The organism is Metabacillus mesotrionivorans (genome assembly GCF_052171315.1).
Classification (GTDB): Bacteria; Bacillota; Bacilli; order Bacillales; family Bacillaceae; genus Bacillus_P.
On record NZ_JBQMFF010000002.1, the window covers coordinates 573,273 to 678,099 of the forward strand.

Here is a 104,827-nt window from a genome sequence, read left to right on the forward strand (position 1 = left end):
ATGGCGTTTATGGCACCAACACTCACAAGGCATTGTCCATTGACGTCAATACCTTCGGACTGCCGAATACTGTACTAAAGCTTGGAAGCAAAGGCAGCGATGTCCTGAAACTTCAGCAGGGATTGAATGATATCGGTTCAGGACTGACTGAAGACGGCATGTACGGAGAAAAAACAAAAGCGGCCGTCCTGAAATTCCAGCAGCGCTTCCCTGATCTAGCCGATGACGGAATCTATGGCCCTAAAACGCGCAGCGTGATGGAGAAGGTATTAAATGACTAATAGCTGAGAAAGCAGAAACTCGTATTCTGCTTTTTTTTGATAATAAAATGAACAGAAAAAAAGCCTCATTCCAGAGGCTTTTTCAGGTACTAGCAAATATAAGCAGAACCGACGATGATCAGCAAAATGAATAGAACAACAATCAATACAAAGCTGCTTCCTAATCCGCCACCGCAATGAACCGGGTAAGAAGGATAAGAAGGATATGAACATCCGCAGTCATAACCGTACATGAATCAAACACCTCTTCATTTTGTTTTTCTTTACATCCTTACATTATGAGGTAGGTGGATGTCCTGTATGTGCATTCGCCCATTTTTCTTAAAAAGCTTTTAAAGTAAATTTTTGAAAACATTCTCCTGTTCAAGCACCTTCACAAAACCAAGCTTTTCATAAAAGGCTTTTGATCCCTCATCGTTCATGGTGACAAGATAGGCAGACTCTGCCCCGAGCTGCGCCGCTTCCTGCAGCAGGCACTTCATGAAGGAAGAACCATAGCCCATCCGCTGATATTCATCGAGAATGGCTACTTCCTCAATCTTTGCAAGACCTGTTACAGGGGAAAGATACAATTCAGCACTTCCGATTGGAATGCCTTTTTCATAGCAGACGTAAAGACGCACAGTCTTTTCCATATAATACGGCTTTTTGCGCTGGAGCTTGGATTTTGCAAATGAAGCACTTATATGGCGGGCATCGTACAGCTCCATAGCAAAACATGCATCCTGCAGCACATCTCCTTCTCCGAGCTTTGTCATGACCCTTGAACATGATTCAATTTCTTCAAGCGTATGAAAATAATACAAGTCCAGATCGCAGTAATACTCTTCTTCATGCAGGTAAGACCGGGTCCTTTTGTCTACCCTGCTGTTAAACGGCAGCTTTACATGGACAAAGCTCCTGTTCAGGGCTGATTTGGAGTGTGCCAGCACTTCTTTTAACAGAATCGGGTGATAGGGTGTCGTCATTTTGGCAAAATGATGACTGTACATGCCTTTTAATGCATCGTCTGTATACGCTTTGTAAAGGGCCGTTTTTTTGACCTTGCAGAACAATTGCAAATACTCATCTTCTGCGGCATCAAGCACCTTTTCGAAATTGACGGCCTTATTCATTCATCGGTTCGAAATATTCAATCCATTCCCCGTCTGGCCCTTTGAAGAACAGATATTTCGCTCCATTCGGCAGAGTTGTTATTTCATCATAAATCAGCTCTGCTCCTAATTCCTTCAGCCTTTCCTCTTCCCCTTCAATTCCGCTTACCTTAAGGGCAACATGATGAACCTTTCCTTCTGCAGGAAGATCAGGGTTGTACCCTTCTATCAGTTCAACAATAATGGACCCCTCCACACCTAAAAATGCCAGTTTCATGTTTCCGTCTGTATGTAAAAAGCGGTCAAGCAGCTGCAGACCTGCAACCTGCTGATAAAATTCAATCGATTTCTCAATATCTCTTACTTGTATTCCCACATGTTCAAATCCTTTGACTGCCAAAGTGATTCACTCCTATTCTCAGATGATGTTTCGATTATACCAAATCTTCTGCTAAATTCCTTTGATTTTCTGTACATTCAGCATCAGAAAAAACGGCAAAAACTTCCTCAGCACATTCAGCGCATCAAAACTGTATACATTTTGTATAAGTTTTGTTTATATTTAATTCAGGACATTCGTCCAACAATAAAACAAAAAAGAGGAGTGGAAAAATGAGAAAGATTTTTTCAGTAGTAGCAGCAATGGTTTTATTATTGGCATTTGGAGCAGGTGCTTCTGCAGCAGAGAATGACGCAATGGTCAGAATCGTTCACGCTTCTCCGGATGCTCCTGCAGTTGATGTTGTTGTCGACGGCAAAACAGTTGTTGAAGGTGCTGAGTTTAAAGCGGCAACCGACTACATGATGCTTCCTGCTGGCGACCACAAGGTTGAGATCTTCGCAGCGGGCACAGTTGCTGACGGAAAGCCTGTTATCTCAGCAGATTTAACAGTTGAAGCCGGCAAAGCCTATACAGCAGCAGCAATCAACACACTTGATTCTCTTGAGCTGAAAGTTCTTAACGACGATCTGAATGTAACAGAAGGAAAATCAAAAGTGCGCGTTGCCCACTTTTCACCTGATGCACCAGCAGTTGATGTAGCTGTTAAAGGCGGAGACGTCCTTTTCCCTGGAGCTGAATTTAAAGGTGTTACAGATTACTTGGAAGTAGACCCTGGCTCATATGATCTTGAAGTAAGAGGCGCTGGAACAGAAGATGTAGTCCTTGACCTTGCAGGAACAGAACTGAAAGCTAATATGTCCTACACAGTCATTGCTGTTGGACTTGCAGGCGGAGAGCCAGCTCTTGAAGCACTTGTCCTTGCTGATCCGGCGATGATGCCTTCTGAAATGCCGAAAACAGGAATGGGCGGAACATCTGAAGCTGAAACAAACTACCTGCCAGTCGCAGCAGCAGCTATCCTTGGATTAGGTGCTTTGATGGCATATGGAATCAAGAAAAAAGCAAGCAGTCATTAAATCGGCAGCCCTGATTCTCCTTTTGGCCGGATGTGCACAGACTGGCGAAAACGCCTCACCGGATAAAAAAGAAACTAGGCCAGAACAAGCCTCAGCCGTCTCCGTTTCAGCTGAGACGGCACCTGTTCAGTCAAAACCTATACAGCAAACTAAAACCGAAGGAATCAGCCCAAACCGTATTTCTATCCCTTCCCTTAATATTAGTGCGGGCGTAGAATCTGCCGGCCTGACTGATGACGGGATTATGGAACTTCCTTCAAATGACGAGATCACAGCATGGTACGAAAACGGCGCAATGCCAGGCGAGCAGGGAAACGCTGTTATTGCAGGGCATGTAGACAACAAAACTGGCCCGTCAGTGTTTTTTAATCTCAAAGAGATCAACACTGGAGATGAAATCATCGTCTCCGGAGAGAATGGCGAAACGCTGACATTTGTTGTACAGGAAATCAATTCGTATCCGTATGATGATGCTCCTCTTCCCGCTATTTTCGGGTTCAGTCAGCAGAGAAAGCTGAATCTGATTACATGCACAGGCGAATTTGACCGGAAGAAGAAGACGCATTTGGAGAGGCTGGTTGTGACCGGGGTTTTAAAAGAAGAAAGCTAGAGTTATGAACTTGCAGAATTGACGTCTGTATGAAAACCCGAACCGATTAATCGGTTCGGGTTTTCTCTGTATTTCAGCTTCATTTGTGGCACCATTCCGCAGAGTGCTGCCACTTTTCTTCATGTCTTCCCTTTGTTTGCGGCGCCACTACCCAGAGTGCTGTCACTTTCTTTCATGTCTACCCTTTGTTTGTGGCGCCACTACCCAGAGTGCTGCCACTTTCTTTCATGTCTACCCTTTGTTTGTGGCACCACTACCCAGAGTGCTGCCACTTTTCTTCATGTCTTCCCTTTGTTTGTGGCGCCACTACCTAGAGTGTTGCCACTTTTTCTCATGACTGCACTTCATTTGTGGCGCCACTACCCAGAGTGCTACCACTTTTCTTCATGTCTTCCCTTCATTTGTGGCGCCACTCTCCAGAGTGCTGCCACTTTTCTTCATGTCTTCCCTTCATTTGTGGCACCACCCTCCAGAGTGCTGCCATTTTTCTTCATGTCTTCCCTTTGTTTGTGGCGCCACTACCCAGAGTGCTGCCACTTTTCTCCGTGTCTACACTTTGTTTGTGGCGTCACTACCCAGAGTGCTGCCACTTTTCTTCATGTCTTCCCTTCGTTTGTGGCGCCACTACCCAGAGTGCTGCCACTTTTTCTCATGACTGCACTTCATTTGTGGCGCCACTACCCAGAGTGCTGCCACTTTTCTTCATGTCTTCCCTTCGTTTGTGGCGCCACTACCCAGAGTGCTGCCACTTTTTCTCATGACTGCACTTCATTTGTGGCGCCACTACCCAGAGTGCTGCCACTTTTCTTCATGTCTTCCCTTTGTTTGTGGCGTCACTACCTTTTCTGTCAGTTCTTTTTGTTCTATTTTTTGAAAATTAACAATTGTCCTAAAAATGTTAAAATGATTCCGATCTTCTTTTTTATACTCTTCCTTTTACTCAGCAGCCAAAACCCTCCTTGCAGACTTAAAAACCAGCAAGATAAAAAAGAGCATGCATGCAGTGCCGATCAGGGCAAGTGAAACAGCGGGGACTGACATAAATGTGAAGATAACACTACCGGCAACAACCAGGTAAAGAAGGCCGAGCATTTTTTTCACATAAGCTTCAGGGAATTTTCTTAGCTGCATGGAACCGGCCGGCGTACCGATCATAGCACCTGCAATAAGCAGCGCGCCGTGTGTGTAATCCAGTTCCGCTCCGCTGTATAAATAAGAGCCTATTCCTGACAGGACAATAACGGATGCTGCGGCAATGCTTGTTCCAATCGCCTTATTCAGTTCAATATCTCTAAAATTCTTTAACAGAGGAGTCATAACAAATCCTCCGCTGACTCCCATCAGTGAAGAAACGGCACCGGTAAGAAGTCCGATCATTGGAACTGATCCCTTCTTCGGCTTCTTTACCTCTTTCACCCTCCTTAAAAATTGATACGAAAACCATCCTAAAATCCCTATATAAGCAAGTGAAATGACAGCTGAGGCTGAATGAACCTCCTCGAGCAGGCGGACTGCCGGGGCAGTGGAAACTGCCCCAATCATGCCGAACAGTCCAAGCCTTGCCGCTAAAGAGACATGTATATGTTTAAGACGGAAATGCGTAATCGTTCCAGTTATCGTTGAACCCATTGTCAGCATGAGAGACAAAATGACGGCTTGACTTGGATCATACCCAAGGATTAACAGCACCGGTGTAAGAATAATTCCTCCTCCAATACCGAAAAATCCAGACATGATACCAATTGCTGCTCCCCCTGCGAGAAATAAAATGGTTTCCATTTCACGCCACAACCTTTCTCTTTCATTGTATCTCTCTCATCTTTATAATAGAAATAAATAAATACAATGCAGTTTATTACGTTTTATAATTAACGGAGGGTGCCATGCAGCTAGAATGGATTCGAACCTATGTAACGCTTGTACAGCTTCGCCACTTTACAAAGACAAGTGAATTTCTTAATCTTTCACAGCCTACAATCAGTATTCACCTGAAGAAACTGGAGGACTTTCTCGGAACTAGTTTAATAAAAAGATCGGCACCAAACCGGCCATTTGAATTAACGGATGCGGGAAGGCACGTTTTTGAAGAGGGGAAAAAAATGCTTGAGATCAGCATGGCCATCGAGCGGATAAAAGAGAAAAACAACGAGGTTTTGTTAAAACTGGGAGCAACGCATACAGTCAGTGACGTCCTCCTTCCTGATTTTGTTAAAAAAATTAAAACCATCTATCCGCATGTGCGCCTTCAGCTCACCATCAAAAATCATGAACAGATTGTTGACGGGCTTAAGCAGCACAAGCTTGACCTTGCCCTCGTTGAAGGAAAAAGAGGACTAGAGCCATTTAAAGTGAACGTTATCAGCAGGGATGAACTGCGGTTTTATGCCAGTCATCACATTTCAATCAGGACTTCTCCTCTCCTCCTCAGAGAGAGAGGTTCAGGCACAAGAGAATACGCTGATCAATTTCTTCTGTCTGAGAGAATCGATCCTGTTGAAGTTATTGAGGCAGGCAGCCACTATCTCATTAAACAGCTGGCAGTAAGAGGGCTTGGTGCAGCGTTCCTTTCCCATTCGATGGTCAAAGATGAAGTAGAAAACGGAAAGCTCGTTCCTCTCGAATCTCATGTTGTCTACCGGCCGTTTTATGCTGTTCATGATGAAATCGCTTCAGCTCCGTTCATAGAAGAACTTCTTCCTTTGCTTCTATATTCATAACTGACTTTTGAAGACGCAAAAAAACCATCAGGACCGGAGAATGACATCTCCGGCTGCTGATGGTTTTCGTCACTCTAAAGCACTTTACTGCAAAAGCTTCCTTACTGGAAAAGCCCTAAAAATTTTCCATATCCCTCTTTTTCAAGTTCTTCCTTTGGAACAAATCTGAGAGCAGCTGAATTAATGCAGTATCTTAAGCCGTTTGGACCCGGGCCGTCGTTAAACACATGGCCTAAATGAGAATCCGCAGATTTGCTTCTTACTTCCGTACGGATCATAAAATGAGAGAAATCCTTTTTCTCGACAATTTCATAATCTGACAGCGGGCGTGTAAAACTCGGCCAGCCGCAGCCTGCATCGTATTTGTCTGTTGAACTGAAAAGAGGTTTTCCAGAGACGATGTCCACGTAAATGCCCTCTTGTTCATTGTCGTAGTATTCATTCTGAAAAGGACGCTCAGTTCCGTTGTTCTGGGTAACTTCGTACTGGATCGGCGTAAGTTTTTCTTTCAGGCTGCTTTTATCCCAGTGTTCTTTAATATACGCATCGCGGCCTGAGCCTTTGCGGTACTGATTATAGCGAACCGGACTTTTTTGGTAGTAGTCCTGGTGGTATTCCTCTGCTTCATAGAAAGGCTTTGCCGGCAGTATTTCCGTGACAATGGGCTTTTTGAAGCGGCCGCTTGCTTCAAGTTTTTGTTTTGATTCTTCAGCAAGCTGCTGCTGCCTTTCATTATGGAAGAAAATGACTGTTCGGTAAGAATCCCCGCGATCAAAGAATTGGCCTCCGGCATCTGTCGGATCAATTTGCTGCCAGTATAATTCAAGCAGGCGCTCATATGGAAAAATGTCAGGATTAAATGTGATCTGCACAGCTTCATAGTGGCCTGTAGTTTCACTGCAGACTTCTTCATAAGTTGGATTTTCTTTATGGCCTCCTGTATAGCCGGAAACGATTTTTTCAATGCCCGGCAGTTCATCAAACGGCTGCACCATGCACCAGAAGCATCCTCCTGCAAAGGTAGCGAGTTCATATGTTTTTTCAGTCATCCTGTTTCCTCCTCCTGCACTGTTCCGTCACTTCACCGGCCACGCAGTCAGAACTGCGTTTAGTGCCGGGATTGTCCGTTATTAAGTATCATTATATCATTTTCACTTCATAATCCCAGAATTCTGCTCTCTGATACGGTTTTCCTTGACAAGACAGACACGTTTCTTTACATTAAAATTATTTAAGCAGATGAACAGTCTGATTTCAGCTGTTTCCCCCGGAGGTTTTGCAGTGAAAAAACGCGAAGAAAAAATGTATGATTTAGAGTCGCTCATGAGAAGCATTTTCCGCCAGCTTCGGAATGAGATAAACGTTGTCCTCGGCAGCGTTCTTTCAAGGAATGAATTTATTATTTTAAAGTCATTAAAAGAAAATGGTCCTCAGAATGCGTCCAACCTGGCAAAAGAGCTTGATGTTTCCGCAAGCCATATAACGGCTGTAACAGACTCCCTGCTTTTGAAAGCGTTAATTACACGGAAAAGGTCCCCTAATGACCGGAGAATTACGCTGATCGATTTGACCGAAGACGGGCAGACTGTTTTAAGTGAACTGGAAAAAAAGAAGACAGAGTATTTTTCCGAAAGATTCGACTGTTTTACCGATGATGAACTGCAAAATCTGATTCAGCTTTTCGGAAAACTCGACCGGACAAAATCGTGATACATAGTCCTTCCTCCTTCTGGAAAAAATAACTTCACCGACAGAAGGAGGTCCTTTTATGACTGCACCATACTTATGCCCGAACTGCAAAACAAACCGCACGCGCTTTAATTTAATTGAACAGACGCCAAAGTCCGTCAAGCTGGATCCCCAGACAGGCGATGTCATTCAGGAATTTTCTCAGGAAGCTCTCGATCCGTTCCATCTCGCCTATAAAGGGCCGCATTATAAAGTGCAATGCGGTGTATGCGGACTGATTGAAGATGAACTGACGTTTGTAAAGCTTGCCGAATTAAACCAGAACTAAAAAAACGCTTAGAAATAAGCGTTTTTTTGTGCATTTAATCATTTTGTTTTCTCTGTGCATAAGAAAATATTGGATCTCTGAGCGTAAATTCATAGCTTTCTCCATCCACAATACCGACTGTTTTGCTGCTGTCATATAAATCAAGGAGAAATTGTGCCATTTCCTGTGCCGTATGGAATTTCCGCATGGATTGACTGTAGCTGAAGTCCTCAAGGTCCATGGAGCGCTTTGCAAATTCTGTTTCTGTTGCTGCCGGGGCAAGTACTTTAGCCTGCATCTTTGCGCCTTTTCCTTTCAGTTCCTGAGCCATTCCTTCAGTAAAGGCACTCACATAAAATTTTGTCGCGCAATAGGTCACAGCACCTTCTACAATGGTATAGCCGCCTGCAGATGATATATTCAGAAGCTGAGCTCCCTCGCTGGATGAGTAGTCTCTTGCAAACAGGGTGGAAAAAATCGTCAGAGCCTGTATATTAAGCTGCAGCATTGTCTCTATTTTTTCCAGGTTCTGCTCCCCTACAGAGGCAAAATTTCCAAAGCCTGCGTTGTTGACCCATGTTTCAAGGTCATATTCCTTTAAACTGTCGTAAAAAGACCGTGCATGTTCCGGAACAGATAAATCTACAGGTCTAATCACTGTTTCAAGCTCAGGATTTATTTTGTGTACCTGATTTTTTAATTCTAGAAGCTGATCTTCTCTTCTTGCAGCAACAATCAGATGTTTTCCTCTTCTGGCAAACGCAAGTGCGGCTTCGTACCCAATTCCTGAACTGGCACCTGTAATGACTGTATATTTCATGCATTTCTCTCCTTTATAACAAACTTCTCTATAAACCCCTCAATAATTTTTACTACCTTTTCAGGTTCCTCTATCATTCCCATATGCCCGCTGTTTTCAAGGATAATTTCAGTAACATGGTCGCCCTTATGCAAAAAGGTTTTTTCAGGCGGTACAATCTGATCTTTTTTGCCGGCAATAAGCAGGACTGGCAAGTCTTCATTTTGAAGGACTTTTTGCCTGTCCGGACGGTTTTTCATCGCGTGCAGCGCGCCTGCAGCCCCGGTTTCAGGTGTTTTATATCCAATCTGCCTCACCGTCTCCATTTCTGCATGGAACGGCTCCTGATTTTCTGAAGCAAACAGCTTTGGCACTAAATCATCAATAAACCCTTTTAGTCCCTCTTGTTCAATTCTCGCAATGCCTTTTTCCCGGCCCGCTTTCCCGTTTTCATCATCCGGGAGCGCCGTTGAATGCAATAGCCCGTAGGAATGGAGCATGTGAGCATATTTTTCAGCAAATGCAAGTGTGATATATCCTCCAAGCGAATGTCCAATCATTGTGACTTTCTCGATTTCAAGGACGTCAAACAATTTGGCCAGATCATCCGCCATTGACGTGATGCTGAATTCATCCTTCACTGTGCTTGAATGTCCGTGTCCTCTTAAGTCACAAGCGATGACTCTGTACTTCTCTGAGATATCCGGTATGATTTTGTTAAAATATTCCCTGCTTCCGCAAAACCCGTGAAGCAGCACGATGCAATGGCCCTCGCCATCATCTGAATAAGATAAAGATACGTCTCCGATATTCTGTTCATAATTTGCCATGCGATTCTACCTCCGGATTTAGACATCAACCCTATATTTTCCCTTCAAAGATTAAATTAAAACCACATTCACATCCCTTTTTTGTGACAATCACCCATCTCCTTTCATATGTTAATGACGAATGAATAGATGGGAGTGCGCGCTAATGAACGAACCGACTAAGTATGCCGAAAAAGCGATGATGTATGACCTGCTTGCCTGCTACTATAAATATACAGACCCGCAGAAGCATGTCATGTATTATCAGAAACATTTAAACGCGATGCAGAAATGGATGTACAGCATGCAATATCAGGCAGCCTCGCGAGTTCCGCAGGGAGGCCAGCTTGAGCCTGGGATGTCACGGGTAAGAGTCATCCATGCTTCACCTGATGCCCCGGCAGTTGATATTTATGTGAATGGAAAACTGACCCTTCAAAATGTAAAGTACAAGGAAATCAGCGACTACCTGAAGCTTCCGACCGGCCAGTACCGCGTTGATGTTTACCAGGCAGGAACGACGAACGGTCCGGTTCTGAGTGAAATGTATATGCTCCTGCCGGGCATCACGTATACAATCGCTGCCGCCGGAAACCTGAACTCCATCAGGCTGCTTCCATTTGTGGATAAAACGTTTGTGCCTGCAGGAGAAGCAAGCGTGAAATTTGTCCATCTTTCACCTGATGCACCTGCCGTTGATATTGCGGTTAAAAACGGGGATATTCTCTTTAAAAATGTTCAATTTACGCAGGCAACCAAAAACGTGAAAGTGCCTCAGGGAAAATACGATCTTGAAGTGCGTGTTGCCGGGACAGACAATGTCGTGCTGACGGTTCCAAAAGTACAGCTTAAAAATGATACAGCCTATACGATCTTTGCCGTTGGCTTTGCTAATGGGACACCTGAGCTCGAAGCACTTGCTGCAATTGGATAAAAATGTTTAACGTCATGTAAAGATGATAAGCCAATGTAAAAAGCATGTTCATTTTCTGTAAAATCCCTATTTTTCCTCCCCAAATCGATTATGATGAGGTTGACCAGCAGGATTGCAGGTTAAAAATCTCATTCAGATAGGTTACAAGGGAGGAAAAAGAAAATGAAGAAAGACATGCTATTAAAAGTTGGGGCTTCTTTATTGGCTATCTCATTAATGACTGCTTGTAACGACACAGAAACTGACGCACCTGAAGAAGACAACATGGAAGAAACAGAAGGCACGGAAGAGGAAACAACTACTGAAGAGGGTACTGAAGAAGAAACAACTGAGGAAGAAACAACTGAAGAAGCACCTGAAGAGGAAGAAAGCACTGAAGAAGAAGGACAATAATTTTACGATAAGCAAAAAGGAGGCTCACAGCCTCCTCTTTGTCCGTTAATTATTTTTCTGAGCTTTCTTTTTTTCATCCTTTAAATGAAGAGTATAAACCGAAGCACTTAGGAATACAGCACAGTACGATACGTTCATAAATACTTCATTGTACTTTTCCTCTGCATAGGCAAAGTACGCCATTCCCCCGAAACACATAGAAATCATCAGCCCCGCTGCGCTGATCATCAGAAAAAGATCCTTCAACCTTTTCACCTCTTATCCTCTTTTATCTCCTGGTCAATAATTTTGACCTGTTCGTTTTCGCAGGCCACTGTATAGGAAGCTTTTAACATCTGTTCCGAAGGCTTTCCGCCAGTTTTTGGCTGCACGGTTATGTCTGCATGCACGATAATGTCCTCGCCGGATGTTTCTGTTGTAATTGTCTCAATTGACATAGATGAAAAACGGTTAAACTGCTCTTTAAATGCTTCATAGGTCAATTCTGACTGCAGTTCGCTTCCAAGCAGAGAATAGGCCGTTACATAGTCGTGGAAGTCAAGACTCTCTATGTAATAGCTGACCAGATAATCGGCCGTTTCTGACTTTTTATTTTCACTCATTTCCCCTGAATCGTCAAGACCTGTATATGCAGGCAATGACTGCATCGGATTTTGCGCCCATGTTTTTGCGATCGGCAAAATATCCTCAATCGGTATGCTGAAGCCAATTTCCCCGTCTTCCATTCTCGCAGAGTTCATGCCGATAACATGTCCGGTTTTACGGTCAATAAGAGGCCCTCCGCTGTTTCCCGGAGCAATAGGTGCCGATATTTGATGTACGCCTTTATACGTGTATGGAGGAAGATCAAAATCTCTGTTTGTTCCGCTGATAATACCCGTTGTTACCGTGTTTTGAAACCCTAAGGGACTTCCAAGAGCCAGAATTTCCTGTCCCAGTTCAGCATCAGATTTTTCTGCTATGCGGACCGGCTCCTGCCCTTTAAGCCCCTCCACTCTTACTAAAGCAACATCTGTTTCAGTGCTGATGCCAATAACCTTCCCGTCATAGCCCTTCGCATCCGTCGTTCTCACTTTGACTTCGTCTGTCCCGGCAACCACATGCGCATTTGTGAGAATGTCGCCTTCCTTGTTGAAAAGAAATCCTGATCCAACTGTTCCATCTGCAAGCTCAACCATTACTGTTTTTTTCTGCGTTTCCCTGATAATTTCCTTTAAATCAAGCTGCATTTCTTCCTTTTTTGATTCACGCAGAATAGAAGACTCAGAAAAGATTTTTTCTGCAGCATCACTTTTTATTTGAACATATCCTGCTGCCCCTGCTGAAAAGATAAGGAGTGACAGCGAAATGCTGATAATCCAATTCTTTTTCATAGACGTTCCTTTCTTACTGGTGCTTAGTTAGCGTGTTTTTGCCTGCATGCCATGTCATGCGTTCAATTGCAAACGAAACCTTTTGTTTCACTCCGTATGAGATATGTGAGTAATCAGCTTCTTCACCAGGCCTAAGTTCATTTGGAAACACATTTGTTTTCCCCTTTTCAATAAGAGTTCCTTCTTCATTTCTTACAGTAAAATAAATCGTAATGGACTGAACTGGAGCAGCTGAAATGTTTTTCACTTTCCCGGTAATATGTGCATCGCCAAATTCGTCCTGTTCCACTGCGGGATTCGACGTTTTCAGGACTTTGTCTGTCCGTTCCTTCTCCTCATTTGCTGCAATGGCTATCTGTTTCAGCCTGTTTTGTTCAGCCTGTTCAAAATGGGTCCGCTCAGAAAGAATCTTCTCCTTTAAGGAAAGAAGTTTTTCATTGTCCCCGTCATATTGCAGGGCCTTATCTACAGACACAATAGCTGAATTAAATTGCTTTTCTTCAAGATCTTCTTCTGCAGCTGATGAACCGATCAGAACCATTTTGGCCTTTATCTGTTCTTTCACTTTACCTGCTTCTGCTGCATCTAAAACAGTCACTTCCTTGAGCTTTTCAGAAAGCTCCTCAATCGTGTTAAGCGTTTCTATATCTTTTTTCACTTCGGCTACTGTCACATTTCTGTCTGCCTGTTCGAGCTCAGCTTTAAGTTTTGCATACAGAGGAGAAGAATGTCCGCTGAACATTTTTGACAGCACGGCTATTTGCTTTGCTGCCTGTTCCAGATTTCCTTTTTGGATATGAGCATTAATCTGATGGAGGTCTTCTTTATGCTGAAGAACCCCGAGAATCAATTCTTTTTCCTGTTCGAGAATCCGGTAGTCTTCTCTGAGGGCAAGTCCTTTATCTGCAAAAACAAGTGCTTTCTCATACTCACCTGCAAGAGCTGTCTCTTCAGCTTTTTGCTGATAGGCGATCACTTTTTCATTAATCGAAGCCTCATGCTTATCCGCTGCCGTAAGCAGCATCCAAACAAGCCCGATGCTTGCAGCTGGAAGAATAATCAGGGCACGCTTGGATATCCGGTAATGCTTCCATTCCTGCTCATTCATAAATACTTTTTTTCCGCAATATGGACAATAATTCGAAAGTGGATCTATTTCTTTTTCACCGCAATGATGACACTCCATGTCCGGCCTCCTATTCTGAGTACAGACGTCTTATTTCGACTGGATCTCTATTAAGTATACATGGTTCGCTCTTTTCGCTCTACTTTCGTCCGTGCGGCGAAGCTTTATGATTGCAGGCCTATTTTACTAATATCAAGGTCCGTGGGGCAGCTTCTTCCCCTTGTATTCTTTCTATCACTGATACGGCTGACCGCAGCTCAGCCTGACCGGTGTCAATTGACTCATTTTTTTCAAAATAAAAAAGCACCGTATCCGCTTGAGGATACAGTGCTACTTTTCGAAGTACGCCGGCACAAACAGCTTGAACCGGATATCATCATTTTTCAGATTAAATGATTCTGCCTTGGCCTTGAGATTGTTTTTAAACTTCAATTCAGTAATCTGGACGGTGACACTTTCCTGTTTAGGATCAATGTAAACATACTCAGGCAGCGGATATGTCTTTTTAATATAGCTCATCACATAAGGCACCGGAATGGGAAGCCTGCCGATTGACAGACGTTCAACCTTTAGCAGCAAGTTCCCGTTCTCATTCACCTGCGGCTCAAATGAGAGCGTTAAATCAACATCTTTTCCAAAAGCCTTTACCGAGCCATACAGGTTTACTTTATCTTCAAGCAGAACCTTGTAATTCAGTTCCTCTGCTTTTGCTTCTTTCACCAGATAATAGTTAATCAGGCGGTTCAGGTCGTTCTTTGAAGAACTGACGGTAAGAGGAATCGTATCCCCGGCTTTGAAATCTGCTGTTTCTGTTTTCGGCTGTTCTGCGGGCAAAAACGGAGATACGGCCAAAAACAGCAGGAATACCAAATTTAATGTGAGCAGTACGATAAATGCGAGTTTCCATTTTCCCATGTTCATCATCCAATCTTATTCTTTCTGTTCAGACAAACTTGAATAAACTCTGTCTGCAATTAATGAATACCCTGTTTCACTGGGGTGAAACTCATCTATATACAGCAGATTGCCAAAAGACCTGTTTGCAAACAAATCTTCGGTCGGAACAAATATAGCATTTCCGTCCGCCATAATCATCTTGTTTGACGCCTGATTCCATTCCTCGACAATCGTATCAATCTCGCTCAGTTCAGGGAGCATGAATTTGAATGGGTTGTAAAGTCCCGTGTAAACAATAACGGCATCCGGATTTGCGCTGCGGATTATTTTTAAAATTTTTTCAAACCGCTTCTCAAAACGCGGCTGTTCCTCTCTATACGGGTCCAGCTGAAGATCCATGATATGATTGCGGGTAACTTTCATGATATCATTTCCGCCGATTGTCATCAAAATGATGTCTGCTTCTCTCAGCTTTTCAATCACATCGCGTTTGCCCAGCACTTTTAACAAATCCGTTGTTTTATGTCCCCTGACGCCGAAGTTGGATACATCTACTGAAGAAACCTCTTCTTCAAGCTGCAGAAGATCGCTGACATCACCGACATATCCTCCGTTATTATCTGCATCCCCGACGCCGGCTGTCAGTGAGTCTCCCACTGCCACAACGTTTAAATTGCTTTCGATAAAGTCAGAGGGGATAGGTTTCTTCATAAATGGGTCCTCAGCTGCTTCAGGTTTCATAGCCATATTAGCAGGCTTTGCAGAAAATACGTCACATCCGGCAAGCATGAGACACAATCCTGTAAGCACTAAAAACGATTTCCGCATGTTGTTATCCCCCTTTCCTCGTTCTTTTAGCCTATGATTATACCATGCTTTTGCTTACAGTTACAGCGTGGAAATCTGTACAACATGCCCTGCAAATGAAAAATACCCGCATTCGCGCGGGCATCAGTCATGAATTTTTTTAGCATCCCCGATGATTTCCTCATACGGCACATTCTCCACGCCGTCATAGTCCTTCATTACTTTGCCATTTTGGTCTACTAAATAAAACAGCGTACCATGTATCACCTGATCCTGCCCTTCAGGCTTCTGAACAATTGTTTTAAAGCTGTTTTTTGCAAAAGCATCTATGTCGCTCTGTTTATATCCGGTAAGGAAATCCCAGTTATCCAGAGACAGCGGGTACCTGCCTGCATATTCCTTCAGTTTTTCAGGGGTGTCCACTTCAGGATCAACACTGAAGGAAACAAGCCTCACGTCATCAAGGCCCTCCGCTTTCAGCTGCTTCTGGAGCTCTGTCATATGTGCAGTCATTGGAGGACAAACGGTGTCACAGCTTGTAAAAATAAAATTCGCTACCCAGACGTTACCTTTCAGGTCACTCAGTCCAACTTTTTTTCCATCCTGATTTGTATAGGAGAAATCTTCAATTTCATAATTGAGCGCCCCCTTAATGCCTCCGGTTCCGCACCCGGTTAAGAGAGTAAGAGAAACTATAAGCCACAGCCATTTTTTCATCACGGGTTCACCTTTCCTTATCTTTCAATAAGGAAAGTGTATCAAAACATGTCTGGCATGAAAAGGATTTCATTCCTTTCTCATAATCTTTTGAAAATCAGACACAAATGCCCCGTAATCAAATTTAACGGCAATTCTGTGCACCGGGTAGTCTGCGAGCGTTTTATACGGTCTGAAATCAGCGATGCTCTGGCCCCTGGCATACTCGGATTCTACGATTACTTTCACCGGCTTTTCAACATAGGTAACTTTGTCTTCCCTGACTGCGCCCCAGAATGCAAGAAGGTCGTGAAGAGGGCCGCCTTGAATATCCGGGTTGTTTTTTTTATAAAAATTCGTATAGTAATCAATCATGGGCTTCAAAATCTGCCCGAACTGATTATTGGTGTCTTTATAAAACTGATCCAGTTCCTGAATAATCTCATCCGGGATGATGGCGTAATTTGTGACATTAAGCGGGAAAATGGAGACCTTTTTCGCAAGTGTCAAAACGAGATTGGCTGCTGCAGGATCTCCGTAAAAGTTCGCTTCTGCTACGGGTGTTACATTGCCGGGGTATAAGAAGGCGCCTCCCATTATAAAAATATCCTTCACCCTACCGACGATGTTCGGAAAAAGAACGAAGGCCGTTGCGAGAGACGTAAGACGCCCTACATTTACAATTGCGACATCATAATTGTTCGAAACAATCAATGATCGGATCATTTCAAAGTTTTCAAAATTGCCGACTGGAAAATCACCTTCCGGTACGATGGGTCCAAGCCCCTGTTCGCCGTGGATCTCCGGATAGTAGACAGGAATTTCTCCGGTAAGGGGCCTTGCTGCGCCTCCAATAAGCGGAATGTTTTCCGTTTTTGACAGCTTTGCCAAGTATTGCGCTGTTTTTAAAGCCGTCTGCTTGGAAACATTCCCGTAGTCTGCCACAATGCCGATGATATCTGTATCTTCATCAAAATAACTGAACATCAGCGCCGTGATATCGTCCACTCCAAAATCGCCAAAAAACAGCACCTTCTTAGTTCCCATCTCTTCCCCCCTTTTTCTAACTTTATGTGGAGAAATTCAAGATTTGTTCAAAATTTTAGAAGTACTGCCTCTTCTGAAGTGTGTTAGAGTAAAGATAATCAAGTAAAGCAGGTGACCGAAATGAAAAAGAAAATCCCATTCTTCATGACCGCTTTTCTGTCATGTTCTCTTATTCTCTCAGGCTGTCAGGAATCTGCCGGCAAAGAAAACCACGAAGACCACAGCAGTCATTCATCCTTTAAAAACAACGGAGACATCCGCGAAGAAACGCCTTCAGCGGAAGTTCTCCCTGCATTTCTGGATAAGCAGCCTGACGAAATCAAAACTCTTTATGCAGCGGCAGCCAGACATGAGGATCTGCTGAGTTATATGCCATGCTATTGCGGCTGCGGCGAATCCGCCGGGCACAAAGATAACGGGGACTGCTTTATTAATGAACGGAAAGAAGACGGCACTATTGTCTGGGACGACCACGGCACAAAATGCGGTGTATGCCTGGAGATTGCCGCCAAAGCCATTATCGAACGCGAAAAAGGCACCTCTGTAAAAGAAGTGCGTCAAATGATTGATGAGCAATATAAGGAAGGTTATTCTGAGCCTACGGATACTAAACTGCCCGGAGCATAAGCAGAGGCAGCTCATATGTGAGACAAGACCCGGGAATCGTGATATTCCCGGGTCTTTTTGGGGTTGCGGAGCCTAATTTGGAGGACCGTAAGAATTCATAGTTGAGCCTGAACCGGACAGAAACCCGGAATGCTCATCCTGTTTAGAATCCTCAGAAATTGTCATTCCGGATTTTCTGCTGAAATAAATGGCAAGAGCCGACAGGATGAAAACCGGGGAAAGAATCAGCAGCCAAAGCATAGTTGATTCACCTTCTTTCATTAGGTTAGTATTAATACGGCTGAACAGAAAATAAGTTTCAGAATATTCAAAAAGGCGCATGATTGCTCATGCGCCTTTTCTTTTTATCTATTCAGCATAGTACATAAAACCAATAGCTCCTGGACCGGTGTGAGTTGAGATAACCGGCGTTGTGTAATGGACATCAATTGGATAGTCTGCGTTCATTTCATGCAGGGCATTTTTCAAATTGGTCGCAAGTGTCAGAGAATCCGCGTGCACGATTCCGACAGCTTTAACCGTTTTGTTTTTTACATCCTCTGCAAATTGTTTTGCAAGATACTTAACAATTTGTGAGTGGCTTCGCACTTTTGTAACCGGTGTGTAGACACCGTCTGCCAGTGAGGCAATCGGCTTGATGTTCAGCAGGGATCCAATCATGGCTTTTCCTCTGCCGATACGGCCTCCTTTTACAAGGTTTTCAAGCGTGTCAACCGTTACAAACAGGCTTGTGTTGCGGCGGATTTCCTCCATCCGCTCAAGAATTTCTTCTTTAGAAGCTCCGTTCTGTGCCATCTTAGCAGCTTCAATGACCTGGAAGCTTAGCGCTCTTGAAATGAACATAGAATCAACAACGGTCACATCTGCATCCGTCATTCCGGCTGCACTCTCTGCAGAACGGACAGTCCCGCTCATACCGCCTGTCATGTGAATGGAGATGATGCTGCTTCCGTCAGATGCAAGCTTGTCGTACATCTCCACAAACTTCCCTGCAGGCGGCTGCGAGCTTTTTGGGAGCTCGTCCGCTTTTTTCATCTTTTCAATAAATTCAGCGGGCTGAATATCTACACGGTCAAGGTACGATTTTCCATCTATCACAATCGTCAGCGGAACAACGTTAATCTCATATTTCTCAAGAATGTCCTGACTCAAATCTCCGGTTGAATCAGTCACAATTTTCACTTTTGTCAACGGTATCACTTCCCTATTATTCTTGCTACCTTGTATTATACATTCAAATAAAGATGTTTCAATCGAAATCGCATACAAACTTATGGAAACTGCCAATTTTGCAGGCTTCAGACTTTTTACTGTACACAAAAGACTGTTTTTTCATCATACCAGTCTTTGTTTTTTCTGACAAATATCTGTATAAAATGAACTCGCGCAGCGCGATTCCACAGGCAGTTCCTGAGGGTTGCTTACCCTCCAAGTTCGTTTTACTGTTTGCGAGGGTATGATTTTCTCCGTTACTTACCCTCCCAAATCGAGATTCGTTATCCGAGGTTACGATTCGGGCATTTGCTTACCCTCCCAGATCGAGATTCGTTATCCGAGGGTACGATTCGAGCATTTGCTTACCCTCTCAAATCGAGATTCGATATCCCAAGGTACGATTCGAGCATTTGCCTACCCTCCCAGATCGAGATTCGTTATCCAAGGGTACGATTCGAGCATTTGCTTACCCTCTCAAATCGAGATTCGATATCCGAGGGTACGATTCGGACATTTGCTTACCCTCTCAGATCGAGATTCGTTATCCCAGGGTACGATTCACTCATTTGCTTATCCTCCCAAATCGAGATTCGTTATCCGAGGGTACGATTCTGGCATTTGCTTACCCTCTCAAATCGTTTCCCGGTTTCGAAGGGTAAGATTCACTGGCTTGCATGCCAAAAAACAGCATCGCATGGCACACTCTTCTTCCCCCAGGCAAAATGAAAGAGCGCGTGCCCCGGGCATGCGCTCTTGTGCTATGCATTATGCTTTAATGTGACTGGCTGATAGATGGCTTCATAATCGGTCCATTTGACGGTTCTTTTTAAGTAGTCTTTAAATGAGTAAACAGCGTTTGGTTTCGATTTTGCAGTGATCTTTGTCAGGAAGGACTGCAGACGGCTTTGAACGAGAAATCGGTATTGATTATCTTCCTCCAATACTGGAATATCTGTGATCTTTACCTTATGTCCATTTAACAGCTTGAACTCTAGGCTTTTGAATAACAAGTTATCAATCCTCTTTTTCACCCGTTTCTTATATTATACCCCAACAACTTTAAGAAATCTGTCTAATTGTGTCAGGAAGAATGAAATTTTTCAGATGAAAAGATGGAACAGGCTGCTGTCTTTTTTCACTTCTGTGTATGGGAATCCCTTGCGGTTCATTCTTTCAATCAGGCCGCTGTAATCTTCCCTTTTTTTCAGTTCAATCCCTACAAAGGCAGGGCCGCTGTCGCGGTTGTTTTTCTTTGTATATTCAAATCTTGAAATGTCATCATCCGGGCCTAGGACTTCATCCAGGAATTCTCTGAGTGCGCCTGCTCGCTGCGGGAAGTTGACGATAAAATAATGCTGCAGACCTTCATACATAAGCGATCGCTCTTTCATCTCCTGCATCCGTCCAATGTCGTTGTTCCCTCCGCTTACGATGCAGACAATGTTTTTCCCTTTTATCTGGTCACGGTAAAAATCCAGGGCGGCAATCGGCAGGGCACCAGCAGGCTCCGCTACGATCGCATTTTCATTGTAGAGGCTGAGAATGGTCGTGCACACTTTGCCTTCCGGAACAAGAACCGTGTCATCCACAACGGACCTGCAGATGGAAAAATTGGTGTCTCCCACTCTTTTAACCGCGGCTCCGTCTACGAATTTATCAATTTTATCAAGCTCCACCACTTTGCCGGCTGAAATGGATTCCGCATATGACGGAGCTCCCTCCGGCTCAACGCCAATGATCTTTGTCGAAGGGGAAACCTGCTTAAAATAACTTCCGACGCCTGAGATCAGGCCGCCGCCCCCGATGCTTGCAAACACATAATCCATCTCAGCATCTGCGTCATTTAAAATTTCAAGAGCAATCGTACCCTGTCCAGCTATCACGTCGAGATCGTCAAACGGATGGATAAAGGATCTTCCTTCGGCCTCGCTGCATTCTCTCGCTTTTTTGTAAGAATCATCAAACGTGTCTCCTGTGAGAATGATTTCAATGTGGCCGCGGCCAAAAAGCTCCACCTGTGAAACCTTCTGCCTCGGCGTGGTCGACGGCATAAAGATTTTGCCGTGAATGTTCAGCTGTTTGCAGGAATAGGCAACGCCCTGTGCATGATTCCCGGCGCTTGCACAAACAATACCGTTAGCGGTTTCCTGTTCTGAGAGCTGCTTGATCTTGTTGTATGCCCCTCTTAATTTAAAGGATCGGACAATCTGAAGGTCTTCTCTTTTCAAATAAACACTGCACTCATATTTTTCAGAAAGACGCTCGTCTTTTTGGAGAGGCGTGTGGACGATTACATCCTTTAACAAATGGTGCGCCTTTAGGATGTCAGCCACATGAAGTGCGGGTTCAAGATTCATCATTTGTTTCATTCGGAAAATCCTTTCTGCAGCTAGAGTTTAATTGAAACATTATATCATGAATATTCAAAATTAAAAGTTAATATTAAAAAATTCACACAATTATTTAACATTGGAGGTTTTATAATGGAATTTGAACTGAAATCAGCAGGCGGCGCCATTCCCTGCCTGGTCACAGCAGACGCAGATAACGGCCGGTATATGATCCGGAAAGAGGATACGAGCGGGGAAGTGTTTAACTCCGTGCATGAATTGAAGGAGTGGATCAGGCTGAACTGGACGGAGTCTCAATTTGAAAATCCTAAGCAGTTTACATACATGCTTGAAAATCTTAAAACGCTGGAGCAATAGCTTGCATTTTTATTAATATTCTGTAAAGATGTTTTTATTGGTTCCATTTAGTTGCATTTGGGTGTTATAATGAAACCAATTAGAACATTCAAGGAGCAAACATATGACACTTGAAAAATTGATTGGGGAACACCCTCTGTTTATTGAAAAAAAATCACTTGCGAAAAAAATGGCTGCAAGTGATCTGCCCGTCATGCTGGAAGGCCCCGTAGGAAGCGGCAAACAAACAGTTGCACACGCGATACATCTGGCTTCTGAGAGATCCTCCCGCCCTTACGCTTCTGTTAACTGCAGTACATATTCTGAAGCTGCTCTTTATGAAGAACTTTTCGGCTCAGATCAAAGGAGCGGTCTGATCGAATCTGCAGATGGAGGAACTGTTTTCCTTCATGAAATCTCAGGTTTAAGCCTTGACCTTCAGGCTCAGCTTCTGAGAGTCCTTCAGACGAAGCAAACGAAAAGAATAGGTTCTTCAACGTCTGTCCCGTCAGACATCCGGATCATTGTTTCTTCTTCTCAGGATTTAAAAGCTCTTGTAGAAAATGGAACTCTTCGTCAGGATTTTTATTATCATGTGAATGTGCTCAGACTGACGCTTCCTCCATTAAGTGAGCGAAAGACAGACATCCCGCTTCTCTCTGCCTTTTTTATAAAGGAAAGAGGGCATGAGCTGCGCATTGATAAGACGGTCAGTGAAATTCTATCGGGCTATACATGGCCGGGCAATATTCTAGAACTCAGAAACACGATGGACTACTTGCTTACGGTTTGCGACGGCAGATCTATTCAGCTGCATGACCTCCCGAAGGATCCCTTTCTTTCAAAGGAGACGGTGAGCAAAAAAGAGCCTAAAAAAACAAAAGATAAGCCCTTAACGATGATGGATAAGCAGGAATATCTGTTTATTCTCGAGTCGATCCGGGATTCAAATGAAGACGGGGACCCTGCCAGCAGGAGAACCATTTCCGACAGCAGCAAACAGACAAAGAACCCGCTGACACCCCAGCAGGTCAGGCACAGACTGGATTTTCTTGAAAGAAATGAATATGTGACAAAGGGCCGCGGACGTGCAGGCACTAAAATAACGCTTGAAGGCCTTGATTTTCTTCAGTCACTGAGTCAGAACCTTGAAACGATTCAAAAGGAGGCAGCTAAAGATGGAATACTCGATTAAAGAAGAAATTGCAAATGCCATTACCCATGGAATCGGCGTGCTTCTTAGCATCCCGGCTCTCGTTTACCTGATTATCTTTGCCGCTAAATACGGAGATGCGTGGCACGTTGTCAGCTTTTCCATTTTTGGGGCAACGATGATCCTGCTTTACTTGTTCTCTACCCTTCTCCATGCCATTCCGCACAGAAAGGCAAAGGATGTCTTTGAAATACTGGATCACTCGGCCATCTATCTGCTGATCGCTGGAACGTATACTCCGTTTCTTCTTGTTCCTCTCCGTGGAGCGCTTGGATTTACGCTGCTCGGCATTGTATGGGGTCTTGCGATTGCAGGCATCGTGCTGAAGATCTTTTTTGTAAAGCGATTTATCATCCTTTCAACACTTGCATACATTCTGATGGGCTGGCTGATCATTGTTGCGATTAAGCCTTTATATGCCTATTTGAGCCCTGAAGGCTTCGGACTGCTGCTGGCAGGCGGGCTGCTCTATACAATCGGCGCTGTCTTCTACGTATGGAGAAAGATCCCCTACCACCATGCAATCTGGCACGGTTTTGTTCTGGCAGGCAGTGCGGCCATGTTCTTCTGTGTTTTGTTTTATGTCACAGATGTGCCCTTCATTTAAATTTCCGTTCAAAAAAAACACTCAGGAGGGATTCCTGAGTGTTTTTGCAATGGTCTGCCTTAATTCTTCAGCCGTTGTTTTTAAATCACGGCCTGTATAGTCCTCTGCCTGAACCGGCTTGCAGACAATGACTTTGACTTGGGACGGCTTAAATCTCCATCCGCCCTGTTTTTCCATAATGTCATACGTTCCGTCAATCGCAACCGGCACAATCGGAACCCCCGCTCCTGCAGCCATACGGAGAGCACCTGTCTTAAATTCGGCCAGATCGTCCCCTTTGCTTCTTGTTCCCTCCGGAAAAATAATCAGGGAGTGGCCCTCTTTCAGTTTTTCGCTTCCTTCTTTCAAAGACAGCAGAGCCTGGCGTTTATTTTTACGGTCAACAAAAATACAGTTCATGACTTCCATCCATTTTGGAAGAAGGGGCAGTTTTTTCACCTCTGTTTTCGAGAGAAATCCTGCAGGTTTTTTAAGCGAACTCATTAAAACCGGTATATCAAAATTGCTTTGATGATTGCTAACAATGAGGACAGGACCGTCCGGCATGTTATGTTCCCCTTCTACCTTCACCTTAGAACCTGAAGACCTGATTAACGAAGCTGCCCAGTTTTTAGGGAGTGTGTGCGCCGCTTCGTCTCTTTTTTCGACGGAAAGACGCGGGTCAAGCTTTTTCACACGGCTGAGTTCCGGCAGGCTGCAGATTAGATAGCCAATTCCGTACAAAACCGTCACTAACATTCTGATCATTTAATTGTTCCTCCTGATGTCCCGATAAGAAGCCTCCCTAGTAAACGGGAGGCTTTTTTCATTTTCTATTTCTCAAATATGATAAATTCATAATCATAAGGATTCTTCTCGTCTTTTGGCCCTTTTTCACGGCTGATGACACGGTAATTTTCTTCTTTGAATTCCGGGAAAAATGTATCTCCTTCAAAGGTATCATGAATCTTCGTTATATACAGCCTGTCTGCAAGGTGCAGGCACTCTTTGAAGATTTCTGCTCCGCCGATGATAAAAAGATTTTTTGTTTGAAGTGACTGATCTTTGAGCACTTCATCGAGCGAATGAATGACCTTTGTGCCTTCCTGAGAATATTGTTTATTCCGTGTCAGAATAATATTCTCTCTGCCTGGCAGAGGCTTTCCAATGGATTCAAAGGTTTTCCGCCCCATCAGGACCGGATGTCCGAGCGTCACCTTTTTAAAGTAGGCAAGATCCGCTGGGATTCGCCACGGCAGATCATTGTTGCGTCCGATGAGATGATTTTCATCCATTGCGACAATCATCGAAATCATACGCTGACAGCCCCTTTAATATGCGGATGAGGATCATAGTCTTGAAGTGTAAAATCTTCAAATTTAAAATCAAAGATCGATTTCACGTCCGGATTGAGTACCATTTTCGGCAGCTTTCTGACATCGCGCGTCAGCTGCAGATCGACCTGTTCAAGGTGATTTTTGTAGATATGAACATCCCCGAAGGTATGAACAAATTCACCCGGCTCCAGGTCCGTCACATGGGCCACCATCATCGTCAGCAAAGCGTATGAGGCAATATTGAACGGAACGCCGAGGAAGACATCAGCTGACCTCTGATAAAGCTGGCACGATAGCTTTCCGTCGTTTACGTAAAACTGAAAAAAACAGTGGCATGGCGGCAGTGCCATCTTGTCGACATCTGCCGGGTTCCACGCGCTCACGATCAGCCGTCTTGAATCAGGATTGGTTTTAATCTGATCAATCAGCTTTGCGATCTGATCCACCGTTTCACCATTTGCACCCTCCCACGAACGCCATTGTCTGCCGTACACAGGGCCGAGTTCGCCGTTTTCATCAGCCCACTCGTTCCAGATGCGCACTCCGTTATCCTGAAGATACTTCACGTTCGTATCTCCCCTCAAAAACCAGATCAATTCGTGAATAATCGATTTTAAGTGAAGCTTTTTCGTTGTCAGAAGAGGGAATCCTTCGCTTAGGTCGAATCTCATTTGGTAACCGAACGTACTGATCGTTCCGGTGCCTGTCCGGTCTTCCTTTACCGTTCCATTTGAAAGAACATGCTTGCATAAATCCAAGTACTGCTTCATTTAAAGACACTTCCTTCGTTTTCATACTAGTGATAATTGTATCGGAAGTCTGTCCCGTTTTCTACCGTTGATTTATAAAGATTTGCGATAAACTGATGAGAAAGCGGCGCCATTTCTTTCAGCTTTATTCTTGTCTCCCTGCTGTGATAATACATCGCAAAGATTTCGGCAAAATATTCTTCCGGAAACCGTGTGAAATAGGTTTGGTCAGAAAACAGCATGCCGGCTTCTTTTTTCCATATATTCAAATAAAGCGGATTGCTTCTGATACGGGAAAAAACGTTGAGATCTGCAGCATGGGCAAATTCGTGCAGCTCAAGCGAGATCGATCCGTGGCCCATACCGTATTCGCTCATGCCAATTTTCACGTATACTCTGTTATCCTCTGTCATGCCCGGAACACTTTCCCAGCCTGAATCTTTCGAACGCCCCTTTGGCGTTAAACCATCGAGATGCTTAAGCCCTTTTTCTTCGGTCAATTTTCCTTCGAACAGCTTAATGACTACACCTTGCTCCTTTGCAGCATTGAGAATGGCAGGATGGATGCGATGAAGATTTTTAAGCATCTCTGCTGTTTCTTGTTCCTTGTTGCTTTCCTCTGGCAAATAGACCATTTCGTTCAGGGGGGATTCTGCAGGTATTGATGATGTTTCCTGTGTGAGAGGATGTTCCTTAAGAAGCTTTCCGGAGGGAGTACTTGCTGACGTATAGTGAAAAACAGCAAACGCTGCTGAAATGAAAAGGCTTGCCAAAATAAGATATCGTTTCATCACATATGTATACCTCCTTTATCCGTTCTATATCCTTATGAAAATAGTAACATATTGAATGCACCCTTCCCATATTCTCTGTCCTGTCACTTTTACGGCGATTCCGCCATATGATGGAAATTATCTTGGAAATTAGGTGATCTTGATGAGAATGCTAATAAAGCGGAACATTCCATATAGAGAAAGGCAGCAGCTGACAGAAGAAGTAATTGAAGTCATGACGCTAAAGAGCTACATGGTCCTTGACGGCATTACTTCGATTGGATTGATTGCGCTGTTTTCAATGCTCTTTATGGGATAGAAAAACAAAATAAAAAAGCCGCACGAATGCAGCTTTTTTACTCTGAAAATTATAAGCCAGTGCTGTTGCTGTGGCTTGATTTTTTGCGGAAATAGTTAAGAGCGAATGTACCTGCAAACATCACAAGGATGATTACGAAGAATACAGAGTGCTCAATGTGAATATGTGCTACAGCCAGACCCATTTTAACTGCAATTAGAGCAATAAGAATGTAGGCTGTTGTTTCAAGCTCAGGTACTTTGTCAATCAATTTCAGGAATACGCCTGCAACTCCTCGCATCATAAGTACGCCGAAAATTCCTCCGAGAAGAAGAACCCATGGTTGTTCGCTGACGCCGAATGCCGCAAGAACGCTGTCTACAGAGAACGCGATATCCATTAATTCTACTGCCACAACTGTACCCCAGAACGTACCGAAAAGACGGATAAGCAGGCCGTTTTTGTTGATGCCGCCGTGCTCTTCATCACCTTCGGCATTTTCTTTTCGTTTATCCATGAAATATTTAACTGCAAGCCATGCAAGATAGGCCGCACCTAATATTTTTACCCACCATAGTTTGATCAGGAATACCCCGACGCCAATTGCGATGAATCGGAAGACGTATGCTCCAAGCAAACCGTAAAATAAAGCTTTTTTGCGCTGTTCTTCAGGCAAATGTCTAACCATAACAGCTAGTACTAATGCGTTATCTGCTGATAATAGACCTTCAAGAATGACCAGTGTTCCAATCAGTCCCCATGAAACTGGATCTGTAAGTACTTTGCCCCACATTTCCCAATCAAAAAAAAGTGCGTACGTGTCAAGCATTCCTTGCAAAATTGACATCTACCATTTCCTCCTAAACTTCACATTAACTTTTTCATTATACTGAAAAATAGATTGCTTGTTAAGTATTTTCACCTTTCTTCATGAAAAAGACACTTTTAAGCAGCCTGCCTCTCTATTTACGGACCAGCCCGGAAAAGGTTTCAAAAAAAAACATGCACCTTAGAGGTGCACATCTTTATACTGTAGCTTTTGCATCGCGGCCGTCCGCTATGTCCCGTGCTCTGTGCGCCATCCGGCTTGCTGCGGCTGCGGCAAGTGCAGCCACAAGATCATCGAGAAAGGTATTGACGCGGTTTCCGCCATGTTCATCAAGCGCTTTTATAATGCCGAACTTTTCTTTGTCAAGATATCCAAAATTGGTCAAGCCTATGGAGCCGTACACATTTACGATGGAAAGCGGAATGATTTCATCGATCCCGTAGAGCGGTTCGTCTGTTTCAACAAGATGCTGAAGCGGCTGCGGCAGCAGGTTCTGCTCCGCCAGTTGATCCAGCGCCAGCCCCGTGAGGACGGCATGGACAATTTCCCGCTTGTTCAGAACTCTTTCTACGTTTTCGACACAATCTTCAAGTGTAATATCAGGGATATATTTCTTCTGCAGCGTCATGACAATCTCTGCGATATCCGTCAGCGCTACTCCCCTGTCATACAGCATTTCTTTTGTTGTTTTCACCATTTCATCAATCGTGTATTTGCCCACTAGACATTGCACCCCTTTAATGTGTCATCCAGTTTGGAGGCATATTCTGATTCCAGTAGATGCTTCCAAGTTCGTGATGCTTCTGAAAAGAATCGTGGTGCGTGTGGTAATGAAAGTTAAACCAGTATCCCTGCTTTGGCGGGTGGTCGCGGCGAACATGAAATCTTAAGATGTCCTCACCGGTTTCTTTGTTATACAGGTGAAAGATTTTTTCGCCTTTTCCGTCAGCAGGCTTTTTGGAAATCACTAAATCCCTGATGTCCTCATCCGAATAGTCTTCCGCATACTCCCTGATGGCTTCTTCCATTTTCGGAAGAATGATCTGCCTGAATTCATCCTCGATTTTCATTCCGATTTTGTCTCCGAATTTCTGAAAAGACTGGTTTTCCGCCGCTTCTAAAAAAGAGGAAATGTACTCTTCTTTGGACGGAACCTGCCAGTAAGCGGTTTCATCAGCGTATACGGGTTTTGGCGGTGCGTTTAATTTAACGGAAGAATCTTCAGATGAGCGGTCCTCAACTGTCAGGGCTGCCGGAGGCGCAACCATTCCGAAGGTTGCAATTGTAAATAAGATGACAAGCGTTTTACGCATCCATTTGTTCATCATGCCGTGTCTTCCTCCAAGTCTTCCTATAATACTATTATTCTATCATAAATAAATTCTTTATTTATAGAATTTTTTCGCAAAACCGACCTTCTAATGGTTTTAAATCGGGATGAAAACGTTTAAACTAAAGGGGAAGCTGGAAATAAAAACCTAGAGTGTTTGGAGTGAATAAGAATGGAATCCGTCTTTATTATTGCATCATTCGTGACACTGGCTTATTTTATTTTCACTGAAATTACGGACTGAAAAAAGCTCACGGCCTCTGCCGTGAGCTTTTTCGTTTTATCGCTTTTGCTTTTTTGATGCAGAAGATTGTTTTCTTCCTGATTCTGAAGCCGTTGTTCCCTGTCCTTCAGTTTCAGGTGAACCAAGCTGCGATTTAGATGGATCGCTTTTATGTTTTGACATTGGATGAGCACCTCCTCATCCTATTTTTCACAGATCTTTTATTTCTATCACACCATAATGAAATTTAGCTGATTTTCTTTTAAAAACCTGAAAGCCGAGCTCGTCAAATGACGGGCTTTTCCAATGATCCTTTAAAACAACCCTTTTTGCGGCAACCCGTTTGGCTTCCTTTATCGTGTCATCCGTAATGGTAGAATACTCGCTCAGCGACCTCAATCGTCCAATCCCATCAGATTCGGTGATTGCTTCTTCAAACATGGGATCGAAGTAAACGACATCGTAAGAATTCGCATCCAGTTCCTTCAGCAGATCAACATGATTCCGGCTCTTGACTTGTATTCTCCGCATGCAGTCATCAAACTCATCCACTCCCGTTTCCCACGTTTCAAGTCCTTTTTCTACGAGATATGCTACGAGCGGATTCGCTTCTGCTGCTGTTACGTTCCCTATTGTTCCGACTGCATAGCTTGCTGTGATGCTGTCAGAGCCAAGACCAAGCGTGCAATCCAAAAACGTGTTCCCCGGTTTCAGGTCAGCTGCAGCAATAAGGGGATCATGCTCTCCTTTTTGAAGCCTCTTGAGTCTGAACATGGCTGAATTGGGATGAAAGAAAAACGGCTCCGCCCCTCCTCTTTTATGCCATTCCAGCCTGTTCTTTCCGACCACGAGCACATCTCCGTGCTCTTCTGACAGCGTCTGTACGGACTGTTTCTTCCTGCTGATATAAGCTGCTTTCAGGTCATTTGCTATTGCTTCTGCAAGCCGGATCATCGAAGGATTCGTCCTTCCGGCGGTTGTGACAATCACAGGTTTTCACCTCCCATTTAAAGCGCAAGCCCTGCTGCCTGTTTCTTCTGGACAGGACCCCCTGGATTACAGATACGCCATTTTCAAGTCATGACAAAGGGATGCCTGATTCCAGGCATCCCGATAATCCTTATTTAGCTGAGTCAAAGGCACCGAGAAGATTTTCCATGATGTTCTCGATCGTATTCCCTTCGATTTCATGACGAGGGATAAAGTGAACAACTTTATCTCCCTTTAAAAGCGCCATTGACGGAGAAGATGGTTCGTACCCTTCAAAGTAGCCTCTCATTGCAGCCGTAGCTTCTTTGTCCTGCCCTGCAAACACTGTTACAAGGTGGTCCGGTGCATTTTCATCAGCCTGCATAACCGCCTGAGTCGCAGCCGGTCTTGCAAGTCCTGCCGCACAGCCGCAGACAGAGTTGACTACTACAAGAGTCGTGCCTTGTGCCTTCTCCATAAACGCTTTTACATCTTCTTCAGTCGTTAATTCCTGAAACCCTGCATGTGTCAGCTCTGCACGCATTGGTTTCACCATTTGACGCATGTATTCTTCATATGCCATTGACATTTGTCATTCCTCCTAAGCCTTCGCATGTAGTAAAAGAATACTACAGGTGGAATGACAATTCAACAGACGGGCCCTCAGCGGGTTTTAGCAGGTTCTTTTGCCTCTTCAAATGCATCTGTCACCGCACCCTGTGATGCACAGGAAACGGTTCTTGCATATTTACCGAGGACACCGCGGTTTCTGAGAGGAGGAGCGCTCCATGATAATTTTCTTTCAGCAAGCTCTTCATCCGACACATGCAGACGAAGTTCACGCTTATCGCTGTCAACCGTAATAAGGTCACCATTTTTCACAAGGGCAATCGGTCCGCCGACCTGTGCCTCAGGCGTAATATGCCCGACGACAAGACCATGAGTCCCGCCGGAAAAGCGGCCATCTGTCAGCAGTGCTACACTTTCTCCAAGGCCTTTGCCCACAATGATGGACGACAGGGACAGCATCTCAGGCATACCCGGTCCGCCTTTAGGTCCCTCATAGCGGATAATAAGCACATCACCTGCGGTCACTTCGTTTGACATCACAGCTTCTGTCGCTTCAATCTCAGTATCAAATACCTTTGCAGGCCCTGTCATTTTCGTTACTTTCAGACCGGAAACTTTTGCAACCGCCCCGCTTGGCGATAAGTTCCCTTTCAGAATCACAAGCGGCCCGTCTTTTCTCAATGCCTGCTCAAGAGGATAGATGACGTCCTGTCCTTCTCTCAGGCCTTCCATTTCGTGCAGGTTTTCTTCTACTGTTTTTCCTGTTACTGTCAGACAGTCTCCGTGCAGAAGCCCTTCTTCAAGTAAAAGCTTCATAACAGCAGGTACTCCGCCTGCTTCGTGCAGATCCTGCATGACATATTTTCCGCTCGGCTTCAAATCTGCTATATGAGGCACTTTGCGCTGCAGACGCTCAAAATCCTCAAGCGATAGTTCTACATTGATTGAATGGGCAATGGCCATGAGATGAAGAATGGCATTTGTTGATCCTCCAAGCGCCATCACGACCGTAATCGCATTTTCAAATGCTTTTTTCGTCATGATGTCTTTCGGATAAATATCCTGCTCAAGCATCCGGTATACGGCCTGTCCAGCCTCATAGCAGTCATTTTGCTTCATTTCTGTTTCAGCAGGATTTGACGAGCTGCCCGGCAGACTCATTCCCATCGCCTCAATTGCAGATGCCATCGTATTCGCCGTGTACATACCTCCGCATGAACCTGCGCCTGGGCATGCATGACATTCGATTTGGTGCAGACCGTCTTTGTCGATGTCTCCGTTGTTGAATTTTCCGACGCCTTCAAACGCAGACACAATGTCAATATCTTTATCATTCAAACGCCCTGGTTTAATTGTGCCTCCATATACGAATACGGCTGGCACTTCAGCGCGTGCAATGGCAATCATGCATCCGGGCATGTTTTTATCGCAGCCCCCGATGGCAACAAATGCATCGAGATTTTCAGCTCCGACAACTGTTTCGATTGAATCCGCAATCACGTCGCGGCTCGGCAGTGAGTAGCGCATGCCTTCTGTTCCCATTGAAATGCCGTCTGACACTGTAATTGTGCCGAAAATCATGCCTGCGCCGCCTGCCGTGTTTACGCCTTTTTTAGCCAGCTGGGCAAGCTTATCAATATGTATATTACATGGAGTTACCTCGCTCCATGTAGAGGCGATGCCAATCATCGGCTTCTGGAAATCTTCATCTTTCAACCCAACCGCACGAAGCATGGCGCGGTTCGGCATTCGTTTCATATCGTCGCTGATTACTTTGCTCTTGATTCTCAAATCTTTTTTGCTCACTTACATCACCCCGTTAAATTGGTATTGTTATATACTATAGTCCGAATTCTACCTTATTTCAACAATATTCGAATAATTTATAAAAATTAAAAACCTGGAAGTTTTTTCAGCTCAATAACGTGTTGTGATTTGAGTGAGGGGTTGTTTACTCTCTGCTTTGTTCCCTTAAGGACATGCTGATTCTCATGAAGGGCAATTAACCCGCTGGATTGTTCCCTTCAGAACATGCAGATCGTCATAAAGGTCAATTAACCCGCTGCTTTGTTACCTTTAGGACATGATGATCTTCATGAAGGGCAATTAACCCGCTGCTTTGTTCCCTTTAGGACATGATGATCGTCATGAAGGGCCACTAACTCGTTGATTTGTTCCCTTCAGGGCATACAGGGCACTTTGAAGGGCACATTAACGTCTGCCCAGCTGTATTTATTACCAATGAATTTCTGCAAAAGCTGCTAAAACAAAAAAAACGATCTCCATCTGGAAATCGCCTAATGTTCTGTCAAAATAAGAGGCCCATCTTTCGTAATGGCCACAGTATGCTCATATTGGGCTGAAAGTTTTCCGTCCACTGTCCGGGCAGTCCACCCGTTATCGTCCATTTTTGAATACCACGTTCCTTCGTTCACCATGGGTTCGATGGTTATAACCATTCCTTCTCTCAGCCTAAGTCCTTTGCCGGGCATCCCGTAGTGCAGGACTGTAGGTTCCTCGTGCATGTTCGGACCGATGCCGTGGCCGGTAAAATCTCTCACAACCGAGAAAGAATTATCTTCTGCATACTCTTGAATGGCATGCCCAATATCCCCAAGCCTGTTGCCGATCACTGCCTGCTCAATCCCTTTATACATAGCCGTTTTTGTGACATCCATTAATTTCAGCGCCCCATCAGATACATTTCCTACTGCATGTGTCCACGCCGAGTCTGCTAGAGCACCGTTTACATTCACGACAAAATCGATCGTTACAATATCACCGTCTTTTAAAGGCTGATTTCTCGGGAAGCCGTGGCAGATTTCATCATTTATCGATGCACACGTGGCAAACTCGTAGCCTTTATAGCCTTTCTGCTCAGGCACCGCTCCGTGGTCGGCAAGGTACTGATCCACGAAGGAATCAATCTCAAGTGTCGTTACACCGGGTTTCAAAAGCTTTGAAACCTCTTTATGGCACGAGGCAAGCAGCTTTCCCGCTTCGTGCATCCGGCTGATTTCTCTTTCGCTTTTTAAAATAATCATCGAACGTCTCCTCTTAGTATTGGTCCTCTTCTTATGATCTTGCAGTTGCCCTAATCATTATAAAATGAGGGTTATTCGTCAAATATTCATAGTTTGCAGGATGTTTTTCAGATAAACTTTCAGCAGGTTTGGGTTCAATCAGTTCATCTATTGAAAAAAAGCGGCTCGTTTCGGTGACAATTTTTTCTAGAGGTTTTCTGTAAAAGCTCACATCAAATGTCTGACCTGATTTTTTCCAAGTGTCATGCAAAAGTTCTTCGCTGAAATAATTCTTGCACTCAAACAGTTTCCAGTCCATAAATGGATGGTGAGTGGAAAAGAGAAGCCAGCCTGAGGGCTTTAAGACTCTGTAAAATTCACTTAAAACAGGTCTCCAGTCTTTACAGTAATGAAGCGTCAGTGAACTGACAATGCCGTCAAACGAGGCATCAGCAAATGGAAGAGTTTCTGACAGGTCATGACAGATCATTTTTGCCCGCCCTCCCGTTTTCCTGATGGCTGCTTCAATCATATTGGGGCTGATATCGATGCCCGTCACCTGCGCTCCTCTTTTTTGCAGCTGATCCGAATACCAGCCCGCAGAACAGCCGGCATCAAGAATACTCGAGCCGTTCAGGTTTTCAGGAATACGAGCCATCATGGCAGGCCTTTCATAATCTGTATTATAAAGACTGTCGGTTTCGGTTTCATAGACCGCTGCCAGGCGGTCAAATGCTTCTTTCGGCGTTATCGTCATGAACGCTTGCCCCCTTCGTTTTTTCATCCGTAAAAAAATAAAGCTTGTCAGTGCACGTCAGAAGCAAAAGAGCACTGAACTAAAACTATCCAAAAAGACTAAATCCGCTAGTGATTTAGTCTTTCAGCCGTTCTATTGCTGTCTGCTTTCTGTCATCTGTTTCCATACGGAGCCTTTTGCTTCTTCTCCGCCTTCAATCCGTTCGATGGCCATTTTCACTTGAAGGCTGACTTCGAATTCTGGATCGTTTTCGGCCTCTTTCAGCGCGCTCAGCGCCCTCTCATCGCCTACTTCATATAGGAACATGGCTGCACGCCATCTGACGAGCTTGTTTTTGTCTTTAAGGGCAAGCATCATTTCTTCCATAGCTGCAGGATCGCCGATGTCTGAGAGGCAGTCGCCGGCGGTTCTGCGAACGGTAACCGATTTGTCTTTCAGGGCTTTGTACAGGTAAGGAAGCACAGACGGTTCCTCGATCATCCCCAGATATACTGCCGCAAGTCTCCGGATTGATGCTTTTTCATCTGATAATGCTTTATTTAAAACAGGAAGATCGCTCTCTTTAGGATCCATTTGCTCGAGATGCGCATAGCGTACCGTCCATTCCGGATCCTCAAGCATGTCCTCTGTCACCGTGTAAGACTTGCGGGATGGAACCGGTTCAGACTTGTCCTTTTTCAAAAGAGCCTCTGTAAGCTTTGTCAGCCGTTCGTCCGTATAGGCTGCCTGCAGCTCTTCAGTGACGTCTTTTCCGATTTCATCAAAGTCCCCATATCTTACTCCCTGTTCCTTCCACTTTCGTTCAAGCACAACGTTGTCTGCGTTCTGCTGCGCAGCAAGAACAGCTTTTTGAAAACGCTCGGGAAGTCCGAACCGTTTTTCTGTCTCGCCGTCAGAAAGCTTAACCTGCATCGGGATGCCGCTGAACATCTGGACGTGGACATTGACCTCGCCGAAATGATCATTGATTTTTGAGCCGGAGTCAGCTTTTTCTTCCGTCTCTTCGCCGAATGCAGCACGTACTTTAGGCAGAATCTCTTTCCAGTCGTATTTGGCATTGCGTTCTACTGCCAGAAAATCCGCCACATGATAGACGCCTTTTACGCCTTCCAATTTAAGAATCTCCTGAATGACGCCCGGTGCACCCTCAGCTGTTTCAGGCTTATAATTGCTGCTTTTCCCGCCCGGCAGCTCCTCATCCAAAATGACTTTCATTGTATTTGGGCTCGGTGTCGGTTCAATTGATTTAATATTCAAGCCATGTCACTCCTTGTTTCGTGTCTGCACCTATTCTAACATAGCTGTAATTGCTCTTTCCATTTAGAGAAACCGTCCCTCACGAGTTCCTTCCCGGCCCTTCCCATTCAAGGTAAAATTGCTTGAGATAGGCAACCATAAACTGATGGCGCTGCAGGGCAAGAACCCTTCCTTCCTCCGTATTCATGAGATCTTTCAGCTTCAGCAGTTTTTCGTAAAAATGATTGATGGACGTAGAACGATCCGAGCGGTATTCTTTTTCAGTCATGCTGCTCCTGACAGGCATGTCCGGATCATGGATGAGGCTGCCTTTAGATCCTCCGTAGGAAAAGACTCTTGCGATTCCTATTGCCCCCATTGCATCAAGCCTGTCGGCATCCTGGACGATCTGTGCTTCTATGGAAGAAACCTTCTCCCTGCCCCCTCCCTTAAATGATATCGATGTAATGACCGCCAGAATATCACTGATAGCCGACTGATCGAGTCCTTCCTTTTCAAGCAGGGCTGCGACTTCTTCGGTGCTCATCCGGATATCATCTGACAGCTTTTCGTCAATCACATCGTGGAGAAGTGCTGAGAGTTCTACAACCGGAAGGCTGCAGGCATATTTTTTTGCCAGATTTACAGCCGTCCTTCTTACTCTCTCAATATGGTGCCAGTCGTGGCCGGTGCCTTCTTTTTTAAGGCGCTCCATAACGGTGCGTTCGATATTTTCAATGATTTCTTTCAATGTAAGACACTTCCTATTCTTGGAACCAGGATACGCCGGCTACGTCTTCGCCTGTATGAACACCGATCGTTGTGCAAAGCGGCACAAGCTTAACCGGAATTTCGGGAAATTCTTTCGCAAGCGTGTCATGCAGGCGGTCGGCCTTGTCGCGCTTTGAGGTAAACATCACCGCAATTTCGCGGATTACATGTGTTTGCCTGCCTTTTTTAATTTGACTCGCTATATACTGAAACGCCCTCTTTTCAGACCGGACTTTTTCTTCGGTAGAAAGCGATCCCGACTTTATGCGGATGATCGGCTGGATGTTTAGAAGACTTCCAAGGTAGTATTGAGTGCCCGTCATTCTGCCGCTCTTGTGAAGTCTTGTAAGGTCCCCGATCAGCACGTATGTATGGTGTTTCTCTCTCAGGCTTTCAAGCTCTGAAACAATTTTTTCTGTTTCCATGCCCTTTTCATGCATATGGACGGCCGCTTTGACAATCCTTGTCAGAGGTTCTGTCAGAATGAGAGAGTCAATGACCGTAACTGGTATTTCTGCTTCGCCTGCTGCCTGAACAGCGGAAGAGTATGTGCCGCTGAGAAGACTTGACAGGTGGATGGAAATCACTTCGTCATAGTCTTCTGCAAGCTTCCTGTAAAGCTCTGCAAAAGCTCCCGGCGGCGGCTGAGATGTGGTAATGGCGTTTTCCGGTTTTTTAAGAAGCGGATATAATTCTTCCGGTGCAAGAGTCACACCGTCCAAATAGTCTTCTCCATTGATGCACACAATGAGCGGCACCCAGTATATGTCGGGGTGATCCCTGATTTCCTGATCAATGCTTGCCGTGCTGTCTGTCACCCATGCAATTTTTCTCCCCATCATCGTATTCCCCTTTCTCTTTAAGCTTTCAAACCCCTATTCTAAGTATTAGTCGAAAGAGTTTAGGATTCCTCTTTTAAAAACTCATTTAATTTTGGAAATAGACGCAGGGCGTTTTCGTAAAAGAAGAGCCCGTGGTGTTCCTCGGGAATCAGTTCGCTGAACAGGTCAATGTATGGTTTTATTCCTATGAGGGGCCAATCTGTCCCAAAGAGAAGCCTGTCATAGTGATCGCAATAGGAAAGCGCATGAATCAGATGATCAAAGAACCTGGTTTTCTTTTTGGCTGATATCGTCCTGTCTGTGCCGACAAGCAGTCCGGATAAATCAGCATGCATATTATGGTTTTTATTAATGACCTCAGCGCCATCAAGCACCCAGGGGTCTCCAAGATGCGCCATCATGAACTGAATATTCCGGTGTTCAACTGCCACTTCATCAAGAGTTAGTGGGTGGCTGTATTTGAGAAGCCCTCTCTCTGAATAAGTATCGCCCGTGTGAAAAACAACCGGAAGGCTGAATGCTTCAGCAAGCTCATAGACTGGTCCGTACACTTTGTCATAGGCATAAAAAGGATAGTATCCAAGGTAAATTTTGATCCCGGCCGTCTGAGGGTGCTGGAGGGATTTCTCGAGCATCAGCAGGTTTTCTTCGCTGAGCTTATACGGATTAATGCCCTGACAGACGAAAAAATTCTTGGGCACACTGCCTTCAAGGTTTGCTCCCATTGGCGTTTGTGCAGCTTTATCCGGGAAAGCACCGCCGGATGTTTCTGTCACACCCATGGCAATGGCAGCAACAACTCCGGCATCTTCATATTCTTTTTGCAGCCCTTTCAGGGAATAATCAACAAAAGAAACGTCGTCCCCTGTTTGCCTGAAGCTTTGAATCTCTGATATATGCATGTGGGCATCAATGATTTTCACTGCGCGCTCCTCCTTTATAAACGAAAAGAAGCCGCTATTGGCTTCTTTCCGGCAAATTTACTGCTGCAGCAGCTTCTGAATCGTTTCTTCCATTTCTTTTGGGTCTGTATTGGGAGAAAAGCGTTCAACAGCTTTTCCGTTACGATCTACGAGAAATTTAGTGAAATTCCATTTCACAGCCTTTGAACCGAGCAGGCCCGGTGCTTCATTTGTCAGATGGGTAAACAGCGGATGCGCTTTCGGGCCATTTACATCGACTTTAGCGAACATTGGAAAAGATACACCATAGTTCAATTCGCAAAAGCTTTTAATGTCTTCTTCCGTCCCCGGTTCCTGGCTCATAAACTGATTGCACGGAAAGCCAAGGATTTCCAGCCCCTCCGGCTGATACCGTTCGTAAAGTTCCTGCAGCGCTTTGTACTGCGGAGTAAATCCGCATTTGCTCGCCGTATTCACAATCACAAGCACTTTCCCGCGATAATTATCCATTGATTGCTCATCGCCGCCAATTGTTTTCACATGAAGATCATAAATACTCAAAATCAACTTCCTCCTTCAGCTATTTTTTCGAGGGTTGTGACAGCATGTTCTGTCATTGCCATCAGATCATCCACTTGATCTTCGCTTATGCTCCGCCCGAACTGGACGTGATAAGCATGGCTGTACTCTTTAAACGGTACATCATACATCACCTGGTGACGCACTTTAAAGTTGACTCCCCAGTCTTCCTCTATCATTCGTTTAGCAAACGTGTATTCTTCTGCTGCTGTTTCATGAAAAGTGAGGCCAATCTCGCACGAATGTACATCATTTGTTTTCATAAGCTCCCCAGAAAGCTCCGGGAGGCTCATGGCGAGCCGGAATACAGCAGCTGCACCGTTTGATTCTTTCAGCTGAAACTGAATCTCATACACCCTTGACATCGCCGCAAGGTCTACAAGATCCTTTCTGCCTGTGACTGAAATGCTGCCGTCAAGATCCGCGTCGTAAACAGCACCTTCAAGAACCGTTTTTAAATTATCAAATGCAGTCGGATCAAACATCAGAACAGCCCTGCCGCTTTCCCGTCTGCATCTACTGACATGCCGAGTGCCGCAGGCTTTTTCGGGAGTCCGGGCATTGTCATGATATCCCCTGTCAAGCATACGATGAACCCCGCTCCAATTGAAGGCTTCAGCTCTCTGATCGTAAGCGTGAAATCTTCCGGCCTTCCAATCAGTTCAGGCTGATCAGAAAGAGAATACTGGGTTTTCGCCATACAGACAGGGAGATGGGACCAGCCGTACCCGTCATACTCCTTAAGCTGCTTTTTGGCTTTTGACGAAAATTCCACCGCTTTTGCCCCGTAAACGGTTTTAGCCACTTTTTCAACTTTTGCTTCAATACTGTCGGCAAGTTCATACAAATGCGAAAACTGATTTTTGTTATCTGCAATCGTCTGAATGACTTTTTCTGCGAGTTCAATTCCGCCTGCGCCGCCTTTTTCCCATACTTCCGAAAGAGCTGCAGGATGGGAATGTTCCGCACACCAGTTAAGGAGCGCATCGATTTCTTCATCGGCATCAGATGTAAAACGGTTGATGGCAACCGTATATGGAAGCCCAAACTGCTGGATGGATTCAATATGCTTTGCAAGATTCGATGCTCCTGCAAGCAGCGCTTCTTTATCAGGCTCCTGGAGCTGGTCCTTTTTTACTCCGCCGTGCATTTTAAGAGCCCGGATGGTCGCTACGATGACGACTGCGGCAGGTTCAAATCCTCCTGCCCGTGTTTTAATATGGAGAAACTTCTCTGCTCCGAGGTCTGCTCCAAATCCAGCCTCTGTTACAACATAATCACCAAGCTTGGCAGCCATTTTTGTTCCGAGAAGGCTGTTGCAGCCGTGAGCGATATTTGCAAACGGGCCGCCGTGAATGATGGCCGGAGTGTGTTCAAGCGTCTGAACGAGGTTAGGCTTCAGGGCGTCTTTCAGCAAAAGCGCAAGCGCTCCCTCGAATCCAAGCTCTCCGACTGTGACTGGCTCTTTGCTGTATGTAAATCCGACGACGATTTCGGCAAGTCTTTTCTTTAAATCGTCAAGACCAGATGCAAGACAGAGAATGGCCATAATTTCCGATGCGACCGTGATGTCAAAATGATCCTCTCTCGGAGTTCCGTTAACAGGGCCTCCAAGCCCGACAATGACATTCCGGAGTGCCCGGTCATTCAAATCCATGACCCGCTTCCACGTAATCCTTCTTGGATCAATCCCTTTTTCATTTCCCTGATGAATATGATTGTCCAGTAAAGCTGACAATGCGTTGTTTGCCGCTGTAATGGCATGAAGGTCTCCTGTGAAATGCAGATTGATGTCCTCCATCGGAATAACCTGTGAATAGCCCCCGCCTGCAGCTCCCCCCTTAATTCCCATCGTCGGACCGAGTGAAGGCTCTCTCATGGCAATGACTGCTTTTTTCCCAAGCAGATTAAGCGCCTGGCCAAGGCCCACTGTTACTGTAGATTTGCCTTCTCCGGCAGGTGTCGGATTAATAGCGGTTACAAGGATAATTTTCCCGTCAGGAGTATCCTGCTTTCTTTTAAGAAGATCAAGTGACAATTTCGCTTTATATTTTCCGTAATGCTCGAGTTCATCTTCTAGAATATCAAGTTGCCCCGCAATTTCCTGTATTGGTTTTATCGCAGCTTCCTGAGCGATTTCGATGTCTGATTTATGTTTCATTTTTAGCACACAGCGCCCTACTTTCTGCTTATTAGATTGATTTCACGCACAATTGTAACACAAAAGCAAATTGAATTATTATTCCAAACTTTCTATAATAGAGAAAACTCTGAAATGCACAGAAAGTTGAGGTTCATTCATGCCTATAAATATTCCATCTGACCTTCCCGCAAAAGAAATTCTTGAAAAAGAAAACATCTTCGTCATGGACGATAAGCGAGCGTATCAGCAGGATATCAGACCGCTGAACATTGTGATCCTGAATATTATGCCCGAAAAACAGAAAACAGAAGTACAGCTGCTGAGGCTGCTCGGAAACTCCCCTCTTCAGCTGAACATTACATTTATGAGGCCTGAAACCCATACATCCAAAACGACGAAGGAAGAGCATCTGCAGCAGTTTTACACGACTTTTTCAAAGATCCGCCACAAAAAGTTTGACGGAATGATTGTAACAGGCGCCCCGATCGAGCACCTTCCTTTTGAAGAGGTTTCCTACTGGAATGAACTGAAGGAAATCTTTGAATGGACCAACAAGCATGTCACGTCCACTCTTCATATATGCTGGGGTGCTCAGGCAGGACTTTACTATCACTATGGCGTAAATAAATATAGTCTGGAAGAAAAATGCTTCGGTGTATTCGAACATGTCATTTGTAATGATTCTGTAAAAATTGTCCGCGGGTTCGATGATCACTACTATGTGCCGCATTCCCGGCATACGGATATAAAGAGACAAGATATTGCGGCAGTTGAAGAACTCGACATTATTAGCGAATCTGAAGAAGCCGGTGTATGCCTCGTAGCTTCAAAGGATGCAAAGCACGTCTTTTTGACCGGCCACCCGGAATATGATCTCCTTACGCTCAAACAGGAATATGAGCGTGACCGGGCTAAAGGACTCCAGACGGCAGTTCCGTCCTCTTATTTTCCAAATAACGATCCGTCTGAAAAACCTGTTCAAAAGTGGAAATCCCATGCCCATCTCCTTTTTGCGAACTGGCTGAACTACTGCGTGTATCAGGAAACGCCTTACGAGTGGGAATGAGAAATGCAAAAAAAATCACACAAAATGGATTTATTTGTTAAAATTAAGGTGAATTTAATTTAATTTTTATCGAATCTTTATATTTTGTAAATATTCCTGTGTTACGCTTTTAAAAGCAGGAACATAAGCGTCCTGTTTATGATTATAGTTGAGGTGAATGCATTGTTAAAAAAACCGAAAGTGTTAATTTTAACCGCAAAATACGGGAACGGACATGTTCAAGTCTCAAAAACACTTGTTAAGCAATGCAAGGACATGGGAATTGAGGAAGTGGTTGTTTCTGATCTGTACGCTGAATCGAACCCTGTTTTTACAGAAATCACCCAATACCTGTATTTAAAAAGCTTTACAATCGGCAAACAGTTTTACCGTATGTTTTATTACGGCGTCGATAAAATTTACAATAAGAAACTGCTGACTCTGTACTTCAAGCTCGGAAATAAACGGCTTTTTGAGCTGATTGAAAAGGAGCAGCCCGATTTGATCATCAATACATTCCCGATTATCGTCGTGCCGGAGTACAGAAGACGCACAGGCCATATTATTCCAACCTTTAATGTGCTCACTGACTTCTGCCTTCACAAAATCTGGGTTCACCAGAACATCGATAAATATTATGTGGCAAGCAAACGGGTGAAAGAAAAGGTCATGAGCCTCGGCATTCATCCTGCTTCCGTCAAGGTGACAGGCATCCCGATTCGTTCCGTGTTTGAAGAAAACCTTGATAAAAATGAAATCTGCCGCAAATACGGGCTTGACCCCAATAAAAAGATTCTGCTTGTCATGGCAGGCGCCCACGGTGTTCTTAAAAACGTAAAAGAACTTTGCGAGTCGTTTCTTGAAGATCAGAATCTGCAGACGGTCGTCGTTTGCGGAAACAATGCGGTTTTGAAAGAAAACCTTGAAACGATAACCGGCAAAAATGTAAGAAACCTAAAGCTTCTTGGCTACGTTGAAAGAGTCGATGAGCTGTTCAGAGTCGCATCCTGCATGGTAACAAAGCCTGGCGGCATCACGTTAAGCGAGGCCGCAGCTGTCGGGGTTCCCGTTATTCTTTTCAAACCTGTTCCCGGACAGGAAAAGGAAAATGCGCTCTTTTTTGAAGAAAACGAGGCAGCTGTTGTAGTCAACCGCTCAGAAGAAGTGTATGAAACTGTCAGCAGCCTGTTGAAAGACGATAAGAAACTTAAGAGAATGAAACGGAACATCAAGCGTCTGCACCATCCGAACTCATCCTTAACCATTATGGAAGATATACTCAGAGAAGCTTCTCTTTTTAAAGAGAACAAATTTATTAAGGCTCAATAAGACCTTCCGGATGAAGGGGAATACACCCCCGGAGGCTAAAAAATGGATACAAGCACGCACATCATCATGGGTTTCGGTCTTGCAGGACTCGCATACATCGACCCTGCTGTCGGACAGGATCCCGAACTTGCTGCGGCTATAATGGCCGGCACCGTTCTTGGATCAAATGCACCGGATTTTGATTACGCGGTCAGAGTTTTTAAAGGTAAAGGAATGTACACCGAGCATCACCGCGGATTATCTCACTCTGTACCCGCATGGTTTATTTGGAGCTTTCTGCTCACTGCCATTATTCTCATTTTTTCACCATCCTTATCGGGGCAGGACTGGATGCACCTTGCCGGCTGGACGTTCGCTGCGGTGCTGGTCCACGTCTTATTTGATGTTTTTAACGCATACGGCACTCAGGCAGCACGGCCATTCACAAAAAAATGGCTGTCTCTGAATTTCATCCCGCTGTTTGACCCGCTGATTGTCTTTTTGCATATTGCCGGATTTGCACTATGGGCCGCTGGAGAAAGCCCCGGTCTTGCTTTTTCTGTTATTTACACAATCATATTTGTATATGTCATTGAACGGTTCTTCAGTTCCAGAAGGGCTCTTGCACGGATCAGAAGCGAACTCCGCGAGTCTTCTGTTTTGACTGTCGTCCCTACAATCCGCTGGTCAGTATGGCAGTTTGTGTCCGAAACAGAAACAGGCTTTACCTCAGGTGAACTGCGCTCAGGCCAGGTCAGGCCGGTTCATTCGTTCGAAAAAACAAAGCATGAGCTTATATCAGCTGCTGAAAAAGATCAAAATACGCAGCACTTCCTGAAAAACTCAAAACATGTGCACCGTATTGTCATTCCTAATCCATCCGGATATGAGGTCCGCTTTTTTGACCTCCGTTTCCGGACGAAAAATCATTATCCCTACATGGCTGTCTGCCTGTTGGCCAGAAACGGAGAGATCCTCTCATCACAAACAGGGTGGATTCATCAGACAGGAAAGCTGCATAAGACACTCCTTCCCCAGAACTCATCGGGGACGGCAGGTCTCGACGCATGATAAAACCCCCGGAATTCCGGGGGTTTGTTTTATATTTTTTGGCCGCGTCAGCCTGATGTCGTTTGACTGTAATAGACCTCTTCAAAAGGCTGAACGACTACAAAGCCTTCCCCTTCAAATTTCATCTGTATGGACTCTCCGCTCCCTCTCCCGAATAAGGTTTTCAGCGAGATATCGGTAACGAACTCCGGAGTCAGACTCCCTGACCAGGCAACCGTTGCATTCGGGTCGGTATAAACCGGATCACCCGGCTTGACAATGAGTGTCAGCGGTTCATAGTGAGAGGTAATTGCAAGCATTCCTCTGCCTTCAAGCCGTACATTAAAAAGTCCCCCTGAGAGCATGCCTGCAATCTTCCTCATCATTTTGATATCCCATGAGATGGAAGGTTCAAACGCAAGCAGGTCATTGCCGTTTACAAAAATGGATTCTCCCTGCAGATTTATAATGGAAATCTTTTTTCCCTGGTCAGCTACATAGAGCTTTCCGGCTCCAGTCGCTTTCATAAGAGCCGTGCCCTCGCCTGTCAGCGCCTTTTTAAACATTTTCCCGAGGCCGTGCTCAAGAATTCCTTCACGTTCATATTTGATCTGACCGCGGTAGGAGACCATCGCTCCGGCTTTTGTCCAGACTTGGCCATTCAGATTGATCTCAAGAAGCCTCTCCGTCTCAAGCTCGAACAGTCCCTGCCCTTTGTCCTGCTGCTCTGTTTTCTCCACAAATTCTTGAATACTGTATCTGTTCATCGCTTTTCCTCTCCCTTTTTCTGAAGCATAAACAGCCATAAAAATGAAAGTGACTGCTTTAATTCCGCAGAAAGTTTACGGACCATATCCTCTGTAACTCCCCGTTTGTATACACCCTGACTGTCGATCAATTCCCAGCCATTTTCAAGCGCCAGCCTTTCAAATTCCCAAGGCATCATGGTGTTGCAGATGACATCTTTTCCATATAGCCTCTCGTAGCTGTTTTCTCTCGGATGCGCTGTCGGTCCAAGAACCGCAATGCACAAATAGCCTTCCTTTTTAACAACCCTCTTTAATTCCTGTAATCCGGCAAGCGGATCTGCTGTCCATTCAAGACAATTAATCGTCAGAAGCGCATCGGCCTGTCCGTCACTGAATGGCAGCGACATGATATTTGCCTGTTCGAAGACAAGCCTGCCTTCTTTTTCGTGCTGCTTTGCAAGCCTGATCATTTCAGGGGACAAATCAGCTCCTGTCACCTTCATGCCCTCCTGCATTAAAAGGAACGACCCATAGCCGTCCCCGCAGCCGATATCAATCACTGTCGATCCTTCTGGTACATACTTTTTGAAAAAAGGGATGACCGTGCTTCTGCTGCCGGTATCCCACATTTCCTTGCTGCTCTTATTCCAGAATGCAGCCCGTTCGTCCCACTTCTTTTCTGCTTCTTTTTCCCAGTCATATGTATTTACCACTTGAATCAGCTCCAGTTATCAGCATTCCTTATACATTTCTAGGAAATCAGCCAAATTCCTCTCTGCCGAATAAAAGTCACCAAAGAATAAAGACTAATAAAAGCAGATCTCTCTCTGCATGTGAAAGGAGTGCATACAATGGAGAAGGAAACATTTATTGCTGTTCAGAAAAACAGCGAAGGCGACCTGTCAGCTTTTAAAACCTCTGGCGGAAGAATTCTTTCCTACGAACAGGCGCTTGCTGAAGCAGGAAGCGGCATGATCGAAGGTGTCAGCACCTTTAAAGGAAAAGGCGGCGGCACATACATCCGAAGCAACCCTGACAACAGCAAAGCAAATAACCTTGACGCACTTCCACTATTTTAGGAGGAAAACACAATGACAAAAAAATACAACAAACAAGGCAGCGCAAACGGCAACTCCCCTGAAAGAGGACACCTCCAGGAAGAATTCGGCCAGGAAATCATTTCAGGAGACAACAGCAAGGGAAACAAACGCAACAAAGACCAGAAATCAAAGACTGATGGGAAATAAGGATGGTGAAACCAGCTGCCGCGTCAGCTGGTTTTCTTTCTGCATACTTTTTTTAAGGCGCTTTTCACAGGAGTGATGTTACTTTTCTTCTCGCATGAGGCATGTTTGTGGCGCTACTTACCGAAGTGATGCCACTTTCCTTCGCGCATGAGTTCTGTTTGTGGCGTCTCTCACCGGAGTGATGCCACTTTCCTTCGCGCATGAGTTCTGTTTGTGGCTTCTCTCGCCGAAGTGATGCCACTTTCCTTCGCGCATGAGTTCTGTTTGTGGCGTCTCTCACCAGAGTGATGCCACTTTCCTTCGCTCATGAGACCTGTTTGTGGCGTCACTCACACGAGTAATGCCACTTACTTTCACTCTGAAACCAATATGTTGCACCACTCTCTGGAGTGACGCCACTTTTCTTCGTGTTAAAACCGTTTGGAGGCGCCACTCACCCGAGCGGCGCCTCTCTTTTGCTGAAACCAATTTATATGCAGCTTTACTCTTCAGGATCAGCCTGCTCATTTCTCCCTCTGTCAATCGTAATAGCCGCTGTTTCATTGTTCATATAGAGCGGGACTTGCATTTTATCCCCGTTGTCATAGAATGCTTCATTTATGCCGTCATTGGCGCGTGTTGTTTCTTCGCTTCCAAGGTAAGATGGGTATTTTTTTTCCTTCATCTTTTTCGCCTCCATTCAGGTATAGTATTTCCTGCCATTAAAAAAATCTCCTGTTTCCAGGAGATTTTCATGATCAGGCGCCAAGCTGTTCTGCAATGATGACACGCTCTACTGCTTCGATGGCTTCTTTTTCGTCGTCGCCTTCGGCTGATACGGTAATGGTTGTTCCTTTTCCAATGCCGAGTGACATAACACCCATAATTGATTTTAAGTTAACCTTGCGTCCGTTCGCTTCCAGGTTCACATCTGCTGTAAAAGAGTTGACTGCATTGACAAGAGATGTTGCAGGACGTGCATGTATGCCTGACTCGCTTGTAATTTTAAATTTCTTCTGCTGCATCTTTCTTTCCCCTCTCCTCATTCTACAAAGAAATATTATAATCGTTTTTGACCAAAAGGGAACTGTTTTTTAAGCAAGCTTAATGATTTCTTCGTTGGTAATGTAGCTGTGCAGATAAATGGTGCAGATTTGCGTGTTCTTTTTTTCTACGATGATGGTGTTCTGAAGGGCATCTTTAATGAGAATCAGTCTTTCATGCTCGAAGTCAAGCAGAGATTCAAGTGTTTCGAGCTGGCTGCATGCCTGCAGAAAACGGTCATCGCTCATTTTTCGGTCTTTTTTAAAAATAACCTGCATGTTTCCAATGCTTGTTTTGTACACGTTTCCCACATCCCTTTACAAGTTATTCCACCTATAAATAAAATATCTGAAATTTCCGTAAAAATCTATAGGCAACTTGACGACAAATTTCCAATAGTGTATATTAAAAGCATCATTTAGCTAATAGTTAGTGAAACATCGTTTTTCCAAACTTTGTTTGCGCATACATATTCGCTGATTGATAAAAATATTTCCAGGTAGCAACACCTGTGCTACAGTATTAGGAGGATAAAGTACTATGCAAAACGGTAAAGTTAAATGGTTCAACAACGAAAAAGGTTTCGGTTTTATCGAAGTTGAAGGCGGAGACGATGTATTTGTACATTTCTCAGCTATCGAGGGAGACGGCTACAAGTCTCTTGAAGAAGGACAGGAAGTTTCTTTCGAAATCGTTGAAGGCAACCGTGGACCACAAGCTGCTAACGTAGTGAAACTATAATTACAAACGTACATTATAATTGATCATATACGAATGCAAGAAAGAGGCTGAGATATCTCAGCCTCTTTCTTTCGTTAAATCCTGGCTGACAATTAAAAATTCCACAGCCTTTAAGTTCTGCTTCAGCTTCCCTTCAATCCTTTTTACCTCAAACTGGTTAAACACGCTGCCGTTTTTTGCCATGAACAAAAGCATATCTAAATCGCCATATATTTCGTAAAAAGCCTGCTTTATATCATCATTGATTTTGATTGTTGTCTTCATTGCTGTCACCCTCCCCTGCGGCATAGTCAAAAAGGTTCATCCTAATCTACAGTTATTCTTCAATAAAGAACAAATTCCTTCTTTTTAACGAATTTTTATTTTAGAGAAATTCCTTCCAGTTTCTTTCGTCCTATTTTTTCGATGTATATTTTAAGAAGGTTGTCGAACGATAAAGATGTGGAGGTGAGGACTTGGATCAAATTAATCACACAGGTCTTATCAGCGGATTCAACAACTTAAAGCAGCTTGAAATGGCAGTTGCTGCTGCACAGAAAATGACGGGCTCTGCTACGATGAGCATGGATCCGGAAGCTATCCAGAACGCAGAAAAAGCTTTGCAGGATGCAAAAGCCATTTACCAGACAGCCGGAGAGACAGGCGTTGATCAGCCGTTTTTAAGCAATCAGCAAGAGCTTTTGCTGCAATGCGAGCATCAGCTCAATGAAGCGAAAAAATAAAAAAATCCGCTGAATTCAGCGGATTTTTCTCTGTTTCTCTAGACAAGTTTTTTGCCGTACTCCTTCATCTTTTGCCCTACTGTGCATTCTCCGATGCAAAATGCATGTGCTGCTTTTTTCCCGCGTTCTTTTCTGAAGAGCTTTTTGAGAAGACAGTCTGAGCAGTATGTATCATTCAGCTCATCTATTTCATGGACGATTTGTTTTTTGTCTCTCTCATTCATCTTGATCACCCGCCGTCCATTCACTTGCAACCTTTATGCCGCTTAGGCCCTGTCCTGCAAGTTTGTCCGCCTCGGCATTGTCTTTTCTGGCGACCGGAACGCAGATTGGGCGGATATTTCTCTTTTTGAGTGCTTTTTCTATTTTATCAAGCCAGCGGGAGTATGCTTCTTCATAGCAGGGCCACTCTCCCGAAAGCTGATTGAGAACGACCTGGGAGTCTCCTTTAAATGTGACGTCCTGATGCTGCACGCCAAGCTCTTCAAGCTTTTGGACCAGAAAGTAAAAGGCCATGTATTCTGCTTCATTGTTAGAAAGAGCTTCCGCTTTTTGGCTGTATCTCATTCTTGATCGTTTTCCGTTTATTGTATAGTAAATCACGGCACCAAGTCCCGCTTCTTTTGACAGCTTGTTATAATTCCCGTCAAAAAAAGCTTCTACATCAGTTGGTTCATGCACAACTTCGAGTTTAAGTTTCTTAAGTTCTTTAAGTGTCCATGAAGTGCCTCTGGAATCAATAAATTCAAGTGACTGGGCTCTCCCTGTTTTTTCGGCATCTTCTCCTATGCTGATGGCAGTCTCAAGATCCGTTTCATCCGAGCTGAACAGGACTCTCTGCTTTTTCGGGGTCTTATACATCCATTGAATGTGATATTTCACAATTTTCACTCCTGACTTCATGGTTCCTTGTTATAAGTAGTCTTGCTTGTACCGGCAATTGTATTCAATATGCTATAATCATATTCGGCTTAATACATAGTAAGGGAAAAGTCTTCACAAAAAAAACCTTCCTAAATTATATCAGCAAGGAGATTTTATATGCCAAACGAATTATTGTGGATCGGATTTGCATTCATTAATTTTATCATTGTTCTGCTATTTTATAAACTTTTCGGCAAAAGCGGATTATTTGTCTGGATCGGTTTTTCGACCGTTGCAGCCAACCTTCAGGTAGTCAAAACGATCGAGATCTTCGGATTAACAGCTACGATGGGGAATATCATGTATGGTACTGCCTTTTTAGTAACAGATATCATCAATGAAAAATACGGTGAAAAAGAAGCAAAAAAAGCCGTCTGGCTGGGTTTTGCAACATTAATTTCCCTTACCGTTATTATGCAGGGTGTCCTCATGTTCCAGCCTGATGAAACGGACATGGCACAAGGGGCATTAAAGACGATTTTTGATATGATTCCGCGTATTGCCATCGGGAGCCTTGCAGCCTTTATTATCAGCCAGTATGCAGATGTGGCAATTTACTCATGGCTCAGACGGAAGTTTCCATCTGACAGGCTGCTGTGGATCAGAAATAATGGAAGCACGATGATCAGCCAGCTTCTTGACACCCTTATTTTCACATCGATTGCCTTTTTGGGCGTCTATCCGTTTGACATCTGGATTCAGATTTTTATAACGACTTATCTGATTAAATTTGTCGTTGCTATTATTGATACACCATTTGCTTATCTGGCCAAAAGAATAAAACCTGCGGAATGAGGAGAGAAAGAAATGATTGAAGTTTATGTGGATGGTGCCAGTGCCGGAGACCCGGGCCCTTCCGGAGCAGGGATCTTCATAAAAGGACATGGCAAGGGCGAGCAGTTTGCCGTGCCTCTTGGAAAAATGACAAATCATGAAGCTGAGTATCATGCATTGATAAAAAGCCTTGAAATTTGCCTGGAGAAAGGTTTTTCCATCATTTCCGTAAGAACTGACTCCCAGCTTGTTGAGCGGGCTGTAGAAAAAGAGTATGTGAAGAACCCTTCCTTTGTTCCGCTGCTTGAGAGAGTTCTGGAGCTGAAAAGCGGATTTGATCTCTTTTTCATTAAATGGATTCCAAGTAAGCAGAACACGGTTGCTGATGAGCTGGCGAGAAAAGCGATCCGGATGAACGGAAGCGATAACGGATGAAGCTTAAATCATCTCTCACAGCCGACATCAGCCTGCTTCTTGTGGCATGCATATGGGGGTCTACTTTTGTAATTGTTCAAAAAGCGATTCAGTTTATGCCCCCTCATTTTTTTAACGGCGTCCGTTTTTTCCTTGCTGCCGTGCTTGTTGCTTTGATTGGCAGGAAAATGACGCGTCTGGTTCCTTCGAAACGTTCAGTTGCCGCCGGTGTCACATTGGGAGTGTTTCTCTTTCTCGGCTATGCTTTTCAGACAGTCGGCCTTTTGTATACAACTTCTTCTAAAGCAGGATTTATTACGGGTCTGAGCGTGATGATTGTTCCCCTGCTTTCCATCTGGATTCTTAAGGAAACGGCAAGGAAAACGGTTTATGCCGCTGCGGCGGTTGGCACAGCAGGTCTGTATTTTTTGACATTCAGCGGCTTTTCATCGCTCAACCAGGGTGACTTGCTCGTTTTCTGCTGCGCCCTTGCTTTTGCGCTGCATATTCTGTTTACGGGAAAGTTCTCGGGACAGCACGATGCCTGGCTTTTGACCATCGTCCAATTGTTTACTGTTTCTGTTCTGAGTTTTTCAGCGTCCGGCCTTTTTGAACGTGTGCCGGATCCGGGAAAAATGCTGACTGCGGACGTGCTTTTAGCCCTGTTCATTACAGCCTTTTTTGCAACAGCTTTTGCTTTTTTTGTTCAAACAAAGCTTCAGCAGTATACGACAGCATCCAGAGTTGCCCTCATTTACGCATCTGAGCCTGTATTTGCAGCGCTGACTGCCTATTTCTTCGCAGGTGAGCGCCTCTCTTCAGCCGGTCTATTCGGCTGTGTGCTCATTCTTTCTGCCATGCTGATGGCAGAATGGAAGCCTGCGCGAAAAAAAGAATCGATTGCTTCACATTGAAAAAATCCCGGAGATCTCCGGGATTTTTCAGTTTAAAATGTTCAGTTCCCTTGCTACCCGCATCGCCTGGCTGCGGTTTCTTGCCTTTTCTTTTGTCAGTCTTTCAAGAAGAGAGACGAAAAAGGCGCCGTCAAATTCTTTTTGTGCTTTTAATGTCAGCTCGATTGCAGCTATGACCAGCTTATCTTCTGCGCCTGTATAGTGCTTTCCGAATTCGATAAATCCGAGGGCATCTTCTTTAAAGTGAAACCCCTTATCCTGTAAATGCTGCAAATAATCTGTCACTGATTGTATCGTATGTAGCAAGCATACCCCGCCTTAGCATGTTCTAATAGCCAATATCCTTAATTTCATCAGATTGAAATGTGATAACCAGAGGATCTTTATTCTGTGCTTCTTTCAGCATAGCTTTTGCAACCGTTTTCGCATGTATAGGCTTCATCGTTTTTAGTTTGCCTATAAAGACAAAACCGAAAAGTTTAAACAGCCACTCACCCAGTTTTTCCCCCATCCGGAATTCCTGTCTGTCTCCAAGCAGAAGGGACGGCCTGAACAGAATAACTGACGGAAGGCCAAGGTTTCTGAGTGCATCCTCCATTTGTCCTTTTACCCGGTTATAGTAAAAGAGCGAATCTCTGTCAGCACCTATTGCAGAGACAGCCAGAACCCGTTTCACTCCCTGCTGTTTTGCAAGCTTTGCAGCCTCCACTGAATATTCGAAATCAACTTTATAGAAAGCTTCTTTTGATTTTGCTTTTTTCATGGTTGTGCCAAGACATAAGAAAAGGTCATCCACCTCAAATTCACGTTTGCTGGCTGAAAGATGATCAAAGTCAACGACAATGTTCGTATGCTTATCATGTTTGCGGTCCAATGCTTTCCTTGTAACCGTCTTCACTTCTGAATAATGCTTCGATGAGAGCAGCAGCTCGAGCAGCTCCGTGCCGATGAGGCCGCTTGCCCCGACAATCATTGCTTTCTTCATGATTTGTCACTCCAATCTTCTTCGGATCATAAAGGAAACGGGTTCAAAAGCAAAGGGCTTGCTCCCGTTTTGGGACCGATTATGTAAAAGAGAAGAGAGGTCACATTGCCTCTCTGGAATTCAATGCATCTGATAAAAAGCCATGCAGTCCTCTAAGCTCCATTTCTTCAATTAAACGTGCAGCCCGGCTGTGCTCTGCATCAAATACAGCTTCTTCAAGGGTGCATTCAACAGGTACATCGCACGCTATTTCTGCAAGACGTCTTGAGAGATGAAGCATGTCCAAATCCTGCTCAATCTTTGATCGCTGTGCGTTCGTCAGCTCTTCAAGCCGCTCAAGCAGAACATCGATTGACTTGTATTTGGCAATCAGCTTGTAGGCCGTTTTCTCTCCGATTCCTTTAACTCCTGGATAGTTATCGCTGCTGTCGCCCATGAGTCCTTTCACATCCACAAGATGAGCTGGAAGTATGCCTGTTTCTTCTGTAAAGAAATCCGGCGTATACACTTTATATTGGCCAATTCCTTTCTGCATTAGAACGACCTGTATGTTTTCATCAAGCAGCTGAAGAAGATCACGGTCGCCCGTCAGAATGGAAATATTCATTTCAGCAGAATAAAGCTTTGCAATGGTCCCGATGCAGTCATCCGCTTCATATCCGGCAAGACCCACATTCGGAATGTTAAAAGCTTCTGCAGCCTTTTTTGCAAGGTCAAATTGCGGAAGCATTTCAACAGGAGCTTCCGGACGGTTGGCTTTATAGTGATCAAAAAGCTCAGATCTGTATGTTTTACTGCCCATATCCCAGCAGCAGATGACATGCGTCGGCTGAAAATGTTTAACGGATGCGAGCAGATGCTTCAGGAAGCCGTTTACTGCATTTGTCGGCACGCCCTTGCTGTTTATCATAAAGTTGCCGTAAACGCTTGTGGCGTAGAAAGCCCTGAATAAGAGAGCCATGCCGTCGACGATCAGCAAATGTTCTTTTTTATTATTCATATAGAGATCAAACTCCTATTCTAAAAAGTACGCTGTCTCTATCATACCATAATTATGTTCGCGGGAAGAAAGGGAAAAACATGAAAAGAGGATGGGACAAAACATTAGCGCAGAGGTTATTCCGCAGGAAACACTTGTATCTTATCTGATTTGAACATTGGCTGCTCATTATACCGTACTGAAGAGCATGTTTCTTATTCCATTTGAGCACTTGCCGCTGATTATACCGTACGAAAGAGCATGAATGAAAAAAGGTGAATTTGAGTAGTTTTAACTCAAATTCACCCTAATCTATTTCTGTTCAGATCTCCCAGGTTTGGTTATTTCTCTTTTTTGCTGTTCATTTTTTTCACTTCAGTTTCTGCGTATGAAGCGAATTCTTCATTATAGCCTTTGGCGTTGTTGTTGCGCTGTGCGTTGGCATTCCCTTTTTTCGTTTTTCCCAAAGCTGACACCTCTTTTCAGTTAGGTTAGCTTTAGTATCTTCAGGGAGCAGCTGCCTGACACGAAGAAGTTATTGGCTGTACTGGCCGAACTTTCTTTGCACATATTCTTTGACCATTTCCTCTGTAACGTGCTTTCTCGTTGGAATAATGCCTCCTTTTGCAAGTTCATTGATCTCAGCTGTGACTTCATTTATTCCATTCACTGAAAAAGGCTCGGATTGTCTGCACTTCAGAACCGCTGTCTCAATCAGCGCCTCTCTTTTCTCCTCTAATGCTGCAAACTTTGTAACGATGGCATTTTGCTTTTTGCTGTGTGCCGTAATGGCTTCATGTACGTTGCTCATCTTGTTGATCTCCTCTTTTTTCCATTAGTTTTTTTACTGACTCCTTTGGACTCCAGCAGTCAAAGGAATAATCAGGTTTTGTTTCAAATCCGAGCCGGCTGCAGCGGTAAATCATCCGCCCTTCAGCCTTGATGCTTTGAAAGTGTATGCAGGCAGCGCATACCTGATAGGATGACTTCATGACTTGACACCTGCTGCAGAAAGAATCTTCTCAAGTACCTCATTACTCCGCTCATAGGCCGAGATATCTTCAAGCGTGTATGCTGAAAGAAGCGCTTCATAAAATGACCCTGTCTGGAGGACGAGATTCCCGGTAAGCTCCTTGCTTGCTTCCCTCAGCTTTTCTCCATAATAAGCCTTAAACTGATTTTCGCTCTCCGTCAGCTGAATTGAAACAGGAAGAGCAAGCTTTTCCTGAAGATCTTCACTTATTTGCTTTTTCTCATTTTTTTCAAAAAAAGCCTTCGTATTTTTAAATTTCTTCAGCGGCTGTTTTTCTTCATTTGTTACATGTTCTTTCAAAGACGTTCTGATTTTAGGTGTATCAATCTTTTGTAAATCAGGCATGGAAGTTCGGAGCTGTCCGTTGTGCATCAGCATTTCTCTTGCCGCCTGTTTAAATGCATCAGATAAAAGACCGTGCACGTACTTCTCAAGCCTCAGAGTAACAGCCTGCAATTCCTGCAGAACATAAAACTGAAGGGAAGCAAGAAGATCCTGATAGCACTCGTCCAATACTTCTTTCGGGGATTTGGAACCGCCAAATGCTCCCGGATGAAAGGCTTCTTTGAACAGATCCGGAAACCTGAGCATCGTCCGCTGCTTCACATAGAACAGCTGCTCTTTCACTTCCTGCTCCAGCTGTTTCTCCCTGAGATTTTGTGTTTCTGCATTCAGCATGGACAGCACCTTTTCCCTTTGAGCTGTCAGCGTCTTTATTTCCCGTTCTCTTTTCTCCTGATCGCTGTCTGCTGCATCAAGGACCGACTGCAGCTGCTGCTTTGCAATCGAAAGCTCAAGCTTTGCAGACTGAATCATGGAAGCTGAAAGATCGTGGTTCATAAAGTGATGGAATTCCTCTTTCATCACCCTGAATTCAGATTGGAGAGGATCTGCCGTTTTAGCAAGTTCCTGCATGCTTGATATTCCGTAAAGGCGGGGATGCCTGATCTCGTGAGTCAAAAGCTGGTCCCGGATATAGTCTTTCACCAGATCAATTTCTTCTTTGCTTCCTGCAAGGTCAATGGCATTGATGATAAAAAACATTTTATCCATCGAGAAGGTGTCTTTCACCCTTCCAAGCTGCTTCAGAAACTCTCTGTCTCCTTTTGAAAACGGATGATTATAATAGGTGACAAACAAGATGGCGTCCGCATTTTTAATGTAATCAAATGCGACTTCGGTGTGCCTTGAATTATATGAATCCGCTCCCGGAGTATCGACGATCGTAATTCCGCTTTGCGTCAGGGGGCTGTCAAAATAAATGACAACTTCTTCAACCGTGCACGCTTTTTCCTCATTTGACACATAGTCTTTATATTCTTCCCTGTTTGCAGCAATCGTTTTGCCGCTGATCGAACCGATTACAGACAACGCCTTTTGATAGAGGGGTAAAAGAGACTTAAGCCTCTCGCTGTCCCCTTTCATACCAGCAAGTTTCATGCGGGCATCCTCGGCTGAAGCTGCCTCTATGGAGAAAATATCCGCAATCTCCTCCAGAAATGCACGTTCAGTCTTAAATGTCACTTCAATCATCCCGTGAGGTTTATCCTTTGCAGGAGGTTTGATTTTATTAATTGCAGCTGTTGTCGGAGTTGGCGATGATGGCAAAAGCTTTTCGCCAAGCAGCGCATTTGCAAAAGAAGATTTTCCTGCACTGAATGCTCCAAACAGGGCAACAGTAAACGACTTGTTCTGAAGGGACTCTGCTTTTGCCCTTAAGGAGGCCGAAAGCTGCTGAAAGCCCGGAATACCGGTCAGTACATTTGATGCTGCAGCGATCTGGGCTGCAAAAAATGCCTGATCAGCCGTTTGATCCTGAACATGTTTCTTTTCAGCAGATTCCTTCTCAACCTTCCGATTAACGGCGTTCTTTTGCTCAAGCGTTCCTTCTGAGGCAGCTTTTTCCGGATGCTTCCTTATCCACTCGGCAAGGTCGAGTTCAGGAAGCTTTTCCTGTGCGGCAAGCTCCATCACGTCATTTTTCAGCTGTTCAAACCCAATCAGTCTGCGGTACAGTTCGTTTAATGCTTCAAGTTTCTCTTTTCGTTTCGATACGTCTGAGAATAATTCTTGAAGCTGAGCAGCGTTTTGATCTTTCACATGCTGTTCCATCTGTTCGATCAAAGGCAGCACCTGTTTTTTTGTCTCTTTTTTTACCGATTCACTTAAATCATTGGAGTAGGTGAGCGTATACTGCGCGTTGGCCGTAGCCCCTTTTTGAACGGAACTGTGCAAAAGTGCAGCATCTGTTGTGATTGAAAAATCCTGAAGCTTCTGCAGAAAATCAGGGCTGCTGATCTCATGCTCTGCTGCTTTTTTCTTCAGCAGTTCATTCACGTGCCAGGCAATTTGAGACTGTAAATGGCCTGAAATGTCCTCAAACAGTTCCGTTTCCCGTTTTTTCTGTTCTTCTGCTGTTTTCGCTTTTGAGAAGAACAGCCCCACCTTAAATCCCGGCAGTGACGCTTCAATAAACCTTTCAGCCTTTGATCTTGTCTCAAATGGAATCAGATTGGCATTTTTAAGGATATAATCCAGCTGATCACGCAAGTCTGCTGAAACAGAGCTGATGCTGTCAGAAAGCGTCTTAAATGCAGCTTGGGATGCGTCCAGTTCTTTTTGAACACTGCTGATTTGCGAGAGCAGTTCATCTGGTGAAATATCCTTCATTTCAAGATCTTCTTCCTTCTGGACGAGATAGTCTGAAGTTAATGAGATCAGCGTGTTTTGGGCATTCTCTTGTACAAGACCCTCATTAGTGATCATTTGGCTGATGAGATTTTTTACGGAAGAAAGCTGATTATGCTCATGGTCTAAAGCCGTAAGTGACGTATAGAAAACATGGTCTGAAGGCAGTCCCGCAGCTTCGAACGTCATTTCAATCTGAGTCCTGAATGCAGAGAAGGCTACTTCCTCTTCCCTGTGTTTATCAACTTGATTCACAATTAAATAAATCTGTTTGCCTTTATGTATCATTTCGTGGACAAATGCCACATTTTCTTCGGATTGAACGTGATTGTAATCCGTCACATAAAACACTAAATCTGCGAGATGCAGAGCGGATTCAGTCGCCATTCGGTGAGCGGCGTCCGTGGAATCAATTCCAGGCGTGTCCATGATCACAACGTTTTCCTGAAGGGACAAATACTCATCTTTTATCTCGATTTTTAAGACCTCACTGCCCTGCCTGCAGTAGTCCTTCACTTGCTGAATGGAGTAGGATCCCTTCAGTTTGATCAGGTTTCCTTTCGTGTCATGCAGGATGACAGATTTTTCACCCTTTTGAAGCAGCACGACATTTGCACTTGTCGGAATCGGGCTTGTCGGCAGAACCTCTTCGCCGAGAAGCGTGTTGATCATCGTTGATTTTCCTGCTGAAAAATGGCCTGTAAAAGCAATATGCTTCGTATTCTTTTGAATTTTATAGAACAGCTCAATCAGTTTATCGGCTGTTTCAGGTTCATCCTGTATTTTGTTCCATACAGCAGCTGTTCTGGGAAGCAGATGCTGTTTTAACGTTTTCGTACTCATTCCCTAAACCCCTTTGTCTGGCGTATATTGCTATTTTACTTGATTTTTTGCCTTTTTCCCATCCTATTATGAGAATCTTTAAATAGTTACGCCTGAATATGAAACTTTCTCCAGATAAAAACGTAAAAAAGACAAACTTTTATTAAAAATATGGTTGAAAAATTACAATAAATACGTAAAATAATCAATGATAACAGATGGCCGCACGGCCGGAAGGTGGGTATTTTCTTGTTACTTGGAAAAGTACTGTGCAAATTTGGAGTAGGATCTGCCAAAATTGATCTTGTCCTGAAAAAAGATACATACCGCATTGGCGATATGATTAAAGGTGAATACGTTATAAAAGGCGGATTTGCTGAACAGCGCCTGAAGAGGGTAGAGTCGGATCTCGTGCAGACGCATTCAGTGAATGACACGGAAAGGGTTATCAACACAAGAACCATTCTTTCTTCCGCTGTCATTTCAGCACAGGAAGAAAAAAAGATGAATTTTTGTTTTGAACTCCCTCCTTCCCTGCTGCCGACAGACAGCCACATTTCCTATAAATTTATCACCCGTTTAATCTTTACTGACGGCATCAGCAGCGTTGACCACGATGAAGTCATTATTCAGCCAGGCTGAACCTTTAAAAATCAGAAAATGCAGTCCGGATGCGGACTGCATTTTTTCAATGTCACGAAAATAGAATAACAAATTAATCCTCGTCCAGCTCCAGCGCCTAGATCCTCTGTCAGAACAAATCCGTCAAAAAAGTCAAAACCGGACTTTTCCGCCGGATTCTTATCTGCCTATCGGATCTGAGCAAGGCGCTTCCGCTTTTGATCTTTAAAACTCCTTTGATGAGAACGGCAGAAAAAATTTAACTCCGCGCCTGTTAAAAGGGAGAATTTTCATATCTGCAATCAGATGACTCGCATATCCTGCAGTACCTGCATAGAAAGCTCCCTGAAGCCCTGTTGCCTGTTCAAATTGTGAGGCTATCACTGCGAAAAACAAAAGACCGGCAATACTGTGCGTATAGCTTCTGTGAGGTACAAAAGAAGCTATGATCATAAAGACGCCAAGGAGAATGACCCATGTTTCCTGCAGGGAAAAACCTCCTGCAGCAATTCCCGCCCCTGTCATCGTCAGCATATGCCTCTGCCTGATAAAAGCAGACAGCACGATAATTGCCGCTCCTGCTCCCATGCCAGTCCAGATCTCATTTCCCTTTCCTTGAAAAAAACTGTACATTATCATTAGAAATCCCGCGACCTGCGCGACACTGCGGATAAAATGATGTGAAAATGTCAGTCTGTTTCTAAGCTTGCCGTCAATATCAGCATCAGGCATTAAGGCTGTGAGTCCTCCGAGCGCTGATAAAATGAGCGTCGCTTCCAGATCTGCTCCGACTGCGCTCGCAGCCCCGAAACCTGCTGCCGCTCCTATCGCCATATGTGATGTTCCATCCATGCTGTACTTTCTCTCCTTTAACGTTCATCTCTTCATTCTAATACAAAAAAGCCCTGCTTGGAGGACTTATGTGGAAAATCATTCTTTTAGCTTACACAAACACAGATTTACAGATTCTTTCTAACAGATGCATAGCGAATTTGCAGAGTAATAAACGTCAGGGCTGCAGGAACAGCCAGAGCAAGTGATGCCGGAAAGATAAACCGCTGGATGATGACTGACTCCTGCATTAAAAAGACAGACGCAATGGCAAGCAGCGTGAGGAAACAGGCAATCGATCCAAACCAGTTTTTCATCACGGCATATTTTTCTGCTTTAGATTCATCTTCTGTATGAATAGGCGGAGTTCCCTCTTCTGCTGAAAAAACATGGACGCTTCCACTTGATGTAACAGGCTCCCAGCCCGCAGACCTGAAAACGTCATAATACTCCTCAGTTTCATCTTCCTTTACATTCTGATAGTCAAGACTGTATATCAGATGCTGAGGATTGGATTTTTTAAGCGTATAGCCCATAAAGGAGAATTTTTCAAGCACCCAACCCTTTTTGGCCATTTTACTGAGTTTTTTCATTTCCCGTTCTTCTGCAAAAGCCAGACCTGCTGAAGGCATATATCTTCTTTTTTCCATTGATCAGACCTCCTTATTTTTCTTAAAAGCATGGAGTCCATGTGCAGCCATCCTCTGTCTGCGGCCTATCTCGAGCTCCAGGAGTTTCCGGCCCTTTTCCGTTGCTTTGTAAACTTTCCGTCTGTCGTCCTGACTGGCAGAAAGCGAAATAATTTCAGCGTCAAGCAGCTTTTTAGTCAGCGTATAAAGCGTAGCCGGGCCTATTATAAATTCTCCGTCTGTCAGTTCTTCGATATGTTTCATAATGAGATATCCGTGCTTTTCTTCAAGCAAAGATAAAACAATGTAATAGGCTGGATCTGTAAGCTGTTCTATCTCCATCATCGCATTCCTCGGCAATGTATCACCTCTTTATATCATGTATCAATATATCGTTTAATGATATATCTATTAATAATATAATAATGGCATTTCCTGTTTGCTGTCAATCTTTTCTAAAAAAAAAAGAACCCCCGGCTGGAGATTCTTTTTACTGTCTTAGAATGTATGTGCAAGATCTTTCGCGCGTGCAATCCCGTCTTCTTTGATTTGCTGTGCTTTGTCAGGCATTGCTGCATGTCCTTCAATGAACAGGCCTTCAAATGAAGGAACACCGAAGAACTGCATCATGATGCCCAGGTAGCGGTGGCCCATTTCCATCTCAGCAGCAGGGCCTGTTGAGTAGATGCCTCCGCGCGCCTGAATGTGAAGAGCCTTTTTGTCTGTCAGCAATCCGACAGGTCCCTGCTCTGTATATTTGAACGATTTGCCTGCAACAGCCACAGAGTCAAGATAAGCTTTCATAACAGGAGGGAAAGAGAAGTTCCAAAGAGGTGTTACGAAAACATATTTGTCAGCTGAAATGAATTGTTCGCTCAGCTCAGACAGGCGTCCGACCTTTGCTTTTTCTTCAGCTGAAAGTTCTTCAAAGCCTTTTCCCGTCTGCAGTTTTCCCCAGCCGCTGAAAACATCTGCATCGATATGCGGAATGTTTTCTTTATAAAGATCAATGTGAACAACCTCATCGCCTGAATTTGCTTTTTTGTACTCATCTAGAAATGCTTTTCCTGCTGCCATACTGAAAGACGCTGTATCGTCGTGCGGATGCGCAGTGATGTATAAAACTTTTGACATGTTAGTCACCTTTCCTTTTTAAAAGTTTGATCCCGTTTTATTATTGATTAAATCCATGTGATTAAAACAATAATTTAAGAATCTCTAAATTGAATATCTTCAATTCGAGATAATAATATCGAATCCGGCGAATTTTGTCAAACATAAAGCTTACAGAAATATTATTTGCCGCATTCTCTCATACTATAAACAGAAAGGATTGAGAGAAATGACAGAATTTCCGATTATCCATACAAATTTCTGGGATGCGGTCATTGCCGTTCCTGCTGTTGTAATTATTACGCAAATCGTTAAGCTGATCTTTAAGATTCCTCCGCCATTTGTCCCTTCTGCTGCGGGACTCACCGGGCTGTTAATCGGTCTGTTCATCAGCCATCCCAACCATTTTTCAACAGGGCTGTTTATGGGATTCTTTTACGGAAGTGCTGCTGCAGGAGCCTATTCCTCTCTTAAAACTTCCCTGAAAGCATATCGCAGGTATGAAAAAAAGACATAAAAAAACTGCCGAATCAGGCAGCATGAGGTTAAGAAGCAGTATTCACTTTTTTCAATATGTAGCCAATCAGTGTGCTGTAGGCCAAAACCGTTCCTAATACGAGTGTCATTTCCATCGTCTCACACAACCTTTTCACTGAGAATGATTATTACCTTCACTCTACCACGAATGAAAATCATTTTCAACAGGGATTTATGTACACGATTTAAAAAGAAGATGTTCATTCATTCTATTTGCGGCATCTATGCTTAGATTATGCCCGACTATAACTGTTATTCCTCCCGTTTTCGGGGGACAAATCTCTTTTTCCATGAAAAAGATAAAGCGTAATCTGCCGTATGTTCGGCAAGGGCTTTTTCCTCAGCGGGGATTCTGATGGACAGAATGACCGCGTTGAGCAGGGTAAATATTACAGCTGTAGCATATGCCTGAAATAGTATCGGCAGAAACAGGATTTCAACGGCAACAACCAGATAATTCGGATGCCTCATATATTTGTACGGACCCCTTGCCACAACCTCAAGATCTGGGACGATGATAATTTTCGTATTCCAGTACGTTCCAAGACTGAACACAGCCCAATAGCGGATAATCTGCGTGAGCACAATAATCGGAAGAATGACCATCCATAGCGGGGAGAGCTGTTTATCATAAAGCAGCACTTCTAGAAGGAACGAGAGCAAAAACAAGCTGTGGAGCGCTACAATCCATGGATAGTGCCTACTTCCATGTTCTTTTCCTCCAATACCAATCAAATGCTTTTCGTTCCGTTTGGCAATTATAAGTTCAGTCAGCCGCTGAAGAATAATAATCATCAGGAAAAAGGCGAAGATCATGATACCCGCTCCCATTCCGCGAGTAGAAGCTCTGCGCAAAACCCAGGGCCAAGTGCTGCAATAATGCCAAGATCTCCGGGGTTTATGCGGCTGTTTGTCATGTACTCATCAATCACATACATAACCGTTGCAGACGACATATTTCCGTGCTGCCTTAAAACTTTTTTTGAGACGGACAGCTGCTCCTCGGTGAACCCGAGACTAGCCTGATACGCATCAAGCACTTTCTTTCCTCCGGGATGTGCAAGGAAATGCTGAATTCTTTCGAGTGAAACCTGCTCTTCAACAAGGTAATTCTCCACCGTACCCTTCAGCCAGTTTCTGATAATAGACGGAATGTCTCTTGAAAAAATCACATAGAATCCGTTGTTTTTAATTTCCCACCCCATCACATCTTCAGAATCTCTCATAAACACTGATCGTGTCGACCGTGTTTTCGGAAGGACAGAGAGAGCAGATAAATGAGCCATATCAGCGTTTTCTCCCGCAAGAAGAGTACATGCAACGCCGTCTGCAAACAGCGAGGTGCCGATAAAATTGCTTTTGGACAGATCGTCATGCTGAAAAGTCAGGCTGCAGAGCTCGACACAGACAACAATGACTTTCGCGTCCGGATAAGCCTTGCAGTAGTCATGAGCCCTCGACAGGCCTGATGCGCCGCCTGCACACCCGAGGCCCCAGATCGGCACTCGTTTCACTGACTCTTTAAACGGGAGATTGTTGATGATTTTGGCATCAATGCTCGGAGTAGAAATCCCGGTGCTCGAGACAAAGAAAATCGCGTCAATCTCTTCGCAGCCAATCTCTCTTTTTAAACAGACGGGGTTTTGCAGACAGCTTATAATCGCCTCCGTTCCAAGAGCTACAGCCGCCTCAATGTATGTATTGTTTTTTTCCTGAAAGGTGTGCTGAGTCCTGTACCAGCTCATGTCTTTAACAAATTGCCGTGACTCTATGTCGCCATTTTTAAAAGCAGGCAGCAGCCGGTTAATATCTTTAAACGTCCCTTCAAAGAGTTCTTTTGCAAATTCTACAGTCGCGTCCTGCTGCATCCTGTTTTCCGGTATGCTCTTGCCGACTGATAAAAGATAGGCCATCCCATCCACCTCATTTTTTTCTGTTAAAGGTTACTTTTTCCAAATAAGGTGGTATTTATGTAAAATCGGATAAAAAAAAGCTCTTCCCTGATCAGGGAAAAGCAACGTTTTAAAGGAGTTGTTGTTGTGCTCTTTTATTATATCGCGAAAAGCTGGTTTGAACAGACATGATTGGATGGAAATTTTTAAAAGAAGTAGGCCATATGAATCTCATCATCGTATTTCCCGTTCAGAACCGCCTGTTCACGCTGTACTCCCTCAATTGTAAAGCCGTATTTTTCATAAAGCTTTACCGCTACTTCATTGGAAGCAAAAACCGTCAGGCAAAGCTTGTGAAGGTTATTCTTTCTGCACCAGTCAAGTGTTGCACTCATGACTTCCTTGCCGATGCCAATGCCCTGTGCAGAATCTGAAATCCATGTCCGGAACAGGCCGGTATGTCTTTTCATTTGAAGCTCTCCCCGCAGAACTCTTGCGATGCCGACAACCTTCCCCTGCATTTCAACACCGAGGTAAAAGTTATCTTTCTCTTTCATTTCTTGAATAAAGGCTTTTTCTTCTGCAAGGGAACGCGGATTTTCTTTTTGTATGTACGTTCCCGAGTCAATAATGCTCTGTACGGATTCGATAATGTCAGCTGCATCCTCTTCCCTTACAGGCCTCAATGTAATCTCTTCTCCATTTTTTGCAGTAAAAACCCTTTTGTTATCTTGAGTAATCATTGAAGTTCAGCTCCTTGACGTTAGTATATCTCTGCGCTCAAGAAGTAACACATTATACAGGCTGTTTCCCGATTTTTCAAATGACAAGTACTCCGCGTCCGCGCAAATACGTTTCTACATCTAAAAACGTGTCTGCTTCAATATAGGCAATTCTCTTTTTTTCAAGGAGCCCGCATAGCGCGTCCTTTGCGAAGGTTACATCTGCAAAGGCTGCAGGATGGGAATCAGGTTCGCTGTCTCCGTAAAAGTAAACCGTATCATAAGTTTCTTTCAGTTTTTGAATGACTTTTGATTTATCAATTCCGTATCTTTCGGAATAGCTCCAGTCATTTTTATCAATTTCCAGATGGATGTTTTTGCTTTTAAAATGACCCTTATTTGAGATGATCTCAACGTTTTCGGCGCCAAGCGCATCAAAAATGTGCTTAATATAATAATCTGTTCCTGCACTTAAAATATAAAAGTCACCGCCGTTTTTTTGGACACGTTCAATAAATGGACCGATATAATCGTCAAGCGGCAAGGTCAGAATGGTTTTAATCAGCTCTTCCTCTTCAAGGTGAATCGAGGAAAAGACACGGCTTAAAAAGTCAATATCCAGCATCTCCCCCCGCTTCCACTCCTTGAACAGCGCTTCTCCTTCAGGGAAAAATTCCTCTATCACAAGGTGATAAAAATCTTTTTTGGAGATCGTCCCGTCAAAATCGGAGACAAATGCCCATTTTTTCATTGTAAACCCTCCATTGATTTAATTTTTCCTTCTGGAAATATATAGGTTTCTCTCTTCATATCATGTAGTAATTGCTTTTAACTACTCACATCAAAGGAGAGACACATGAAGAAACTATTCGTTATTTTCACCGCCGCGCTATTTATCTTTTTCGGCGTAGGCATCAGCAAAACAGAGGCAGCAGGAAGTGACTTTATTATTATCAACAAGTCTAAAAATCAGCTCGCATTTTATCAGAACAGCAAGCTCAGCAGCGTGTTTAAAGTGGCGACCGGCAAAAAGCCCTCCTACACTCCGGAAGGAACCTTTAAAGTTGTCAGTAAAATCGTGAACAGACCTTACTACAAGCTCGGCATTCCGGGCGGTGACTCGCGCAACCCTCTTGGAAACCGCTGGCTTGGCATCAACGCCAGAGGCACGTGGGGCACAACGTATGCCATACACGGGAACAACAATCCAAGCTCCATCGGGCAGTACATCAGCAACGGATGCATCAGAATGTATGATAATGAAGTGGAATGGCTGTACAGCCAGGTAAAAATGAATACACCTGTTATCATAACATCTTCCGGCAGTTCGTTTGATGCCATTGCCTCATCAAAAGGATTTAAGGTGAGCGGCAGCAAAACCGTATCATCTAAACCATCCGGATTTACGGGACAAAATCTGAAAAAAGGCAGCCGGGGAAGCGAAGTTAAACATCTCCAGCAGCTTCTCACCTCCAAAGGCTTCGACACCCGCGGCATTGACGGGATTTTCGGAAGCAATACCGATAAAGCAGTGAGGTCCTTCCAAAAGAGCAAAAAGCTGTCAGCAGACGGCATAGTCGGCCCGGCTACAAAAAAAGCTCTTAGTATGTATTAAAAAAGCCATACCCTGAAGGTGTTCAGGGTACGGCTTTTCTTTTGGACATTAATTTGCATCAGAAGAATTAAGATGCATGTTTTTCGTTCAGACGAACGGCTTCGCTTTTTTCATCTTTTCGAACAACATTGAATACCATATTCAGCAGAATGGCTGTCAGGCTTCCTGCCACAATGCCATTGTTGGTCAGGATTTTAACAGACTCGGGAAGAGCGGCGAACATATCAGGCACGGCAGTCACTCCAAGTCCCATTCCTACAGAGCACGCGATAATCAGCAAATTTTCCTGTGAAGCAAACTCTACCCTGCTAAGCATCTTGATGCCGTAAGCAATAACCATTCCAAACATGGCGATCATGGCTCCGCCAAGAACAGCTTCAGGAATAATGGTGGTGAAGGCTGCAATCTTCGGCACAAGTCCAAGCACCATGAGCATTCCTGCTGCTGTATAAATGACATTCCTTGATTTAACGCCCGAAAGAGAAATCAATCCTACATTTTGAGAATATGCGGTATATGGAAAAGCATTAAAGATTGCCCCAAGCAAGTAAGCCACGCCTTCTGCACGGTACCCTTTGGCAAGATCCTCTTTTGTGATGTTCTTTTTCGTGAGATCTCCAAGTGCATAGTAAACCCCGGTTGACTCTACCAAACTGACGATTGCCACAAGGATCATTGTCAAAATCGGAGCAATTTCAAACGTCGGAGTTCCAAAGTAAAACGGCTTGCCGATCTGAAACCATCCTGCTTCAGAGACAGGCTGCAAATCTACCTTTCCCATAAACGCAGCCGCTGCCGTTCCAGCGATCAGCCCGATCAGGATGGAAACAGCGCGGATGAAACCAGTGAAAAATCTGTAAAGCAGAATAATAAACAGCAGAACACCAAAAGCAAGCGCAAGATTCGACGGAGATCCAAAATCAGCAGCGCCCTGTCCGCCCGCCATATTATTCATGGCAACCGGAATCAGCGTGATTCCGATAATCGTGACGACAGATCCTGTTACAACAGGCGGAAAGAATACAGCCAGCTTACCAAATACAGTTGAAATCAGAATGACGAAAATTCCTGAAGCTAAAATCGCACCATAGACAGAAGATATCCCGTACTCCGTCCCAATAGCGATCATTGGACCAACTGCTGTAAACGTGCAGCCAAGCACAACTGGAAGGCCGATGCCGAAAAACTTGTTTTTCCACACCTGCAGAAGGGTTGCAAGACCGCACATGAAAATATCAATGGAAACAAGATAAGTCAGCTGTCCAGGCGTTAATCCGAGGGCTCCGCCTACAATCAGAGGCACGATAATCGCACCTGCGTACATGGCAAGAACGTGCTGAATGCCGAGTGAGAACACTTTAAAGGAATTGTTATTCATCGCACTGCCTCCGTTTCTTCAAGAAATTGCACCGTTCCGTTTTCAAGAGACTCGATTCGTGCAAGAGATTCCACGCGAAAGCCTTTTTCACGAAGCAATTTCCCGCCGTCCTGAAATGATTTTTCGATCACAATACCCATGCCTGCGATTTTTGCTCCGGACTGCTTAACAATCTCGGCCAGTCCCAGTGCAGCCTGGCCATTTGCCAGAAAATCGTCAATGATGAGAACACGGTCCGTTTCTTTTAAATGTTCGCCTGAAACAGCGATCGTGTTTTCTTCCTGCTTCGTAAACGAATAAACAGCTGCTGTGAGAAGCTTGCCCTTTAACGTAAGTGAGCTGCGCTTTCTTGCAAAAACAACCGGCACGTTCAGCTCGAGCCCTGTCATCACCGACGGCGCAATTCCTGAGGATTCAAGGGTCAGAATTTTCGTAATGCCTTCGTTTTTAAATCTTCCTGCAAACTCTTTTCCTACTTCTCTCATTAAAAATGGATCAATTTGATGATTTAAAAAGGAGTCTACTTTCAATACCTGATCTGAAAGCACCTTTCCTTCACGTTTGATTTTTTCCTGCAGCATGATCATCCTATTTCCCTCCAGCTATAAAAAAACGGCATCGTCTCATAGAGTGAGACAATGCCGTTTAGAAGATAGCTTAAAAGAAGCAGGCTGCAAAACAAAGCACTGCTCACTCATAGTCAGATGATTAACGGTCATCCGGTAGAAACTTGCAGGCCATATCCCCGCGATTATATGAGTGTGCACGTTTTATTAGAATAGTAGCATTATAACAGGGTTTATTCGTATTGGGAAGACTATTTAGGATAAAAAACGAATAATGACACGATTTTTATTTTGGATTATTCGTATTTTTCTAAATATCTCCACGTAAAAAACCGCACGGATATCGTGCGGTCCCTAAATTTATTTTGCCGGCTGAAGCTGGTACAGTTTCGAGTACTTCGACTCAAGATGATCAATTAAATACTTGGCATTCAGGCCTTCTCCTGTTACATCATGAAGGATCTCAAGCGGCTGCTTCATTTTTCCGTGCTGATGAATTTTTTCTGTCAGCCAGTTTTTAATTGTGCCGAACTCACCGTTTTCAACAAGCTGGTCAAAGTCAGGCAAGTCTTTCAGCATCGCATGCTTAAATTGCGCAGCGTACATATAGCCAAGCGCATAGGACGGGAAATAGCCGAACATGCCGCCGGACCAGTGAACGTCCTGAAGCACGCCTTCTGCGTCATTCGATGGCGTTACGCCAAGGTACTCTGTATATTTCTCATTCCATATGCGCGGAAGATCCTCTACTTCGATTTCATCATTAAATAAACCCTTCTCAATTTCATAGCGGATCATGATGTGAAGCGGATACGTCAGTTCATCTGCCTCAATGCGGATAAGAGACGGCTTGGATTCGTTGACTGCGCGGTAGAAGTCCTGGGGCGCTACATCATCAAACTGCCCGTCTGCATACTTCTTAAGCGAATCGTAGTAGCGGTTCCAGAATCCAGGATTTTTGCCGATGAATTTCTCATAGAAAAGAGACTGCGACTCATGAATGCCCATGGATGTTCCGTCGCACAGCAGGGTTCCTTCAAGTTTTTCTGAAATGTTCTGCTCATAAAGCGCGTGACCGCATTCGTGGATCGTGCCGAAAAGTGCTGTACGGAAGTCATTTTCAGCATATTTCGTAGTAACACGCACATCCCCGCGATTCAGACTGATGGCAAATGGATGGACCGTTTCATCCAGGCGGCCGGCTTCAAAATCGTAGCCGAGCTCTTTCAGGAAAAACTCTGAGATCTGGCGCTGCTTGTCTTTTGAAATCGGCTCATACAAAAAGTGAGTTTCCGGCTGGTTCTGTGACTCCGTAATGCTTTTTACAAGAGGCACAATTCGGCTTCTCAGTTCACCGAAAACCCGGTCAAGCACCTCAACGGTTACACCCGGCTCATATTGGTCAAGGAACGTGTCATATTTATTTTCTTTGTAGCCCCAGTACTCAAGAAACTTTTTGTTGGTGTCAACTAGCTTCTTTAAGTACGGTGCAAACAGGCTGAAATCCGATTTTTCCTTCGCTTCCTCCCACACAGACTCTGCTTTGGACTGAAGGATGACGTATTCTTTGTATTCTTCCTGAGGAATCACTTTGCTTAGTTTATATTCTTTCTCACTTTCAAGAGCTGCTTTGAAGGTGATTTCAGATACTTCATCCTTCGCACTAAGAATCTGATCAATATAGGATTTCATTTCATCAGAAGTCTGCATTTGAAAGACTTCCGTAGATAGAATGCCAATTGCCTGCGAACGCTGTTCAATCGCTTTTTTCGGTGCACCTGTGCGCAGATCCCAGAACATGAGCGAAATGGCTTCATTATAGCTTTTCATCTTTTGCAAGTACTCTAAAAATGACGTTTCAACGGATTGAATGGTCAATCTGATCACCCCTTATTTAGGTATGTAAAATAGTAGTAATTTTCTAACATTTTTAGATTAAAGGAAAGAAAAGGTCTTTGTCAATGATTTTATAAACTGACGAGTCGGTTTTATTTTTGTTATTGGATGGGTGATTCCGGTTTTTGCTTACCCTCCCACATCGTTTCTCGGTTTCCGGGGGTACGATTCGTGTGTTTGCTTACCCTCGCAGATCGTTTCTCAGTTTCCGAAGGTACGATTCTCGCGTTTGCTTACCCTAGCACATCGTTTCTCGGTTTCCGAGGGTACGATTCACTCGCTTGCTTACCCTCCCACATCGTTTTTCAGTTTCCGAGGGTACGATTCGCTCACTTGCTTTCCCTCCCACATCGTTTTTCAGTTTCCGGGGGTACGATTCGCTCGCTTGCTTACTCTCCCACATCCTTTCTCGGTTTCCAAGGGTACGATTCGTGTGTTTGCTTACCCTCACAGATCGTTTCTCGGTTTACGAAGGTACGATTCTCGCGTTTGCTTACCCTCGCACATCGTTTCTCGGTTTCCGAGGGTACGATTCGCTCACTTGCTTACCCTCCCACATCGTTTCTCGGTTTCCGAGGGTACGATTCGCTCGCTTGCTTACCCTCCCACATCGTTTCTCGGTTTCCAAGGGTACGATTCGTGTGTTTGCTTACCCTCGCAGATCGTTTCTCAGTTTCCGAAGGTACGATTCTCGCGTTTGCTTACCCTCCCACATCGTTTCTCGATTTCCGGGGGTACGATTCGTGTGTTTGCTTACCCTCCCACATCGTTTCTCGGTTTCCGGGGGTACCATTCACTCGCTTGCTTACCCTCCCACATCGTTTCTCGGTTTACGAGGGTACGATTCGTGTGTTTGCTTACCCTCGCAGATCGTTTCTCAGTTTCCGAAGGTACGATTCTAGCGTTTGCTTTCCCTCCCACATCGTTTCTCGGTTTTCGGGGGTACGATTCGGGCTCTCCATACTCATTTTCCATACAAAAAAGCGAAGGGACTTCTCCCCTCGCTCTTACAGTTCTTCAGCAGTTACAGGCAATACGGATTTTACTTCTTCAAGCACGCTCAGATCCTGCTTTGTGGAGAGGTAGATTGAAATCTCCCCGCTGTCAGTGCTGGTTCTGATCAGGCGGCCAATGCCCTGTTTCAGTCTCAGCATCATATATGGCATATCTACAGCAGCAAACGGATCGGCCGAGCTGCTCCGTTTTGATTCAAACACCGGGTCATTTGGAGGGAACGGCAGTGACCAGATGATCACGTTCGACAGGGATGCCCCTGGAATATCTAGTCCTTCCCACAGATGCACGGCGCATAATACAGATGTCTCATTATTCTGGAACTCAGAAACAAGCTTGCTTATTTCCTGGTCTCCCTCAAATAAGAAGCGATAGTCAGCTTTATGGGCTGATGCATAACGTTTAAATACGTCAAGTTCATCTCTCGTGTTAAACAGGACGAGCGCGCGGCCTCCTGATTGTTCAATTCTTTTCATTGTTTCCGCACATTTTACTTCATTTAGGGAAACAGACGCTGACACGTCGAGCAGTGAGATCTTCATGTTTTCTTCATAATCAAACGGCGATTCGACGTTCAATGACAAATAGTCTTTAATTCCAAGACTGCCTGCAATAAAGTCGAACGATCCATGGTTGGACAGTGTGGCAGATGAGAAGATATACGGCTTTTTCTGAGAAAATACTTTCTCTCTCAACACTTCTTCCACTGTTCTTGGCATAATGATCAGGGAGAAATCCTGCTCCCCGTTTTCAATCCAGTGGATGGCACCTTTTTGTTTATTAAAAAGGGAAATGGAAAATTCCATGCTGTCCAAATATTCCTCGACAATCTTCAGTTCGTAGGAATCAATGGTATACATTTCCCCTTCAAATACAAGGGCCTCTCCAATTTCAGCCAGCATCCTGTGCAGCTCAAGCCCCTGTTTCCGCAGCGTATCGTTCATCACAATCCTGGAGCGGTGTGAGCCTTTTACTTCTTCCGATGCTTCAAGCAGGCTGTCGAAAAATTCCTCGTTGATGACGAGCGTGTCTTCAACTAAATGGGCAAATTCTTCCCTGATGTCATTCTGCAGCAGTCTTTCCAGCAAAATGGCAAGCGTGCTGCTTTTCACTCTGTAGGTAAGGGCTTTTTGGGCTGCATATTCAAGAAGATGTCCTTCATCAAAAACGACCGAACTGTGCTCAGGCAGCAATGGCAGCTGTCCTTCCCGCTTTCTTGAGTCGTATGTCCAGATATGCTCCATGTAGAAATCATGCGAGCAGACAATCAGGTCGGTTGCTTTCCGGTAGTGCTCGCGTGAAAGCGTCAGCCCGCAGCGATGCCTTTGGTCACATGAAAGACAGTCCTGGAAAGAATCATAATTGACATTGCTCCACTCTTCATCTGTCAGGTTAGGATATTCTTTCCGGTCGCCGTAATGATAGAAAGACTGCATACCTGCCTTTTCATGGACGAAGCCCGGAAGCGACTCAAATAAATCAAGATAAAGGTCATCACCCGTCCGCTGAATCGTCTGATCCAGTTTTTTCAGGCACAAATACTGATCCTGGGATTTTCCGAGTCTCACATCTATAGTTAGATCCAGATGCTTTCTGAGCTTTGCAATATCCCCTTCATTTTTAACAAGCTGTTCAATCAGTGTTTCATCCGCACATGCAATAACAGCCGGTTTTCCGGTGTAGCGTGCATAGCTGATCGCATAGAGCAGATATACCAGTGTTTTTCCCGTTCCTACGCCAGCTTCTGCAAACATGACACTCTTTTCACGGAATGCACGTTCAAGCTGAAACGCCATAAAAATTTGTTCATCTCTAAGTTCAAAGCCTTTTTCAGGCAAAATATCGTAAAATACATCTCCGATCCAATTATTCAGCCCTTCATAGAAGGTTTCATTTTTGGAAACAGCAAATGGCAGACGTGACGTCGGCATGTATCAGATCCCCCGCAATCATTTATACTCAAACAACTATTTTCTCATTTGTCATTCTGTTCGTCAACTGCTGTGAGCTGACTATGCCCCTGAATTAAGAAGCCATGAAAAAAGACAGGCTTTCATCATATGAAAGCCTATCTCAGCGGTCGTACAGCGTATCAATCATTACCTTTTGGTCAATCGCAGAAGCATGTGCCACTGCTTTTAGAAAATCAGCTCTTGCACTGCTCAGCGATGCATGCGCAGCCGCTTCATCTCCGTTTTCAATTAGAGACAAATAAGTAGATGACAGCGCCTTTGATATGAGATTAAAATCATTGTTTCCGCCCAGAATCACTCACTCCTTGAAAAGAAATCAATACTGTTTTCAGTGTATTCAAGGAGCGAGACTTCTATACCTCTTTTCGTTCTCTCGGCGGGCGTTTTCCCCAATACTGATAATAATCAGTTTCGATAAACCCGTTAAAAAGCTTGCGTTTTTTCGTAGCCTGCCTGCCGTAAAAATCTTCAAAGCCTTTATGGGAGGTCAGCATGTAGACAGACCAAGTTTCATGAGGGAGCAGAGCCCGGCCCATGCCTTTATACAATTGCTCAACTTCTTCTTTTTCTCCCAGCCGTTCGCCGTATGGCGGGTTTCCGACGATAACGCCGTATTCTTTGCGGGTCGTGAAATCACTGACCTGCATTTGTTTAAATTGAATAATGCCGCCAAGACCAGCCTCATCCGCATTTTCCTCTGCAATCGAAATCATGCGGTGGTCAATGTCATATCCCGAAATATCGAGCTCCAGATCATAGTTTGCAAGATCTTCTGCTTCTGTGCGTGCTTGATCCCAATGACTTTTGCCGATGATATCCCATTGTTCGGAAACAAACTCCCGGTTAAAACCAGGGGCAATGTTCTGTCCGATTAATGCCGCTTCTATCGGAATCGTGCCCGATCCGCAGAAAGGATCTACAAATGGACGGTCAGGCGTCCAGTTTGTAAGCATGACCAAAGCAGCAGCCAGTGTTTCCTTAAGAGGCGCCCCTCCCTGGTCAAGCCTGAAGCCGCGCTTGTGAAGGCCTGCGCCGCTAGTATCAATCGTCAAGGTCGCTACATCTTTTAAAAGGGCAATTTCCACTTTATAAAGCGGACCTGATTCCTCGTACCACTCTGAAGCAATCTTATACTGCTGCTTCAGTTTTTCGGCAATCGCCTTTTTCACGATACGCTGACAGTCAGGCACACTGTAAAGCTTTGATTTTACCGATTTTCCCGTTACAGGAAATTCTGCCTGGCGGGGAATAATTGCTCCCCAGTCAAGAGCCTTTGTTTTTTCAAACAGATCGTCAAAAGAGTAGGCTTTAAACTCCCCCACTTTCAGCTTTACGCGGTCAGCTGTGCGAAGCCATAAATTCAGTCGGGGAATATCTTTTGGATCCGCCTCAAATGTCACTTTGCCGTTGTCGGTCGTGCATTCATATCCAAGATCCCGCACTTCTTTGGCAACAAGCGCCTCAAGTCCCATGGCAGCTGTTGCAATTAATGTCACCTTACTCATTGCATCACCTTCTAAATCAGACTGCAGGATGAGCCTGCAGATCATTTTTAATTTCATTCTATTTTGCGCATAGTGTACGCAGCTCAAACTTCCTGTAAACGTGCGGGAGATTCCGCTTTTCTTTATGTCCACCAGCTCCACCGCCCAACTCCTCCGTCAGAACGGCTCCGCCCAAAAAGCAAACCCGGCTTTTTCCGGTGGATCCTTTTCTGTCCTTCGGAGCTGAACAAGGCGATTCCGCTTTTCTTTATGTAAATAAATGAAAAGCTCTCATCACTTATGAAGAGAGCCTGTTTTAAACATGTTAAGTTTACCTGAAATAACGTTCTGTAAGCCATGTTTTGTCCCTTTGTACTGCAAACGGCCGGTATCACCTCGTACTCCGGTGGTAATCATCTATCTACGGAAGCTTTAAGCTTCCGGCCTTCTCCTTGTTCAGTTCCTAAGAGAAGGTGCCCCTACCTATATTTGGGTTTCTCGCTCGAGGGGTTTACCGCGTTCCACTCCTCAGGTTTCCCTGAGGACTACGTCACTGTGGCACTTTCAAGGTAGCAGAGCCATATCCGAAGACTTAGGCCCCTTCCCTGCCGTCAGCCGGATCACCCGGCTGCCCTAGCTTATGACTTCGCTAGGCACGAACACTACGGGCATCTCAGCACCGTGCGAGCATGGACTTTCCTCTACAGCCCTAAAGACTGCAGCGATTACCTGAACGTTATTATTTTTTAAGAGCAAATACTAGTATAGTTAATTACAGACAGGATTGCAAGAGCAAATAGTGGAAATCAATCGTAAAGCTTGCTTCCGAATACGTGCTTCTCAAGGTTCGATAAACGTTTCAGAATATCAAAGTTTGTCGTGTTTGTCTGTACAGGCTGAACTTGCTTGCGGTTGAATGAGTCTTCAAGCTGTTTTGTCAGACGCAGGTTTTCCTGCTGAAGCTCTTCGATTTCCTGATGGAATGTTTCATAGTCCTTGATGATCAAATCAAGAAACTTATCCACGTCTTCCTGTTTGTAGCCGCGCATTCCCTGTTTAAATTCTTTTTCTAAGATTTCTTTCGCCGTTAATTTAATTTTATCGGAAAGCATCTCTTTCACCTCGTCACACTGAAATCATCTTTTCATATTTTTTCATAGTTCTGATGCAGTTGTCAATTTTCTTCAGTTATTCGCCTGTCCAAAAATGATCCTTGCTTTGCTCTTCTTCCACAATGAGCTGCAGATCTGCAAAAGAAATCGTCATGATGGAATATTCACCGGACTCTGCCTTTTTTCTGGCCGTCTCAAGCAAATATTTTGGAGACCCAGGGTTTTCTTCGTCATAAACCAGCAGGAGTCCTTCACTTTTTGAAACAAAAAATTCATTTTTCAGCCTGAACTGATTTGGATTATCATATTTTCTTTTTGTAATGCTGTCAACAAAGTCGGCCGATGACATAATGTATTCGTAATATTCTTTATTGTCTTCATTCCATTTTTCTTCCTGCTCCAAAAATGGAGTCAGAATGCCGAGCTTTAGTTCATCATACTCTACCTGCAAATCAAAGACAACCTCTGCAGCCCAGAGCTCTATTCCGAGCTGCCCGCTGATCAGCACCCACTCAAGCCCTTCTTCTGCAAGGGGCCGCAATGATTTTTCAATGGCTTTTTTTATGTAGGCGACTCCCGGGTCATCATTTTTAAAGATGCCGAGTTCAAAAGGTTTGTATCCGGATACGGTGATGACCTTCATTATGTATGTCTCCCTTCAAAGAAGATAGGAGCTGACATGTTTCATCAGCTCCTAAGGTAAGGTATTAACGGCCGTAAGGACTCATAGGAGGTCTTCCGCCGCCGCAGTTGAATTGTTGGTTTGAAACAGAGTTTACCATAGAATTTGTTTGAGGGAAATAATGCTTGTGCTGAATGTTCTGGTGGTTAACGACAGTTGTGTGAGTCGGGTGGATATGAGGAACAACTGTTGTAGAGAAAGTATGCTGCACGCAGCACTTTGTCGGATGAACAATCGGCGGACACATTTTGACAGGTCCCATCGGCATCATAGGCATTTGAGCACCGGCCACCATATTTGGAGCTGGCATGTTAGGTCCCATTTGAGCACCGGCCACCATGTTTGGAGCTGGCATGTTCATTTGAGCGCCGCCTACCATATTCGGCATGTTCGGCCCCATTTGAGCGCCGCCCACCATATTCGGAGGCATGTTGTTATTTGGCATCATGTTTGTTTGTCTCCTTTCCTTCATTTCTTATCTGTCTTACAGTGATAGTCTATGAAGCAAGGAGTGTACATGTACTGATGCAATAACCTATTTTTTACAAGAATGCATAGAAACTGTCTTTGAAGTTTGAAAAGATGAAGACTGTTGCAAATAAAACGATGAAAAACAAGTAGAAGATGCCTTTGTACATGATCGTGCTCACCCCGGTTATTAATGTTTACAGTCCCTAATTTTACACGCATCTTCACCGTTCTACAATTACTTGAATGCCCATCTTAAAAATTTCACAATATCGACAAATTTCATGCGAAAAAGAGCGGATTATGCGGTTCCCCGGGGAATAATTACCCCATTTTATTCCCCAGCCGTTTCATTCTTTTTAAAAGCTCTGCCTTCTCTTTTTGTGAATCGGTTTTCAGTGCCTGATCCTTTTCCTTTACTGCAAGATAAGCTGATGTGGCAAATGAAAGGGCCTTTTTTGCATCTTTCGCCTTGTGCTCATAGTACTTTGCCGCTTCAACTGATGCCTTTATCTTATATTTCAAGCTTCCGCCTTCCGCACAAGAGAGGAATATCGGCAGTGCTTCTTCCTCCTTATTGTTCTTTTTCAGCTGCATCGCCATCTCGAATTTCGCTTCAAATTCCCTCTCTGAGCCTGATTCTGCTGCAGATTTAAATGTGTCGAAGGCTGCCGCCTTTTCACCTGCTGACAGCAGCCAGCGTGCGACTTCATATTGCTCAATGCCGGTTGCTTCGACAGAGGGAAACAAAATTCTGTATGTGAGATGCGTGTAGAGAGTAATGAGCGAAAGAATATCCATTTCATTATGAGTCAGCACACCGCTGATGTGATCTGGATCCTCTGACTGAACATAGCTGAAATACAGCATGGGAGCAAGATAGCCCGGAACATCATGCTCCCTCTCGATTCCAAGAATCTCCTTCTCGACATGACTCAATTTAACAGACTCAAGCCTCGTTTTCCATAGCCTTCTGGCAGCATGAAAAAGATCGAAATGGCCGAAGGACGGAAGCTTCGGCACCTGATCTTTAATCAGCGTATGCCGTGTTTTCACCTGTGGCCAGTCAAAGGCTTTACCGTTATAAGTGACAAGGGTTTTCGTATTGACCCGGCTCAGAAAACTTTGATAAAGCGCCACCTCATTTCCCGGTTTCGGCAGAAAATGCTGAACGACTTTAACTTTATCCTCAAACACCTGCGCATGGCCAAGAAGAAAGATCGTATTTCCCGCTCCGCCCCCAAGACCTGTCGTTTCTGTGTCAAAGAAAAATAGATCATGCGATTGATGCTCTTTAGAAGAAAGCGGATGAAGGCTGTCTCTCTCATTCCACAAGGAAACCGCTCTATGAAATTCACCAAGCTGATAGAGGCCGTGCTGAAAAGAAAGATCATATGTCCTTTCCCTTACAAGACAGTACTCACCGTCAAACCAAAACGGTTTTGTATCAAGTGACTCCCACTTTGAAAGGTGCGGCACTTCTCCTTCAGGCTCCCTTTTTACAGTCTCTGTTTTCTCTTCCAGTGACATATGTGATTTTAACCGGTTTAGCTTTCCTTTTAACGACAAGAATCTTCTGCTCCTTTAAGACCGTTTAATAAATAAAGGGTATCCTTCTTTTGATGGTCGGATCCTTCCAGGCCCGTGCACGACGGACAGCCTGTTTCACAGGGGCATCCGCTGATCATGGCATACGTTTCACCGAGCACGATTTCCATTGTTTCAAATACTTTCCCCGCAAGACCGACTCCTCCGGGATATTTGTCATAGAGAAAAACGGTAGGCTGGTCATTATGCGTCGCCTTCATTTGCGGAACAACGCTTATATCAGACGGGTCACACATGACGCTGATCGGAACAATATGCTTCAAAGCATGAGCCAGACCGAGAAGGGCTTCTTCAAGCCTGTCTTTCTTCAGCGTTCCTGCAAGTTCATCCGAAAGACTGATCCACGCAGCATTTGTGTGCAATTCTTCTTCCGGAAGGTGGATGGGGCCAGATCCAATATTCTCATGCGTGTCAAACTTGATTTTTTTAAAAATGGTCGCCATAGCCTGAACCGTAACATCCCCGTATCCTAGATGGTGGGTACCTTTTGCTCTCGTTTTGTCTTCTTCAAGAACTTTCAGCTGCACGGCAAGATTTGCATCTGTAAAATAATCGACATCCACTTCTCTTACAAAGGCTTTTTTCTCTTCCCAGTCGAGCATCTCCACCTGATACTGAATGCCCTGATGAAGGTAGATCGCCTCATCATGAAGCAGGGTCATGGCGCTGAATCTGTCCATCTCCCCGATGACTTTGACGTTTGCAACATCCGACTGGTCAATGATGATGACATTTTCCTGCGAAGCCGAGCGCAGACTGATGTTGTGGGCCGGGAAAGAATCGTTCATCCAGTGATATTTGTCTCTATTAAAATAGAGAACTTTCTCTTCTGTCAGGAATTCCAGAATCTCCTCGATATCCAATTGTCCGAATGATTCATCCTTTTTGAAAGGCAGTTCAAACGCTGCACATTTAATATGATCCACAAGAACAATGAGATTGTCAGGATTAATAATGGCCGTTTCCGGGTTCTGTCTGAAAAAATAATCCGGGTGCTGAATGATGTACTGATCAATTGGAGTCGATCCCGCCACCATTACAATCAGGGCTTCCCCGCTTCTTCTGCCGGCCCGGCCCGCCTGCTGCCAGGCACTCGCAATCGTTCCCGGATAGCCTGTCATAATGCACACCTGCAGCTGGCCGATATCAACACCGAGTTCAAGAGCGTTTGTGCTGACAACGCCGAGGATCTCCCCGTTCCTCAGCCCTTTTTCAATTTCGCGCCTTTGTTTGGGCAGGTATCCTCCCCTGTAGCCGCGTATCGTCTTCTTTCCAAGCTCCCCTTTGATCAGCTCCTGCAAGTACGTCAAAATAATCTCCACACGCACCCTGCTCCTTGCAAATACGATTGTCTGAATTTTATTTTTAAGAAGTTCGGATGCTATCTTTCTTACTTCCAGTGTAGCGCTTTTCCGGATATTCAGGGGCTTGTTGACGATTGGGGGATTGTAAAAAAGAAAGTGTTTTTTCCCCGAGGGGGCACCGTTATCATCAACGAGCACTACGTCTTCTCCAAGCAGCTCTTCTGCAAGCTCCTTTGGATTGGCAATCGTTGCTGATGTGCAGATAAAGACAGGATTGCTTCCGTAAAAACGGCAAATCCGTTTTAGCCTGCGGATTACATTGGCAACATGGCTCCCGAATATGCCCCTGTAAATATGAAGTTCATCAATAATGATATACTGCAGGTTTTCAAAAAGAGAAACCCATTTTGTATGATGGGGCAAGATGGCCGAGTGAAGCATATCAGGATTTGTCATGACAATGTGACCCGCCTTGCGGATGACATTCCGGATTGTCGGAGCAGTGTCTCCATCATAGGTGTAGGAATTGATTGGAACGCCAAGCTCTGTAATCAGCTCATTCAATTCGCTTTTCTGGTCCTGGGCAAGTGCTTTGGTAGGAAACAAATAAAGCGCCCTGCTGCTTTCATCTTGAACGATCTGCTGCAAAACCGGAAGATTGTAGCAGAGCGTTTTTCCTGAAGCAGTCGGAGTGACGGCAACAAAGCTTTTTCTGCTGCGTGCAAGCTCATAGGCTGTGGCCTGATGGGTATAAAGAGACCCTATGCCTCTTGCTGCAAGCGCCTCTCTTAATCTGATGTCAACAGAAGACGGCATAGCGGCTGTTCTTGCTTCTCTTGGTTCTATCGTATGAGCATGTACAATCTGCTCTTTAAATTCTTCATCGCGTTTTAAAAAATCTATAATTTCTGACAGTGACTGCTTTCTTCGCACTCTGATCACCTCTTTTTCCATTTTAACAGAATAAACGTTCGATATTAAGCATAACATTAGCAAAAGCGGAAGCGCCAAGGCCCGCTCCGATAGGCAGATAAGAATCCGGCAGAAAAGTCCGAATTTGACTTTTTTGCCGGATTTGTTCTGACAGAGGATCTAGGCGCTTACGCTTGCCGAGGACAATTTTGATATGTTTTATACAGCATTTATTCATTAAAATTTCCTTTAAACAGTAAAAAAGCAGGCTCAATGCCTGCTTTGTTCAGTACTTATTTAACCTTAATATCAAATACTTTATCTTTCCCGCCGTTCACCTGACCTGCAGGCGCTTTCTGGACGGTTTCTACAATATCGCCATTTGTAATGATGATTGGAGTGATCGTGCTTGCTGCTTTTTCTTTAATCAGACCAAGATCAAACGAAATCAGTTTATCGCCCGGCTTGACGCTGTCTCCTTCTTTGACAAACGCTTCAAAACCTTCTCCATTCATCGCCACTGTTTCAAGGCCGATGTGAAGAAGAATTTCCATTCCCGTCTGGCTTCTGATGCCAATCGCATGTTTTGTGTGGAAGAGCTGAATGATCTCTCCCTCAACAGGTGACACCAGGATGCCTTCTGAAGGTTCGATCGCCATTCCGTCGCCCATCATTTTCTGGGAGAAAACAGGATCCGGAACTTCTTCCAATTGCAAAAGCTTTCCTGTTAATGGTGCATATACCGTTTCTTCTGTCTGTTTTTCCGTTTTTTTACTGCCGAATAGTTTTTTAAGCATGGCTTTTGCTCCTTTTCTGCATTGAATTCTACTTTAGAAATACCCCTGTCCCCCTGAAATTAAACGCTTCTCACTTCACCCGTCCCTTTATAATTATCATCATTTAACCATAAAACGCCTGAATCAAGCAACCAATTTACAGCGCCATGCATATTTTAGCCTAAAAGCAGTCATTATCCTCATTCAAAAGGAGACACGGCAGATGAGTGAAAAAAAGCACAACCCATTATATGAACTTGCGGAGCAGTTCTTTGGAGACAGTTCATTCAAACAGAACGTACTGGAGTTTGAGAAAGTATTTCAGGAGCAGATGAATACGGCTTATATGAAGATATCCTCATGGGAAGAGGATAACCGCTATTTTGTAAAAGCCGAGCTTCCCGGCATGAAAAAAGAGCAGATTACAATTGAATTTCATGACCTGTGCCTGACCCTGACCGTCAGCCACAAGGAAGAATTAAATCTCAGTCATATAAATGGATCTGCTTATTCGCAGACGAGGAAACAAATGACAAAAACCATTCTACTGCCAAAGGCGCCGACGATGGATGAAGTGGATGCCGCTTTTCAAAACGGATGCCTGCTCATATCCTTTCCGCTCAGCTGACCAGATTTTAACACCATAAAATCCCCCCTGCTTATGAAAACTATTAACAGGAGGTGCTTTAATGAAGCAACATGAAAAAAGAATCAGCGCAGAGCCATCCGGGTCTCCGATGCTTGTCATAAAAACAAATCTGGATGAAGGTGCTGCCGCGGAAAATCCATACGCATCCGGCAGTGATGAAAGAAAAGTGAAAGAATTCTTTGAGGATCCTTCCTGATGGAACAGTCACTGTCTTATTTAAGAGAGGCCCTTTCCAATTATCTGGAGGAGCATGAAATAAGCAGGCATATTTATTTCAAGCTCTCCAGGGAATCATTTACAGACGAAAAGCAATTCATCAGAATGCTTTCTGAAAAAGAGCAGATGTTCTTAAATAAAATGCTCCCGTATGAAATAAAACATGCGATGGGCGAGCAGGACTATGTCAGGATGAATCAGCTGAATGACGTTTATGAGGAGCTGCTGTAATGAGAAAAGATGCCGGACACAAATCATCCAGCACTACGAATGCAGAGGAAGTTAAAAAACTGAATGCCGCTTCAGGCTTGTCCTATTCTGAAGTTAAAAAGAGGCTGGCAGAAAGACTAAATGAAAAGAAGTGAACAGCAGGCAAAGACGCATAAGGTTATGCGTCTTTGTTTTCGCCGTCCCCATTTCGTTCAAGAACGGATTGTTTATACGCCTGATGAGTGGTGATGGCTGCTCCTGCCGCGATAAATCCGTTGGCAATGCTGCTGACTGAAAAACCCAGTGTGAAAATACTTGCGATAATGCCAGCTCCGAGCAGGATCCAAACAATCATCCAGTCCTGCACATTAGGAGTCCGTTTTAAAGCATACCCTAAAATCATGAGGGCCGGAACAACAATCACAAGCTGGGGATGAACATTAATCTGATCAAACAGACCTGAGAGCGCTGCAGTAACCATGCTTATCCACCTCGTTTATCAGCTTTCATGCAGCCTAAACTTTAAACATTGATGTGACCCCTTTTACAAGAGAACTCATCTGATTAACAGCTCCCATCATCTGCCCTGCCGTATCCATTACTTTGTTGAAATCCATCTGTCCATCCGGCTTTTTAAACTGGGACATCACTGTAGAAATGCCTCCCTGCTGATTTTTAGCTGCAGGCATCGGTTTTGGGTATGGATTTGCATACATTGCCTGCGGCATCATGTTCTGCTGGGGCTGCTGCATCATAAACCCCTGTGTCTGATAGCCGTATGACGGCATCTGGGACTGCTGATAGAAGGCTTGATTTTGCTGCACTTGCTGATAGGTATGCTGACTTTGAGGCAAATATGCAGGATTTTCATATGGTGTATAGCCTTCATATGGATAGTAATAGCTGATTCTCTCTTCTTTTTTTCTTCTGCGGTTTTTAAACGAACTCATTTCTTGAGAATACATAACAGATCTCCTTTCAGCATAATGGGCTATTTCATACATATGCAGAAGGAAAGGCTGCTGTGCGTGTCTAAAAGAAATTGTCAACTCTTGTCGGAAGTTTAAATTATTTGAAAAATCGAGATAAAAATTTCCCATGATACCATTAAGGCAAGGGAATGGGAGGAGATACACGATGAATCTGCAGAGCATACAATCCGCTTTTTTAGAAACAAAGAAGTATGAACCGACCAGCATCAGCGAATTAATGAATTTTATCAAAACGCTTTATATCAAGGGTGAGATGACCATCAGCGAATACAGGACTGCTGTCATGTATCTTGAAGCGTCAGAATTAGAAAAGATAAGCAATTGATGATTGAGAGGGGACACCCTCTCTTTTTATTGTGTTATTTTCCATACATAACAGCACCCCACCTGAAACATATTAAGAAGGATTCACCATTTCGATTATGGAGGTCATTTATGATGGGAAGAGGCAATCATTTCAACCATAAGAAAAAAGGACAGGATTTAACATTGTCAAAAAAAGGACAGCCTGCCGCTGCTAAACATTCAAAAGATGTTGAATATGCAATTGAACCTGTCGCAAGCGAAGGAGACCGCGCTGTAACGTTTCAGGAAGCGCGTGAAATAGACGAATAAATGTCATCAAGGGTGTCCGTAATACTCCGGACACCCTTTTCACCCGAGAAAAATTCTGCCATGATCCAGTCTGTGTACCTGCAGCCTGAGGTCTTAAGGCAAAATAAAAAGCCCCTCATTGTAAGGAGCTGTGTGCCTCCAGGCGGTCCATAACAGATTCAATTGTATAGTCAATGGACTGTTTCATGTTCTTAAATCGGATGGCTTTGGAATCTTTGTAAAACGACTGAAGCACAAGCTGCTCAAAATTTTCTTCAGCTGAATCAATTTGAGCCGGAAACAAATATTTTGGTTTTGCTTCATCTCTCCATGCAAGCACGTCTTTTTTCCACTCGCTCATTACTTTCATCGCATCCTCAAAAGCAGGCTTTACTTCGTGAAAAAAATCAACGTCCTCTTTCTTTTTACTGTCGTTCTCAAAACGGCGGACACATTCGTCCGTTATATATAGAAGCTTTTCGGAATTTTCAAGAATTTTCGTTTTCATGCTGTAACCCCTCTCTGGGGTATCTTATCAGACATAAGCATGAAAAGCCAGATTCCTGCTAATAACTGAGCCGGTAGCTTGGTTTTACCCGGGATGCGGGATCTTCCCTGCTTTCTTCTCCATTTGCCTGCAAAACCGTTTCTTCCGTCTTCACTGAAATGCTCTTTATGCTGCACTGGAGATCTTCTTCGCTCTGCAGAATGGTTTCCGATACTCTCTTTTGTATGGCAAGTTCTAATTTCGTCATCTCTTCATCGAGTTCCATTAAAAGTCTTTCCACAACCATTTTCGGCACGAGGTGTTCCATCCTAACTCCTCCTTTCAATCTACTCGTATTATTCGCGGGCCAAAACGCTCCTCCCTTCATGGATGACAAAACTAGTTCACTTTCGGCAAAGAAAGAAGAAATGATTGGATATTACTGTTTTTTCGACATCTCCCCGCGACAAGCGCATGAAATCGATTCCCATGCAAACACTACACTCAGGAGGTGTCTAACATGGCAAAAGAAAACAAAAAGAACACACAAAAAGAGCAGCAGCAAGCCCCGTCAAAAAATGACCTCGACAAAAAGCTTGGTGGGCCAAATCGCCCTTCTACGTAATAGAAAACACACAGAGGCTAGGACGTAACTAATTTAGCCATAAAAAAACCGGACTAGTTTATAGCAGCTAGTTCGGTTTTTTATGTTAATGGACTAAAATTGATTGTCAATTGTAGGAGAATCATTCCCCTTAGTGACGCCACTTTTTCCAGTGATGGATGCTCATTTGTGACACATTCACCTTAGTGACGCCACTTTTTCCAGTGATGGATGCTCATTTGTGGCGTCATTCAACTTAGTGACGCCACTTTCACCATTGATGGATGCTCATTTGTGGCGTCACTCGCCGTAGTCCCTGCCACTTTTATAAGAAATGGATCCTCGATTATATTTCATTAATAGGTGTGACGGCTTTCTTCCAGATTTTTAATCGAACCTCTTTTCAATATGATTTTTTCCAGCCTCTTCATAACTTCTTTCTCTTCGCCTGAACGTACTCTTTAGCCAGGGCCAGAGCGTGCAGCTGATTCTCCTTTTTTACAAGCCAGTCTGTCAGATCGATCGTTTCAGGCTCCGGTATCGGTCTGTACCACATGGCAAGCTGCTGGCCATGAAACCATTTTCGTTTCTTTTCGTCTAATTGATGGGAAACGAAAGGAAAGGCCGTTCTTAAATACGGGGTCATCCGCTGCCTGCTCAAAGGCTCATAATCTGCTCTTGAGCCGGTATGAATCGTCCTGGCTGCGAAAGTCAAAAACTCACCGTAATAATCAGGATGAAAAAGAAGCCATGCAAGGGAACGTCCGAGCCGGATTCTGCTTTTCAGCTTTCTGAAATCATGTACGGAGAATCCGTAAAGTCTGCCTTCTGCTCCCGGAAAAATGACCGTGCTGAAGTGAAACAGATCCTGAAAAAGAAAAAACGGTGTTCCGAATACTTTTCGTTTAAAGACAGGTCCCTCTATAACGGGTTTCTGGATAAGATGCTGTTCATTTATGATGAGAGAAGTGAGCAGCCGCTCCCTGTCCCCTCTTTCCCAAAACAAGTTCCATTCTTTTTTCATAAAGGCAGAAACGTGAAACGCATCAAGAAGGTGGAAAAGGGGTTTCCCTGCTGTTTTTGACCATTCATAAATCATCAGCTGCGGATACGCATCCGAAAAAATCAGCCAGTTGGCATCCTCATAGGTCAGAAAAAGGGCTTTCCTTGTTTTCTCGTCCAATAATTTTTGAAACCAAACGCCCTTCAAATCCGTCATACAGTAGCCTGCATTCCGCGAGACCATGCTTGCAAGAAAGGACCATCTGATTTCGGGGTGACGGAGAAAAAAGTCCTGATAGCTTTGTGTGCGCGAAATGTTGTCGTAATTTTTTTTGCGCACCGTATTCTTTATAAGTGCTATAATATTCTTTTCATCTATATGGCTGCCGCCTGTCATCAGCATTCGCCTCCCTGTTTTAAGCTTGCCCAGGGAATCCGGAACTACGCGCGGCGGCTGTTAACAAAATCGAAACTTTTTCACCATGTCTTTTTTCATTTTTTTGATATGATAGGTAGTAGTTTTACCTGAGGAGGGAAGAAATGATTTTTCGTTATCCTAACGGAAAAACGTACAATCCTGGTGCTATTCCGGCTAAAAAGCGTGAGGCTAAGGAATCCTACAGTAATAGAGGGATGACTCTTGAAGAGGATTTGAATGAAACCAATCAGTTCTATCTAAACAGAGCGATTGCCGTCATTCATAAAAAGCCGACTCCTGTGCAGATTGTAAATGTTGATTTTCCGAAAAGGAGCGCAGCGGTTATCCGTGAGGCCTATTTTAAACAATCCTCTACAACAGACTATAACGGGGTCTATAAAGGAAAGTACATTGATTTTGAAGCGAAGGAAACGCAGAGCGATACGTCTTTTCCGCTGAAGAATTTCCATGAGCATCAGATCCGCCACATGAAAATGGTCATTGACCATGGAGGCATTTCGTTTGTGATTCTGTCTGCTTTCGGAAGTGTGTATTTGATGGAAGCAGCCGTTCTATTTGCCTTTTGGGAAAGAAGAGAAAGCGGAGGCAGAAAGTCCATCTCAAAAAAAGAAATTGAAGCATCGTCCCACTTGATACCGCTTGGCTATCAGCCCAGAATTGATTATATTAAAGTATTAGAAAAGCTTTATTTCCATTAATTCGCCGCAGCGCGGATCTTGTAATGAAAGGTTGGAAAAACGCAATGTCAGATCAATACAAAAGCCGCGAGGAACGCCGCAGGGCCCTTGCGCAAACAAGTAAAACAAGCAAAAGCAAATCGAAAAAACCGAATAAACCCGGCGGCGGGTCCTTATGGAAACGCATCCTGTTTATCCTGATATCGATCGGACTGATCGGCATGATTGCAGGCGGCGTAACGTTTGCGGTTATCGCAGCAGGAGCCCCGAAGCTTGATGAGAAGAAACTGAAGGATTCCTACTCATCCACCATTTACGATAAAGAAGGCAATGAAATTACGGAAGTAGGCGCTCAAAAGCGAACCTATATTTCCTACAATGACATCCCTAAAGTACTTGAAGAAGCTGTTCTTGCAACGGAAGACGCCCGCTTTTATGAACACAGCGGCGTAGATGTTATCCGCCTTGGCGGTGCAGTCGTGGCCAACGTTACACAGGGATTCGGTTCCCAGGGCGGAAGCACGATCACCCAGCAGGTTATTAAAAACTCTTTCTTCACTCATGAAAAAACGATTACCCGCAAGGTTCAGGAGCTATGGCTTGCTTTTCAGCTTGAGCAAAAGTACTCAAAGCATGAAATTCTTGAGATGTACTTAAATAAAATTTACTATCATCCTCAATATTACGGAGTCGGGAAAGCCGCTGAAGGCTTTTACGGCAAAGAACTGAAAGACCTTGAGCTTCACGAGGCAGCAATGCTTGCCGGTATCCCTCAGAGCCCGACAAACTTTGACCCGAGAAAAAATCCCGAGTCAGCTGAAAAAAGACGAAACATCGTCCTGAATATGATGGTGAAACAAGGCTTTATTACAGAGCAGGAAGCAGAAGAAGCGAAAAAAGTTCCTGTTCAGTCTACCGTTGTTCCTGAAAAAGAAAAATCAAATCCATACAGTGCGTATGTCGAGCAGGTCATTGAAGAAGTGAAAGAAAAAACAGATATCGATGTAAGCTCGGCAGGTGCGAAAATCTATACCACAATTGATACAGATGCACAAAAATACGTAGAAGATCTTCTTAATGGAAATGATGTCGGCTTCCCTGATGACAACTTCCAGGCAGGCATCACGCTCATTGATACAGAGTCCGGCGAAATCCGCGCAATCGGCGGCGGACGCAACCAGAATGTCGGAGACTTCAACTACGCAATTGATACTAGAAGACAGCCGGGTTCGACTATTAAACCTGTCCTGGATTACGGTCCGGCCATTGAATATCTGAAGTGGTCCACATATGAACAAATTAAGGATGAACCATATACCTATTCAAACGGCGTCAAAATCAATAACTTTGACCGCGGCTACAAAGGACAGATGTCCATCCGCGACGCCCTGGCACAATCGCGTAACATCCCTGCTCTGAAAGCTATGCAGGAAGTCGGAATTGACAAAGCCCGTGACTTTGCCGCAGGACTTGGCATTCCGCTTGAAGAAGAAATCCCGGAAGCATACTCTATCGGAGGATTTGACACGGGAGTATCCCCTCTTCATATGGCCGGAGCATTTGCAGCGTTCGGCAATAACGGCATTTACACAGAGCCTCATGCCGTAACAAAAGTTGTCTTAAGCGACGGAACAGAATTTGATCTTTCTCCTGAGGCTGAAGCTGCAATGAGCGATTACACCGCTTATATGACAACAAGCATGATGATTTCTGTGGTTGAAGAAGGAACGGGTACAGCAGCAAGAGTTCCCGGCGTTACAGTTGCAGGAAAAACAGGAACGACAAACTTCTCTGAAGAGGATAAAGAAAGATACAACGTTCCATCCGGCGGTGCGAAAGACAGCTGGTTTGTCGGCTACACTCCAGAATACGCGGCTGCAGTATGGACCGGTTATTCAAAAAATGATGAAAAAATGCATCTGAATAAAACGGATCAGCAAATTGCGAAGAAACTTTTTAAAGAAGTGATCTCAGAAGTATCAAGCGGAAACGGCAAAGATTTCAAAAAACCGAACTCAGTTGTAAAAGTTACCGTTGAAAACGGCTCTAACCCGCCGAAGCTTGCAAGTGACTACACTCCTGACAGCAGGAAAATCAGTGAATACTTTGTAAAAGGCACAGAGCCGACAAAGGTTTCCGAGCAGTATAAGCGTCTTGCTAAACCATCAGGATTTAAAGTGGAATATGATCAGACAGCCAATCAGATTGTGCTGAGCTGGGATTACAAAGAGGATCTGAAAGACTCTGTCACCTTTGAGATCAGCCAGTCCGTTGACGGAGGTCCTGCCCAGGTGATCAATCAGACGAAAGACACCGGCATGGCCATCCCTAACCCGGTTCCTGGATCAACCTATAAATTCCAGATTGCAGCTGTCAGCGATGACGACGGTTCTAACCGAAGCAACTCTGCCGCAGCAGCAATACAAATTCCTGAAGCAGTCATAGAGGAGCCTGCAGAACCGGAAGAGCCGGAAGAAGAGCCTGATGAAGGTGAACAGCCTCCTGAGGAAGAATTTCCTGGCGGTGAACTTCCGGGTGAAGGTGAGCCTGGTGAAGGCGAGCAGCCTCCTGGCGAAGGGGAACAGCCTCCTGGTGAAGGCGGACCTGGAGATGGTGAAACACCTCCTGGAGAAGGCGAAACACCTCAGGAGCCCGCTGAACCTCTGATCCCGCTTCCGCCTGGCAACGGGAACGGAAATGGCAACAATGGAAACAATGGAAACAATGGAAATAATGATGATGACTGATAAGAAAAGCACAAGCGTCTGTTAAACAGGAGACCTGCACATGCAGGTCTCTCTAAAACAAAAAAACGCAGGAAAATCATTCCGATTTTCCTGCGTTTTTTTGTTTGTATTTTTTTAGTGTCATTATTTTTGAAAACTGCTTTTCGCACTCCTGAAAGAGCTGATCAAGCTGAACAAAAGAATGATACTGTACTGGCCTTATAAGGATATAGTTCAATCTTTCATGTACATTGATTGGCTGTAAGTCAAAAGAAGTCCAGTCAGTGTTCCTGAGATCTAAATGCCCGACCGGTTTGCCGCTGCTCCAGTAAAGACAGCAAACGAATAGGGAGACCCCGTCAATCATGTCTTTTCTTGAGGCTTTTTTCTGACTGGAACGGAAGCCGGATGCAATTGTTTCCTTAAGTGCATCCCACCTTTTCATAATGGCGGAAACCGATTGATCTGCATGCTCCCAGGGTCTCCACAGCACCTGCTCTCCTGCTTTCAGGCAGATGTCATAGTAAAAAGGATTAATGGCCAGCACCTGTTCCAATTCACTATGAAAAGCTTCTTGAAAAGGACCGAACGGCTCATGGAGAAAATCCCGGGGCACACTGCCGCTATACATTTCTGACCGTCCCTTTTTTGATGCGCTTCTGCCCTTCCCTGCACATATGTAAAAGCGGGCATTCTGAGCATTTTGGCGCCTGGGCCCTGCAGTGATATCTGCCGAAAAAGATCAGTCTGTGGTGGGTCAGAGACCATTCTTCCTCAGGGACTTTCCGCATCAGGGTTTTTTCAACTTCCAGAACAGAATCTTTCCACCTGCAGATCGCAAGCCTTTTGCTCACCCTTTCCACATGAGTATCAACAGCGATGGCAGGTATGCCAAAAGCTACGGAAACGACTACATTTGCCGTCTTCCTCCCTACACCGGGAAGCTTGGTCAGTTCATCTCGGTCTTCAGGAACGTTTCCGCCATACTCATTGATAAGCAGCGTGCACAATTTTTGAATGTTTTTAGCTTTATTTCTGTAAAGTCCGATGGACCGGATGTCATTTTGCAGTTCTTCAATGGGAACTGCAAGATAATCTTCCGGTGTCTTATATTTTTCAAACAGGCTCTTCGTCACTTTGTTTACAAGCACATCTGTACACTGGGCAGAAAGAGCAACTGCTATGACAAGCTCAAATGGATTGCTGTGATTTAATTCGCAGTGGGCGTCCGGAAACATGCCTCCGATCGTATCCAGTGCTTCTCTGATTTGTTTCTTGTTCAGCATAACATCACCTGTTCATTTTCATTTAACTTTCCAGCCAGTTGTAAAAAGGCACTTTCCGTTTGTACTCTTCTTCAGACTCCGGCTGTTTTTGCGGCTGCACTTGATGCTGCCTGAACCGTTTCCCGTAGCTTCTTGCCTGTTCAATCGTTCTGATGCCGTTCTTTTTCCATTCAAAAAGAATCCTGTCAATGTATCTGAAGTTCAGTTTGCCCGAAATCACCGCTTCTTTAAGGGCTGCTTTAATAATAACGGGATCATGATAATCCTGATCCATCCAAATAGACAGCGTTTCGACTTCAAATGGAGACAGGGGCCTTCCAAATTCACGTTCAAATACAGGATACAGGTTTATATTTTCCTGTTCCTGCTTTTCCTCAGATTGAACCTCCTCTTTTTTCAGCAAATCATCATACAATTTGCCCCAAAGCGGTTTTAGGGAATAACGTTCATATTTTATGGAAGCCTGCTCATATTCTTCAATATCAATAAACCCTCTCTGCAGCAGACTTCTTAAAAGAGACGTGCAGACAGATGTCTGGATGGTCATGGAATTTGATAATTCGTCCGGTGTAGGAAACTGATTTCCGTTTTGAAGATGCAGATTTACCTGCAGAAGCAAAACCAGTTCCTCTTCTTTGAGGCCTAACCGGAAGTAATTGGATATAAGTGCTGAAGGCACAGTCAAATAGCCCTGTTCCTGCATCGCTGTAAATTGTTCTTTATTCATCACGGGTCACCTCACCTCACTTAGTATAACACGGCCGGTCTGTTAAACGGCGATGGTCTTTTAAACCAATTTCCAGACAGGAACGGAAGGAAAGAGCTGCTGCAAAGCGCCGGATTCAATACTGGCAGGAAAACAAAACATGAGCCTCTATAGAGACTCATGTTCGCCCGTTTTGCTGATTAAGGGTAAAGTCTGTTTAACAGACGAGGGAACGGAATGGTTTCACGTACATGCTCAACGCCGCTGATCCATGCTACTGTTCGCTCAAGCCCAAGCCCGAAGCCTGAATGCGGCACTGATCCGAATTCACGGAGCTGCAGGTACCACTGATACGCTTCTGGTGAAAGATCATGTTCTTCAATACGCTGTTTCAGCAGCTCATGATCATGAATACGCTGTGATCCTCCGATGATTTCACCGTATCCTTCAGGTGCAATCAGGTCTGCACAAAGGACAACGTCGTCGCGGTCCGGAGCAGGCTGCATGTAGAACGGTTTAATGCCTGTCGGGTAGTGTGTAATGAATACCGGCTTATCAAAGCTTTCAGCAATGGCAGTCTCATGCGGCGCGCCGAAATCATCACCCCACTTGATATCGTCAAAGCCTTTTTCGTTCAGGAATTTGATCGCATCATCGTATGAAATGCGCGGGAACGGTGCTTTAATTTGCTGAAGCTTTTCTGTATCGCGCCCAAGAACCGTCAGTTCAAGACTGCAGTTTTCAAGGACACTCTGAACAACGTACGATACGTAGTTTTCCTGAACCACAAGGTTGTCTTCAAAATCATAGAATGCCATCTCAGGCTCAATCATCCAGAATTCAATCAGGTGGCGTCTTGTTTTTGATTTTTCGGCGCGGAATGTCGGGCCGAAAGAAAACACTTTTCCAAGAGCCATTGCAGCTGCTTCCATATACAGCTGGCCGCTTTGTGAAAGGTAGGCATCTTCATCAAAGTATTTCGTTGCAAACAGCTCTGATGTACCCTCAGGCGCGCTTCCTGTAAGGATTGGAGGATCTACTTTTGTAAATCCTTCTTTGTTGAAAAATTCATAAGTTGCACGGATAATTTCGTTTCTGATTTTCATCACAGCATGCTGGCGTTTTGATCTCAGCCATAAATGACGGTGGTCCATCAGGAACTCAGTGCCGTGTTCTTTAGGTGTGATCGGATAATTAACAGATTCATGAATGACTTCAATGCCTGTTACCCCAAGCTCATAACCGAACGGTGAGCGCTCGTCCACCCGCACAACGCCGGTTACAAAGATGGATGATTCCTGTGTAATTGATTTGGCTGTCTGGAACACAGCCTCGTCCACTTCTGCCTTTACGACAACGCCCTGAATGAAACCAGTTCCGTCACGCAGCTGCAGAAAAGCGATTTTGCCGCTAGAACGCTTATTGGCGATCCATGCGCCGATTGTTACTTCTTTATCTACAAATTTGCTTACTTCTTTAATCGTTGTTTTCACGTTATGTCCCTCCAAAAAAACCGCTGATCAAAATATATGTACATGCATCTATTATACCTTATGGCATCTCCAAACAAAAGAGCGGACCGTCAATTGACGGCCCATCTGCCCATTAGTTTGAACTGTTTTCTTTTACAAACCGTTCGATTCTCTCCAGTGCCGCTTCAATGACGTCAAGAGACGTCGCATAAGAAAGTCTTACATTGTCCGGAGATCCGAAACCTGACCCTGGAACAATGGCAACTTTTTCTTTTTCAAGCAGCGCTTCTACAAATTCATCCACTGATGCAAAGCCTGTCATTTCAGCTGCCTGCCTTGCATTCGGGAATAAATAGAATGCACCTTGAGGCTTCAGGCATGATATACCCGGAATGGCAATAAGTTTATCATAGATAATATTCAGCCTCTCTTCAAACGCCTTCCGCATTTCCTCAACAGGCTCCTGTGATCCCGCGTATGCAGCAATCGAGGCATATTGAGCAATGGAAGTCGGGTTAGAAGTGCTGTGGCTTGCAAGATTCGTCATCGCTTTGATGATCTGTTCATTGCCTGCTGCATACCCGATTCTCCATCCTGTCATGGAATGAGATTTGGAAACACCGTTGATGATGATTGTCTGATTTTTCAGCTCTTCTGACAATTCAGCGATTGAAACATGCCTATGAGTTCCATAAATGAGTTTTTCATAAATCTCATCGGAAACAATCAAAACATCATGCTCAAGGCAAATTTGTCCAAGCGCTTCAAGTTCTTCCTTCGTATAGAGCATCCCCGTCGGATTGCTCGGAGAGTTAATGATAACAGCTTTTGTCTTCTCGGTAATCGCTTCTTTCAGCTGTTCAGGAGTTAATTTAAATTGGTTCTCTTCAGATGCCTCTACATAAACCGGCACTCCGTCGGCAAGTTTAACCTGCTCAGGGTAGCTGACCCAGTATGGTGCAGGGATGATGACTTCATCACCATCATTTAAAAGAACCTGAAACAGGGTGTACAGGGCATGCTTTGCGCCGCTGCACACAATCACTTCTCCCGGTTTATAGGCAATTCCCTGGTCACGTTCAAACTTGCTGATGATTTCTTTTTTCAGCTCGGCCAGGCCGCCTGCAGGTGTATACTTTGTCTGGCCGGCATTCATTGCGTTTACGGCAGCGTCCATTATGTGCTGCGGCGTATTAAAATCAGGCTCGCCTGCACCGAGGCCAATCACGTCATGTCCTGCAGCTTTAAGTTCTTTTGCTTTTGCAGTAATGGCCAAAGTGGTTGATGGTGTTAATGCAGATACTCTGTCAGCTAGTTTCATGACTAATAGTCCCCCTATTTCCTGATGGCAATATGCTTTCTGATTTCTCCGTCTGTAAATTGCACAAGATCATATGTATACCTGTTCTGATCATCAATATACTTCACTTCCCAGACAGGAACGTTTCGCTCCATGCCAAGCTGCACGCTAATCAGCTTTTGCGGGTTTTGTTCCAATCTGACAGCTTTAAGTGCTTCCTTTTCTGAAATGCCGTCTGACACAAGCTTCAGTACAGGCTTTTTCTTTTTGTCTGAAGGAACAAATACATACACGGGCTTTCCGCTCTCATCAGATCCTGTAATGACGATGTATTGTTCCAGGCCGTTAAAGGTTTCAGCACTCTCTGCCTTTTTCAGCTCTGTTTCTTGTTCGGCTCTCTGAATGGCTTCTGCATGGCCATCCTTCTTCTGAGCCATAGCCGTGTTGTAGACATTCATAAAAACAGCCGCGGAAATAAGCAGCAGTATTCCTGCAGAAATGGATGCAATCGCTATTTTTCTCCCCATTGTTTCAAATCCTTACGTTCTGTATATCGTGAAAACAGCTTTATTTTTGTCTTCCTGATCAAGAGCGAGCCCAAACATCAGATTTTCTCTTTTCAGCGTCCGGTTCAGCCCGTCGACAATTTTATAGAGATCATCCGAATGCTCCACGGTCACAGTAGACAGAATTTCAATCTTGCTTTCCATGGTCTATACCTCCAGTGCAAAAACAAAAATTGTAACTTATATCACAGCCGCAAACGGCCACAATAAAAGTACAGACAACGACATGTTGTTTTATGTACCCATTATAACAGCATCATGATCATTTAGTGAAAATAAATTTTCTCCTACCCACACCATTGCCTGTGCGCTCACACAGGCTTTTTTACGTTCTGCTGTTTTTCCAGTCCGCCATTTTTCTGTGCAGACGGTTCATCGGCTCAACTGCGACTTCAATGTCAGGCAGAGAATCAATGAAATGACTGCCGTACTTGGCTTCAATAATTCTTTTGTCAAAGACAAACAGAAGGCCTTTGTCGTTTTCTGTCCGGATCAGGCGTCCAAATCCCTGCTTAAACTTCAGGACCGCTTCCGGAAGCGAATAATGATAAAAGGCATTCTTGCCTTCTTTCGTCAGCTGTTCGCATTTGGCTGCTGTCCTCGGATCATCAGGCGGAGAAAACGGCAGCCTGACAATTACAAGCGTTGTCAGCTCATCGCCCGGAAAGTCCATTCCTTCCCAAAACGTGCTGGTTCCGAGAAGAATGGCCTTTTCAAACTGACGGAAGTTTTTAGTCAGCTTCGTGATGCTGCCGCCGCCCTGCCCCATGATGACAAAATCATCCAGGCTCTGATCATTTTTAAGAAGCTGCTGCGTTTTTTTAAGCATATCATAGGCATTGAATAAGATAAGGAGCTTTCCTGACGCCGCTTTGGCTATTTCAGAAACCCTGCCGGCGATTGCTTCAGTATACTCATCAAGCGTAACATGCTGGACAGACGGGAAATCTGTTGGAATCATCAGCATTGCCTGCTTCTTATAATCAAAAGGTGAGTCAATTTTGTGGACAGAAGGATAGAAATCACTCAGCCCAAGCTCAGAAATCATATAATCAAACGTACCGTTTACAGTGAGAGTGGCTGATGTAAGAACAGCGCTTTTCATACTCGCAAAAAATCCGTCAGCCAGCTGATCAGATACGGAAACAGGCTGTGAATACACGCTTACAGCATTTCTCGCTCCCCGTGATTCAATCTCGATCCACTTCACTTCTCCCGGGCTGTCCTTAAAGAAGAGGGAATCCAGGCTGTTATATGCAGCCTTAAATCGGTCAATCACTTCCCAGTATTCATAAAGATCGAACGATTCTTCTTTTTCTTCCAGTTTGCTGAAAACACTCTTCTGTTTATTCATAATGGACATCACATCATGCAGCTGAAATTTCACTCTGGCTGCAAGCTCTAAAATGGCCAGCCATTTTTTGCTTTTTTTCTCATCATGCCTGAAGCGGCAGGAGATCCTGTTTGATGAAGAGTCCTTTTCATTCTGCAGCACATAGCTGTGAAGGGTTGTAAACAGGAGCTGATTGTCTTCTGTCAGCTGCTTTAGAATCGTGTCGATTTCAAGAAAGGGTTCACTCCATTTCTTTTTGCTAGAAAGCTGCTGCGTTTTGCGGAGCAGACCGTCAGTGTATAGGTTGCCCAGCTGATTTGTCAGGGATTGGAGAGTCAGGTAATGAATTCTTTTCCCTAAATGCTCACTTGCTGTCCGCTCAAAATGATGCGCCTCATCAATGACGACTTCCTCGATGCCTTCAAGCATGTCTGAAGAAGAAGAAACAGCTGAGAGCAAAAGCGAATGATTCGTCATGATCACATCAGCCTGATTTGCCCGCTTATAGGCTCTTGTATAGAAACAGCGTTCCTTCCAAGGATTGGAGGGAGAACCCGACAGCTTAGGATCGTAGTGGAGCCTTTGCCATAGGAGTTTCCCGCCTGAAGGCAGGTTCAGTTCATCCACATCGCCTGTTTCAGTCTCGGTCAGCCAGATAAGCAGCTGCGCTTTCGTCAAAAGATTATCATAATTCATATCTTCTTCATGGAGGTACTTTTCAAATTTCCTTAAGCAAAGGTAATGAGATTTCCCTTTAAGAACAGCCATCGAAAACGGCAGCCCTGCTGCCTGTTTTAAAAGCGGATATTCTTTTTCCATCACCTGCTGCTGAAGGGCTGTCGTATATGTGCTGATGAGCACCCTCTTCTTTTCAGTCATAGCATAATAGACAGCGGGAACAAGATAGCCCAGTGTTTTCCCCGTCCCTGTCCCTGCTTCGATCAGGCTGTGCTGATGGCTTGAAAATGACTTAAATATCGTTTTCATCATGTTTACCTGTTCACTGCGCTTTTCATATTGCACAAAGTGGGCTGCGACAGAGCCATTTTCATTCATAAGCTTCTCTGCAAACGCATTGAAAGGAAGTTTTTCAGTCCCGGACTGATTCGGATTCTGCTCGATATCGGCCATTTTTCTGACAGCAACGGACCGGTAAACCTCGATATCCCCCGCCTCTTTCAGCCTCAGCTCATTCATCGATTGAAGCTCCTCAAGCATTTCCTCTGCATCGCTGATAAAAGACGCTGATAATCTTTTGAGGGAATGAAGAGTAACAGACGGCAAGCTTGAAAGCCTGGAAAGAATATGTATAAGCAGTTCTCCCGTTACTTCAGCATCGCTGTCTGCCCTGTGCGGATTCATGTGCTGGATCCCAAGGTCTCTGCACAGCTCGGAAAGCTTGTAGCTGTCAGCACTCGGAAAAACAATCCGGGAAAGCTCAACTGTATCTAAAATCGGCCCTGTAAACATTTGGATTCCGCACCGGTTCAATTCCTCCTGAATGAAAGAAAGATCAAAATGAACATTATGTGCAACAAAATAAGCATCGTTCAAAAGCGATGACACTTTATCTGCAATCTCTTTAAATGCAGGGGCATGTTCCACCATTTCTGTCGTAATGCCTGTCAGCTGTTCAATAAAAGAGGGAATCTTTTTCTTCGGATTCACAAAGCTTGAGAAGCGGTCAATGATCTTTCCTTCTTCAATGACAACGGCAGCAAGCTGTATAATCCGGTCTCCCTTCTTCGGAGAATTACCTGTTGTTTCCACGTCAACTACAACAAACCTTTGTTTCATCTTTGCTACACCTCAATTAACCAGGGCTTATAAAAGCCCTATCCAAAAAACCAATATCGTTATTTTACCACTTATAATGCAAAATCCCCCAAGATTTTGGGGGATTTTTTTGAAATCGGTGCTATTTGTTCATTACATGATGGTTGAGGCCGGCTCCTGGCCCAGCATCTCCACGATTTCATTGTTTTCATTCATGATGGCAACCTTCGGCTTGTGTGTGCGGACTTCTTCTTCTGACATCATGGCATAAGTTAAAATAATCACAACATCACCTTCTTGAACAAGTCTCGCTGCAGCGCCGTTCAGACAAACTGTGCCGGAACCTCTTTTCCCGGGTATAATGTAGGTTTCAAAGCGGGCTCCATTATTGTTATTTACAATTTGGACTTTCTCATTTGGAAGCATATCCACTGCATCGAGCAGATCTTCATCGATCGTAATGCTGCCTACATAATTCAAATTGGCTTCTGTCACCCTTGCACGGTGTATTTTACCCTTCATCATGGTGCGGAACATCAATATCTCCTCCTGAATCTTTCTCTATAGCTGTAACGTAATATTATCGATCAATCTTGCCTTGCTGAATTTAACAGCTGCTGCAAGAATGATGGTTCCTTTTGCTTCCTGCAAAGGCTGCAGTTCCGGATAGGAATAAACCTCGACATAGTCAATTTCGCCGGTTGTTCTTTCTTCAATCCTCTTTTTCACCAAATCAGCCGCATGTTCCGGAGAATGGCCTGAAGCAAGCAGCCGGGCACCTTCGTTCAAGGCTTTATACAGTTCAGGCGCCTGTTCTCTTTCTTCTTGAAGCAAATTAACATTGCGGGAACTTTTGGCCAGTCCGTCCGGTTCTCTGACCGTTTGAACCGGAACAAGCTCAACAGGAAAATGAAAATCTTCAATCAGTCCGCTGATCACCGCAACCTGCTGAGCATCCTTCATTCCAAAATATGCCCTGTCCGGCTGAACAAGATGAAACAGTCTGGTCAGGATTTCAGCCACACCGTCAAAATGACCTGGTCTTGATTTCCCGCAGAGGACATTCGTGCGCTTAACGACCTTCATTGCAACAGATGGTTCATCAGGATACATTTCTGCTGCAGAGGGGGCAAACAAATAGTCTGCACCCTCACCTTTTGTCAGCTTAGAATCCCGTTCCATATCCCGGGGATACGAATCAAAATCCTCATTTTCTCCAAACTGCAGAGGATTGACAAAAATGCTGACGACAAGCAGATCATTTTCTTCCCGTGCTTTTTTCATCAGGCTTAAGTGGCCCTCGTGAAGATAGCCCATCGTTGGAACGAAGCCAATGGTCCGGTTTTCTTTTTTATGATTTTTTATAATCTGCTTTAGTTCTTTTATGGTTGTGACAGTTTTCATTTTGCAGCAGTACCCCCGTACAACGCCTGAAGTTCTTCGTCTTTCATCGTAAATGTATGTTTTTCTTCAGGAAATTCTCTCTTTTTCACTTCCTGCACATAAGCAGTCAAAGCGGACTTCATCTCGCTGCCGGCAGATGTGTACTGTTTGACAAACTTTGGCACCCTGTCAACTCCGTAGCCAAGAACATCGTGGTAGACAAGAATCTGTCCGTCGGTTGAGGCTCCTGCCCCAATTCCGATGACAGGAATGGATAATGTATTTGAAATTTCTGATGCAAGCTGGCGCGGTACACATTCAAGCACAAGCGCAATCGCACCCGCTTCCTCGCACTGCTTTGCATCATGCATTAATTTTTTCGCGCTTTCTGCATCTTTTGCCTGAACTTTATATCCTCCAAGCACTCCTACTGACTGCGGTGTAAGGCCAAGATGGGCAACTACCGGCACTCCTGCACATGTAAGCGCTTCAATATTTTGAAGCACCCCATCCGCCCCTTCAAGCTTTAGAGCATGTGCCCCGCTTTGCTGCATAATCTCCGCTGCATATTTAAGGGTCTGTTCTTTTGAGACATGATAGGACATAAACGGCATGTCAGTCACGATAAACGTGGAAGGCGCCCCTCTTTTGACAGCTTTCGAGTGATGAATCATATCCGCGACAGTAACAGGCACAGTTGAGTCGTATCCGAGCACGACCATGCCGAGTGAGTCACCGACTAAAATCATGTCCACACCTGATTCTTCTGCAAGCCTGGCTGAAGGATAATCGTATGCTGTGAGCATGACGATCGGTTCATTTTCCTGCTTCATTTTGACAAAATCAAGTCTCGTTTTCATTTTTTTCCCTCCCATGTGATGCAGAGGAATTTCGGAACCAGCAAATGGCCGACCGCAAAAAAACCTTCTCCAATAGGAAGAAGGATTGATGGTCTCATCATATCTGGCTTGATATCCCTCTGTCCCAGTCCGAATTCCGGATCAAGGCAGAACTATTAAAATCTGGTTTTCATTACTTGCAGGTGCAATTCCTGAAAAAGGATACTGCCCGCCTAGAATTATACCAGAAAGTAAAAGGGGATACCAAGTATTTATGACTGGATTTCGATATCGGCAGAATAGATTTTTTCAAGCTTCCCTTCATCAGTTTCAAGAAGAAGAACGCCCTCATCATCGATTCCTGCAGCCCTGCCGCGCAGGGTTCCCTGCAGGGTTCTTGCAATCAGTTTTTTATTCAGGCTGATGGCGTAGCTTTCCCAAAGAAGCTTGACAGGTTTAAATCCGTGCGAGAGATAGCTCTTATAAAGCTTTTCAAAGCGGATCATCACAGACTGTATCAGCTTTGCCCTGTCAATCTGCTGACCTGTCTCTTCAGCTAAAGATGTAGCAATATGCTGAAGTTCTTCTGGAAATTGCTCCTTCGTATGATTCACATTGATGCCGACCCCGATAATAACAGAATGCACCCTGTCAGCTTCAGCCTGCAGCTCCGTTAAGATTCCGACGGCTTTTCTGCCATCAATGAGGATATCATTCGGCCATTTAATTTCAGGTGTCAGTCCCGTGACATCTTCAATGGCCTGAATCAGCGCAACCGCTGTCAGCAAAGTCAGCTGCGGGGTTTTATTGATCGGAATTTCAGGCTTCAGAATCATGCTCATCCAAACGCCGGTCTGTTTCGGGGAATACCACGCTCTTGCAAGCCTGCCCCTGCCTTCTGTCTGCTGGTCGGCTACTACAAGAGTGCCTTCTAATGCGCCGTCGCCTGCCAGAGTATGGGCAATCTTTTGTGTAGAAGCCACCACTTCCTCGAAGTGGATATGCCTGCCCATGAATTCCGTTTTCAGCCCGAGCTGTATTTCATTGCCGCTGATCTTATCTGGCTTGCGGGTAATTCTGTAGCCGCGTTTTCGGACCGCTTCAAGCTGATAGCCCTCGCTTCGCAAGTCCTCAATGTGCTTCCAGACAGCTGTCCTTGAGCACCCGAGTGTCTCACTCAGTTTCTGTCCGGATAAAAATTCTCCATCGGCTTCTGAAAAAGCCTGAAGCAATCGCGTTCTTAATTCAGATTGCACGATTTCAACATCTCCTTAATCGCTTCCTTGCTGTTTTCTACCTGACCATTAACTATGGCAAGTTCTATTTTTTCCATATACTCACTCAGCCACGGTCCGGGATTCCGGCCTTCAATAGCCATCAAATCATTCCCGTTCACTGCAAGCTCCCTCTTTGAATGGACAGGAAGTGAATGATAACGCTCTTTGATCTCGCGGATCTTTGATTCACTGAACGGCAGACCGCTCAGCAAACAGAATACAGCTTCCGTCTGCAGCGCACACTGCAGGCCTGCCCTGTACAGGTTAACCTTTGTCCAGTCAGACTGCCTGCGCTCCTCCAAGAAGAGAAGATTCTGCCTGATGGACCCAATTTGCCTGTTGGAAAGCTTCCATTTTTTCAGAAAAGCTTCAATGCCGCTTATTCCAATGACGTCGAGGAAGGCGGTCCAGCGCTCTTCATTCGAACTCAGGCAGTAAAAAGGGAGTTCGGCCGCTTGAAGAATCTGCTGCTTCTTTTCTTTTAAGCCAGGAAGGTAGTCACTCATGCCCGTCTCTGCAATCATCCTCATGCCTTCGCTGCATCCAGAGCCTGCCATCGTTTTTTCAAATTCGGCTGTTTTGCGTTCTGCCGATATATGCTGAAGCAGGGATACATGACGAACAATGGCCTCATGTGTACGTTCGCTTAGAGAAAAGCCGAGCTGACTGACAAAACGGACCGCTCTCATCATCCTGAGCGCGTCTTCTGAAAATCGTTCCTCAGGACTGCCTACAGTAGCTATCCGTTTTTTTTCAACGTCTTCCCTGCCGTTAAAATAATCGATGATGCTGCCGTTCTCGTCCATCGCCATAGCATTGATCGTAAAATCACGACGTTTTAAATCTTCTTTTAATGAGGATACAAACGTCACTCCGCTTGGCCTGCGGTTATCTTCATACGCCGATTCTGTCCGGAACGTTGTGACTTCGTAGTGAATCCCGTTTTCAATCACGATTACCGTGCCGTGCTCTGAGCCGATATCAATAGTTTTGTGAAAGAGCTGCTGTACCTGATCCGGTGTCGCGGATGAGGCGATATCGACATCTTTAATCGGTTTGCCGAGGAGCTGGTCGCGGACAGAACCGCCGACAAAATAAGCCTCAAAGCCGTGTTTTTTCAGCTTTGCCAGAACTGGAAGCGCCTCCTGAAATTCCCTATTCACCCTTCTCACCTGATTCCAGCAGTTGATAGTAAAGAGTTTCATACTGTTTGACAATATGGGCAGAATGAAAGGTTTCCTGTGCGATTTTAACGGATTCCTTTGACATTCGCTCATGAAGTTCATGATCCGTTAACAGCGAAATCGTTTTTTCTGCTATAGTTGAAATATCCCCTACATCGCACAGGTATCCGGAAACGCCGTCCTGAACGACTTCAGGGATTCCTCCAATATTGGCTGCCACACAGGGAACCCCGCATGCCATCGCTTCAAGAAGGACAAGTCCAAAGCTTTCTTTCTGTGAAAGAAGCAGCTTCACATCACTTAAGGAATAAAGTTCTTCAAGGTGATTCTGCTTTCCAAGAAACAGAACGTTTTCACTGATGCCGAGTTCCTTCACGAGTTTGCAGACAGACGTCATTTCCGGCCCATCACCGACAAGAAGAAGCTTTGACTTTACTTCTTTGGTAACGCGTGCAAATACCCTGACCACATCCTGCACCCTTTTTACCTGCCTGAAGTTTGAAACGTGAATCAGTACTTTTTCATCCTCCGCTATGCCATATTCAGCTTTTAGATGATTCACATCTTTCTTTTTGTAAATGCGTTCATCGATAAAGTTGTAAACGGTCTGTATGTCTTTCTCGGGATGAAGAAGCTCATACGTCTGATCAGCAAGTGCCTTTGACACGGCCGTCACTGCATCTGAGGCTTCTATGCCGAACTTGATCATATTGGACAGGGACAGATCATGGCCAAGGACAGTAATATCGGTTCCGTGCAGCGTGGTAACGATTTTCAGATGGTCACCTGTCATCTGTTTTGCGAGATGGGCGCAAATCGCGTGGGGCACCGCATAATGAACATGAAACAAGTCCAGCTCTTCCCTTTTCGCCACTTCAGCCATCTTGCTTGCGAGCGCAAGATCATAAGGAGGGTGCTTGAAGACAGAGTATTGATTTACTTCCACCTCATGAAAAAAGATATTGGGATACATTTTATCAAGCCTGAAAGGCCTGCTTGTTGTGACAAAATGAATACTGTGTCCTTCTTCCGCCAGTTTTTTTCCAAGTTCGGTTGCCACTACCCCCGAACCGCCGACAGACGGATAGCAGGTAATGCCGATTTTCAACTTTTTCATAGGTGTTCACCGAGCAGGTCCTTATCAAGCAATAGAGGTGAACTTGAGAAAAATCCCTCTGCATAAGTAACTCCCGCTTCTTTCCCAAACAGCCGCTCACGGCTCTCGACACTTTCTATGTATCCGTTCGTAAGAGGAGTATCAACGGATGATTCCCCTTTAACGAACTGGCTTTCGTACGCTTTCAGACTCAATCGCTTTTTCTCCATCGTACTGGTCACATCAACGACAAAATCAGGTTTGTGAAAACCGTTGATCATATAAAAATAGACTCGGCTTACTCTGTGAGGAGCCTGTAATTTTGAATCACGGACATTTTTTACACCTGCAGAAAAGCTTGCTTCCTCTACAAGCTTTGCACAATTCCCGTGATCAGGATGACGGTCCTGAAACCAGGGTGCAAATACGAGCTTAGGTTTATGCTGCCTGATAACCGTTATGATCTTATCTATGTATTGTTGGTTCATATAAAGTCCCCTGTCAGGGAGGTCAAGGAAAATCCGTTCCTGCAGACCCAGTATGTCTGAAGCAAGCTGCGCTTCTTTTTTCCTGAGGGCAACTGTTCCGTTTGAAGAAAGTTCTGCCTCCGTTAAATCGCAGATTCCCACTCTGTACCCCTGCTCTGCGTATTTAGCGAGAGTTCCCCCCATCCCGATTTCGGCATCATCGGGATGGGCTCCGAATGCAAGGATATCAAGGTTATTCTTTTCCATAGTCATCTTCAATTTCTTTGTCATTTACTATTGCTCTCCATTTCAAATCACCGCGCTCCAGTCCATGAATC

The 104,827-nt window shown here is 44.5% G+C and carries 127 protein-coding genes, 1 other RNA gene and 1 riboswitch (1 of these 129 running past the window's edge); of the genes, 35 read left to right on the forward strand and 93 right to left on the reverse strand.

The window, feature by feature from the left end; translation table 11 throughout:
- Positions 1-281 carry the 3' portion of a peptidoglycan-binding domain-containing protein gene (locus tag ACTSEZ_RS07805; protein ID WP_369733615.1) on the forward strand. Its footprint begins 274 nt before the window's first position, so only the last 281 of its 555 coding nucleotides appear in the window; its start codon lies beyond the left edge, outside the window; the stop codon is at positions 279-281.
- A gap of 89 nt (positions 282-370) precedes the next feature.
- Here ACTSEZ_RS07805 and ACTSEZ_RS07810 read toward each other — a convergent pair whose 3' ends face one another.
- The 3 genes from ACTSEZ_RS07810 to ACTSEZ_RS07820 all read right to left on the reverse strand — a co-directional run bounded on the left by ACTSEZ_RS07810 (position 371) and on the right by ACTSEZ_RS07820 (position 1,775).
- The gene (locus tag ACTSEZ_RS07810) at positions 371-514 is read right to left on the reverse strand and encodes a YjcZ family sporulation protein (protein ID WP_369733616.1); all 144 of its coding nucleotides are present in this window, start codon (positions 512-514) and stop codon (positions 371-373) included.
- Between the two features lie 99 nt (positions 515-613).
- Entirely contained in the window at positions 614-1,396 is a 783-nt protein-coding gene (locus ACTSEZ_RS07815; RefSeq protein ID WP_369733617.1) for a GNAT family N-acetyltransferase, read from the reverse strand.
- A complete protein-coding gene (locus ACTSEZ_RS07820; RefSeq protein WP_369733618.1) occupies positions 1,389-1,775 on the reverse strand; it encodes a VOC family protein in 387 nt (128 codons plus the stop codon). Before ACTSEZ_RS07820 ends, ACTSEZ_RS07815 begins: the two co-directional genes overlap by 8 nt.
- Before the next feature lie 212 nt (positions 1,776-1,987).
- Here ACTSEZ_RS07820 and ACTSEZ_RS07825 point away from each other — a divergent pair, with 212 nt between their 5' ends.
- Positions 1,988-2,794: a DUF4397 domain-containing protein gene (locus tag ACTSEZ_RS07825; RefSeq protein ID WP_369733619.1), complete on the forward strand. Its 807-nt coding sequence runs from the start codon at positions 1,988-1,990 to the stop codon at positions 2,792-2,794.
- Positions 2,763-3,404, forward strand: coding sequence for a class F sortase (locus tag ACTSEZ_RS07830; protein WP_369733621.1), 642 nt, complete (start codon positions 2,763-2,765; stop codon positions 3,402-3,404). Before ACTSEZ_RS07825 ends, ACTSEZ_RS07830 begins: the two co-directional genes overlap by 32 nt.
- 936 nt (positions 3,405-4,340) lie before the next feature.
- On the opposite strand, the gene ACTSEZ_RS07835 is transcribed toward ACTSEZ_RS07830, so the two are convergent.
- Positions 4,341-5,183: a sulfite exporter TauE/SafE family protein gene (locus ACTSEZ_RS07835; protein WP_369733622.1), complete on the reverse strand. Its 843-nt coding sequence runs from the start codon at positions 5,181-5,183 to the stop codon at positions 4,341-4,343.
- Positions 5,184-5,287: 104 nt separating this feature from the next.
- On the opposite strand from ACTSEZ_RS07835, the gene ACTSEZ_RS07840 reads away from it, so the two are divergent.
- Positions 5,288-6,121, forward strand: a complete 834-nt coding sequence (locus ACTSEZ_RS07840) for a LysR family transcriptional regulator (RefSeq protein WP_369733623.1) — start codon at positions 5,288-5,290, stop codon at positions 6,119-6,121.
- Positions 6,122-6,222: 101 nt separating this feature from the next.
- On the opposite strand, the gene msrA is transcribed toward ACTSEZ_RS07840, so the two are convergent.
- On the reverse strand, positions 6,223-7,170 hold the full coding sequence (msrA, locus tag ACTSEZ_RS07845; RefSeq protein WP_369733624.1) for a peptide-methionine (S)-S-oxide reductase MsrA: 948 nt from the start codon (positions 7,168-7,170) through the stop codon (positions 6,223-6,225).
- A gap of 232 nt (positions 7,171-7,402) precedes the next feature.
- On the opposite strand from msrA, the gene ACTSEZ_RS07850 reads away from it, so the two are divergent.
- Positions 7,403-7,831: a MarR family winged helix-turn-helix transcriptional regulator gene (locus ACTSEZ_RS07850; RefSeq protein WP_369733625.1), complete on the forward strand. Its 429-nt coding sequence runs from the start codon at positions 7,403-7,405 to the stop codon at positions 7,829-7,831.
- Positions 7,832-7,889: 58 nt separating this feature from the next.
- The gene (locus tag ACTSEZ_RS07855; RefSeq protein WP_369733626.1) at positions 7,890-8,138 is read left to right on the forward strand and encodes a DNA alkylation repair protein; all 249 of its coding nucleotides are present in this window, start codon (positions 7,890-7,892) and stop codon (positions 8,136-8,138) included.
- Positions 8,139-8,172: 34 nt separating this feature from the next.
- Here the strand turns inward: ACTSEZ_RS07855 and ACTSEZ_RS07860 are convergent, their stop codons facing one another.
- Both ACTSEZ_RS07860 and ACTSEZ_RS07865 read right to left on the reverse strand, forming a co-directional pair.
- Positions 8,173-8,937, reverse strand: a complete 765-nt coding sequence (locus tag ACTSEZ_RS07860; protein WP_369733627.1) for an SDR family NAD(P)-dependent oxidoreductase — start codon at positions 8,935-8,937, stop codon at positions 8,173-8,175.
- Positions 8,934-9,746, reverse strand: a complete 813-nt coding sequence (locus ACTSEZ_RS07865; protein ID WP_369733628.1) for an alpha/beta fold hydrolase — start codon at positions 9,744-9,746, stop codon at positions 8,934-8,936. Before ACTSEZ_RS07865 ends, ACTSEZ_RS07860 begins: the two co-directional genes overlap by 4 nt.
- Positions 9,747-9,891: 145 nt before the next feature.
- Here ACTSEZ_RS07865 and ACTSEZ_RS07870 point away from each other — a divergent pair, with 145 nt between their 5' ends.
- A complete protein-coding gene (locus ACTSEZ_RS07870) occupies positions 9,892-10,659 on the forward strand; it encodes a DUF4397 domain-containing protein (RefSeq protein ID WP_369733629.1) in 768 nt (255 codons plus the stop codon).
- 162 nt (positions 10,660-10,821) lie between these two features.
- Entirely contained in the window at positions 10,822-11,052 is a 231-nt protein-coding gene (locus ACTSEZ_RS07875) for a hypothetical protein (protein ID WP_369733630.1), read from the forward strand.
- A gap of 45 nt (positions 11,053-11,097) precedes the next feature.
- On the opposite strand, the gene ypmT is transcribed toward ACTSEZ_RS07875, so the two are convergent.
- The 7 genes from ypmT to ACTSEZ_RS07910 all read right to left on the reverse strand — a co-directional run bounded on the left by ypmT (position 11,098) and on the right by ACTSEZ_RS07910 (position 16,998).
- On the reverse strand, positions 11,098-11,307 hold the full coding sequence (ypmT, locus tag ACTSEZ_RS07880) for a protein YpmT (RefSeq protein WP_369733631.1): 210 nt from the start codon (positions 11,305-11,307) through the stop codon (positions 11,098-11,100).
- Positions 11,304-12,425: a S1C family serine protease gene (locus tag ACTSEZ_RS07885; RefSeq protein ID WP_369733632.1), complete on the reverse strand. Its 1,122-nt coding sequence runs from the start codon at positions 12,423-12,425 to the stop codon at positions 11,304-11,306. The genes ypmT and ACTSEZ_RS07885 overlap by 4 nt, the downstream gene beginning before the upstream one ends.
- 13 nt (positions 12,426-12,438) lie before the next feature.
- Positions 12,439-13,611: an FxLYD domain-containing protein gene (locus ACTSEZ_RS07890; protein WP_369733633.1), complete on the reverse strand. Its 1,173-nt coding sequence runs from the start codon at positions 13,609-13,611 to the stop codon at positions 12,439-12,441.
- Positions 13,612-13,881: 270 nt separating this feature from the next.
- Positions 13,882-14,466 carry a YpmS family protein gene (locus ACTSEZ_RS07895; RefSeq protein ID WP_369733634.1) on the reverse strand — a complete coding sequence of 195 codons (585 nt, stop codon included), beginning with the start codon at positions 14,464-14,466 and terminating at the stop codon, positions 13,882-13,884.
- A gap of 15 nt (positions 14,467-14,481) precedes the next feature.
- Positions 14,482-15,276, reverse strand: a complete 795-nt coding sequence (locus ACTSEZ_RS07900) for an SGNH/GDSL hydrolase family protein (RefSeq protein WP_369733636.1) — start codon at positions 15,274-15,276, stop codon at positions 14,482-14,484.
- 123 nt (positions 15,277-15,399) lie between these two features.
- Complete coding sequence (locus ACTSEZ_RS07905; protein WP_369733637.1) at positions 15,400-15,972, reverse strand: SCO family protein; 573 nt, start codon at positions 15,970-15,972, stop codon at positions 15,400-15,402.
- 69 nt (positions 15,973-16,041) lie between these two features.
- Positions 16,042-16,998: a nucleoside hydrolase gene (locus ACTSEZ_RS07910; protein ID WP_369733638.1), complete on the reverse strand. Its 957-nt coding sequence runs from the start codon at positions 16,996-16,998 to the stop codon at positions 16,042-16,044.
- 120 nt (positions 16,999-17,118) lie between these two features.
- On the opposite strand from ACTSEZ_RS07910, the gene ACTSEZ_RS07915 reads away from it, so the two are divergent.
- A complete protein-coding gene (locus ACTSEZ_RS07915; protein WP_369733639.1) occupies positions 17,119-17,625 on the forward strand; it encodes a PCYCGC motif-containing (lipo)protein in 507 nt (168 codons plus the stop codon).
- A gap of 72 nt (positions 17,626-17,697) precedes the next feature.
- On the opposite strand, the gene ACTSEZ_RS07920 is transcribed toward ACTSEZ_RS07915, so the two are convergent.
- The 4 genes from ACTSEZ_RS07920 to ilvA form a co-directional block, all read right to left on the reverse strand.
- Positions 17,698-17,865 (reverse strand): hypothetical protein, encoded by a 168-nt coding sequence (locus ACTSEZ_RS07920; protein WP_369733640.1) that lies wholly within the window; start codon positions 17,863-17,865, stop codon positions 17,698-17,700.
- A 108-nt stretch (positions 17,866-17,973) separates the two neighbouring features.
- Complete coding sequence (locus tag ACTSEZ_RS07925; protein ID WP_369733641.1) at positions 17,974-18,816, reverse strand: DegV family protein; 843 nt, start codon at positions 18,814-18,816, stop codon at positions 17,974-17,976.
- A 782-nt stretch (positions 18,817-19,598) separates the two neighbouring features.
- Positions 19,599-19,850 carry a DUF2535 family protein gene (locus ACTSEZ_RS07930; RefSeq protein ID WP_369733642.1) on the reverse strand — a complete coding sequence of 84 codons (252 nt, stop codon included), beginning with the start codon at positions 19,848-19,850 and terminating at the stop codon, positions 19,599-19,601.
- 90 nt (positions 19,851-19,940) lie between these two features.
- The gene (ilvA, locus tag ACTSEZ_RS07935; RefSeq protein ID WP_369733643.1) at positions 19,941-21,209 is read right to left on the reverse strand and encodes a threonine ammonia-lyase IlvA; all 1,269 of its coding nucleotides are present in this window, start codon (positions 21,207-21,209) and stop codon (positions 19,941-19,943) included.
- A 114-nt stretch (positions 21,210-21,323) separates the two neighbouring features.
- Between ilvA and ACTSEZ_RS07940 the strand changes: the two genes are divergently transcribed.
- The 3 genes from ACTSEZ_RS07940 (at position 21,324) to trhA (ending at position 23,347) form a co-directional block, all read left to right on the forward strand.
- Entirely contained in the window at positions 21,324-21,548 is a 225-nt protein-coding gene (locus ACTSEZ_RS07940; RefSeq protein WP_369733644.1) for a hypothetical protein, read from the forward strand.
- Between the two features lie 103 nt (positions 21,549-21,651).
- Positions 21,652-22,722 carry a sigma 54-interacting transcriptional regulator gene (locus ACTSEZ_RS07945; protein ID WP_369733645.1) on the forward strand — a complete coding sequence of 357 codons (1,071 nt, stop codon included), beginning with the start codon at positions 21,652-21,654 and terminating at the stop codon, positions 22,720-22,722.
- Positions 22,706-23,347, forward strand: coding sequence for a PAQR family membrane homeostasis protein TrhA (gene trhA / locus ACTSEZ_RS07950; protein WP_369733647.1), 642 nt, complete (start codon positions 22,706-22,708; stop codon positions 23,345-23,347). The genes ACTSEZ_RS07945 and trhA overlap by 17 nt, the downstream gene beginning before the upstream one ends.
- Before the next feature lie 21 nt (positions 23,348-23,368).
- Here the strand turns inward: trhA and ACTSEZ_RS07955 are convergent, their stop codons facing one another.
- The 4 genes from ACTSEZ_RS07955 to ACTSEZ_RS07970 all read right to left on the reverse strand — a co-directional run bounded on the left by ACTSEZ_RS07955 (position 23,369) and on the right by ACTSEZ_RS07970 (position 26,203).
- On the reverse strand, positions 23,369-24,094 hold the full coding sequence (locus tag ACTSEZ_RS07955; RefSeq protein WP_369733648.1) for a lysophospholipid acyltransferase family protein: 726 nt from the start codon (positions 24,092-24,094) through the stop codon (positions 23,369-23,371).
- 65 nt (positions 24,095-24,159) lie between these two features.
- Positions 24,160-24,642: a dihydrofolate reductase gene (locus ACTSEZ_RS07960; RefSeq protein WP_369733649.1), complete on the reverse strand. Its 483-nt coding sequence runs from the start codon at positions 24,640-24,642 to the stop codon at positions 24,160-24,162.
- Positions 24,639-25,433, reverse strand: coding sequence for a thymidylate synthase (locus ACTSEZ_RS07965; protein ID WP_369733650.1), 795 nt, complete (start codon positions 25,431-25,433; stop codon positions 24,639-24,641). The genes ACTSEZ_RS07960 and ACTSEZ_RS07965 overlap by 4 nt, the downstream gene beginning before the upstream one ends.
- Positions 25,434-25,459: 26 nt before the next feature.
- Positions 25,460-26,203: an anthrax toxin lethal factor-related metalloendopeptidase gene (locus ACTSEZ_RS07970; protein ID WP_369734082.1), complete on the reverse strand. Its 744-nt coding sequence runs from the start codon at positions 26,201-26,203 to the stop codon at positions 25,460-25,462.
- 145 nt (positions 26,204-26,348) lie between these two features.
- Between ACTSEZ_RS07970 and ACTSEZ_RS07975 the strand changes: the two genes are divergently transcribed.
- Positions 26,349-26,504, forward strand: a complete 156-nt coding sequence (locus ACTSEZ_RS07975; RefSeq protein WP_369733651.1) for a hypothetical protein — start codon at positions 26,349-26,351, stop codon at positions 26,502-26,504.
- A gap of 49 nt (positions 26,505-26,553) precedes the next feature.
- Here the strand turns inward: ACTSEZ_RS07975 and ACTSEZ_RS07980 are convergent, their stop codons facing one another.
- The 16 genes from ACTSEZ_RS07980 to ACTSEZ_RS08055 all read right to left on the reverse strand — a co-directional run bounded on the left by ACTSEZ_RS07980 (position 26,554) and on the right by ACTSEZ_RS08055 (position 40,675).
- Positions 26,554-27,330 carry a TerC family protein gene (locus ACTSEZ_RS07980; protein ID WP_369733652.1) on the reverse strand — a complete coding sequence of 259 codons (777 nt, stop codon included), beginning with the start codon at positions 27,328-27,330 and terminating at the stop codon, positions 26,554-26,556.
- A gap of 178 nt (positions 27,331-27,508) precedes the next feature.
- Entirely contained in the window at positions 27,509-28,033 is a 525-nt protein-coding gene (locus ACTSEZ_RS07985; protein WP_029280458.1) for a phosphatidylglycerophosphatase A family protein, read from the reverse strand.
- A 16-nt stretch (positions 28,034-28,049) separates the two neighbouring features.
- Positions 28,050-28,637, reverse strand: a complete 588-nt coding sequence (locus tag ACTSEZ_RS07990) for a YpjP family protein (protein WP_369734083.1) — start codon at positions 28,635-28,637, stop codon at positions 28,050-28,052.
- Between the two features lie 285 nt (positions 28,638-28,922).
- Positions 28,923-29,048: a YuzL family protein gene (locus tag ACTSEZ_RS07995; protein ID WP_369733653.1), complete on the reverse strand. Its 126-nt coding sequence runs from the start codon at positions 29,046-29,048 to the stop codon at positions 28,923-28,925.
- Between the two features lie 27 nt (positions 29,049-29,075).
- Positions 29,076-29,855 (reverse strand): class I SAM-dependent methyltransferase, encoded by a 780-nt coding sequence (locus ACTSEZ_RS08000; RefSeq protein WP_369733654.1) that lies wholly within the window; start codon positions 29,853-29,855, stop codon positions 29,076-29,078.
- Positions 29,856-29,985: 130 nt separating this feature from the next.
- Positions 29,986-30,423 carry a BrxA/BrxB family bacilliredoxin gene (locus ACTSEZ_RS08005; RefSeq protein WP_369733655.1) on the reverse strand — a complete coding sequence of 146 codons (438 nt, stop codon included), beginning with the start codon at positions 30,421-30,423 and terminating at the stop codon, positions 29,986-29,988.
- Positions 30,424-30,497: 74 nt separating this feature from the next.
- Positions 30,498-32,210 (reverse strand): dihydroxy-acid dehydratase, encoded by a 1,713-nt coding sequence (ilvD, locus tag ACTSEZ_RS08010; protein WP_369733656.1) that lies wholly within the window; start codon positions 32,208-32,210, stop codon positions 30,498-30,500.
- Between the two features lie 491 nt (positions 32,211-32,701).
- The gene (map, locus tag ACTSEZ_RS08015; protein WP_369733657.1) at positions 32,702-33,448 is read right to left on the reverse strand and encodes a type I methionyl aminopeptidase; all 747 of its coding nucleotides are present in this window, start codon (positions 33,446-33,448) and stop codon (positions 32,702-32,704) included.
- A gap of 31 nt (positions 33,449-33,479) precedes the next feature.
- A complete protein-coding gene (locus tag ACTSEZ_RS08020; protein ID WP_369733659.1) occupies positions 33,480-34,184 on the reverse strand; it encodes a class I SAM-dependent methyltransferase in 705 nt (234 codons plus the stop codon).
- 132 nt (positions 34,185-34,316) lie between these two features.
- A complete protein-coding gene (locus ACTSEZ_RS08025) occupies positions 34,317-35,441 on the reverse strand; it encodes a conserved virulence factor C family protein (protein ID WP_369733660.1) in 1,125 nt (374 codons plus the stop codon).
- Positions 35,442-35,520: 79 nt separating this feature from the next.
- Positions 35,521-36,171 (reverse strand): HD domain-containing protein, encoded by a 651-nt coding sequence (locus ACTSEZ_RS08030; RefSeq protein WP_369733661.1) that lies wholly within the window; start codon positions 36,169-36,171, stop codon positions 35,521-35,523.
- 13 nt (positions 36,172-36,184) lie between these two features.
- The gene (locus ACTSEZ_RS08035) at positions 36,185-37,030 is read right to left on the reverse strand and encodes a DegV family protein (protein ID WP_369733663.1); all 846 of its coding nucleotides are present in this window, start codon (positions 37,028-37,030) and stop codon (positions 36,185-36,187) included.
- Positions 37,031-37,092: 62 nt separating this feature from the next.
- Complete coding sequence (locus tag ACTSEZ_RS08040; RefSeq protein WP_369733664.1) at positions 37,093-37,956, reverse strand: amidohydrolase family protein; 864 nt, start codon at positions 37,954-37,956, stop codon at positions 37,093-37,095.
- A 57-nt stretch (positions 37,957-38,013) separates the two neighbouring features.
- On the reverse strand, positions 38,014-38,496 hold the full coding sequence (locus ACTSEZ_RS08045; RefSeq protein WP_369733665.1) for a glutathione peroxidase: 483 nt from the start codon (positions 38,494-38,496) through the stop codon (positions 38,014-38,016).
- A gap of 2 nt (positions 38,497-38,498) precedes the next feature.
- Complete coding sequence (locus ACTSEZ_RS08050) at positions 38,499-38,999, reverse strand: hypothetical protein (RefSeq protein ID WP_369733666.1); 501 nt, start codon at positions 38,997-38,999, stop codon at positions 38,499-38,501.
- Positions 38,999-40,675 carry a formate--tetrahydrofolate ligase gene (locus tag ACTSEZ_RS08055; RefSeq protein WP_369734084.1) on the reverse strand — a complete coding sequence of 559 codons (1,677 nt, stop codon included), beginning with the start codon at positions 40,673-40,675 and terminating at the stop codon, positions 38,999-39,001. The genes ACTSEZ_RS08050 and ACTSEZ_RS08055 overlap by 1 nt, the downstream gene beginning before the upstream one ends.
- Positions 40,676-40,814: 139 nt before the next feature.
- Here ACTSEZ_RS08055 and metA point away from each other — a divergent pair, with 139 nt between their 5' ends.
- From metA to ACTSEZ_RS08070, 3 genes are all read left to right on the forward strand, one after another.
- The gene (gene metA / locus ACTSEZ_RS08060) at positions 40,815-41,723 is read left to right on the forward strand and encodes a homoserine O-acetyltransferase MetA (RefSeq protein ID WP_369733667.1); all 909 of its coding nucleotides are present in this window, start codon (positions 40,815-40,817) and stop codon (positions 41,721-41,723) included.
- A gap of 162 nt (positions 41,724-41,885) precedes the next feature.
- Positions 41,886-43,031, forward strand: a complete 1,146-nt coding sequence (locus ACTSEZ_RS08065; protein WP_369733668.1) for a diglucosyl diacylglycerol synthase — start codon at positions 41,886-41,888, stop codon at positions 43,029-43,031.
- Between the two features lie 42 nt (positions 43,032-43,073).
- The gene (locus tag ACTSEZ_RS08070; RefSeq protein WP_369733669.1) at positions 43,074-44,081 is read left to right on the forward strand and encodes a metal-dependent hydrolase; all 1,008 of its coding nucleotides are present in this window, start codon (positions 43,074-43,076) and stop codon (positions 44,079-44,081) included.
- 47 nt (positions 44,082-44,128) lie between these two features.
- Here ACTSEZ_RS08070 and ACTSEZ_RS08075 read toward each other — a convergent pair whose 3' ends face one another.
- Both ACTSEZ_RS08075 and ACTSEZ_RS08080 read right to left on the reverse strand, forming a co-directional pair.
- Positions 44,129-44,827, reverse strand: coding sequence for an AIM24 family protein (locus tag ACTSEZ_RS08075; RefSeq protein WP_369733670.1), 699 nt, complete (start codon positions 44,825-44,827; stop codon positions 44,129-44,131).
- Positions 44,824-45,522: a class I SAM-dependent methyltransferase gene (locus tag ACTSEZ_RS08080; RefSeq protein ID WP_369733671.1), complete on the reverse strand. Its 699-nt coding sequence runs from the start codon at positions 45,520-45,522 to the stop codon at positions 44,824-44,826. The genes ACTSEZ_RS08075 and ACTSEZ_RS08080 overlap by 4 nt, the downstream gene beginning before the upstream one ends.
- Positions 45,523-45,660: 138 nt before the next feature.
- On the opposite strand from ACTSEZ_RS08080, the gene ACTSEZ_RS08085 reads away from it, so the two are divergent.
- The gene (locus ACTSEZ_RS08085; RefSeq protein ID WP_369733672.1) at positions 45,661-45,888 is read left to right on the forward strand and encodes a DUF3892 domain-containing protein; all 228 of its coding nucleotides are present in this window, start codon (positions 45,661-45,663) and stop codon (positions 45,886-45,888) included.
- Between the two features lie 12 nt (positions 45,889-45,900).
- Entirely contained in the window at positions 45,901-46,056 is a 156-nt protein-coding gene (locus tag ACTSEZ_RS08090; protein WP_369733673.1) for a hypothetical protein, read from the forward strand.
- A gap of 481 nt (positions 46,057-46,537) precedes the next feature.
- Here the strand turns inward: ACTSEZ_RS08090 and ACTSEZ_RS08095 are convergent, their stop codons facing one another.
- The 3 genes from ACTSEZ_RS08095 to ACTSEZ_RS08105 all read right to left on the reverse strand — a co-directional run bounded on the left by ACTSEZ_RS08095 (position 46,538) and on the right by ACTSEZ_RS08105 (position 47,381).
- Positions 46,538-46,720, reverse strand: a complete 183-nt coding sequence (locus ACTSEZ_RS08095; RefSeq protein ID WP_369733674.1) for a hypothetical protein — start codon at positions 46,718-46,720, stop codon at positions 46,538-46,540.
- A 73-nt stretch (positions 46,721-46,793) separates the two neighbouring features.
- Entirely contained in the window at positions 46,794-47,060 is a 267-nt protein-coding gene (locus ACTSEZ_RS08100) for a phosphocarrier protein HPr (RefSeq protein ID WP_369733675.1), read from the reverse strand.
- A 69-nt stretch (positions 47,061-47,129) separates the two neighbouring features.
- A complete protein-coding gene (locus ACTSEZ_RS08105) occupies positions 47,130-47,381 on the reverse strand; it encodes a hypothetical protein (protein ID WP_320156681.1) in 252 nt (83 codons plus the stop codon).
- Positions 47,382-47,619: 238 nt separating this feature from the next.
- On the opposite strand from ACTSEZ_RS08105, the gene cspD reads away from it, so the two are divergent.
- Positions 47,620-47,820, forward strand: coding sequence for a cold-shock protein CspD (cspD, locus tag ACTSEZ_RS08110; RefSeq protein ID WP_029280415.1), 201 nt, complete (start codon positions 47,620-47,622; stop codon positions 47,818-47,820).
- 57 nt (positions 47,821-47,877) lie between these two features.
- On the opposite strand, the gene ACTSEZ_RS08115 is transcribed toward cspD, so the two are convergent.
- Positions 47,878-48,084, reverse strand: coding sequence for a hypothetical protein (locus tag ACTSEZ_RS08115; RefSeq protein ID WP_029280413.1), 207 nt, complete (start codon positions 48,082-48,084; stop codon positions 47,878-47,880).
- Positions 48,085-48,275: 191 nt separating this feature from the next.
- On the opposite strand from ACTSEZ_RS08115, the gene ACTSEZ_RS08120 reads away from it, so the two are divergent.
- Positions 48,276-48,542, forward strand: a complete 267-nt coding sequence (locus ACTSEZ_RS08120; RefSeq protein WP_369733677.1) for a DUF2564 family protein — start codon at positions 48,276-48,278, stop codon at positions 48,540-48,542.
- A gap of 38 nt (positions 48,543-48,580) precedes the next feature.
- On the opposite strand, the gene ACTSEZ_RS08125 is transcribed toward ACTSEZ_RS08120, so the two are convergent.
- Positions 48,581-48,766, reverse strand: coding sequence for a zinc-finger domain-containing protein (locus ACTSEZ_RS08125; RefSeq protein ID WP_282034122.1), 186 nt, complete (start codon positions 48,764-48,766; stop codon positions 48,581-48,583).
- A complete protein-coding gene (locus tag ACTSEZ_RS08130; protein ID WP_369733679.1) occupies positions 48,759-49,424 on the reverse strand; it encodes a reverse transcriptase-like protein in 666 nt (221 codons plus the stop codon). The genes ACTSEZ_RS08125 and ACTSEZ_RS08130 overlap by 8 nt, the downstream gene beginning before the upstream one ends.
- 159 nt (positions 49,425-49,583) lie before the next feature.
- Here ACTSEZ_RS08130 and ACTSEZ_RS08135 point away from each other — a divergent pair, with 159 nt between their 5' ends.
- From ACTSEZ_RS08135 to ACTSEZ_RS08145, 3 genes are read left to right on the forward strand one after another with little or no spacing between them, the layout of a single operon-like run.
- Entirely contained in the window at positions 49,584-50,261 is a 678-nt protein-coding gene (locus tag ACTSEZ_RS08135; RefSeq protein ID WP_369733680.1) for a queuosine precursor transporter, read from the forward strand.
- A gap of 12 nt (positions 50,262-50,273) precedes the next feature.
- Entirely contained in the window at positions 50,274-50,675 is a 402-nt protein-coding gene (locus ACTSEZ_RS08140; RefSeq protein ID WP_369733682.1) for a reverse transcriptase-like protein, read from the forward strand.
- A complete protein-coding gene (locus ACTSEZ_RS08145; RefSeq protein WP_369733683.1) occupies positions 50,672-51,568 on the forward strand; it encodes a DMT family transporter in 897 nt (298 codons plus the stop codon). The genes ACTSEZ_RS08140 and ACTSEZ_RS08145 overlap by 4 nt, the downstream gene beginning before the upstream one ends.
- Positions 51,569-51,595: 27 nt before the next feature.
- Here the strand turns inward: ACTSEZ_RS08145 and ACTSEZ_RS08150 are convergent, their stop codons facing one another.
- From ACTSEZ_RS08150 to ACTSEZ_RS08175, 6 genes are all read right to left on the reverse strand, one after another.
- Positions 51,596-51,874, reverse strand: a complete 279-nt coding sequence (locus ACTSEZ_RS08150; protein WP_369733684.1) for a DUF6123 family protein — start codon at positions 51,872-51,874, stop codon at positions 51,596-51,598.
- Positions 51,875-51,896: 22 nt separating this feature from the next.
- Positions 51,897-52,553 (reverse strand): NAD(P)H-binding protein, encoded by a 657-nt coding sequence (locus tag ACTSEZ_RS08155; RefSeq protein WP_369733685.1) that lies wholly within the window; start codon positions 52,551-52,553, stop codon positions 51,897-51,899.
- Positions 52,554-52,653: 100 nt separating this feature from the next.
- Positions 52,654-53,553, reverse strand: coding sequence for a 5'-3' exonuclease (locus tag ACTSEZ_RS08160; protein ID WP_369733686.1), 900 nt, complete (start codon positions 53,551-53,553; stop codon positions 52,654-52,656).
- Positions 53,554-53,873: 320 nt separating this feature from the next.
- Positions 53,874-53,999 (reverse strand): protein YpzF, encoded by a 126-nt coding sequence (ypzF, locus tag ACTSEZ_RS08165; RefSeq protein ID WP_087946327.1) that lies wholly within the window; start codon positions 53,997-53,999, stop codon positions 53,874-53,876.
- 68 nt (positions 54,000-54,067) lie between these two features.
- The gene (locus ACTSEZ_RS08170; protein ID WP_369733687.1) at positions 54,068-54,343 is read right to left on the reverse strand and encodes a YpbS family protein; all 276 of its coding nucleotides are present in this window, start codon (positions 54,341-54,343) and stop codon (positions 54,068-54,070) included.
- A 177-nt stretch (positions 54,344-54,520) separates the two neighbouring features.
- Entirely contained in the window at positions 54,521-58,096 is a 3,576-nt protein-coding gene (locus ACTSEZ_RS08175) for a dynamin family protein (protein WP_369733688.1), read from the reverse strand.
- A gap of 228 nt (positions 58,097-58,324) precedes the next feature.
- On the opposite strand from ACTSEZ_RS08175, the gene ACTSEZ_RS08180 reads away from it, so the two are divergent.
- Positions 58,325-58,717: a sporulation protein gene (locus tag ACTSEZ_RS08180; protein WP_369733689.1), complete on the forward strand. Its 393-nt coding sequence runs from the start codon at positions 58,325-58,327 to the stop codon at positions 58,715-58,717.
- A 204-nt stretch (positions 58,718-58,921) separates the two neighbouring features.
- On the opposite strand, the gene ACTSEZ_RS08185 is transcribed toward ACTSEZ_RS08180, so the two are convergent.
- The 4 genes from ACTSEZ_RS08185 to ACTSEZ_RS08200 form a co-directional block, all read right to left on the reverse strand.
- A complete protein-coding gene (locus tag ACTSEZ_RS08185; protein ID WP_369733690.1) occupies positions 58,922-59,548 on the reverse strand; it encodes a metal-dependent hydrolase in 627 nt (208 codons plus the stop codon).
- Between the two features lie 107 nt (positions 59,549-59,655).
- The gene (locus tag ACTSEZ_RS08190) at positions 59,656-60,177 is read right to left on the reverse strand and encodes a DUF2812 domain-containing protein (RefSeq protein ID WP_369733692.1); all 522 of its coding nucleotides are present in this window, start codon (positions 60,175-60,177) and stop codon (positions 59,656-59,658) included.
- Positions 60,178-60,180: 3 nt separating this feature from the next.
- Complete coding sequence (locus ACTSEZ_RS08195; protein WP_369733693.1) at positions 60,181-60,516, reverse strand: PadR family transcriptional regulator; 336 nt, start codon at positions 60,514-60,516, stop codon at positions 60,181-60,183.
- 138 nt (positions 60,517-60,654) lie between these two features.
- The gene (locus ACTSEZ_RS08200; RefSeq protein ID WP_369733694.1) at positions 60,655-61,290 is read right to left on the reverse strand and encodes an FMN-dependent NADH-azoreductase; all 636 of its coding nucleotides are present in this window, start codon (positions 61,288-61,290) and stop codon (positions 60,655-60,657) included.
- A 208-nt stretch (positions 61,291-61,498) separates the two neighbouring features.
- Here ACTSEZ_RS08200 and ACTSEZ_RS08205 point away from each other — a divergent pair, with 208 nt between their 5' ends.
- Entirely contained in the window at positions 61,499-61,786 is a 288-nt protein-coding gene (locus ACTSEZ_RS08205) for a hypothetical protein (protein ID WP_369733695.1), read from the forward strand.
- A 272-nt stretch (positions 61,787-62,058) separates the two neighbouring features.
- On the opposite strand, the gene ACTSEZ_RS08210 is transcribed toward ACTSEZ_RS08205, so the two are convergent.
- The 4 genes from ACTSEZ_RS08210 to ACTSEZ_RS08225 all read right to left on the reverse strand — a co-directional run bounded on the left by ACTSEZ_RS08210 (position 62,059) and on the right by ACTSEZ_RS08225 (position 65,171).
- On the reverse strand, positions 62,059-62,622 hold the full coding sequence (locus tag ACTSEZ_RS08210) for an isoprenylcysteine carboxyl methyltransferase family protein (RefSeq protein ID WP_369733696.1): 564 nt from the start codon (positions 62,620-62,622) through the stop codon (positions 62,059-62,061).
- Entirely contained in the window at positions 62,619-63,719 is a 1,101-nt protein-coding gene (locus ACTSEZ_RS08215; RefSeq protein WP_369733697.1) for a type III polyketide synthase, read from the reverse strand. Before ACTSEZ_RS08215 ends, ACTSEZ_RS08210 begins: the two co-directional genes overlap by 4 nt.
- A gap of 185 nt (positions 63,720-63,904) precedes the next feature.
- Positions 63,905-64,441, reverse strand: coding sequence for a GNAT family N-acetyltransferase (locus ACTSEZ_RS08220; protein ID WP_369733699.1), 537 nt, complete (start codon positions 64,439-64,441; stop codon positions 63,905-63,907).
- A 76-nt stretch (positions 64,442-64,517) separates the two neighbouring features.
- The gene (locus ACTSEZ_RS08225) at positions 64,518-65,171 is read right to left on the reverse strand and encodes an MtnX-like HAD-IB family phosphatase (RefSeq protein WP_369733700.1); all 654 of its coding nucleotides are present in this window, start codon (positions 65,169-65,171) and stop codon (positions 64,518-64,520) included.
- A gap of 105 nt (positions 65,172-65,276) precedes the next feature.
- Between ACTSEZ_RS08225 and ACTSEZ_RS08230 the strand changes: the two genes are divergently transcribed.
- Positions 65,277-66,035 carry a L,D-transpeptidase family protein gene (locus tag ACTSEZ_RS08230; RefSeq protein WP_369733701.1) on the forward strand — a complete coding sequence of 253 codons (759 nt, stop codon included), beginning with the start codon at positions 65,277-65,279 and terminating at the stop codon, positions 66,033-66,035.
- A 67-nt stretch (positions 66,036-66,102) separates the two neighbouring features.
- Here ACTSEZ_RS08230 and ACTSEZ_RS08235 read toward each other — a convergent pair whose 3' ends face one another.
- The 13 genes from ACTSEZ_RS08235 to ACTSEZ_RS08295 form a co-directional block, all read right to left on the reverse strand.
- Entirely contained in the window at positions 66,103-67,413 is a 1,311-nt protein-coding gene (locus ACTSEZ_RS08235) for a nucleobase:cation symporter-2 family protein (RefSeq protein WP_369733703.1), read from the reverse strand.
- Entirely contained in the window at positions 67,410-68,000 is a 591-nt protein-coding gene (locus ACTSEZ_RS08240; protein ID WP_369733704.1) for a xanthine phosphoribosyltransferase, read from the reverse strand. Before ACTSEZ_RS08240 ends, ACTSEZ_RS08235 begins: the two co-directional genes overlap by 4 nt.
- Positions 68,001-68,090: 90 nt before the next feature.
- Positions 68,091-68,192: riboswitch (purine riboswitch) on the reverse strand.
- Between the two features lie 147 nt (positions 68,193-68,339).
- Positions 68,340-69,863, reverse strand: coding sequence for a carboxypeptidase M32 (locus ACTSEZ_RS08245; protein WP_369734085.1), 1,524 nt, complete (start codon positions 69,861-69,863; stop codon positions 68,340-68,342).
- Positions 69,864-70,882: 1,019 nt separating this feature from the next.
- Positions 70,883-72,820 carry an ATP-dependent DNA helicase gene (locus tag ACTSEZ_RS08250; RefSeq protein ID WP_369733706.1) on the reverse strand — a complete coding sequence of 646 codons (1,938 nt, stop codon included), beginning with the start codon at positions 72,818-72,820 and terminating at the stop codon, positions 70,883-70,885.
- 142 nt (positions 72,821-72,962) lie between these two features.
- The gene (locus ACTSEZ_RS08255) at positions 72,963-73,160 is read right to left on the reverse strand and encodes a hypothetical protein (RefSeq protein WP_369733707.1); all 198 of its coding nucleotides are present in this window, start codon (positions 73,158-73,160) and stop codon (positions 72,963-72,965) included.
- 55 nt (positions 73,161-73,215) lie between these two features.
- Positions 73,216-74,367, reverse strand: a complete 1,152-nt coding sequence (locus ACTSEZ_RS08260) for a THUMP domain-containing class I SAM-dependent RNA methyltransferase (RefSeq protein ID WP_369733708.1) — start codon at positions 74,365-74,367, stop codon at positions 73,216-73,218.
- Positions 74,368-74,692: 325 nt separating this feature from the next.
- An RNA gene (gene rnpB / locus ACTSEZ_RS08265) (RNase P RNA component class B) lies at positions 74,693-75,083 on the reverse strand.
- 69 nt (positions 75,084-75,152) lie between these two features.
- Complete coding sequence (gpsB, locus tag ACTSEZ_RS08270) at positions 75,153-75,458, reverse strand: cell division regulator GpsB (protein ID WP_029280358.1); 306 nt, start codon at positions 75,456-75,458, stop codon at positions 75,153-75,155.
- Between the two features lie 76 nt (positions 75,459-75,534).
- Positions 75,535-76,101, reverse strand: a complete 567-nt coding sequence (locus ACTSEZ_RS08275) for an SLOG family protein (protein WP_369733709.1) — start codon at positions 76,099-76,101, stop codon at positions 75,535-75,537.
- Between the two features lie 64 nt (positions 76,102-76,165).
- On the reverse strand, positions 76,166-76,588 hold the full coding sequence (locus ACTSEZ_RS08280; protein WP_369733710.1) for a CotD family spore coat protein: 423 nt from the start codon (positions 76,586-76,588) through the stop codon (positions 76,166-76,168).
- A gap of 344 nt (positions 76,589-76,932) precedes the next feature.
- Entirely contained in the window at positions 76,933-78,177 is a 1,245-nt protein-coding gene (locus tag ACTSEZ_RS08285; RefSeq protein ID WP_369733711.1) for a ribonuclease H-like domain-containing protein, read from the reverse strand.
- Positions 78,168-80,453 (reverse strand): DEAD/DEAH box helicase, encoded by a 2,286-nt coding sequence (locus tag ACTSEZ_RS08290; protein WP_369733712.1) that lies wholly within the window; start codon positions 80,451-80,453, stop codon positions 78,168-78,170. The genes ACTSEZ_RS08285 and ACTSEZ_RS08290 overlap by 10 nt, the downstream gene beginning before the upstream one ends.
- A 272-nt stretch (positions 80,454-80,725) precedes the next feature.
- Entirely contained in the window at positions 80,726-81,229 is a 504-nt protein-coding gene (locus tag ACTSEZ_RS08295; protein WP_369733713.1) for a PTS sugar transporter subunit IIA, read from the reverse strand.
- Positions 81,230-81,431: 202 nt separating this feature from the next.
- Here ACTSEZ_RS08295 and ACTSEZ_RS08300 point away from each other — a divergent pair, with 202 nt between their 5' ends.
- The 4 genes from ACTSEZ_RS08300 to ACTSEZ_RS08315 all read left to right on the forward strand — a co-directional run bounded on the left by ACTSEZ_RS08300 (position 81,432) and on the right by ACTSEZ_RS08315 (position 82,438).
- Positions 81,432-81,836, forward strand: a complete 405-nt coding sequence (locus tag ACTSEZ_RS08300) for an Hsp20/alpha crystallin family protein (protein WP_369733714.1) — start codon at positions 81,432-81,434, stop codon at positions 81,834-81,836.
- 61 nt (positions 81,837-81,897) lie between these two features.
- Positions 81,898-82,053 carry a hypothetical protein gene (locus ACTSEZ_RS08305; protein WP_369733716.1) on the forward strand — a complete coding sequence of 52 codons (156 nt, stop codon included), beginning with the start codon at positions 81,898-81,900 and terminating at the stop codon, positions 82,051-82,053.
- Positions 82,053-82,304, forward strand: coding sequence for a sporulation protein (locus ACTSEZ_RS08310; protein WP_369733717.1), 252 nt, complete (start codon positions 82,053-82,055; stop codon positions 82,302-82,304). Before ACTSEZ_RS08305 ends, ACTSEZ_RS08310 begins: the two co-directional genes overlap by 1 nt.
- A complete protein-coding gene (locus ACTSEZ_RS08315) occupies positions 82,304-82,438 on the forward strand; it encodes a hypothetical protein (RefSeq protein ID WP_369733718.1) in 135 nt (44 codons plus the stop codon). Before ACTSEZ_RS08310 ends, ACTSEZ_RS08315 begins: the two co-directional genes overlap by 1 nt.
- 23 nt (positions 82,439-82,461) lie before the next feature.
- Here the strand turns inward: ACTSEZ_RS08315 and ACTSEZ_RS08320 are convergent, their stop codons facing one another.
- Positions 82,462-82,764 (reverse strand): phage holin family protein, encoded by a 303-nt coding sequence (locus tag ACTSEZ_RS08320; RefSeq protein ID WP_369733719.1) that lies wholly within the window; start codon positions 82,762-82,764, stop codon positions 82,462-82,464.
- 34 nt (positions 82,765-82,798) lie between these two features.
- Positions 82,799-83,248 carry a YppG family protein gene (locus ACTSEZ_RS08325; protein ID WP_369733720.1) on the reverse strand — a complete coding sequence of 150 codons (450 nt, stop codon included), beginning with the start codon at positions 83,246-83,248 and terminating at the stop codon, positions 82,799-82,801.
- Between the two features lie 172 nt (positions 83,249-83,420).
- Between ACTSEZ_RS08325 and yppF the strand changes: the two genes are divergently transcribed.
- Together yppF and ACTSEZ_RS08335 are read left to right on the forward strand one after the other, a co-directional pair.
- Positions 83,421-83,600: a YppF family protein gene (gene yppF, locus ACTSEZ_RS08330; RefSeq protein ID WP_029280340.1), complete on the forward strand. Its 180-nt coding sequence runs from the start codon at positions 83,421-83,423 to the stop codon at positions 83,598-83,600.
- Positions 83,601-83,713: 113 nt separating this feature from the next.
- Complete coding sequence (locus ACTSEZ_RS08335) at positions 83,714-83,890, forward strand: hypothetical protein (protein ID WP_168713768.1); 177 nt, start codon at positions 83,714-83,716, stop codon at positions 83,888-83,890.
- Positions 83,891-84,005: 115 nt separating this feature from the next.
- On the opposite strand, the gene ACTSEZ_RS08340 is transcribed toward ACTSEZ_RS08335, so the two are convergent.
- Entirely contained in the window at positions 84,006-84,377 is a 372-nt protein-coding gene (locus ACTSEZ_RS08340) for a DUF1798 family protein (RefSeq protein WP_369733721.1), read from the reverse strand.
- Positions 84,378-84,435: 58 nt separating this feature from the next.
- Positions 84,436-84,684, reverse strand: a complete 249-nt coding sequence (locus ACTSEZ_RS08345; protein ID WP_369733722.1) for a hypothetical protein — start codon at positions 84,682-84,684, stop codon at positions 84,436-84,438.
- Positions 84,685-84,876: 192 nt separating this feature from the next.
- Between ACTSEZ_RS08345 and ACTSEZ_RS08350 the strand changes: the two genes are divergently transcribed.
- Positions 84,877-84,981 carry a spore protein gene (locus ACTSEZ_RS08350; RefSeq protein WP_369733723.1) on the forward strand — a complete coding sequence of 35 codons (105 nt, stop codon included), beginning with the start codon at positions 84,877-84,879 and terminating at the stop codon, positions 84,979-84,981.
- 406 nt (positions 84,982-85,387) lie between these two features.
- Here the strand turns inward: ACTSEZ_RS08350 and ACTSEZ_RS08355 are convergent, their stop codons facing one another.
- Positions 85,388-86,359 carry a DUF2515 domain-containing protein gene (locus ACTSEZ_RS08355; RefSeq protein ID WP_369733724.1) on the reverse strand — a complete coding sequence of 324 codons (972 nt, stop codon included), beginning with the start codon at positions 86,357-86,359 and terminating at the stop codon, positions 85,388-85,390.
- A gap of 146 nt (positions 86,360-86,505) precedes the next feature.
- Here ACTSEZ_RS08355 and recU point away from each other — a divergent pair, with 146 nt between their 5' ends.
- On the forward strand, positions 86,506-87,099 hold the full coding sequence (gene recU / locus ACTSEZ_RS08360) for a Holliday junction resolvase RecU (RefSeq protein WP_369734086.1): 594 nt from the start codon (positions 86,506-86,508) through the stop codon (positions 87,097-87,099).
- 44 nt (positions 87,100-87,143) lie between these two features.
- A complete protein-coding gene (locus tag ACTSEZ_RS08365; RefSeq protein ID WP_369733725.1) occupies positions 87,144-89,825 on the forward strand; it encodes a PBP1A family penicillin-binding protein in 2,682 nt (893 codons plus the stop codon).
- Between the two features lie 76 nt (positions 89,826-89,901).
- Here the strand turns inward: ACTSEZ_RS08365 and ACTSEZ_RS08370 are convergent, their stop codons facing one another.
- From ACTSEZ_RS08370 to bshB1, 15 genes are all read right to left on the reverse strand, one after another.
- Complete coding sequence (locus ACTSEZ_RS08370) at positions 89,902-90,435, reverse strand: YpoC family protein (protein ID WP_369733726.1); 534 nt, start codon at positions 90,433-90,435, stop codon at positions 89,902-89,904.
- The gene (nth, locus tag ACTSEZ_RS08375) at positions 90,428-91,090 is read right to left on the reverse strand and encodes an endonuclease III (protein WP_369733727.1); all 663 of its coding nucleotides are present in this window, start codon (positions 91,088-91,090) and stop codon (positions 90,428-90,430) included. The genes ACTSEZ_RS08370 and nth overlap by 8 nt, the downstream gene beginning before the upstream one ends.
- Before the next feature lie 22 nt (positions 91,091-91,112).
- Positions 91,113-91,817: a DnaD domain-containing protein gene (locus tag ACTSEZ_RS08380; RefSeq protein WP_369733728.1), complete on the reverse strand. Its 705-nt coding sequence runs from the start codon at positions 91,815-91,817 to the stop codon at positions 91,113-91,115.
- Positions 91,818-91,996: 179 nt separating this feature from the next.
- Positions 91,997-93,289 carry an asparagine--tRNA ligase gene (gene asnS, locus ACTSEZ_RS08385; RefSeq protein WP_029566028.1) on the reverse strand — a complete coding sequence of 431 codons (1,293 nt, stop codon included), beginning with the start codon at positions 93,287-93,289 and terminating at the stop codon, positions 91,997-91,999.
- Between the two features lie 112 nt (positions 93,290-93,401).
- The gene (locus tag ACTSEZ_RS08390) at positions 93,402-94,589 is read right to left on the reverse strand and encodes a pyridoxal phosphate-dependent aminotransferase (protein ID WP_369733729.1); all 1,188 of its coding nucleotides are present in this window, start codon (positions 94,587-94,589) and stop codon (positions 93,402-93,404) included.
- Between the two features lie 14 nt (positions 94,590-94,603).
- Positions 94,604-95,095, reverse strand: coding sequence for a cell wall elongation regulator TseB-like domain-containing protein (locus tag ACTSEZ_RS08395; protein ID WP_369733730.1), 492 nt, complete (start codon positions 95,093-95,095; stop codon positions 94,604-94,606).
- 12 nt (positions 95,096-95,107) lie between these two features.
- Positions 95,108-95,278 carry a YpmA family protein gene (locus ACTSEZ_RS08400; RefSeq protein ID WP_081414144.1) on the reverse strand — a complete coding sequence of 57 codons (171 nt, stop codon included), beginning with the start codon at positions 95,276-95,278 and terminating at the stop codon, positions 95,108-95,110.
- Between the two features lie 181 nt (positions 95,279-95,459).
- On the reverse strand, positions 95,460-98,264 hold the full coding sequence (gene dinG / locus ACTSEZ_RS08405) for an ATP-dependent DNA helicase DinG (protein WP_369733731.1): 2,805 nt from the start codon (positions 98,262-98,264) through the stop codon (positions 95,460-95,462).
- A 132-nt stretch (positions 98,265-98,396) separates the two neighbouring features.
- Positions 98,397-98,780: an aspartate 1-decarboxylase gene (panD, locus tag ACTSEZ_RS08410; protein ID WP_369733732.1), complete on the reverse strand. Its 384-nt coding sequence runs from the start codon at positions 98,778-98,780 to the stop codon at positions 98,397-98,399.
- Between the two features lie 24 nt (positions 98,781-98,804).
- Positions 98,805-99,647 carry a pantoate--beta-alanine ligase gene (gene panC / locus ACTSEZ_RS08415; protein ID WP_369733733.1) on the reverse strand — a complete coding sequence of 281 codons (843 nt, stop codon included), beginning with the start codon at positions 99,645-99,647 and terminating at the stop codon, positions 98,805-98,807.
- On the reverse strand, positions 99,644-100,486 hold the full coding sequence (gene panB / locus ACTSEZ_RS08420; protein ID WP_369733734.1) for a 3-methyl-2-oxobutanoate hydroxymethyltransferase: 843 nt from the start codon (positions 100,484-100,486) through the stop codon (positions 99,644-99,646). The genes panC and panB overlap by 4 nt, the downstream gene beginning before the upstream one ends.
- Before the next feature lie 251 nt (positions 100,487-100,737).
- Positions 100,738-101,721, reverse strand: coding sequence for a biotin--[acetyl-CoA-carboxylase] ligase (locus ACTSEZ_RS08425; protein ID WP_369733735.1), 984 nt, complete (start codon positions 101,719-101,721; stop codon positions 100,738-100,740).
- Positions 101,706-102,905 (reverse strand): CCA tRNA nucleotidyltransferase, encoded by a 1,200-nt coding sequence (locus tag ACTSEZ_RS08430; RefSeq protein ID WP_369733736.1) that lies wholly within the window; start codon positions 102,903-102,905, stop codon positions 101,706-101,708. The genes ACTSEZ_RS08425 and ACTSEZ_RS08430 overlap by 16 nt, the downstream gene beginning before the upstream one ends.
- Positions 102,898-104,043, reverse strand: a complete 1,146-nt coding sequence (gene bshA / locus ACTSEZ_RS08435; RefSeq protein ID WP_369733737.1) for an N-acetyl-alpha-D-glucosaminyl L-malate synthase BshA — start codon at positions 104,041-104,043, stop codon at positions 102,898-102,900. Before bshA ends, ACTSEZ_RS08430 begins: the two co-directional genes overlap by 8 nt.
- The gene (bshB1, locus tag ACTSEZ_RS08440) at positions 104,040-104,780 is read right to left on the reverse strand and encodes a bacillithiol biosynthesis deacetylase BshB1 (protein ID WP_369733738.1); all 741 of its coding nucleotides are present in this window, start codon (positions 104,778-104,780) and stop codon (positions 104,040-104,042) included. Before bshB1 ends, bshA begins: the two co-directional genes overlap by 4 nt.
- Positions 104,781-104,827: the final 47 nt, after the last annotated feature.

Bases quoted from the DNA above. Each gene is read 5' to 3' on its own strand.
- ACTSEZ_RS08175 (WP_369733688.1), bottom strand. From the start codon at position 58,096: ATGAGTACGAAAACGTTAAAACAGCATCTGCTTCCCAGAACAGCTGCT.
- ACTSEZ_RS07970 (WP_369734082.1), bottom strand. From the start codon at position 26,203: ATGAAACGATATCTTATTTTGGCAAGCCTTTTCATTTCAGCAGCGTTT.
- ACTSEZ_RS08135 (WP_369733680.1), top strand. From the start codon at position 49,584: ATGCCAAACGAATTATTGTGGATCGGATTTGCATTCATTAATTTTATC.
- ACTSEZ_RS07875 (WP_369733630.1), top strand. From the start codon at position 10,822: ATGAAGAAAGACATGCTATTAAAAGTTGGGGCTTCTTTATTGGCTATC.
- ACTSEZ_RS08260 (WP_369733708.1), bottom strand. From the start codon at position 74,367: ATGAGTAAGGTGACATTAATTGCAACAGCTGCCATGGGACTTGAGGCG.
- ACTSEZ_RS07990 (WP_369734083.1), bottom strand. From the start codon at position 28,637: ATGAACAAATGGATGCGTAAAACGCTTGTCATCTTATTTACAATTGCA.
- ACTSEZ_RS08075 (WP_369733670.1), bottom strand. From the start codon at position 44,827: ATGAACAGATACAGTATTCAAGAATTTGTGGAGAAAACAGAGCAGCAG.
- ACTSEZ_RS08210 (WP_369733696.1), bottom strand. From the start codon at position 62,622: ATGATCTTCGCCTTTTTCCTGATGATTATTATTCTTCAGCGGCTGACT.
- ACTSEZ_RS07965 (WP_369733650.1), bottom strand. From the start codon at position 25,433: ATGAAGCAGTACTTGGATTTATGCAAGCATGTTCTTTCAAATGGAACG.
- panC (WP_369733733.1), bottom strand. From the start codon at position 99,647: ATGAAAACTGTCACAACCATAAAAGAACTAAAGCAGATTATAAAAAAT.
- ACTSEZ_RS08125 (WP_282034122.1), bottom strand. From the start codon at position 48,766: ATGAATGAGAGAGACAAAAAACAAATCGTCCATGAAATAGATGAGCTG.
- ACTSEZ_RS07890 (WP_369733633.1), bottom strand. From the start codon at position 13,611: ATGGAGTGTCATCATTGCGGTGAAAAAGAAATAGATCCACTTTCGAAT.
- ACTSEZ_RS07870 (WP_369733629.1), top strand. From the start codon at position 9,892: ATGAACGAACCGACTAAGTATGCCGAAAAAGCGATGATGTATGACCTG.
- ACTSEZ_RS07955 (WP_369733648.1), bottom strand. From the start codon at position 24,094: ATGATCAGAATGTTAGTGACGGTTTTGTACGGAATTGGCTATCTAATC.
- ACTSEZ_RS08320 (WP_369733719.1), bottom strand. From the start codon at position 82,764: ATGGTTACTGCAGCGCTCTCAGGTCTGTTTGATCAGATTAATGTTCAT.
- ACTSEZ_RS08280 (WP_369733710.1), bottom strand. From the start codon at position 76,588: ATGATGCCAAATAACAACATGCCTCCGAATATGGTGGGCGGCGCTCAA.
- ACTSEZ_RS08200 (WP_369733694.1), bottom strand. From the start codon at position 61,290: ATGTCAAAAGTTTTATACATCACTGCGCATCCGCACGACGATACAGCG.
- ACTSEZ_RS08345 (WP_369733722.1), bottom strand. From the start codon at position 84,684: ATGGAACACCTCGTGCCGAAAATGGTTGTGGAAAGACTTTTAATGGAA.
- ACTSEZ_RS08095 (WP_369733674.1), bottom strand. From the start codon at position 46,720: ATGAAGGAAAAAAAATACCCATCTTACCTTGGAAGCGAAGAAACAACA.
- ACTSEZ_RS08085 (WP_369733672.1), top strand. From the start codon at position 45,661: ATGGAGAAGGAAACATTTATTGCTGTTCAGAAAAACAGCGAAGGCGAC.
- ACTSEZ_RS08250 (WP_369733706.1), bottom strand. From the start codon at position 72,820: ATGCCGACGTCACGTCTGCCATTTGCTGTTTCCAAAAATGAAACCTTC.
- ACTSEZ_RS08300 (WP_369733714.1), top strand. From the start codon at position 81,432: ATGAGTGAAAAAAAGCACAACCCATTATATGAACTTGCGGAGCAGTTC.
- ACTSEZ_RS07900 (WP_369733636.1), bottom strand. From the start codon at position 15,276: ATGCGGAAATCGTTTTTAGTGCTTACAGGATTGTGTCTCATGCTTGCC.
- ACTSEZ_RS08315 (WP_369733718.1), top strand. From the start codon at position 82,304: ATGAGAAAAGATGCCGGACACAAATCATCCAGCACTACGAATGCAGAG.
- panB (WP_369733734.1), bottom strand. From the start codon at position 100,486: ATGAAAACGAGACTTGATTTTGTCAAAATGAAGCAGGAAAATGAACCG.
- ACTSEZ_RS08115 (WP_029280413.1), bottom strand. From the start codon at position 48,084: ATGAAGACAACAATCAAAATCAATGATGATATAAAGCAGGCTTTTTAC.
- ACTSEZ_RS07920 (WP_369733640.1), bottom strand. From the start codon at position 17,865: ATGCTTTGGCTGCTGATTCTTTCCCCGGTTTTCATCCTGTCGGCTCTT.
- ACTSEZ_RS08350 (WP_369733723.1), top strand. From the start codon at position 84,877: ATGGCAAAAGAAAACAAAAAGAACACACAAAAAGAGCAGCAGCAAGCC.
- ACTSEZ_RS08295 (WP_369733713.1), bottom strand. From the start codon at position 81,229: ATGCTTAAAAAACTATTCGGCAGTAAAAAAACGGAAAAACAGACAGAA.
- ACTSEZ_RS07810 (WP_369733616.1), bottom strand. From the start codon at position 514: ATGTACGGTTATGACTGCGGATGTTCATATCCTTCTTATCCTTCTTAC.
- ACTSEZ_RS08400 (WP_081414144.1), bottom strand. From the start codon at position 95,278: ATGGAAAGCAAGATTGAAATTCTGTCTACTGTGACCGTGGAGCATTCG.
- ACTSEZ_RS07980 (WP_369733652.1), bottom strand. From the start codon at position 27,330: ATGTCAATTTTGCAAGGAATGCTTGACACGTACGCACTTTTTTTTGAT.
- ACTSEZ_RS07895 (WP_369733634.1), bottom strand. From the start codon at position 14,466: ATGGGAAAATGGAAACTCGCATTTATCGTACTGCTCACATTAAATTTG.
- ACTSEZ_RS07860 (WP_369733627.1), bottom strand. From the start codon at position 8,937: ATGAAATATACAGTCATTACAGGTGCCAGTTCAGGAATTGGGTACGAA.
- ACTSEZ_RS07865 (WP_369733628.1), bottom strand. From the start codon at position 9,746: ATGGCAAATTATGAACAGAATATCGGAGACGTATCTTTATCTTATTCA.
- ACTSEZ_RS08190 (WP_369733692.1), bottom strand. From the start codon at position 60,177: ATGGAAAAAAGAAGATATATGCCTTCAGCAGGTCTGGCTTTTGCAGAA.
- ACTSEZ_RS08310 (WP_369733717.1), top strand. From the start codon at position 82,053: ATGGAACAGTCACTGTCTTATTTAAGAGAGGCCCTTTCCAATTATCTG.
- ACTSEZ_RS08145 (WP_369733683.1), top strand. From the start codon at position 50,672: ATGAAGCTTAAATCATCTCTCACAGCCGACATCAGCCTGCTTCTTGTG.
- ACTSEZ_RS08050 (WP_369733666.1), bottom strand. From the start codon at position 38,999: ATGTTTGATCCGACTGCATTTGATAATTTAAAAACGGTTCTTGAAGGT.
- ACTSEZ_RS07975 (WP_369733651.1), top strand. From the start codon at position 26,349: ATGAGAATGCTAATAAAGCGGAACATTCCATATAGAGAAAGGCAGCAG.
- ACTSEZ_RS08155 (WP_369733685.1), bottom strand. From the start codon at position 52,553: ATGAAGAAAGCAATGATTGTCGGGGCAAGCGGCCTCATCGGCACGGAG.
- ACTSEZ_RS07815 (WP_369733617.1), bottom strand. From the start codon at position 1,396: ATGAATAAGGCCGTCAATTTCGAAAAGGTGCTTGATGCCGCAGAAGAT.
- ACTSEZ_RS08370 (WP_369733726.1), bottom strand. From the start codon at position 90,435: ATGTATAGCGGCAGTGTGCCCCGGGATTTTCTCCATGAGCCGTTCGGT.
- ACTSEZ_RS08020 (WP_369733659.1), bottom strand. From the start codon at position 34,184: ATGACGATAACGCCGAAAGAAGCATTTGACCGCCTGGCAGCGGTCTAT.
- ACTSEZ_RS07830 (WP_369733621.1), top strand. From the start codon at position 2,763: ATGGAATCAAGAAAAAAGCAAGCAGTCATTAAATCGGCAGCCCTGATT.
- ACTSEZ_RS08390 (WP_369733729.1), bottom strand. From the start codon at position 94,589: ATGAAACTAGCTGACAGAGTATCTGCATTAACACCATCAACCACTTTG.
- ACTSEZ_RS07855 (WP_369733626.1), top strand. From the start codon at position 7,890: ATGACTGCACCATACTTATGCCCGAACTGCAAAACAAACCGCACGCGC.
- cspD (WP_029280415.1), top strand. From the start codon at position 47,620: ATGCAAAACGGTAAAGTTAAATGGTTCAACAACGAAAAAGGTTTCGGT.
- ACTSEZ_RS08205 (WP_369733695.1), top strand. From the start codon at position 61,499: ATGACAGAATTTCCGATTATCCATACAAATTTCTGGGATGCGGTCATT.
- msrA (WP_369733624.1), bottom strand. From the start codon at position 7,170: ATGACTGAAAAAACATATGAACTCGCTACCTTTGCAGGAGGATGCTTC.
- ACTSEZ_RS07905 (WP_369733637.1), bottom strand. From the start codon at position 15,972: ATGAAAAAATGGCTGTGGCTTATAGTTTCTCTTACTCTCTTAACCGGG.
- ACTSEZ_RS08170 (WP_369733687.1), bottom strand. From the start codon at position 54,343: ATGAGCAACGTACATGAAGCCATTACGGCACACAGCAAAAAGCAAAAT.
- ACTSEZ_RS08355 (WP_369733724.1), bottom strand. From the start codon at position 86,359: ATGACAGGCGGCAGCCATATAGATGAAAAGAATATTATAGCACTTATA.
- yppF (WP_029280340.1), top strand. From the start codon at position 83,421: ATGAATCTGCAGAGCATACAATCCGCTTTTTTAGAAACAAAGAAGTAT.
- map (WP_369733657.1), bottom strand. From the start codon at position 33,448: ATGATTATTTTAAAAAGCGAAAGAGAAATCAGCCGGATGCACGAAGCG.
- ACTSEZ_RS08365 (WP_369733725.1), top strand. From the start codon at position 87,144: ATGTCAGATCAATACAAAAGCCGCGAGGAACGCCGCAGGGCCCTTGCG.
- ACTSEZ_RS08335 (WP_168713768.1), top strand. From the start codon at position 83,714: ATGGGAAGAGGCAATCATTTCAACCATAAGAAAAAAGGACAGGATTTA.
- ACTSEZ_RS08090 (WP_369733673.1), top strand. From the start codon at position 45,901: ATGACAAAAAAATACAACAAACAAGGCAGCGCAAACGGCAACTCCCCT.
- ACTSEZ_RS08160 (WP_369733686.1), bottom strand. From the start codon at position 53,553: ATGAATAATAAAAAAGAACATTTGCTGATCGTCGACGGCATGGCTCTC.
- ACTSEZ_RS08340 (WP_369733721.1), bottom strand. From the start codon at position 84,377: ATGAAAACGAAAATTCTTGAAAATTCCGAAAAGCTTCTATATATAACG.
- ACTSEZ_RS07840 (WP_369733623.1), top strand. From the start codon at position 5,288: ATGCAGCTAGAATGGATTCGAACCTATGTAACGCTTGTACAGCTTCGC.
- ACTSEZ_RS07940 (WP_369733644.1), top strand. From the start codon at position 21,324: ATGGAATTTGAACTGAAATCAGCAGGCGGCGCCATTCCCTGCCTGGTC.
- ACTSEZ_RS08070 (WP_369733669.1), top strand. From the start codon at position 43,074: ATGGATACAAGCACGCACATCATCATGGGTTTCGGTCTTGCAGGACTC.
- ACTSEZ_RS08240 (WP_369733704.1), bottom strand. From the start codon at position 68,000: ATGATCATGCTGCAGGAAAAAATCAAACGTGAAGGAAAGGTGCTTTCA.
- bshB1 (WP_369733738.1), bottom strand. From the start codon at position 104,780: ATGACAAAGAAATTGAAGATGACTATGGAAAAGAATAACCTTGATATC.
- ACTSEZ_RS08235 (WP_369733703.1), bottom strand. From the start codon at position 67,413: ATGAATAACAATTCCTTTAAAGTGTTCTCACTCGGCATTCAGCACGTT.
- ACTSEZ_RS07960 (WP_369733649.1), bottom strand. From the start codon at position 24,642: ATGATTTCGATGATTGTCGCAATGGATGAAAATCATCTCATCGGACGC.
- ACTSEZ_RS07835 (WP_369733622.1), bottom strand. From the start codon at position 5,183: ATGGAAACCATTTTATTTCTCGCAGGGGGAGCAGCAATTGGTATCATG.
- ACTSEZ_RS07885 (WP_369733632.1), bottom strand. From the start codon at position 12,425: ATGAAAAAGAATTGGATTATCAGCATTTCGCTGTCACTCCTTATCTTT.
- ACTSEZ_RS08220 (WP_369733699.1), bottom strand. From the start codon at position 64,441: ATGATTACTCAAGATAACAAAAGGGTTTTTACTGCAAAAAATGGAGAA.
- ilvA (WP_369733643.1), bottom strand. From the start codon at position 21,209: ATGAAACAAATGATGAATCTTGAACCCGCACTTCATGTGGCTGACATC.
- bshA (WP_369733737.1), bottom strand. From the start codon at position 104,043: ATGAAAAAGTTGAAAATCGGCATTACCTGCTATCCGTCTGTCGGCGGT.
- ACTSEZ_RS07915 (WP_369733639.1), top strand. From the start codon at position 17,119: ATGAAAAAGAAAATCCCATTCTTCATGACCGCTTTTCTGTCATGTTCT.
- ACTSEZ_RS08035 (WP_369733663.1), bottom strand. From the start codon at position 37,030: ATGGGGAGAAAAATTGCATGGGTGACAGACAGCACGGCAAGCATTGAT.
- gpsB (WP_029280358.1), bottom strand. From the start codon at position 75,458: ATGCTTTCCGATAAAATTAAATTAACGGCGAAAGAAATCTTAGAAAAA.
- ACTSEZ_RS08325 (WP_369733720.1), bottom strand. From the start codon at position 83,248: ATGTATTCTCAAGAAATGAGTTCGTTTAAAAACCGCAGAAGAAAAAAA.
- ACTSEZ_RS08395 (WP_369733730.1), bottom strand. From the start codon at position 95,095: ATGGGGAGAAAAATAGCGATTGCATCCATTTCTGCAGGAATACTGCTG.
- ACTSEZ_RS08005 (WP_369733655.1), bottom strand. From the start codon at position 30,423: ATGTCAATGGCATATGAAGAATACATGCGTCAAATGGTGAAACCAATG.
- trhA (WP_369733647.1), top strand. From the start codon at position 22,706: ATGGAATACTCGATTAAAGAAGAAATTGCAAATGCCATTACCCATGGA.
- ACTSEZ_RS07910 (WP_369733638.1), bottom strand. From the start codon at position 16,998: ATGGGAACTAAGAAGGTGCTGTTTTTTGGCGATTTTGGAGTGGACGAT.
- nth (WP_369733727.1), bottom strand. From the start codon at position 91,090: ATGCTGAACAAGAAACAAATCAGAGAAGCACTGGATACGATCGGAGGC.
- ACTSEZ_RS07945 (WP_369733645.1), top strand. From the start codon at position 21,652: ATGACACTTGAAAAATTGATTGGGGAACACCCTCTGTTTATTGAAAAA.
- panD (WP_369733732.1), bottom strand. From the start codon at position 98,780: ATGTTCCGCACCATGATGAAGGGTAAAATACACCGTGCAAGGGTGACA.
- dinG (WP_369733731.1), bottom strand. From the start codon at position 98,264: ATGAAACAAAGGTTTGTTGTAGTTGACGTGGAAACAACAGGTAATTCT.
- metA (WP_369733667.1), top strand. From the start codon at position 40,815: ATGCCTATAAATATTCCATCTGACCTTCCCGCAAAAGAAATTCTTGAA.
- ACTSEZ_RS08380 (WP_369733728.1), bottom strand. From the start codon at position 91,817: ATGAATAAAGAACAATTTACAGCGATGCAGGAACAGGGCTATTTGACT.
- ACTSEZ_RS08215 (WP_369733697.1), bottom strand. From the start codon at position 63,719: ATGGCCTATCTTTTATCAGTCGGCAAGAGCATACCGGAAAACAGGATG.
- ACTSEZ_RS08055 (WP_369734084.1), bottom strand. From the start codon at position 40,675: ATGAAACATAAATCAGACATCGAAATCGCTCAGGAAGCTGCGATAAAA.
- ACTSEZ_RS08230 (WP_369733701.1), top strand. From the start codon at position 65,277: ATGAAGAAACTATTCGTTATTTTCACCGCCGCGCTATTTATCTTTTTC.
- ACTSEZ_RS07825 (WP_369733619.1), top strand. From the start codon at position 1,988: ATGAGAAAGATTTTTTCAGTAGTAGCAGCAATGGTTTTATTATTGGCA.
- ACTSEZ_RS08275 (WP_369733709.1), bottom strand. From the start codon at position 76,101: ATGAAGGTCATCACCGTATCCGGATACAAACCTTTTGAACTCGGCATC.
- ACTSEZ_RS08100 (WP_369733675.1), bottom strand. From the start codon at position 47,060: ATGCAGCAGAAGAAATTTAAAATTACAAGCGAGTCAGGCATACATGCA.
- ACTSEZ_RS07995 (WP_369733653.1), bottom strand. From the start codon at position 29,048: ATGTCAAAACATAAAAGCGATCCATCTAAATCGCAGCTTGGTTCACCT.
- ACTSEZ_RS08225 (WP_369733700.1), bottom strand. From the start codon at position 65,171: ATGAAAAAATGGGCATTTGTCTCCGATTTTGACGGGACGATCTCCAAA.
- ACTSEZ_RS08185 (WP_369733690.1), bottom strand. From the start codon at position 59,548: ATGGATGGAACATCACATATGGCGATAGGAGCGGCAGCAGGTTTCGGG.
- ACTSEZ_RS08140 (WP_369733682.1), top strand. From the start codon at position 50,274: ATGATTGAAGTTTATGTGGATGGTGCCAGTGCCGGAGACCCGGGCCCT.
- ACTSEZ_RS08305 (WP_369733716.1), top strand. From the start codon at position 81,898: ATGAAGCAACATGAAAAAAGAATCAGCGCAGAGCCATCCGGGTCTCCG.